Here is a 115,272-nt window from a genome sequence, read left to right on the forward strand (position 1 = left end):
CGACCCGCTGCAAGGGGGTCAGCATGTCACCGACACCTATGCCCGCGCCTTGAGACTGACCATGGAAGCTGCCGCTCGCCACCGGGGTGGGGCTGGTTGCGACCCCGGGGGCAGATACCTGCACCGCGCTCAGGCTGGAAACCAGATCCAGGCTCGGCTGCACCGAGGGCAGCGGCGCCGCCGCCGGCATGGGCATTGGCGTGGATGCCAGGGCGGCGGGAGGCTCCGGCAAGGGCTCCGGCTCCTGGGGTACCGGACGCTCGCGCACCTGTACCTCGTTCACCTCGGTCTGCATGTTGATGACGATGGCTTTCTGCTCGGACGAGGCCTTCTCTCCCCGGGGAGGTTCCACCAGGGTGGCCATGAACAGCAGGATCGCCAGGCTGAGGGTAACCCCCAGCCCCAGGCTCATCAGCTTGAACTTCATTTCGGCGCCACCGCCACGGCGATATTGGCGATGCCTGCCGCCTTGGCCTCATCCATCACTCGCACTACCTTGCCGTGAGGCACCCGCTCATCGGCCTGGATCACCAGGCTGGCATCGGGCTGCTCCGACAGCAGACGGGCCAGGCTGGCCTGCACCCGCTCCACATCCACCTGTTTGCGGTCGAGGAAGATCTGCCCCTGTGCGCCGATCGCCAGCATGATGCTGGAGGACTTTTGCGCCTTGGCCTGGCTCGCCTGGGGCCTGTGCACCTCGAGCCCGGCTTCCCGTACGAAGGAGGTGGTCACGATGAAGAAGATCAGCATGATGAACACGATATCCAGCATGGGAGTCATGTCGATCTGCACTTCATCACGCTGGCGTTTGGATTGCCGTCTCATTGCATTACCTTCTCTTCTCGCAGGCCGTCCCGGGTCTTGGCCAGCGCACGCTTGGCCTGGCTCTCGAGACGACTGAGTAACAACACGCCGGAGAGCGCCACCACCATGCCTGCCATGGTGGGGATGGTGGCACGGGAGATCCCGCCCGCCATGCTCTCCGGGTTAAAACGGTTGGCGGCGGCCAACGCATCGAATACGCCTATCATGCCGGTCACAGTGCCGAGCAGGCCCAGCATGGGGCAGAGCACCACCAGGGTGCGGATGAAGATCAGATGGCGGTTGAGCTCGAGTTCGGCCTCGGCCAGCCAGCGGCTACGGATCGCCTTGGCGTGCCAGCTGTGGCGCTCGCTGCGTCCCTGCCAGCGGCCGAACAACTGCCGCTGCAGCGGGCCGAAGCCCAGGTTGAGGTAGAGCAGCCGCTCGATCATCAAAATCCACATCAGCACCAGCAAGGCCAGGATGACCCAGAGCACGGGGCCGCCACGGCCCATGAAGCTCTGCAACTGTTGCCAGATGTCAACCATCATGCCACCCGCTCCATCCCGTCCCCGTTATTCTCGGCCCGCTCGGCCAGAATGCCGGCGACCTGCTGCTCCAGCACGTTGGAGAGCTCGGTGAAACGGGATTGCAGCAGGCTGTGGGCCAGGATCAGCGGAATGGCGGCCACCAGCCCCTGGACTGTGGTGATCAGCGCCATGGAGATGCCGCCCGCCATGATCTTGGGATCGCCGGTACCGAACTGGGTAATGGCCTGGAAGGTACCTATCATGCCGGTGACAGTACCGAGCAGCCCCAGCATGGGGGCGATGGCGGCGATCACCTTGACCATGCCGATGCCACGCTCCATCCGGGGCGTCTCCTGCAGTATGGCTTCGTCCAGCCTCAGTTCGAGCGTCTCCATGCTCAGCTCGGGATGTTTGTCTGCCACCGTCAGCACCCGGCCGAGGGCGTTGTCGGCATGATACTCGCCGCTCTTGAGCTGGCGACGCACCCGACCCAGTTCGCGGGAGAGGCTCCACAGCCGTACCGCCGCGATCCCCAAACCGATGGCGGCCAGCAGCACGATAATGGCGCCGACCTGACCACCTTGTTGTACCTGCTGCCAGAAGGTGGGCGCCTGTGCCAGCATCGCCAGCAGAGTGCCATGGGAAGGATCCAGCGGCAGCGCTTCCCCTTCCTGACCCTGATAAGCCGCAACGGCAGAGAGCACGCTACCGGGCAGACCCAGTACCGGGCTCAAGCCTTCGGCGGTGGGTTGCAGGAAGCCGTCGCTCCCCAGCAGGGCAAAGCTGCCAACCCGGGTCAGCGACTGCTCGCTGGCAGCCCCCTGGGCATCGAGCACCTTGCCGTTGAACTGGGCAATCCGGCCAGATTCGCGGATCTCTTGCAGCAGAGTGGCGGGCAGCAGGGCGAGGGCGGCGCGATCCGGCACCTGTTTATCCTGTGCCATGGCTTTCAGCGGGGCGAGGCGCTCCGGATACTGGCCCTCGACGGCGGATTCGCTCAGCAGCTTGACCGCATCGCTGGCGCCCTGACGGGTGACCGCGAAGATCTCGTTCATGTCGCCGGAGGCTTGCTCCCACTGGGCGTTGAGCTCGACCAGCTGCTTCTCGTTGCTGGCGAACTTGCCGGCCAGCTCCTTGCTCAGGCGCTGGGCCTCGGCCAGTTTGGCGCGGGCAGTGCCGAGCTCCTTGGCAACGGTCGCCAGATCCTGCTGAGCCTGCTGTTCACGAGCCTGTTCCTGCTGCTGCCACTCTCATCGGCGACAGCGGTATTGGCACCGCAGGAGAGGGCAATAAGGAGGGGGAACCACTTCATGGTGACTCTCATGATTGGGCCTCCTGACTGCGGCTGACAGAGAGGGGGACATTGAGCAACTGGGGAACCTTCTTGTCGGCGGCCACATCCATCGCCTCGGCGATGGGGGAGAGCCACTGGCTGTCGAGGGCTTGCCACTGCTTGCCTCGGCAGACCAGCGCCATGCCTGACTGCGATCGGCGGTCATCGCCAGCAGGGAGACCCGACCCAGCGCCAGCACATCGACCCGACGCGGGGCACCATCCAGCTCCAGCTCGGCGGAATAGCTATCCATCCGGCTGCCGTACTCGGCTTCGATCTGATAGGCCTGCAGCAGCTGACGGAATTTCTCCGCCTCGCTCACGTCCGCGCGGGCCAGGGTCGCTTTCAACTGTTCAACCCGCGCCAGGCGATCTTCCTTGCGCAGCGGGATGTCGTTTTGCACCAGTTGTTCCAGATCTGCCTGCATCTGCAGCATCAGCGGGATCAGGCCCTGACGGGTCTCTTGCACCGCTTCCAGCTGCTGGCTCAATTTGCCCAGCTCATTTTGCTGATCGGCCACCAGAGATTGCATGTAGCGGTTGTAGGCTTCCAGGTCACGCAGTTGCAGCTGGGCATTTTGCAGCTCCAGTCGGGCGGCAACGGCGGCATCGGCGGCTTTTTCCACCCGCTGCTGGGAGGCTTTCCCGGCAGCTATGCTGTTCTTGAGGGCGGGAGCAACCAGCTCATCCCCGATGGCAGCAAAGTGGACTGACAGTGGCAGCAGGGCCACACCCCAAAACTTGTTCATTGATACACATCTTAACAATGATAACTATTATCATTATCTCAAAGAGCGGGCTGGCAACGAGAGGATTTTCTTGGCCTTTATGCACAAAAACAGGATAATTTTTAAGCAAGCACGGGAATAACTGGCGTTGGTAGCCACAACACCAATATAAATAACGAAAAAAATCTTTTCGATCAGTGTGATAGAGATCGAAAAAGGAGAAAGTACATGTTTAACGATGCGATCTGGGAACATATCGACAAGTTCACCAAGGCAACAAAAACCAGCGATATCCAGCAGCTGCTGGAGCGCTTCAGTCATCAAATGGGCTTTGATTACTTTCGGCTGCTGATTATTTTCCCCATCAGCATGCAAAAATCCCACGTGGCCTTGTTCAACAACTGCCCGACCAGCTGGTTTGATGCCTACACGGAGCGGCACTACCTGACCCAGGATCCTGTGGTCTTCCTTGGCCTGAAGCAGACCCAGCCCATCTTCTGGAACAAGCTCGATTGCGACTCCCCCTGGCTGCCCAGCGCCAGCCGGGAAGTGATGAACCTCGCCGCCGACTTTGGCGTGAGAAACGGTGTCTCCTTCCCGCTGCACACGCCCCAGGGGGAACATGGCATCCTCTCCTTCATCAGCAAGGAGAAATCCAACTCCGACCTGATGTTTGAAAACGTTCCCATGCTGTCGTTCTGCGCCAGCTACATCTTCAACGCGGCGCTGCAGCTGATAAAGAGCAGGCCGGACCTGATGAAGCATCTGGCCGAGCTGTCGGATCGGGAGAAGGAGTGCCTGTTCTGGGCCAGCGAGGGCAAGACCTCCTGGGAGATAGCCACCATACTCGGCATCAGCGAGCGCACCGTGAACTTCCACCTCAATCAGGTCACCAACAAGACGGATTCGAAGAACCGCAACCAGGCGATCGCCAAGAGCATCTCCAGCGGCATCATAGTGCCTTCGCTGAACGACGTGACCATCACCAACCTGCGGCTCTCCTGAGCCGGTCCGCAGCAACAAAAAGAGCCGCAACAGCGGCTCTTTTTTTATGTCTGGCAACGGCTTATTCCACGGTCACGGATTTCGCCAGGTTGCGCGGCTGATCCACGTCGGTGCCCTTGATGAGGGCGACATGGTAGGAGAGCAGCTGCAACGGTACCGTGTAGACGATGGGGGCTATCATCTCTTCCACGTGGTTCAGGCTCATCACCCGCATGGTCTCGTCGCTCTTGAAGCCGGCGTCGGCATCGGCGAACACGTAGAGGATGCCGCCACGGGCACGCACCTCTTCCACGTTGGACTTGAGCTTCTCCAGCAGGTCGTTGTTCGGCGCCACCACTATGATGGGCATCTCGGCATCGATCAGCGCCAGCGGGCCGTGCTTGAGCTCACCGGCGGCATAGGCCTCGGCATGGATGTAGGAGATCTCTTTCAGCTTGAGCGCCCCCTCCATGGCGATGGGGTACTGGCTGCCACGACCGAGGAACAGGCTGTGGTGCTTGTCGGCGAACTCCTCGGCCAGGGTCTCGATCTGCTTGGCCAGCGCCAGGCTCTCCTTGATACGCAGCGGCAGGGCTTGCAGCGCCTTGACCAGGTCGGCTTCGGCCTCGGCGCTCAGGTTGCCGCGGCAGTGACCGACGGAGGCCACCAGCATCAACAGGCCGGCCAGCTGGGTGGTGAAGGCCTTGGTGGAGGCGACGCCAATCTCGGCACCGGCCCGGGTCATAAAGGCCAAGTCAGATTCCCGCACCAGGGAGGAACCCGGCACGTTGCAGATGGCGAGCGAGCTCATGTAGCCGGACTCCTTGGCCAGGCGCAGGGCGGCCAGGGTGTCGGCAGTCTCGCCGCTCTGGGACAGGGTCACCAGCAGACTGTTGGGGCGCACCACCGACTTGCGATAGCGGAACTCGGAGGCGATCTCCACGTCGCAGGAGACGCCGGCTATCTCTTCGAACCAGTAGCGGGCCACCATGCCGGAGTTGTAGGAGGTGCCGCAGGCCACGATCTGGACGTGCTCCACCTTGTCGAAGATAGCGCGTGCGCCGTTGCCGAAGGACTCGACCACCACGTGATCGCTGCCCAGACGCCCTTCCAGGGTGTTGGTGATGGCCTTGGGCTGCTCGTAGATCTCTTTGAGCATGTAGTGGCGGTACTCGCCCTTGTCACCGGCGTCGTGGGAAAGCTCGGATTCCAGCTCCTCGCGCACCACGGCATTGCCCTGGGTATCGAAGATGTGCACGTCGCGACGGGTCACCTCGGCCACATCCCCCTCTTCCAGGAAGATGAAGCGGCGGGTCACCGGCAGCAGGGCCATCTGATCGGAGGCGATGAAGTTCTCACCGATACCGCGGCCGATCACCAGGGGCGAGCCGGAGCGGGCCACCACCACGCGGCTGTCGTCACGGCTGTCCATCACCACAGTGCCGTAGGCACCGCGCAGCTGCTTCACCGTGACCTGCATGGCCGCCAGCAGGCTGGGAGCGGATTTCAGCTCGTGGTGCACCAGGTGGGCGATCACCTCGGTGTCGGTGTCTGAGCTGAACTCGTAACCCATGCCCTGCAACTGGCTGCGCAGCTCTTCGTGGTTCTCTATGATGCCGTTGTGCACCACCACTATATGCTCGGAGACGTGGGGGTGGGCATTGCGCTCGGACGGCTCGCCATGGGTCGCCCAGCGGGTGTGGGCTATGCCGGTACCGCCGTGGACGGACTGCTCTTCCAGCGCCTTGGCCAGTTCGGCCACCTTGCCGAGGCGACGCACCCGCTGCAGCGGCTGGTTGGCGCTGAACACGGCCACACCGGCGGAGTCATAGCCGCGGTATTCCAGACGGCGCAGGCCTTCTACCAGGATTTCAGCCACATCACGTTGGGCCACTGCCCCGACGATGCCACACATAGACTTCTCCTCAAGAGGTAAAAACGGAAATTCGTTTGGATAGTTGGATGTTTGGGTCAAACCGCCACGGGGGCGCAGATCAGTGCTATCCCCCTGGCCTGAATCTGTGCTCTGGCCTCGCCGTCCAGCCCCTCGTCGGTCACCAGGGTATGGATGCTGGACCAGGGCAGCTCGAGATTGGGGATCTTGCGGCCTATCTTCTCCGACTCGACCATGACGATGACCTCGCGGGACACCTCGGCCATCACACGGGAGAGGCCCACCAGCTCGTTGAAGGTGGTGGTGCCTCGCTCCGGGTCTATGCCGTCGGCGCCGATGAACAGCTGGTCGAAGTCGTAGGAGCGCAGCACCTGCTCCGCCACCTGACCCTGGAAGGATTCGGAGTGGGGATCCCAGGTACCGCCGGTCATCAGCAGGGTGGGCTCGTTCTCCAGCTCGCGCAGGGCGCCGGCCACGTTGAGGGAGTTGGTCATCACGATGAGACCGCGCTTGCTGCCCAGCATGGGGATCATGGCGCTGGTGGTGCTGCCGCTGTCGATGATGACGCGGTTGTGATCGCGGATGCGCTCGGCGGCGGCACGGGCTATGGCCAGCTTTCGTTTCGAAACTTGATCCGGATTGCTGTCCACCACCATCTCGCTCGGCAGGGGCACGGCACCACCGTAACGACGCAGCAGCAGGCCGCCTGTCTCCAGCACGGCCAGATCCTTGCGGATGGTCACTTCCGAGGTGGAGAAGTGCTTGGCCAGGGCATCGACGCTGACTTCGCCCTGTTCCTGCACCAGGGTCACTATGGTGTGACGGCGCTGTTGTGTGTTGCGTTTGGTCATCTTAAAGTTTCGATTCGAAAGAATGGCGAAATATTAATACCTTTTTTGGAAAAATCAAACGGCAAATAGGATCCGATTTGGTTCGATGCCAGAATGGTCAGGCCGATTTATGACGAGGACGCCATGCAAAAACGAGTCATCTGGCTGGTGGAAGATGAGGCCAGCATCGCCGACACCCTGATCTATGCCCTGCAGACCGATGGTTTCGAGGTGGAGTGGTTCCCCCTCGGCCAGCCGTTGCTGGCGCGACTGGAACAGACGCGACCGGATTTTCTGATCCTGGATGTGGGGTTGCCAGACATCGGCGGCTTCGAGCTGTGCAAGCGGGTGCGGGCCCTGACCGACACGCCCCTGATGTTTCTCACCGCCCGCAGCGAGGAGATAGACAGGTTGATCGGGCTGGAAATCGGGGCCGACGACTATGTGGCCAAGCCCTTCTCGCCGCGGGAGGTGTGCGCCAGGGTGAGGGTGATACTGCGCCGCAGCCAGCCCATAATCCCCCAACCGAGCCAATTGCTGGCACTGGACGAGGAGCGGGCCCGCATCTGCTTCCACGGTCAGCCCCTGACCCTCACCCGCTACGAATACCTGCTGCTCAAGACTCTGATGCAGGCGCCGGGCCGGGTCTACTCCCGCCAGCAGCTGATGGATCTGGTGTGGAGCGGGGCCGAAGAGAGCCTGGATCGCACCGTCGACACCCACATCAAGACCCTGCGCGCCAAGCTGCGGGAGCGGGACGCCGAGGCCAATCTTATCCTGACCCACCGCGGGCTGGGCTACAGCCTGGAGCTGGCATGAGGCTCGGGTTGCAACTGCTGTGCGGTCTGGTGCTGATCTTCGCGCTGGCCGCCTGGTTCGTGCTGGAGATCTTCGTCGAGGAGATTAAACCCGGGGTGCGCAGCGCCACCGAGGATACCCTGGTGGACATGGCCCAGCTGCTGGCCCCCCTGGCTCTGGACGATCTGCAGGAGGGGAATATGATGAACGGGCGGCTGGCCAGCGCCTTCGCCCGCCTCAACCAGAATCCCATCAATGCGATGATCGACGGCCACCTCAAGCAGCAGGCGGAGTACCGCATCTATGTGACTGACCGGCAAGGGTGGTGATTTACGACTCCGACGGCACGGATCTGGGCAAGGACTATTCGCGCTGGAACGATGTCTACCGCACCCTGCGCGGCCAATATGGCGCCCGCAGCACCCGCACCGATCCCGATGATGCCGCCAGCTCGACCATGTATGTGGCGGCGCCGCTGCGGGAAGGGGCCGAGATCATCGGCTCCCTCACCGTCGCCAAACCCAACCGCACCCTGATGCCAGCCATCGAGCGCAGCGAACAGGAGCTGCTGCAGGCCGGCGGCCAGATGCTGCTCATCTCGCTGCTGATCGGCAGCCTGCTGGTGTGGTGGCTCAACCGCGCCATCGGCAAGCTGGTGCACTACGCCGATGCGGTCAGCAAGGGGAGGCGGCCCGCCTGCCACGGCTGCACACCGTCGGAGCTGGATCGGCTCGGCCGCTCCCTGGAGACCATGCGCCACCAGCTCGATGGCAAAGCTACATCGAAGCCTATGTGCACAGCCTGACCCACGAGCTGAAGAGCCCGCTGGCCGCCATTCGCGGGGCAGGGGAGCTCCTGGCCGAAACGCCGCCCCCCGAAGTTGCCAAACGTTTATCGGCAACATCAATCTGGAAACCGCCCGCATGCAGCAGCTGATCGAGCGAATGCTGCAACTGGCGCGGCTGGAGTCGGGGCAGGGGCTGGACGCCAGTCGGTGGAACCGGCCAAACTGGGCAAGCGGGCTCTCGATGCCCGCCAGATCATCGCCCAGCGCCGTCAGGTAACGAGTTGGTGGCCGAGCTGGCCAGCGCGCCGAAACAGAAGTGGGATCCGCTGCTGGTGGAGCAGGCCATCGGCAACCTGCTGGACAACGCCATCGACTTCTCTCCCGCCAACGGGCAGGTCACCCTGAGCGGCAGCCAGCAGGAGGAGGGCTACTGTTTTCGGGTCACCGACAGCGGCCCCGGCATTCCCGACTACGCCCTGCCGCGCATCTTCGAGCGCTTCTACTCCCTGCCACGACCCGACAAGGGCAAGAGCAGCGGTCTCGGGCTCAGCTTTGCCCCGAAGTGGCCCACCAGCATGGCGGCCGTCTGACCCTGAGCAACCGGCCGGAAGGTGGCGTGCTGGCCGAACTCTGGCTGCCGTTCGCCTAGTCCCCCGCAACTTCACATTCCCCACACAAAGCGGGCTAGCTGCGCCTGCCAGATAGGGTCCCTTTCTCTCATCCATTTGCTCAAGGAATGCTCATGTCCCGCCTGCTTCTCTCCGGCCTGCTGGCCGCCGGCCTGCTCTGCAGCCCTGCCTGCCTCCGCCGCCAGCGGCTGCTTGCTCTATGCCGACGGCAACGGCAGACCCTCTCCAGCGAAGGGGACTGCTCCAGCCAGCTGCCGCCCGCGTCCACCTTCAAGATCCCGCTGGCGCTGATGGGTTACGACAGCGGCTATCTGGTGGATGAAGAGCATCCGGCACTGCCCTACAAGCCGAACTATGACGGCTGGCTGCCCGCCTGGCGTGAAACCACCACCCCGCGCCGCTGGGAAACCTACTCGGTGGTCTGGTTCTCCCAGCAGATCACCGAGTGGCTGGGGATGGAGCGCTTCCAGCAATACGTCGACCGCTTCGACTACGGCAACCGGGATCTCTCCGGCAATCCGGGCAAGCATGACGGTCTGACCCAGGCCTGGCTCAGCTCCAGCCTCGCCATCAGTCCGGAGGAGCAGGCCCGCTTCCTCGGCAAGATGGTGAGCGGCAAGCTGCCGGTCTCGGCGCAGACCCTGCAGTACACCGCCAATATCCTCAAGGTGAGCGAGATCGACGGCTGGCAGATCGACGGCAAAACCGGCATGGGCTACCCGAAGAAGCTGGATGGCAGCCTCAACCGCGCTCAGCAGATTGGCTGGTTCGTCGGCTGGGCCAGCAAACCGGGCAAACAGCTGATCTTCGTCCATACCGTGGTGCAAAAGCCCGGCAAGCAGTTCGCCTCCCTCAAGGCGAAAGAAGAGGTGCCCTGCCTGCCGCCTTCCCGCCAGATGATAACCACCAGCCCACAGCGAGCTGAAGAAATCATTTCTATTGCTGCTCTGGCTTCCCCAACCGGCGCAACCGGCTGCCAGGGAGGTCATCCATGATCGGCTTCGAATGGCAGGCGTGCATCTGGGCCCCTTCACCGGCCCTGCTTGCACAGCAGCCCGCCCCATCCCCACCATCGAGGAGCTCTTCACCCTGCTCGACGATTGCCGGATGCCAATGACAGACCCGCGCTTCTTCTCCGATATCCATGACTCAGCCCCCTACTGGACCTCCAGCTCCATTGAGGAGATGCCGGAACCATCAACAAGGAGACGTGTCATGGTCAAACAGATATTCACCCACAAGATCTTTCTGCTGCTGTTGCTCAGCCTGCTGCTGTTGATGGTGCCGGTGCAATCCATCATGGAGCTGAACCGGGAGCGTCAGGCTTACCGCAATCAGGCCATTCACAGCATCATGGCCAGCAGCAGCGGCCCGCAACGACTGATGGGGCCCATTATCGTGCAGCCCTATACCCGTTCGGTGACGGTCGAGCAGGAGGGCAAGCGCTTCGTCCGTCAGGAGCAGATCTACCGCTACCTGCTGCCGGAGCAGTTGGATATCAAGGCCAGCATGGAGGTCACCCCGCGCAAGCTCGGCATCTATCAGGCGCAGGTCTACCAGACCCGCATCACCCTATCCGGCCGCCTGCCCCACCCGGCAGAGTTTGCTGAATGACGCGACCTCACCGCTCGGTGAAACGGCCGAGCTGGTGGCGGGCAAACCCTACCTGAGCCTGGTGCTGTCCGATGCCCGCGGTATCAACAGCGTCCCCGAACTGCAACTCGGCAACAGCGCATCCCGTTTGCCCCCGGCGCCCGCCTCGGTGATGCGCTGGCGGGTATCCATGCCCCGCTCGACAGCCTGCCGCAACAGGATGGCACCTTTCATCTGGAGCTCAATCTGCAGGGGATGAACACCCTCGACATGGTGCCGCTGGGCAAGGAGAGCACCCTGCAGCTGGCGGGCAACTGGCCCCACCCCAACTTTATCGGTGACTTTCTGCCGGGCAGTCGCACCCTGAGCCCACAAGGGTTTGAGGCCAACTGGCAGACCAGCTGGTTCGCCACCGACATGGAGACCCGCTTCAACCGGATGATGAAGGGGGCGGGGAGCGATTTGCCGACCTTCAGCGTCAGCCTGGTGCAGCCGGTGGATCACTATCAGCAAAACGAGCGGGCCGCCAAGTACGCCCTGCTGTTCATCGGCCTCACCTTCCTCAGTTTCTTCATGTTCGAGCTGCTCAAGGGGCTGCGGGTGCACCCAATCCAGTACGCCCTGGTGGGCATGGGGCTGGCCATCTTCTATCTGGTGCTGCTGGCGCTGACCGAGCACCTCGGCTTTGGCTGGGCCTATCTGGTCGCCAGCCTCGCCAGCGTGTCGCTCAACGGCTTCTACCTCAGCCACGTGCTGGGGGGGCCGCGTCAGGGCCTCGGCTTCGCGGCCCTGCTCGGGCTGGTCTACGCCATACTGTTCGGGCTGCTGCAGGCCGAGGAGATAGCCCTGCTGCTCGGCGCCCTGCTGCTGTTCGCCATACTGACGCTTGTCATGGTGCTGACCCGCAAGCTCGACTGGTATCAGGTGATGGACTACAGCGCCGCCACCACATGGGCGGCCCCCCAGTCATCGACCAGTGACACCAGCCATAAGTCATAAGCCAAAAAAACCGGCGCCATCAGGCGCCGGTTTCATTTCATTGATCGGGCATCACTTCTTCTTGACCGGGCGGGCCCAGTTCTTGATGTGACGCTGGGGCACCCGGGTGATCACCAGCTCGTGCTCGGCCACATCCTTGGTGATGGTGGAACCCGCACCCAGGGTCGCGCCCTTGCCGATGCGCACCGGCGCCACCAGCTGGGTATCGGAGCCGACGAAGACGTCATCCTCGATGATGGTCTGGAACTTGTTCACGCCGTCGTAGTTGCAGGTGATGGTACCGGCACCGATATTCACCTTGGCACCCACCTCGGCATCCCCAGATAGGTCAAATGACCACACTTGGAACCAACCCCCAAACGGGCCTTCTTCATCTCGACGAAGTTGCCGACGTGGGCATCCTGCTCCAGCACGGCACCCGGGCGCAGACGGGCAAACGGGCCGACCGAGCACTGATCCGCCACCTGAGCCCCTTCAACGATGGAGTAGGGCTTCACTTCGCTGTGATCGCCAATCTCGCAATCCTTCAGCACGGCGCCGGCACCGATGCGCACATGGTTGCCGAGTTTGACCTTGCCCTCGATGATGACGTTGACGTCGATCACCACTTCCTCCCCTATCTCCAGCGTGCCGCGCAGATCGAAGCGGGCCGGATCGATCAGGGTGACGCCGGCGATCATCAGCCTCTCGGCATGCATCTGCTGATAGCTGCGCTCGAGGGCCGCCAGCTGGACCCGGTTGTTGGCCCCTTCCACCTCCATGGCGCTGTCCGGATGGACGGCGGCAATGGGACAGCCATCCCCATGGGCCATGGCGATCACGTCGGTGAGATAGAACTCCCCCTGGGCGTTCTTGTTGTCCAGGCGGGACAGCCAGCCACGCAGCTGGGCGCCATTGGCCACCAGCACACCGGTATTCACCTCGCGGATGGCGAGCTGTTCGGCGTTGGCATCCTTCTGCTCGACTATGCCGACTACCTGGCCGTTTTCACGGACGATACGGCCATAGCCGGTGGGGTTATCCAGCACCACTGTCAGCAGCGCCATGCCGTCGTCGGCCTTGGCGGCCAGCAGCCGTTGCAGGGTCTCGGGCTGGATCAGCGGAGTGTCGCCGTACAGCACCAGCACGTCATCCTCGTCCTGCCAGAACGGGATCGCCTGGGCGACGGCATGGCCGGTGCCCAACTGCTGTGCCTGCAATACCCAGTTGAGATCCGGGGCGGCAATCCGCTCCTTGAGCAGCTCGGCGCCGTGGCCATAGACCAGGTGCAACTGTTCGGCACCTATCTGGCGAGCGGTGTCGATCACATGGGACACCATGGGTTTGTTGGCGACAGGGTGTAGCACCTTGGGCAGAACGGAACGCATGCGAGTACCTTTACCCGCAGCCAGGATCACGACGTTGAGAGACATAGCCAGCCTTTGAAACATGAAGAAATGCTCGGCGGAGTCTATCCAACGGGCAAAAAAAAAGCGACCCGAAGGTCGCTTTTTGCATCACCGTGATTAGCGGTAATTCTTTTTGACGATATCGATAACCCGCAGCTGGGCCATCGCTTTGGACAGCTCGGCAGATGCCTGCGCATAGTCGATATCACCATGGGAGCTGTGGATCCGCTCTTCGGCACGACGCTTGGCTTCCTGGGCTTTCGCCTCATCCAAGTCTTTGGCACGAATGGCGGTATCGGCCAGCACGGTCACGGACTCGGGTTGCACTTCCAGCATACCGCCGGAGATGTACAACACCTCTTCGCTACCATTTTGCTTGATCAAGCGGACCAGGCCCGGCTTGATGGCAGTCAGCAACGGAGCATGACCGTGGCGGAGACCCAGCTCACCCTCGGAGCCTGTTACCTGGGCCGATTGCACGCGACCGGAAAACAGTTTCCCTTCGGCGCTCACCACATCCAGGTGAAAGGAGATCATCTCAGCCATGGGCCCTCCTATCGAGGCTTACAGTTTCTTGGCTTTCTCGACGACTTCGTCGATGCTGCCAACCATGTAAAACGCCTGCTCGGGCAGATCGTCGTACTCGCCTTTCAGGATGCCCTGGAAACCACGAATGGTCTCTTTCAGCGGCACGTATTTGCCGGAAGAACCGGTAAATACTTCGGCCACGAAGAACGGCTGGGACAGGAAACGCTCGATCTTACGGGCACGGGATACGGTCAGTTTGTCTTCTTCTGACAGTTCATCCATACCCAGGATGGCGATGATGTCCTTCAGCTCTTTGTAGCGCTGCAGTACGATCTGCACACCACGAGCGGTCTCGTAGTGCTCCTTGCCTACCACCAGCGGATCCAGCTGACGGGAGGTGGAGTCCAGCGGGTCAACGGCCGGGTAGATACCCAGTGCCGCGATCTGACGGGACAGAACTATGGTCGCATCCAGGTGGGCGAAGGTGGTCGCCGGAGACGGGTCGGTCAAGTCATCCGCAGGCACGTAAACGGCCTGGACTGACGTGATGGAACCAGTCTTGGTGGAGGTGATACGTTCTTGCAGAACACCCATCTCCTCGGCCAGGGTCGGCTGGTAACCTACTGCAGAAGGCATACGGCCCAGCAGTGCGGATACTTCGGTACCGGCCAGGGTGTAACGGTAGATGTTGTCCACGAAGAACAGCACGTCACGACCCTCGTCACGGAACTTCTCGGCCATGGTCAGACCGGTCAGCGCCACGCGCAGACGGTTTCCGGGCGGCTCGTTCATCTGACCGTATACCAGAGATACTTTGTCCAGTACGTTGGACTCCATCATCTCGTGGTAGAAGTCGTTACCCTCACGGGTACGCTCACCCACACCGGCGAATACAGAGTAACCACTGTGTTCGATCGCGATGTTACGGATCAGCTCCATCATGTTGACGGTCTTGCCTACACCGGCACCACCGAACAGACCGACCTTACCACCCTTGGCGAACGGACAAACCAGGTCGATAACCTTGATGCCGGTCTCCAGCAGCTCGGCGCTGTTGGACTGATCTTCGTAGCTGGGGGCTTCGCGGTGGATGGACCAACGCTCTTCTTCGCCGATCGGACCCTTCTCGTCGATGGGCTCGCCCAGTACGTTCATGATACGACCCAGGGTCGAGGTACCAACCGGTACCTGGATGGCCTTGCCGCTGTTAACTACTTCCAACCCACGACGCAGACCGTCGGAGGAACCCATGGTGATGCAACGAACGACGCCGCCGCCGATCTGTTGCTGAACTTCCAGTACCAGACCCTGGCCTTGGCCTTCGCTGATGACTTTCAGTGCATCGTACACCTGGGGCACGGCATTCTGCGGGAACTCGATGTCCACTACAGCGCCGATGATTTGGACGATGAAACCGTTACTCATGTCAAATCCTCTAAACCTTTGATAACCCTTGCCTTACACCGCAGCAGCACCGGATACGATCTCTGTCAGTTCCTGGGTAATACTGGCCTGACGGGCCTTGTTGTACACCAGTTGCAGATCGTTAATCAGGTTGCCGGCGTTGTCAGTCGCGGCTTGCATGGCAACCATTCGGGCTGCCTGTTCACTTGCCAAGTTTTCTACCACGCCCTGGTACACCTGGGATTCGACGTAGCGAATCAACAGGGTATCCAGCAGCTGCTTGGGATCCGGCTCATAGAGGTAATCCCAGTGGTGTTTCTTGGCGAGCTTGCTGTCTTCTGTTACGGGCAAAGGCAGCAGTTGATCGACTTTTGGTTGCTGAACCATGGTGTTGACGAACTTGTTGTACACCAGATACAGCCTGTCAATCTCACCGTTGTCGTAAGCCTTCAGCATGACCTTGACTGAACCAATCAGGTCATTGACGCTCGGGTTGTCACCCAGTCCGGAGACATGGGCTTTCACCTTGGCGCCGTGCCGCTCAAAGAAGTTGGAGGCTTTGCTACCGATCAGTGCCAGGTCAACCTTGGCACCTTTCGCGCTCCATTGCTTCATATCGTTGAGGGCGGCTTTGAACAGGTTGATGTTCAGGCCGCCACACAGGCCACGGTCGGTGGAGACGACGATGTAACCCACTCGCTTGACCTCACGTTCGATGAGGTAGGGGTGCTTGTATTCCAAGTTCCCCTGAGCGATATGGCCGATCACCTTGCGCATGGTTTCAGCGTACGGACGGCTGGCAGACATGCGTTCCTGCGCACGGCGCATCTTGCTGGCTGCCACCATTTCCATAGCGCTGGTGATCTTCTGAGTGTTTTTCACACTCCCGATCTTGTTACGTATCTCTTTTGCGCCGGCCATCTCTTCTCTCCATCAGGTGGCAGCTTGCGCTGCCACACACGCTTACCAGGTCTGGGTTGCCTTGAAGCTATCCAGCAACGCAGTCAGCTTGCCAACGATCGCGTCGTTGTAGTCGGCCTTGGCATTGATTTCAGCCATCAGCTCAGCATGCTGGGTATTGGCGTAAGAGAGCAGAGCGGCTTCGAAGTCGACGATCTTGCTCAGTTCGACATCGGCGAGGTAGCCCTTCTCGGCGGCGAACAGCACCAGAGACTGGTGAGCCACGCTCATCGGAGAGTACTGCTTCTGCTTCATCAGCTCGGTCACTTTCTGACCATGGTCCAGCTGCTTGCGAGTCGCATCGTCCAGATCGGAAGAGAACTGGGCGAAGGCCGCCAGCTCACGATACTGGGCCAGCGCGGTACGGATACCACCGGACAGCTTCTTGACGATCTTGGTCTGAGCGGCACCGCCCACACGGGATACGGAGATACCCGGGTCAACCGCCGGACGAATACCGGAGTTGAACAGCTGAGTGGTCAGGAAGATCTGGCCATCGGTGATGGAGATCACGTTGGTCGGAACGAACGCAGACACGTCACCGGCCTGGGTTTCGATGATCGGCAGCGCGGTCAGAGAACCGGTCTGGCCAGTCACGGCACCCTTGGTGAACTTCTCGACGTACTCGACGTTGACGCGGGAAGCACGCTCCAGCAGACGGGAGTGCAGATAGAAGACGTCGCCCGGGTAAGCTTCACGTCCTGGCGGACGGCGCAGCAGCAGGGAGATCTGGCGATAGGCTACGGCCTGCTTGGACAGGTCATCATAGATGATCAGCGCGTCTTCACCGCGGTCACGGAAGTACTCACCCATGGAGCAACCGGCATAGGGAGCCAGGTACTGCAGGGCAGCCGCTTCGGAGGCAGAGGCTACGACCACTATGGTGTTGGCCAGGGCGCCGTGCTCTTCCAGCTTGCGCACCACGTTGGCGATGGTGGAGGCCTTCTGGCCAATCGCAACGTAGACACACTTAATGCCGGAGTCTTTCTGGTTGATGATGGTGTCGATCGCGATGGCGGTCTTACCAACCTGACGGTCACCGATGATCAGCTCACGCTGGCCACGACCGATAGGGATCATGGCATCGATGGCTTTCAGACCGGTCTGGACTGGCTGGTCAACAGACTTACGCTCGATAACGCCCGGGGCAATGACTTCGATCGGCGAGTAGCCGTCGTTGTCTACCGGACCCTTACCGTCGATCGGCTGACCCAGGGTGTTGACCACCCGGCCCAACAGACCACGACCGACCGGCACTTCCAGAATACGGCCGGTACCTTTTACTTTCATCCCTTCCGCCAGGTTGGCATAGGGACCCATGACAACGGCACCAACGGAGTCACGCTCCAGGTTCAATGCCAGAGCAAAGCGGTTACCCGGCAGCTCGATCATTTCACCCTGCATGGCATCGGCCAGACCGTGGATACGAATGATACCGTCGCTCACAGAGACGATGGTACCTTCGTTACGCGCTTCGCTTTTGACATCAAACTGCGCAATGCGCTGCTTGATCAGCTCGGCGATTTCAGTGGAATTCAGTTGCATGCTCTAATACCCCAATCAAGATTGCAGCGCGTCGGCCATGCGATCCAGCTTACCGCGGACCGTGCCGTCGATAACCAGATCACCGGCCTTGATGAGCACCCCGGCCATCAAGGACGCATCGATGCTGCAATTCAGCTTCACTTTGCGCGCGAGACGTTGTTCCAGAGAAGCCTGAATAGCGGCCTTCTGCTGGTCGGTCAGTTCGATCGCCGAAATCACGTCAGCCTGAACTTCTTTGTCCAGTTCAGCCTTGAGCGCGACATATTCAGCAACGACAGCCGGCAGCACACCCAAGCGGCCATTCTCAGCCATCACCCGGATCAGGTTCTGACCATGCTCGTTGAGCTGCTCACCGCAGACACCGACAAACAGATTTGCCAGTTCTTCGGCGGCCACGGAGCCGTTTACCAGGTCATGGATGGTCTCGTTCTCGGCCACTTGTGCGGCGAAACCGAGCATCTCCAGCCATTGGTCAACCGCCTTGTGCTCAACGGCAAACTCGAAAGCAGCCTTGGCGTAGGGGCGAGCGATTGTAGTCAGTTCAGACATAGCCCCGTTCCCGTTACAGTTCTGCTACCAGTTTGTCGACGATGTCGCTGTTGGCAGCCTGGTCGATTTGGCGTGCCAGGATCTTCTCTGCACCCGCGATGGCAAGAGCAGCAACCTGCTTGCGCAGTTCTTCTTTGGCACGATGACGTTCAGCTTCGATCTCTGCACGGCCCTGAGCCAGGATTTTTTCCCGCTCAGCTTGAGCTCCGACAGCGGCTTCATCAATGATCTGGGCCTTGCGTTTGTTGGCCTGATCGATGATTTCAGCAGCCTGAAGCTTGGCTTCTTTCAGCTGATCGGTGGCGTTGGCCTTGGCCAAATCCAGATCTTTCTTGGCACGTTCGGCAGAAGAGAGACCATCAGCAATTTCTTTCTGACGGGCTTCGATGGCAGCGATCAGCGGCGGCCATACGTACTTCATGCAAAACACTACGAAGATGAAAAAAGCAATTGCTTGGCCGAGGAGGGTGGCGTTGATATTCACAGCCGATGTCCTCTTAAGTTAGTTAATGGGTTCTGCGTGAGTCGTGACGACTTAGGCAACCGCAAACATCACATACAGACCCAGACCAACGGCGATCATCGGGATCGCATCCACCAGACCCATGACGATGAAGAACTGGGTACGCAGAACAGGGATCAGGTCCGGTTGACGAGCAGCACCTTCCAGGAACTTGCCACCCAGGATACCGATACCGATGGAGGCGCCGATAGCCGCCAGACCCATCATCATTGCAGCAGCGATGTACAGCAGGTCCATGTTCAAGTTTTCCATGAGGATCTCCATTTATTTAGATGTAATTGATTGTATAAAAAGGATTATTTGAGTTGCATCAACCATGGTCTTCTTGCGCCATCGACAGATAGACGATGGTCAGAACCATGAAGATAAACGCCTGCAAAGTGATGATCAGGATGTGGAAAATTGCCCAAGGCACGGACAGGATCCACTGTGACCACCAGGGTAACAAACCCGCAATCAGGATAAAGATCAGTTCGCCAGCATACATGTTGCCGAACAGTCGCAGACCCAATGAAACAGGCTTGGAAATCAACGTGACGGTTTCAAGGATGAAGTTAACCGGGATGGCAGCGGGATGGTTGAAAGGCTGAAGCGTCAGCTCCTTCACGAATCCACTGATACCCTTGACCTTGATGCTGTAGTACAGGATCAAGAAGAACACGCCCAAAGCCATGGACATGGTGATGTTAACGTCAGCAGAGGGAACCACACGCAGATAGGGAACACCCATCAACTGTGCAGCGTGAGGGATAAAGTCAACGGGGATCAGATCCATGAAGTTCATCAGGAAGATCCAGACAAACACTGTCAGTCCCAGCGGTGCTATGACCGGGTTCCGACCATGGAAGATGTCTTTGACGTTACCATTCACAAACTCGACCAGCATCTCCACAAAGCACTGCAGTTTACCGGGCACACCGCTGGTGGCCTTGACGGCTACGCGGCGGAACGACCAGATAAACAGGGCGCCTAGCAAGACGGAAAATATCATTGAGTCGATATTCACCGTCCAGAACCCGGACCCGACTTGCAGGTGGGTCAGGTGGTGGGAGATATATCCCTGAGGAGTCAGGACTTCTCCGGTTGCAGACATGAGTTTTCCTAATAGTGGTTGTTAAGCGTGAATGAAACTATCCACTGTACAACGAGGGCGAGGATATAAGTGGCGAAGAACGAGACGGTGTCGACCTCGATCCCGGAGCCAAACATCAGGGCGAAAAGTCCTGTTGTAGTAATGAGCTTAATCCCTGCCCCACCATAAAAGTCCCGCAAAACCAGGCCCACGCTCTCTTTCGTCACCTTGCGGCGCAGAACCCAGAGAGTGAACAGGGCTTGAGGAACCCAGTACATTCCCCCCCCGAAGAGGGAAGAACGTCCGGCAAACGCCCCGGTCTGATAAAACCAGACGGAACTGATCGCCAGGATCAGGATGAGCTGACAAACGAGCATAGCCAAGGCTAGCGTCAAACCTTCCAAGGCTACTTTCTGTTTCACCAACCTACCCCTGAACATTACAGAACTGTAAAAAATCGGGATCCGAAGACCCCAGGTTCACAGCTCGAAAAGCCGGTCAAATTATACCCGTGAAGACGGCTATTGCAACATGGCAAAAATCCTTAATTTTTGCGGCTTTCCGCGCGAAATTAAGGTTATGTTCATATCGAAAGGAATGGATGTTTTATTACTACAAAAAGCGTAAAAATCACGATTCTGACAGACCAAAATAGCCCAATACCCGGTCCAAATCCGCTAAGTTATCGTAACTTATTACTAACTTGCCGCTATCCTTCTTGCCTGGCTGAAGCTGTACCTGATTGCCAATTTTTTCTGAAATCTGGCGCTCGAGGTAACCAAACTGGGGATCGCGGACGGGCTCGACCTTGGTTTTTGCCGGTTCCAGCGTTTTTTGCACCAGTTTCTCGGTATCTCGCACCGTCAGCCCCTTCTGGGCGACCAGCTTGGCCAGCTCGGACTGGGCCGGGCCGCTCAGGGCCAGCAGGGCACGGGCATGGCCCATGTCGAGATCCCCGTGCTCGACGAACCGCTTCACGTCCTCGTTGAGCTGGTTCAGGCGCAGCAGGTTGGTGACAGTGGTGCGGGACTTGCCCACCGCCTCGGCCACCTGCTGGTGGGTCAGCTCGAATTCAGTCAGCAGTCGCTGCAGGGCCACAGCTTCTTCGATGGCGTTGAGATCCTCGCGCTGGATGTTCTCAATAAGCGCTATGGCAACAGCGGCCTCGTCGGGCACGTCCTTGACGATGCAGGGCACCACCTCGAGCCGGGCCAGCTGGGACGCGCGCCAGCGCCGCTCACCTGCGATGATCTCGAAGCGATTCTCCCCGATGGAGCGTACCACTATCGGCTGAATCACGCCTTGCGCCCGTATCGAGTTGGCCAGGTCTTCCAGCGCATCCTGGGACATGTCCTTGCGCGGCTGGTATTTGCCGGACTGCAGCCACTCCAGCGGCAGCTTGCGCAGCTCGCCCTGGTTGGTGGGCGCCATGGCCTGTTCGGTACGCTGGTCGCTCATCACCTGTTTCTGGCGGGCGGCCGTGCTGGTGCTGAGCAGGGCATCCAACCCCTTGCCCAGCCCACGTTTCTTCGGCGTCATATGCTCTCTCGGTCTGCGGTGATCGGCTGAGACTCCTGCTCCTGACGACGCAGGATCTCGCCAGCCAGGGCCAGATAGGCCTTGGCCCCCACCGATGATTTGTCATAGTGCATGGCCGGGGCACCGAAGCTCGGCGCCTCCGCCAGTCTAACGTTGCGGGGGATGATGGTGCGATAGACCTTGTCCCCGAAATGCTGTTTCAGCTGATCGGACACATCATTGGCCAGCCGGTTGCGGTGATCGAACATGGTGCGCAGCACCCCCTCGATCTTCAGCTCCGGGTTGACGACGGCCGCCAGCTTGCTGATGGTATCCACCAGTGCGGTGAGCCCTTCCAGCGCGTAATACTCGCACTGCATGGGCACCAGCACAGAGTCGGCGGCGGCCATGGCGTTGACGGTCAACATGTTGAGAGAAGGCGGGCAGTCGATGAAGACGTAGTCGTACTTGTCCCGTACCGAGGCCAGGGCGTTGCGCAGGCGGATCTCGCGGGCGAAGAACTCCATCAGACGGATTTCCGCCGCCGTCACATCGGCATTGGCGGCGATGAGGTGATAGCCACCCGAGGTCTCGGGGATGATCACCTCGTTGATGGGAGCATCGTCGATCAGCAGTTCATAGGCGGTGCGTTCGACTTCGTACTTGTCGATGCCACTGCCCATGGTGGCATTGCCCTGCGGATCCAGATCGATCACCAGCACCTTGCGCCGGGTAGCGGCCAGGGAGGCGGCCAGATTCACACAGGTGGTGGTTTTACCCACTCCACCCTTCTGGTTGGCTATGGCAATGACTTTTCCCACACTATCCCCTAAATGAATACGGCGGCCCTATTCGGGCTGGATGGCTTTAAACTCCAGCAGATGACGCTCGCCTTCCAGTTCGGGCACCACCAGCTGATGGGTGGCAACCAGACGAATGCTGGCAGGCAACTGTGCCAGTTCCTGCTCGGGGTATTGTCCCTTGAGCGCCAGGAAGCTGCCCTCGGGTGACGGCAGATGGTGACACCAGTTCAGCATGTCCTCCAGCGAGGCGAAGGCCCGGCTGAGTACAGCATCGAAGCCCACCTCGGGTTGATACTCTTCCACCCGGGATTTGACGGGCGTCACATTGGTCAGCCCCAGCTCCTGGATCACCTGGCGGATGAAGTTGATCCGCTTGCCCAGGCTGTCGAGCAGCACGAACTGCTTGTCCGGATTGATGATGGCCAGCGGCAGGCCGGGCAGACCCGGGCCTGTGCCCACATCGATGAAACGCTCACCGTGCAGGTGAGGGCTCACCACCAGGCTGTCGAGGATGTGCTTGACCAGCATGGCGTCCGGATCTCGCACCGAGGTGAGATTGTAAGCCTTGTTCCACTTGTGCAGCAACTCAACCAACTGCACCAACTGGGTCTTTTGAGTGTCGGTGATAACAATACCGGCCTGCATGAGCAGGCCGTTCAATCTTTCCAGCATATTTTCCAACGGTAAGGATCCTCAGGCGGTTTTACGCAGCAGGCCGTGTTTCTTCAGGTGAACCAGCAGGATGGAGATGGCCGCCGGGGTGATGCCGGAGATGCGGGAGGCCTGACCTATGGTCTGCGGCTTGGCATCATTCAGCTTGGCGATCACCTCGTTGGAGAGACCGTTCACGTCGCGGTAGTTCATGTCCAGCGGCAACAGGGTGTTCTCGTTGCGCAGCTGCTTCTCCACCTCGTCGTGCTGGCGCTCGATGTAGCCGGCGTACTTGATCTGGATCTCCACCTGATCCGCCGCGGCCGCGTCTTCCAGCGCCGGGCCGACCCCCTCGATGGCCATCAGGGCATCGTAGGTCACCTCGGGGCGACGCAGCAGCTCTTCCAGGCTCTGCTCCCGGGTCAGGGGCGTGTTGACCAGGGCGTTGACCGCCTCCAGCGACGGGTGCTGCGGGTGGATCCAGGTCGAACGCATGCGCTGACGCTCCAGCTCCACCTGCTCCATCTTGGTGTTGAACAGGCTCCAGCGATGGTCATCCACCAGGCCCAGCTCGCGACCTATGGCGGTCAGGCGCAGATCGGCGTTGTCTTCCCGCAGCAGCAGACGGTATTCGGCGCGGCTGGTGAACATGCGGTAGGGCTCGCGAGTGCCCAGGGTGGAGAGATCGTCCATCATCACGCCCATGTAGGCCTGATCCCGGCGGGGATGCCAGGCATCCTTGCCCTGAGCGCGCAGACCGGCGTTCAGACCGGCCATCAGCCCCTGAGCGGCCGCCTCTTCATAGCCAGTGGTGCCGTTGATCTGGCCGGCGAAGAAGAGGTTTGGAATGCACTTGCTCTCCATGTTGGCCTTGAGATCCCGCGGATCGAAGAAGTCGTATTCGATGGCGTAGCCGGGGCGGGTGATGTGGGCATTCTCGAAGCCGCGGATCGAACGGACGATCTGCACCTGCACGTCGAACGGCAGGCTGGTGGAGATCCCGTTCGGGTAGAGCTCGTGGGTGGTCAGGCCTTCCGGCTCGACGAAGATCTGGTGCGCCGTCTTGTCGGCGAAGCGGGTGATCTTGTCCTCGATCGACGGGCAGTAACGGGGGCCTATCCCCTCGATCACCCCAGCGTACATGGGGCTGCGATCCAGGTTGTTGCGGATCACCTCGTGGGTCTTCTCGTTGGTGTGGGTAACGTAGCAGGGCACCTGACGCGGGTGCTGGCTGGCGTTGCCGATGAACGAGAAGACGGGACGAGGATCGTCACCGTGCTGCTGCTGCATCACGGAGAGATCCACGGTGCGGGCATCGATGCGTGGCGGCGTGCCTGTCTTGAGCCGATCGATACGCAGTGGCAGCTCGCGCAGACGCTGGGCCAGGGCGATCGAGGGAGGATCCCCGGCGCGGCCGCCCTTGTAGTTTTCCATCCCGATGTGGATCAGGCCGTTCAGGAAGGTCCCTACCGTCAGCACCACCGTCTTGCCGCTGATGCGGATCCCGCTCTGGGTGACCACACCGGCGACACGATCCCCGTCCATGACGAGATCGTCACAGGCTTGCTGGAAGATCTTCAGGTTCGGGTAATTTTCCAGGGTCTGGCGCACCACGGCCTTGTAAAGCAGGCGATCCGCCTGGGCACGGGTGGCACGCACCGCGGGCCCTTTGGAGGAATTGAGGGTACGGAACTGGATCCCGCCAAGATCGATGGCCTGAGCCATGATCCCGCCCAGGGCATCCACTTCCTTGACCAGGTGTCCCTTGCCGATCCCGCCGATCGCCGGATTACAGGACATGTGTCCCAGCGTATCGATGTTGTGGGTCAGCAACAGGGTATTCAGGCCCATACGGGCTGCCGCTGTTGCTGCTTCGGTTCCTGCATGACCGCCACCGACGACGATCACATCAAATTGTTCATGGTATTGCATTGGGGATCACCTTGATCTGCACGCCTGAAGATCTTTATTTGCCTGGGCTGAAGGGCGGATCATTCTATCCGTTTAGCCTCTTGAGGGGAACGTCTACTTCAGGATCAGTATGGATGCAGGATCCGTTAGTAGATCTTAAGGATCTTTAGATCGATCTTTTACTGGATCTTTTATTAGGATCCACGATTTCTGTTGATAAGCCCTTTTTGATCATAAAGATCATCCGTTTAAAGGCGATCCCAGCTTGTGGAAAAGCTTGGATCCCAGGGCCGTGAACGAGGGGATAACCAGTGGTTTTATACACAGACCAGAACTGGATAAGATCTCATACATGGATAACTATAGGTTTTACAGAGCTTAACACTATAGTTATGCACATTACCCCTGGGCGTTGTGGGTAACCGTGTAGAACAACTCTCCCGGATCTATCTGTTAATAACCTGGTGGATAGGAATTTGGGGATAAGCGGGGAGATCAAGGTGTTTTTACCGGATCTCCCGTGCCCTGATCAGGCGATCATCTGCATCCAGTCATGGATCCAGGCTTCGGCGGCATCTTCCGGGATCTCGTGCTGAGTCACGTCTATCTCCAGACGATCCCCGATCCGGCTGGCGCCGCACTCGGCCAACAGTCGATCCAGCGTCTTGCCACCTTGGCAGAAGGTGTCATAGCTGCGGTCCCCAAGCCCGATCACCCCATATTTCAAGGCGTTGAGATCCGGATGCTGGTCGGCAAGATCCTTGGCGAAGGGCTGAAGATTGTCGGGCACGTCGCCGGCACCATGGGTCGAAGTGATCACCAACAGGATGGCATCCGGCTCCGCCAGCACCTCGGCCAGGCTGGCCGGGTTGTGGATCCGGGTCTGGTGGCCCGCCTGTTCCAGCAGGTTGGCGACATGATCTGCGACATATTCGGCGGCGCCCAGCATGGAGCCGACGACAAGATTGAGTTTGGCCATGGAATGGATCCTGATGTCATCGAAAGAAACGGAGAGCCGGGATTCTACCGCCAAAGGATGTGGATAAATATGGATAAAGCTTGGGGATAAGGATCCTTCACGATTTTTATGGCAGAGGCCGCCCTCGCCATCTTTTTTCATCTTCCCCTGTGTTCCCTTCTCTTGATCACCCTCCTGAATGAGTCTTTCTGCCGGAAATGCCGTCCGTTGATACAACAGGTAACAATAGAGATGCAAATGATTAGCAATTATTGAATCGATTCGATCATGGCTCTTGTAGTAGCATTGTGCCGATTTATTCGCCTAAGGAGTCGGGCAGACCGGCCGTATTGGGCACCCATAATAAGAAACCAAAATATAACTCATTGATATTTGAGACACTTATATGATTGCGCAAAAAAATACCCAAAATGCAGTGATGCGAAAGAAGAGGGCCCAGCTGTTGCCGCTCTCCTGCCTGCTGGCTAGCCTGCCCGTTCTGGCTGCGGAACAAGCGGATAAAGAGCTGCCCAAGGCGGCTGAAACCATGGTGGTCACCGGCACCGCCATGAAGGTCGAAGTGCCCATGGCAGAGACCCCGCGCGCCGTCTCCGTGGTCAATCGCGAGGAGCTGGATCAGCACGCCGTGCAGCAGCTCGACGAGTCAGTGCGCTACCGCTCCGGCGTGCTCACCGGTTTCTATGGCTCGGACAACAACACCGACTGGTTCAAGGTCCGTGGCTTCGATGCTGCCCAGTACCTCGATGGCAACCGCCTGTTCAGTACCGGCTACTATGTGTGGACCCCCGAGCCCTTCGGCCTGGAAAGTGTGGAAGTGCTGAAAGGCCCGGCCTCCATCCTCTACGGCGAGGCCCCTCCAGGCGGTGTGATCAACTCCATCAGCAAGCGTCCGACCGCGACCCCGCAAGGGTTGGTCAATCTGCAACTGGGCAACCGGGATCTGGCGCCAGGTCGGCGTCGACTTCTCCGACGATCTGACCGACAACAGCCGCTATCGCATGGTTGCACTCTATAAAGAGCGTGACGGCGTACTGGATGGTACCTACAACGAGCGCTCTTATCTGGCGCCAAGCGTTACCCTGGATATCTCGGATCGCACCAGCCTGACCCTGCTTGCCAGTTTCCTGCACGACGAAGGGGTGCCCACCAACGGTTTCTTCCCCGTCTATGGCACCCTGAACACCTCGGGCGGCCAGATCGATCCCGCCACCAACCTGAGTCAGCCGGATTACGATCGCAACCGCAACACCCAGATCTCCACCGGTTACGAGCTGGCCCACCAGTTCAACCAGACTTGGGAGTTCAAGCAGAACGTCCGCTTCAACTACAACGATCTGCTGCTGCGTCAGACCTATATCTTCCCGACTTACGAAGGCACCACCGCCTACCGTGGCCTGGTCTACCGTGATGGCGACACCAAGAGCGCCACCATGGACAACCAGATGGTGGGTTACTGGAACACGGATCGCACCGAGCAGACTCTGCTGCTGGGGATCGATCTGCAGCGTCACGTGAACGAAGGGGTCGAGGCCGACAACTACGGCATGGGATCCATCGATACCATGAACCCGGATTACAGCGGTTTCCCCGGTTTCGATGAGTCCACCGCCACCTATCAGAAGAACACCAAGGGCCAGAGCGGCCTCTATGCCCAGCACCAGATCCGTTGGGACGATCGCTGGTTGCTGACCGCCGGCGGCCGCTTCGACTATGTGGAGACCCACAACATCAGCGAAGCCACCAGCAAGAACGAGAAACAGTACGATGACAACCTCTCGCTCTCCGGCAGCCTGATGTACCTGGCCGACAACGGCCTCTCCCCTTACTTCGCCTATGCCGAGTCGTTCGAGGTGTTGCCGGGTATAGATCCCAACACCAAGAACTCCTACAAGCCGCTCGAGGGCAAGCTGTACGAGACCGGCATCAAGTACGCGCCCAGCTTCCTCGATGGCTACATCAACCTGGCGCTGTTCGATCTGGAGCAGACCAACTCGCTGGTCTCTACAGGCTCAGGCCAGCAGACCCAGGCTGGCGAAGTGACCTCCCAAGGCGTCGAACTGGAAGGGAGCGTACAGGCCACAGAGGCGCTGCGCCTGACCGCTGCTTATACCTATACCGACGCCAAGACCAACGACACCGGCAACGGTGACCGCCGTGCCAGCCTGATCCCGCGCCACCAGGCCTCCTTCTGGGGCAACTACAAGGTGCAGCAGGGTCCGGTCTCCGGGCTGGAAGTGGGCACCGGGGTGCGCTATATCGGCTCCAGTGTCGGCATAGGTGCCGTGGATGCCAGCTACAACCCCATCTACGGTTCGGCCCAGGTACCGGCCCAGACGGTGTGGGATGCGATGATCGGGTATGACTTCGCCAAGAACTGGCGTGCCCAGGTCAACGTCAACAACCTGCTGAACGACACCTATGTGGCGAGCTGTGATTACTACTGCTACTACGGTGAGCCGCGCAGCATAGTCGGCTCCGTCAACTACCGCTGGTAAGATCCAGGCCGGGCGGGAGCCTCAAGCTCCCGCCTTCCTTCTTTTTGTATACAGGCCTGTCATGGAACTCTTGTCACTGGTTTACCGCCAATACCGTTGGCCCTTCATCGCCATTACCCTGCTCAGTCTGCTCAGTGCTGTGAGTGGGATAGGCGTCATTGCCTTTATCAATCAATATCTTATAGAGTCAGTCGGCGATCCGCTGCCGATCCTGGGCCAACTGCTCGGCCTCATTCTGCTGTTGCTGGTGATCACGCTCGGATCCCAGCTGGCCCTGACCACCCTCGGTCATCATTTCGTCTACCGGTTGCGCGGCCGCCTGCTCAAGCAACTGCTGGACACCGACGTCGCCCGCATTCGCCAGATAGGGCAGGGGCCATTGCTGGCCTCCCTCTCCAGCGACATCGGCCAGATCACCATCGCCTTCGTGCGTCTGCCTGAGCTGGTGCAGGGGCTGGTGCTCACCCTGGGTTCCATCATTTACCTCGGCTTGCTCTCTCCCGCCCTGCTCGGTGTCACCGCCCTCTGGGTCACTGTGACCATGGTGGTGGGCTGGCTGCTGGTGAATCATGTCTATCGCCACCTGGCCCAGATGCGTCAGGCCGAAGACAGGCTCTATCAGAACTACCAGTCCATCATCGCTGGCAGCAAGGAGCTGGCGCTCAACCGCGAGCGGGCCCACTTCGTCTACCACCAGCTCTATGAGCAGAACGCCCGGGACTATCGCCATCACATCATCCGCGCCGATACCTATCACCTGAGCGCGGTGAACTGGTCGAACATCATGATGCTGGGGGCCATAGGCCTGGTCTTCTTCCTGGCCAATGGCCTCGGCTGGGCCAACACCAATGTGGCCGCTACCTTCGCCCTGACCCTGCTGTTCCTGCGCACCCCGCTGCTGCAGGGCATTGGCGCCCTGCCGACCCTGATCTCGGCCCAGGTGGCGTTCGACAAGATAGCGACCCTGAATCTGGCCGAGCCGGAACCCTCGTTCCCGCTGCCGCCGGCCCCCAATGCCTGGCAACGCATCGAGCTGGAGCAGGTGAGCTTTCACTATCAGGGGGAGGGCGGCTTCGCCGTGGGGCCCATCAATCTGACCATTGAGCGGGGGGAGCAGATCTTCATCATTGGCGGCAACGGCTCCGGCAAGTCGACCCTGGCCATGTTGCTGACCGGGCTCTATCAACCGGTCTCTGGCCGGATCCTGCTGGATGGTGAGCCCATCGCCGATCGCAACGCCTACCTGGCGCTCTTCTCCGCCATCTTCACCGACTACCACCTGTTCCAGCACCTGCTGGGGCCTGAGCCAAAGAGGCCCTGGTGGCCGAGTGGCTGGAGCGGCTGCAGATGGGCAGCAAGCTCGTCATAGAGGAAGGTTTCATCGCCAACATCGATCTCTCCCAGGGGCAGCGCAAGCGGGTCGCCCTGCTGCTGGCACTGGCGGAGCAGCGCGAAGTGATGCTGTTTGACGAGTGGGCGGCGGATCAGGATCCCCAGTTCCGCCGCATCTTCTATCAGGTGCTGTTGCCGCGCCTGAAAGAGATGGGCAAGACGGTGATCGCCATCAGCCACGACGATCTCTATTTCTCCCTGGCGGATCGCCTGCTGGAGATGCGTCAGGGCCGCCTCACCGAGCTGACCGGCGAGCGGCGCGAGCAGGTGAGCCGGGATGCCGTCGCCCATCTGGATAGCGAGGTGCCGGTCTGATACCGGCCGCAAGGGGGAGGTGGGAGCCAACCCCTTTCAGCACAGGAATGAATCATGTTTGAGAGGAAATCTGCCGGCTTTATGGTGAACGATCGCCGAGCCTGCACGGGAGCCGATGATGTTTGAGATGAAAGCCGCCAGTTTTGCGGTCAATGACCGCACGCTGCTGCAAACCCACCAGCCTGCGTTTCGAGCAGGGGCAGGTCTATGGCCTCATCGGCCACAACGGCTCGGGTAAATCCACCCTGCTCAAGCTGCTGGCACGCCAGCAGCCCCTGAGCGATGGGGAGATACTGTTCGATGACAAGCCGCTGTCCGACTGGGGCAACCGGGACTTCGCCCGTCAGGTCGCCTATCTGCCACAACATCTGCCGAGCGCCGAGAACCTGCTCGGCCGTGAGCTGGTGGAGATGGGGCGCTATCCCTGGCGCGGCCTGCTGGGGCGAATGGGGGAGGCCGATCACCGCCAGGTCGACAAGGCCATAGCACTGACCCATACCGAGGGGTTTGCCGACCGGCTGGTGGATACCCTCTCCGGTGGCGAGCGGGGCCGGGTCTGGCTAGCCATGCTGCTGGCCCAGGAGAGCCGCTTCATCCTGCTGGACGAGCCGCTGGCCGCCCTGGATGTGGCCCACCAGGTGGAGGTGCTCACCCTCGTCAAGCAGCTCAGTCGCCAGCTCAACCTCGGGGTCATCATCGTCATTCACGACATCAACATGGCGTCCCGCTTCTGCGATCGGCTGGTGGCGCTGCACTCCGGCCGTCTGCTGACCCATGGCGAGCCTTCGCGCATCATGACCGGCGAGACCCTGCATGCCATCTATGGCATCCCGATGGAAGTCATTCGCCACCCGGCCCATGACCACGCCATCGCTATCGTCTAGTCGGGGGGCTCTCTTGAACCGTTTATTTAAGAAAATGGCCCCCTGCCTTATCAGCCTGCTGCTGCCGCTTGCGTTGCAGGCCGACAATCTCCGCAGAACCCTCTGCCAGCGCTACCCCGTATCGCCACCGTCGACTGGACCATAGCCGAAACCCTGCTGGCACTCGGGGTGACTCCGCTGGCGGTGGGGGATGTGGCCCCTATCGGCCTGGGTCGGCGAGCCACGGCTACCCGCCGGAGTGGTGGATATCGGCCTGCGGGCCCAGCCCAACCGCGAGCTGCTGGCGGAGCTCAAACCCGATCGCATCCTCATCTCGCCGCTGGCGGCCCCGCTGGCGCCAACTCTTTCCCGCATCGCGCCGGTGAGTCCATCGCCCTCTATGATGGGCAAACCGATCTGTGGCAGCGGCTGCATGAGGCGACCCTGACCCTCGCCCGCTGGTGGAACAAAACCGCCGAGGGCGAACGGCTGCTGGCCGGGCTGGATCGAGGATCTCGCGCAGAATGCAGGCCAGATTGCCTGCGGATCTGCCGCCCCTGCTGGTGGTGCAGTTTATCGATGAGCGCCATGTGCGGGTGTTTGGTCGCCACAGCCTGTTCGATGCGGTGATGACGCGGCTCGGCTGCGCAATGGCTGGCAGGAGCAGACCAATGACTGGGGTTTCTCGGTGGTCAGCATCGAGCAGTTTATGACCTTGCCAACCGCGCGGCTGGTGGTGGTCGATCCCATCCCGGTAGGGGTGAGCGAACGGCTGCAGGAGCCTGGGCTGTGGCAGCATCTGCCGCTGGTAGGGCAGGCGCCCGTGCTGCATCTGCCTGCGGTCTGGAGTTTTGGCGGCGTGCTGGCCCGCCGTTTCGCCGGTCTGCTCAGCGATGCATTGCTGCAAGATGCCGAGCGTATGGAGGCGAGCCGATGAAGCGACTGCTCCATCGCCGCTGCTGCGGCCGGTCTGATCCTGCTGGGGTTGACCCTGGTGCTCGCGTATTGGGAGCTGGCTCGCCAGCTGCCCGGTGCGCTCTGGTGGCAGAGCCTCTTCGCCCCCAATCTGGATGATGTCAGCCAAGCGGTGGTGCACTTCAGCTGGTTGCCGCGACTGGTGGTCTGCCTGCTGGCCGGTGCCGCCCTCGGTCTCGCCGGTACCCTGATGCAGCAGGTGCTGCGCAATCCCCTCGCGTCCCCCACCACGCTCGGGGTGGCCTCCGGCGCCCAGCTGGCGCTGATGATGGTGACCCTGTTCGCTCCCTCCTGGCTGCTGATCGGCAGGGAGTGGATCGCCATGGCCGGTGGCAGCCTCGCCATGGGGCTGGTGTTTGCCCTGGCCTGGCGTCGCCAGCTCAATCCCGTGGTCATCGTATTCGCCGGGCTGGTGATCAACCTCTATCTCGCGGCCATCAGCATGGGGCTGCTGCTCTTCTTCCAGGAGGAGCTGAAAGGCCTGCTGGTGTGGGGCAGCGGCTGCCTAGCCCAGAACAGCTGGAGCGGCGTCCTCTACCTGCTGCCGCGTCTGCTGCTGGCAGCCGCTGTGCTGGCCGCCCTGCTGGTCCGCCCCCTTGGTGTGCTGGAGCTTGACGATGCCAGCGCCCGCAGTCTGGGGGTCTCCCTCAAGCAGCTGCGCTTCGCCGGACTTGGACTCGCGGTCTTCGTCACCGCCTGTGTGGTGAGCGTGGTGGGGCTGATCGGCTTTATCGGGCTGGCGGCGCCGGCCATGGTGCGACTGCTGGGGGTGAGGCAGCTCGGCCAGCGCCTGCTGTGGGCACCGATCCTCGGCGCCCTGCTGCTGGCGGCCACGGATCTGCTGCTGCAATCCATGAGCCGCTTCTGGCCTGTGCTGATCCCTACCGGGGCCATGACGGCGCTGCTGGGGGCGCCGCTGCTGCTCTGGTTGATCCCGCGCCTGGGTATGAAGTCGGGTACGCCGAAGGCAAACGCCGGCCTGCTGGTGGCTCGCCATCCGGCTCCGGCCCGCCTTATCGGCCTGTTGCTGGTCGGGCTGCTGCTGGCCGTGATGGGCTCACTGCTGGTCGGGCAGGGGATGCACGGCTGGAGCTGGCCGAGCTGGCTCAGGTGGCAGGCCCAGCTGGAGTGGCGCCTGCCGCGTACCCTGGCGGCGGGGGCGGCCGGGGTCTTGCTGGCCCTGGCGGGCACCCTGCTGCAGCGGGTCAGCAACAACCCCATGGCGAGCCCCGAGCTGCTGGGGGTGAGCGGCGGCACCTTCATGGGGGTGATTGCGACGGCCTTGCTGTTGCCCGCTTTGCCGCTGCCCATGATGCTGCTGGGGGGCCTGATAGGTGCTTTCGGCTGCCTCTTGCTGCTGGTGCTGGTCAACCGCAAGCACGGCTTCCAGCCTGAGCGGATCCTGCTCTCCGGCATCGCCATCACGGCGCTGTTCGAGCCGCTGCAGGCCATCGCCCTGGCCAACGGCGATCTGCGAGTGCAGCAGCTGCTCTCCTGGATGTCCGGCTCCACCTATTACGTCACCCTGCCGGTGGCCTATGCCCTGACAGGGTTGGCACTGCTGATGCTGGCGACCTGCCTGCTGGTGAGCCGCTGGCTCGATCTGATGCCCATGGGGCCTGCGGTGGCGACGGCGCTCGGCATTCGTCTTAACCGTGCCCAGCTCATCATCTTGCTGCTGGTGGCCGTGCTCACCGCCAGCGCCACCATGGTCATAGGGCCGCTCTCCTTCGCCGGCTTGCTGGCCCCCCACATGGCCAAGCTGATGGGGCTGGTGCGGGCCCGCTGGCACCTGCTCGGTGCGGCAGGGTGCGGGGCCCTGCTGATGGTGTTGGCGGACTGGGTCGGCCAGCAGATCCTGTTCCCGCAGGAGGTGCCGGTCGGGCTGGTCTCCACCCTGTTAGGGGGCGCTTACTTCATGTGGTGCCTGCGCCGCCTCTAGGGTTGTGAAGAAAAAATGCACAAAAAAAAGCCCGGGATCATCCCGGGCTTTTCATTGACTGCCGTGCAGGTTTATTTGCCGATGCAGAAGCTGGAGAAGATGCGGCCCAGCAGATCGTCCGAGCTGAACTCGCCGGTGATCTCGCTCAAGGACTCCTGCGCCAGGCGCAGCTCCTCGGCCACCAGTTCGCCGGCCACATAGACCTCGAGCTGCTCCTTGGCCACCAGCAGCCGCTCGGCGGCTCGCTCCAGGGCATCCAGGTGACGGCGGCGGGCCATGAAGCCCCCTTCGGTGTTGCCCTGGAAGCCCATGCAGGCCTTCAGGTGCTCGCGCAGGGCTGGCAGCCCCAGCTCTGTCTTGGCTGAGATGCGGTAGACCGCGTGGCCAAGCTCCTGACTCGGAGCCAGATCTTCGCCGGTCAGGTCGGCCTTGTTGCGCACTACCGTGAGGCCGATGTTTTTTGGCAACCGATCAACAAATTCCGGCCAGATCTCCCGCGGGTCGACCGCGTCCGTGGTGGTGCCATCCACCATGAAGAGCACCCGGTCGGCCTGCTCTATCTCGGCCCAGGCGCGTTCTATGCCGATCTGCTCCACCTTGTCCTGGGTATCGCGCAGGCCGGCGGTGTCTATGATGTGCAACGGCATGCCGTCGAGGTGGATGTGTTCCCGCAGCACATCGCGGGTGGTGCCGGCGATTTCGGTGACTATGGCGGATTCGCGCCCGGCCAGGGCGTTGAGCAGGCTGGACTTGCCGGCGTTGGGACGGCCGGCGATCACCACCTTCATCCCTTCCCGCAGCAGGGCCCCCTGCTTGGCCTCGCCACGTACGCCATCCAGCTCTGCCATGATGCCGTACAGATCCCCCGCGACCTTGCCGTCGGAGAGGAAGTCGATCTCCTCGTCCGGGAAGTCGATGGCGGCCTCCACATAGATCCTCAATCTGGTGAGACTCTCCACCAGTTGCTGGATCTTGCCGGAGAACTGCCCCTGCAGGGAGTGCATGGCGCTGCGGGCTGCCTGTTCGCTGGAGGCTTCGATCAGGTCGGCGATGGCCTCGGCCTGGGCCAGATCCAGCTTGTCGTTGAGGAAGGCGCGTTCGCTGAACTCGCCGGGACGGGCGGGGCGTATTCCCTCGATTTGCAGGATACGGCGGATCAGCATGTCCAGGATGACGGGGCCGCCGTGGCCCTGCAGCTCCAGCACATCCTCGCCGGTGAAGCTGTTGGGGGCCTTGAACAGCAGGGCTATGCCCTGATCCAGGGGTTGGCCCTGCTCGTCCTTGAACGGCAGATATTCGGCATAGCGCACCCTGGGCAGTCGACCGAGCACGATTTCGGCGACTCGTTCGGCGGCGGGGCCTGAGACGCGGACTATGCCGACGCCACCCCGGCCGGGGGCGGTGGCCTGGGCCACGATAGTATCTGTTGTCATCTTGCTTGACTCGTCTGTTCGGTAATTGGGGGACATTGTAATAAAAAAGGCGGCCCCAGGGCCGCCTCTTTTGTCATCAGGGAAGATGGGCTGCGTGAGTGCAGGCCTTTCTTCTCCAGCTGACGATAGATGATGGTCTGCTGGATGATGGAGATGACGTTGCTCACCAGCCAGTACAGGGTCAGACCTGCCGGGAACCAGAGGAACATGAAGGTGAAGATGATCGGCATGAACTGCATCACCTTCTGCTGCATCGGGTCCGTGATGGTGGTCGGGCTCATCTTCTGCAGATACCACATGGAGGCACCCATGAGGATTGGCAGCACGAAGAAGGGGTCCTTCACCGACAGGTCGGTGATCCACAGGGCGAACGGCGCGTGACGCAGCTCGACAGACTCCATCAGTGCCCAGTACAGGGCGATGAAGATAGGCATCTGCACCAGGATCGGCAGACAGCCACCGAGCGGGTTGACCTTCTCCTTCTTGTACAGCTCCATCATGCCCTGGGACATCTTCTGGCGATCGTCACCGAAGCGTTCCTTGAGCGCAGCCAGCTTGGGTTGCAGCATGCGCATCTTGGCCATGGAGGTGTACTGGGCCTTGGTCAGCGGGAACATGATGCCGCGTACCAGCAGGGTCAGCATGATGATGGCCAGACCCCAGTTCTGGACGAAACCGTGGAACACGGTCAGCAACCAGTGCAGCGGCTGGGCGATGAACCAGAGCCAGCCGTAGTCGACGGTCAGGTCCAGGTGGTTTGCCACCTTGGCCATCTGATCCTGCAACTTGGGACCGACCCACAGCTTGCCGCTCACTTCGGCCTGCTGACCGGCAGCCACGTCAACCAGCGGCGCCTTGTAGCCTATGATGGCCTGGTCTTTACCCGGGATCACGCGGCTGTAGAAGCTATTGGTGTCCTCGGCGTTCGGTGCCCAGGCAGAGACGAAGTAGTGCTGCAGCATGGCGACCCAACCACCCTTGGTGGTCTTGTTCAGGTCGGCATCCTTCATCTCGTCGAAGGTGTACTTCTTGTAGCGGGTATCTTCGCTGGAGAAGGCACCACCACGGTAGGCACTGGCCACCATGGCATGACCTTCCTGGTCCTTCGGCGTGGTCACTGTCTGCTTCAGCTGACCGTAGAACTGCACCTGAACCGGTTCGGCAGACTTGTTGTCGATCTTGTAATCGACGCCAATGGCGTAGTCACCGCGCTTGAGCACGAACTCCTTGGTGAAGACGACGCCCTTGCTGTCGGTCCAGGTCATCGGCACGACGACTTGATCCTGACCATCGGCCAGCTGGTAGCTGGTCTGGGCGGCTTCGTAGGTGGGACGACCCTGAGCCTGGCTGTCAGGACCATCGCGACCCACCAGACCACTCTGGGCAACATAGAGGTGCGCAGGCTGGCTGGTCAGCAGGGTGAACGGCTGTTCCTTGCCTTCTTCCAGCTTGTGGGCCAGCAGTTCGGCAGAGACGATGTCACCGCCCTGGGTATCCAGGGTCAGCTTGAGCACGTCGGAGGAGACGGTGACAAGCTTGCGTGCGGTAGTGGCGTTGGCTTGCTCGGAAACCTGAGGAATATCACCGGTCTGACCGGCTTCAGGTACGAAATGTTCGGTTTGGGCCACGGTAGTCGGGGCCGGCTTCGGAGCCTTGTCGGACTCCCACTGTTGCCAGAGCAAGAAGCTCACGAACAGCAAACCGATCAGGAGTAAATTGCGTTGTGATTCCATAGTCTTCAGTTTCTTCGCTTTGGTTGCGGAACCGGGTCATAACCACCCTCGGATAAGGGATGGCATTTTAATAGACGTTTGCTGGCTAACCAAACGCCTTTTATGAAACCGTGAAGTCGGATTGCTTCTATCGCAAATTGGGAACAAGTCGGGGTGAAACGGCAGCGCGGCCCGAGCAGGGGACTAATGATTAGCTGATACAGGCGTATCAGTTTGATAGCTACCCATTGCAACGGCGTGACAGAGTGCGCCATAGCTTTTCCAGTAACTTGAACAGCTCTTCGTTGTCCATCTCCTTTACGCCACCCTTGGCTATGACAACGATGTCGATAGCGGGCAGATTGGCTTGATTGAGACGGAAGCTCTCCCGTACCACTCGTTTGACACGGTTACGCCAGACGGCACGCTTGAGTGCTTTTTTGGGCACAGCCAGGCCAAGACGGGGGTGTTCGAGGGAATTGGGGCAAGCAAGAAGCGTAATTTGCGGAGAAGCGGCCCGGACAGGCTCGGCGAAAACGCGTTTGAAGTGTTCGGGAGTTAACAGACGTAACTCCCGAGAGAAGGTGTGCTGGGTAGGCATTAGACTACCAGGCGGGCACGACCCTTGGCACGACGAGCGGCCAGAACTTTGCGGCCGTTGGCGGTAGCCATGCGAGCGCGGAAACCGTGAGAGCGCTTGCGCTTCAGGTTGGACGGTTGAAAAGTACGTTTCATGATTCGATTCCGTATTTCTGTACAGTTTTGATTGTCACACTTAGCCGACGCGCCAGCTATAGCGTGTGACGACTAGCAAAAGAGGCCGAATTCTAAACAGAGTTCGGCTTCTCGTCAATCCGCCGTTCCCTCTCATCTTCTTCTGGCTCAACAATAAGCAGGAGAAGCTGGCAGGATCCAGAGGATCAAGGGCCCCGAATTATACTGGCAACCCCGGGTTAAACAAGGATCCACCAAGAAAAAAGGCGGCCAGGCCGCCAAAGAGAGAGCTATTTAAGGACTTTCCGCAAGAACTCCCGGGTACGGGGATCCTTGGGATCGACCAATATCTGATCCGGCGGGCCCTGTTCGACGATCCGGCCCCCCTCCATGAAGATCACCCGATCGGCGACATCACGGGCGAACTCGATCTCGTGGGTCACCACCACCATGGTCTGGTGCTGGCGGGCAAGCTCCTTCATCAACCCCAGCACCTCGTCGACCCATTCGGGATCGAGGGCCGAGGTGGGCTCGTCAAACAGGATGACCTTGGAATGAGCCGCCATGGCGCGGCCGATGCCGACCCGCTGCTGTTGTCCGCCGGACAGGGACGCCGGGTAGGCATCCTGCTTGTCGGCGAGGCCTATGTCCTTGAGGATGCCAAGAGCGGTGGCCCTGGCCTCCGCCTTCGGCTGTTTCCAGACGGTGATCAGCCCCTCGGCTATGTTGTCCAGCGCCGTCTTGTTGGCGAACAGGGCATAGTTCTGGAACACGAAGGAGGCGCGCTTGCGCAACTCTATGGCCTGCTGCTCGCTGGCATGGGCCAGATCCAGCTCAAGGTCATCGATGGCAAGGGTGCCTGCATCCGGGGTCTCAAGCAGGTTCAGGCAGCGCAGCAGGGTCGATTTGCCGGTGCCGGAGGGGCCGATGATGACGACAATGTCCCCCTTCTTCACCTCCAGATCGATGCCGTTCAATACCTGATTGCCGTCATAGGCCTTGGCAAGACCCGTTAACTTGATCATGACAGGTCTCCTTTAATAGGCGCGGCCGTTGAGAGGTATTTCCAGCCTGTGCCGCAAGTGGGTAATGGTTTGTTCATCATCGCTGGCATCCTCTTAGTAAGCACGATTGAGGCGTACTTCCAGCAGGTGCTGCAAGCGGGTAAAGATGATGACCACCACCCAGTAGACCAGGGCCACCGCCATGAAGCTCTCGAAGAACTTGAAGGAGGAGGAGGCCTCCATCTGCGCCTTGCCCATGATCTCGGCCACCCCCAGGGTGAACGCCAGTGAGGTGCTCTTGATCATGTCGATGAAGTAGTTCATCAGCGACGGAGTCGCGATGCGGGCCGCCTGAGGCAGTATGATCCGCCGCATCGCCTGATAACGACTCATGCCGATGCTGAGCGCCGCTTCCATCTGGCTCTTGTGGATGCCGAGAATGGCGGCCCGGATCGACTCGGCCATGTAGGCGGCGAAGTGCAGGGTCAGACCTATGATGGCGGCGGTAAAGGCATCCATCCCCACGAAGATCGGGAACAGTTGCGGCAGCCCGTAGTAGAGCAGGAACAGCTGGACGAGCAGGGGAGTCCCCCGGAAGAACGAGATATACAGCATCGCCAGCCAGTGAATTGCGGGAACGCGAAACACCCGTACTATCGCCAGGGCCAGCGACAGTACGAGTGCCAATACGAATCCCCACAGGGCCATTTCCATCGTAGTGCCCAGGTATTTGAGCAGGATGGGAAACAGCCCTAGCGTGTACTCGAGATCAAATTCCATCATTTATTTGCTGGTGATGTCCGCTGCGAACCATTTTTCCGAGATCTTGGTCAGGGAACCGTCTTTACGCATGGCGGTCAGTGCCTCGTCGACCTTCTTCAGCACGGCCTGTTTTTCCGGGGTCTTCAGGAAGGGCAGGGCGTTCTCGATTGTCTCGAACGGTGCGCCTGCCTGTTGCAGCGGCAGTTTGGATTCCTTGATCAGCTGGGCGGTGGAGACGCGGTCCATCACGAAGGCATCGATGCGACCCAGGGCAACGTCCTGCTCGAAGCTGGAGTCATAGGTGCGGATGTCGATCTTCTTGTTCGGGTCGTTCTTGCGCAGCAGCTCTTCGAAGTTGGAGCCCAGGTTCACCGCGACCGTCTTGCCTTCCAGATCCTTGAGACCGTGGATGGTGCTGTTGCCCTTGCGCACCACTATCTGGGCGCCGTCATAGACGTAGGGCTGGGAGAAGGCGTACTTGGCCTTGCGCTCGTCGGTGATGGTGATCTGGTTGGAGATGGTATCGACGCGACCGGTTTCCAGCATGCCGAACAGGCCGGAGAAGCTGGCGGTGACGAACTCGACCTTGTAACCGGTGCGCTCACCGATCTGGTTCCACATGTCCACCTCGAAGCCTTGCAGCTTGTCCTGCTTGACGAAGGTGAACGGGAAATACTTGCCGGACATGCCGACCTTGATGGTTTCTTGGGCTATGGCCTGGCCGGACAGGCTGGCCAGCAGAATGGCGGCGCCGGAGATCAGCTTGATGGTGGATTTCATGGGGATTCCTCTCTCTGTAGTTCTGTATTTTTAGTTGTAATCACGGGTTGGCGCTGATGTTATTGGAATAAAATATAAAGAATAAATGATATTTGGTTATATAAAATAACCGCAGCAACAGGGTCTCATTCTGTCCACATCACCGGTCGGTGGCTGTGGGTAACTTTGGGGATGAAATCAGATCCTGGGGCGTTGGATCCTTGAAAGTCAAGGATCTTATTTGCTGGATCCGTGCGGCGGCAACTGGAGATCCAGCCACTAAAAACGTAGAATAGCCGGTCTTTACTTAATCAATTGACGGGAGTCTAGAGTGACTGCTTCGCTATGGCAGCAGTGCCTTAACCGGCTGCAAGATGAGTTGCCCTCGGCAGAATTCAGCATGTGGATCCGGCCGCTTCAAGCGGAGTTGAGTGACAATACTCTGACCCTGTATGCACCGAATCGCTTCGTTCTGGACTGGGTACGCGACAAGTATCTGCTCCGGGTCAATGGCATCATCAACGAGCTGTGCGGAGCCGATGCTCCCACCCTGCGTTTTGACATCGGTAATCGTCCCCATCCCGTCGCGGTCGCCAGAGCGCCGGCGCGTGGTGTCGATCCTGTGAATAACTCTCACAAGAGCTGGGAAAGCAAGGCGGAAGCCAAGCCCGAGCCGAACCACAAGAGCAACACCAACGTGAACTACACCTTCGAGAATTTCGTCGAAGGTAAGTCCAATCAGTTGGCCCGTGCGGCGGCCCGTCAGGTGGCCGACAATCCGGGTGGCGCTTATAACCCGCTGTTCCTCTATGGCGGCACAGGTCTGGGCAAGACCCACCTGCTGCACGCCGTTGGCAATGCCATCAAGGAACGCAAGAAAGACGCCAAAGTCATCTACATGCACTCCGAACGGTTCGTGCAGGACATGGTGAAGGCGCTGCAGAATAACGCCATTGAAGAGTTCAAGCGTTATTACCGTAGCGTCGATGCCCTGCTCATCGATGACATCCAGTTCTTCGCCAACAAGGAGCGCTCCCAGGAGGAGTTCTTCCACACCTTCAACGCCTTGCTCGAAGGTAACCAGCAGATCATCCTGACCTCGGATCGTTATCCGAAGGAGATCAACGGTGTCGAGGATCGCCTCAAGTCCCGCTTCGGCTGGGGCCTGACTGTGGCGATCGAACCGCCTGAGCTGGAGACCCGCGTCGCCATCCTGATGCGCAAGGCGGACGAGAACCAGATCCATCTGCCGGACGAAGTGGCCTTCTTCATCGCCAAGCGTCTGAGATCCAACGTCCGTGAACTGGAAGGTGCCCTCAACCGGGTGATCGCCAACGCCAACTTCACCGGCCGTGCCATCAACATCGACTTCGTGCGCGAGGCGCTGCGCGACCTCTTGGCCTTGCAGGAGAAGCTGGTCACCATAGACAACATCCAGAAGACGGTGGCGGAGTACTACAAGATCAAGCTGGCGGATCTGCTGTCCAAGCGTCGTTCCCGCTCCGTTGCCCGCCCGCGTCAGCTGGCGATGGCACTGGCCAAGGAGCTGACCAACCACAGTTTGCCGGAGATAGGGGATGCCTTTGGTGGCCGTGACCACACCACTGTTCTTCATGCCTGCCGCAAGATCGAGCAGCTGAAGGAGGAGAGTCACGACATCAAGGAAGACTATTCCAACCTGATCCGTACCCTCTCGTCCTGATAACGGAACTGAGTGGACAGATGGGGCTCGAATATTCCAACCTGATCCGAAATTTTTCCTCCTAATCACAACGGAGAGCACAGATGCAGCTCGAAATTAGCCGTGAGGCCCTGTTACGTCCTCTGCAACTGGTGTCCGGTGCCCTGGGTGGCCGGCCGACTCTGCCCATCCTCGGCAACGTCCTGCTCGATGTCAGCAATGGCCTGCTATCGCTGACCGGGACAGATCTCGAGGTGGAGATGATAGGCCAGGTCTATCTCAGCAGCGACAGCCAGGATGGGCGTACCACAGTACCGGCCCGCAAGTTGCTGGATATCTGCCGCGGCCTGCCGGAAGGGGCGGATATCCGTCTCAACACCGAAGGGGATCGCCTCATCATCCGCTCCGGTCGTTCCCGCTTCAATCTCTCGACCCTGCCGGCCACCGAGTACCCGAACATCGAGGACTGGGAATCCGTGCTCGAGTTCGACATCAGCCAGCTGGAGCTGAAGAAGCTGATCGATGCGACCCAGTTCTCCATGGCCAGCCAGGATGTGCGTTACTACCTGAACGGCATGCTGTTCGAGAGCGAGGGCCATGGCTTGCGCACCGTCGCCACCGACGGTCACCGCCTGGCCACCTGCCGCCGCGAAGTGGTCGGGGAATCGCTGCCCGATCATCAGGTCATCCTGCCCCGCAAGGGCGTGCTGGAGCTGGTGCGCCTCCTGGAGGCGGAAGACAAGCCGGTGCGGTTGCAGGTCGGTCGCAGCAACCTGCGTGCCGCCCTGGATGGCTTCATCTTCACCTCCAAGCTGGTGGATGGCCGCTTCCCGGACTGGCGTCGCGTCATTCCCCGGGGGAGCGACAAGGCCCTGATCGCCGGTCGTGAAGATCTGCGCCAGGCCTTCGCCCGTGCCGCCATCCTCTCCAACGAGAAATTCCGTGGGGTGCGTCTCAATCTGCAGGAAAACCTGCTGCGCATCACCGCCAACAACCCGGAACAGGAAGAAGCCGAGGAGCTGCTTGACGTACAATATGCCGCTGGCGAGATGGAGATCGGCTTCAACGTCTCCTATGTGCTGGATGTGCTGAATACGTTAAAATGTGACCAAATTCGGATCAGCCTGAGCGATTCCATCAGCAGTGCCATTATTGAGGATTTTGACAGCCAAGATGCCCAGTATGTGGTGATGCCGATGCGGATCTAGTCGTGTCCCTGGTCAAACTCCAGCTCAGCGACTTTCGCAACATCCAGCACGCCAGTCTCGCGCTGTCCCCCGGCCTCAATATCCTGGTCGGGTGCAATGGCAGCGGCAAGACAAGCGTGCTGGAAGCCATTCATTACCTCGGTCTCGGTCGTTCTTTTCGTACTCACCTGACCGGGCGGGTCATCCGCCAGGGGGAGAGGGCGTTTACCCTGTTTGCCCAGTGCGAGCTGGAGGGGCGTCAGGTGCCCATCGGGCTTGCCAAGGACAAGGGGGGCGAGACCCAGCTCAAGATCGCCGGGGCCCAGGCCCAGCGATTGGCCGATCTGGCCGAGCTGCTGCCGGTGCAGTTGATCCACCCAGATGGTTTCAACCTGCTGACCGGTGGGCCTCAGGCTCGCCGGGCCTGGCTGGACTGGGGCGTCTTCCATCAGGAGCCGACCTTCTTCTCCCTGTGGGGACGGGTACGGCGTCTGCTGAAACAGCGCAATGCGCTGCTGCGCCAGAGCAGCCAGTATCGCCAGCTGGCGTTCTGGGATCAGGAGCTGGTGCGGCTCGGGGGTGAACTGGCGGAGTTTCGCGCCAGTTACTGTCAGGCTATTACACCCCTGATCAAGGAGATGACGGCGGATTTTCTGCCGGAATTCGACATCAGCCTCGGTTTCTATCGGGGCTGGGAGAGAGAGACTCCCCTCGGCGACTTGCTGGAGGCGGGGTTCGAGCGGGATCGTTCGCTGGGGTACACTGGGGTCGGTCCGCAGAAGGCGGATGTGCGGCTCAAGGCGAACGGTGTGCCCGCTCAGGATATTTTGTCCAGGGGTCAGTTGAAGTTGCTGGTCTGTGCCATGCGACTGGCTCAAGGGCTCTATTTGAATCAACATAGCAGCCGTGGCTGTATTTTTTTAATTGACGATTTTGCCTCTGAACTGGATGTCGACAAACGTCGCCTGCTGGCCGCAAGGCTGAAGCAGTGCGCGTCCCAGGTGTTTATCACCGCCATCGATACCGGTCAGCTCGCAGACATGATGGATGCGAGTGACTGCAAGCTGTTCCACGTGGAACAAGGCAAGATCTCCGCAACGTTAGAGAAGGCAGAGAGTAAGCTATGAGTGAAAATACTTACGACTCCTCGAATATCAAGGTGCTGAAGGGCCTGGATGCGGTCCGCAAGCGCCCGGGGATGTATATCGGCGATACGGATGATGGCTCGGGCCTGCACCACATGGTGTTCGAGGTCGTCGATAACTCCATTGACGAGGCTCTGGCTGGCTACTGCTCCGATATTCAGGTCAAGATCCATTCCGACGGCTCCGTCTCAGTACGCGACAACGGCCGGGGTATTCCGGTCGACATGCACGAGGAGGAGGGCCGTTCCGCCGCCGAAGTCATCATGACGGTGTTGCATGCCGGCGGCAAATTCGATGACAACTCCTACAAGGTATCCGGCGGCCTGCACGGCGTGGGTGTCTCCGTAGTGAACGCCCTCTCTGACAAACTGCTGCTGACCATACGTCGCAACGGCCACGTCTACGAGCAGACCTATCACCTGGGTGAGCCGCAGGCGCCGCTCAAGCAGATTGGCGACAGCACGGGCACAGGTACCGAAGTGCGCTTCTGGCCGAGCCCGACCATCTTTACCGATACCCTGTATCACTACGAGATCCTGGCCAAGCGTCTGCGTGAGCTCTCTTTCCTGAACTCAGGTGTCTCCATCCGTCTGCTGGACGAGCGGGATGGCCGCGAGGCTCACTTCTGCTACGAGGGTGGCATCAAGGCCTTCGTCGAATACCTGAACCAGAACAAGACCCCGATCCATCCCAAGGTGTTCCACTTCACCACAGAGCAGGACGGTATCGGCGTCGAAGTGGCGATGCAGTGGAACGATGCCTATCAGGAAGGGGTCTACTGCTTCACCAACAACATACCGCAGCGGGATGGGGGCACCCACCTGGTGGGCTTCCGTACCGCGCTGACCCGTACCCTCAACTCCTACATGGACAAAGAGGACTACAGCAAGAAGGCCAAGTCTGCCGCCAGTGGCGACGACGTCCGTGAAGGCTTGATTGCGGTCATCTCCGTCAAGGTGCCTGACCCTAAGTTCTCCTCCCAGACCAAGGACAAGCTGGTCTCTTCCGAAGTGAAGACAGCCGTTGAACAGGCGATGGGCGAGAAGCTGGCCGACTTCCTGCTGGAAAACCCGGGCGATGCCAAGATAGTGGTCAACAAGATCATCGATGCGGCCCGTGCCCGTGAAGCGGCCCGCAAGGCCCGCGAACTGACTCGCCGCAAAGGCGCCCTGGACATCGCCGGTCTGCCCGGCAAGCTGGCAGACTGCCAGGAAAAAGACCCGGCCCTCTCCGAACTCTACATAGTGGAAGGGGACTCTGCGGGCGGCTCCGCCAAGCAGGGTCGCAACCGCAAGAACCAGGCCATACTGCCGCTCAAGGGCAAGATCCTGAACGTGGAGAAGGCCCGTTTCGACAAGATGATCTCCTCCCAAGAGGTGGGCACCCTGATCACGGCACTGGGCTGTGGCATAGGTCGCGACGAGTACAACCCGGACAAGCTGCGTTACCACAACATCATCATCATGACGGATGCGGACGTCGATGGTGCGCACATCCGAACCCTGCTGCTGACCTTCTTCTACCGTCAGATGCCCGAGATCATCGAGCGTGGCTACGTCTTCATCGCCCAGCCGCCGCTCTACAAGGTCAAGAAGGGCAAGCAGGAGCAGTATCTGAAAGACGAAGACGCGCTGCTGCAGTACCAGACCTCCATGGCGCTGGACGGTGCTACCCTGCACGTCAACGAGTCTGCCCCTGCCATAGGTGGCGAGGCACTGGAGCGTCTGGTCAACCAGCATCGTGCCGTCTCTCACCTGATCACCCGCATGTCCCGCCGTGCCCCGGATGCCGTGCTGACTCAGCTGATCTATCAGCCTGAGTTGAACGAAACCCTGCTGGCCAGCGAGAGCGATCTGCTGGCCTGGTGCCAGGGGATGGAAGCCGTGCTCAACGAGAGCAACCACGGCATCCAGTACCAGATCCAGGTACGTCGTGACGAAGAGCGCAGCCTGTACGTACCCCACGCGGTGGTGCGTCAGCACGGTGTCGACCGGGAGTACCCGATCAGCTACGACTTCCTGCAATCCTCCGAGTACCGTCAGCTGGTCTCCCTGGGCAAGGAGATCGCCAATCTGATCGAGGACGGTGGTTTCATCAAGCGTGGCGAGAAGGTCAAACCTGTGGCCAACTTCGTGGAAGCGGTCGACTGGCTGATGGGCGAAGGCAAGCGTGGCATCTACATCCAGCGCTATAAAGGGCTGGGTGAGATGAACCCGGATCAGTTGTGGGAAACCACCATGGATCCGGAAGCCCGTCGCATGCTGCGCGTCACCATAGACGACGCCGTCGGCGCCGACCAGCTCTTCTCCACCCTGATGGGTGATGCGGTCGAGCCTCGTCGTGACTTCATCGAGACCAACGCCCTGCGGGTCGCCAACCTCGACGTCTAATCCGATGCGTCCTCGCGATTGAACAAAGCCGCTCCCTGTGAGCGGCTTTTTGCTGCTGGCTAACGCAGGCCCCCGAAGGTGCGGCGCCACTCGCTCGGCGACACGCCGAAACGGGTGCGAAAATGCTGGCGCAGGCTGGTGGCTGTCTTCAATCCCACCAGCTCGGCGATGCGATCCATGGAGTGGGAGCTCGTCTCCAGCAACTCCTGGCTGCGCCTGAGGCGCTCGGCCAGCAACCACTCCCCGACGGAGAGACCGGTGGCCAGCTGGAAGCGGCGGGTGAAGGTGCGTCGGCTCATCAGGCAGTGCTCTGCCAATGCGTCCAGGTTGTGAGGCTCGGCCAGGTTCATGCGCAGGTGGTCGAACAGCTGGTTGATCCTGGCATCCCGGGTGGAGGCGGGCACCGGCTGCTCGATGAACTGGGCCTGGCCCCCTTCTCTATGGGGCGGCACCACCAGGCGCCTGGCCAGCTTGTTGGCGATCCGGCTGCCATGGTGTTCGCGCACCAGGTAGAGGCAGCAGTCCAGCCCGGCGGCAGTGCCGGCCGAGGTGATGAGGCCCTCATCGTCCACGTAGAGGGCATTGGTATCGAGCCGCACGGCGGGAAAGCGGCCCATGAAGTCCTGCTCGAACTCCCAGTGGGTCGAGGCCCTGCGCCCCTCCAGCAGGCCGGCATAGGCCAGCACATAGGTGCCCAGACATAGCCCCACTATCTGGGCACCCCTGTGTCGGGCGGCAACCAGGGCATCGAGCAGGGGCTGGGCCGGTCGTTCGGCCGGATCGCGCCAGAAGGGGATGATGACGATGTCAGCCCCGATCAATCCCTCCAGCCCGTGGCTGGCGTCGATGCGAAAGCCCTGGGAGGAACCGGGCTGGCGGGTGGCATCGCCGGCGCAGAGTCTGAGTTCGAACAGGGAGGCGCCTGGCATCATGGTGTCGCCGAAGATGAGGCAGGGCACAGCGCAGTGAAAGGGGCTGAAGTGATCGAAGGTGATGACGGCGACGACGATGGGATTGGGCATGGTGGCAGACTCCTTTGCACTCGGATCCCCATGATAAGGGGCGGCAACAGAAAGCCGAAGGGCCATGTGGGGGCATGGCCCTCTCTCATCAGAGGACGATGGACTCGCCATCCTCGGGTACCAGCACCCGCGTTGCCATCCCCTGTTTGCCGATGTAGTCGCGCAGCTCGTTCCGTGTCAGCAGGGCATGATTGACCGCCTCCATGTGGCTGGCGATCAGGGTGGCCTGTGGCGCGGCCTGATGCACGGCGGCGACATCCTCCTTGCCCATGATGATGGAACCCAGTCCCGGCACCTGGGCATCGCCACAGTTGAGGATGACGACCTCGGGCTGGTGCCGTTGCAGTGCTTGTTCTACCTGGGCGTTCCAGACGGTGTCACCCGCCAGATAGAGGGTCTTCTCTGCGGGATGGGAGAAGACCACCCCAGATACCTCACCCAGCCGCTCGGCCAACACCGCCATGACCTGATCGTTGCCGTGTTGCCCTTCGGTCTGGTGCAACCGGATGCCGGCAAATTCGGCCTGCTCGCTCAGCAGGCGCACATCCATGAAGCCGCTGGCGCGGATGCTGTCGGCATCCTTCTGGTGTTGTACAAACAGCGGGAGATGCTTGGGCAGCAGTTGCTGCGCGGCAGGGTCCCAGTGGTCCAGGTGATCGTGGGTGACTATCACCGCATCCACATCGAGGATCTCCGTCATGGGCAGGGGCAGCTCGACCAGGGGATTGCGCAGCTGGCTGTTGGCCGTTCCCTCAAACCCCGGGAGGCTGCCCTTGGCAGACAACATGGGATCGATCAGGAAGCGGGTGCCGGCGTAGTGGATGAGCAGGGTGGCATTGCGAACCTGGGTAACTTGCATGATGTGCTCCGGTCTCTGGTGGGGGGACGCAGCCAGTATGACGCGGAGGGCATCAGGGGATGAGTGGCCCGCGGGCCTATTACCATATCAATCGGGCCATTATCGACTCTGATGGGCGGCCAAAAATTTCTTTTCATTTTTTCCCTTGAAAGGAAAAAGTGAGCCCCTATATAGGTAACAAGGCCGGAACGCTCGACAGAGGTTTCGACCAGGAGCCCGTCCATCAGGAGGGCAAACAATCCGTTATCGCTCACAAGAGGGTAATACTATGCGTTCTATCGACTTTTCTCCGCTCTATCGTTCTGCCATTGGTTTCGATCGTCTGGCCAATCTCATCGAATCTGCGGCCAGCAATGGCAATGCCGGTTATCCCCCCTACAACATCGAGCAACTGGGTGACAACGACTACCGCATCAGCATGGCGGTGGCGGGCTTTACCCAGGAAGAGCTGGAGCTGAGCTTCCAGGAAAATCTGCTGACGGTGAAGGGCAACAAGCAGGCTGACACCGAGCGCCACTATCTCTATCAGGGCATAGCCGAGCGCGGCTTCGAGCGTCGCTTCCAGCTGGCCGACTATGTGCGGGTGAAAGGGGCCGATCTCAAGAATGGCCTGCTGCACATCGATCTGGCCCGTGAAGTGCCCGAGGCGATGAAGCCCCGCAAGATCGAGATCAACGGCTGATTGCCTGAATTCACTGCGATTATTCAAATTTCCCGGGTGCCGATGACGGGCCTGTGGAGAGTCAAACCTGTTGCTTATTAGAAGGATAGGATTATGCGTAACCTCGATTTTTCTCACATCTCTTCCAATGCTGTCGGCTTCGAGCGGATGGCCCGTGAGCTGGAAGGCCTGTTCGACCAGAAGGCGGCGGCCTATCCCCCTTACAACATCGAGAAGCGGGAGCATGACGGCTACCGCATCACGGTCGCCGTGGCTGGCTTCGAGCGTGAAGAGCTGGAGCTGGAGACCGAAAACGGCACCCTCAAGGTGAAGGGGCGCAAGGGCACAGCGGCCGGTGAGCGTCAGTTCCTCCACCAGGGAATTGCCGAGCGTGACTTCGAGCTCGCCTTCAAGCTGAGCCAGCACGTGGAGGTACAGGGGGCCAGACTGGAGCATGGTCTGCTGACCATAGATCTCGCCCGCGAATTGCCGGAGGCACTCAAGCCCCGCGCCATCCCCATCGGAAAACCCGATCAGCTGGCGCTGCCGAGCTAAGCCGGGAATGTCAGGCCAGGGTGCCTGACACCAGAGACGAGAAAGGCCTGCGATCGCAGGCCTTTCTTTTATCTGCAGGCAAGTCAGCTGCCGCGGTAAATGGCGTTGATCTCGTCCGCCAGTATGGCGATGCCGCGCCGCACCAGCTCCTCGCTCTGGGAGTAGTTGAGGCGGATGCACTCCTGGCTGTGGCGCCACTGTGGGTCGTCGATACCGGGGAAGAAGTAGTGACCCGGCACTATCAGCAGGTTCTTCGCCTTCAACCGCTCGTAGAGCTCCTGGCAGTGGATCGGCAGGCCTTCGAACCAGAGCCAGAGGAAGAGGGCACCTTCCGGCTTGTGGATGTGGAAGCGTGGGTCGGGAATGGCTTCGCGCAGCAGTTGCACTGCGAAGTCGGCCTTCTGCTTGTAGAAGGGTTTCACCACCTGTTCGCTCAGGGCGATGATCTCGCCGCTCTCTATCATGGGGATGGTGATGGCGGGCCCCAGGCTGCCCGGCGCCAGGTTGATGATGCCGCTCAGGTTGGTGATGGCCTGGATGATCTTTTCGTCGGCGATGACGATGCCGCAGCGGGTGCCCGGCAGGCCCAGCTTGGAGAGGCTCATGCAGAGTATGGTGTTGGCATTCCAGAACGGCTTGGCCTCGCTGAAGATGATGCCGGGGAAGGGCACGCCATAGGCGTTGTCGAGCAGCAGCGGGATCCCCTTGTCGCGGGCGATCTGATCCAGGTGCTCTATCTCTTCATCGGTCAGCACGTTGCCTGTGGGGTTGGTCGGGCGAGAGACGCAGATCACTCCGATGTCGTCGCCTACCTCCAGACTCTCGAAATCCACATGGTATTTGAACTGGCCGTCGGACAGCTTCTCTATGGTGGGCTTGTAGGCGACGAAGTGATCCTCCGCCAGGGCCGAGTCCGCATAGCCGATATATTCGGGGGCCAGGGGGAAGAGCACCTTCTTCTTGCGGCCATCGGCGAACTCGCCGGCCAGCAGGTTGAACAGGTAGAAGAAGGCATTCTGGCTGCCGTTGGTCAGGGCTATGTTGCGGGCCGAGATGTCCCAGCCCAGCTCTCTCTTGAGCAGGGCGGCCAGCGCCTTGGTGAACCTGTCCTTGCCTTGCGGGCCATCGTAGTTGGCCATGGCCTTGATCAGCTCGCCATTGTCGAGCAGCTGCTTGGCCTCGGTCTGAAAGCGTTCCAGCATGGCGGGGATGGGGGCCGGATTGCCGCCTCCGAGCATGATGGCGTCCGGATTGAGCAGCCCCTGATTGAGGTCATCCATGAGTTGGGTAATACCGGCGTGGCGAGTGAACTTCTCGCCGAACAAGGAGAATTCCATTCGGTGACAGATCCAGAGTCAGTTACGGGGGAGCTAGCACCATAGCTCAGTTTAAAAGCGGGTGTCGATCAAAATCATGGGACGTTCCACGTGGAACTGGCCCCGGAAATTGGATGTGGTAAAAATTACCACTTATGGGTTTCAAAATAACCAGCAAGATGGGCAACAAAGCCTCAAATGGCGTCATATTTCATTTTATTTAAACAAAATCAATTGTTTATATAGTTGGCACGACTATTGGAATAACTCTCTGGTCATCTCAACCATACCGGAGCAAGCCAGATGAAGACCCTGATCGCGACCCTGATACTGAGCAGCCTGAGCCTGAACGTCATGGCCAACGACAACCCCAGGCCCGAGCTGGATAGCGCCAAGCTGGCGCAGGAAATGCGTACCCAGCAGCAGCAGGCATCCCATGCCGTGGTACTGGATGCCATCCACAACCTCCAGCCATTGGCACTGGATACCCTGGTGGTGGAGGTCAGCCCCGCCGTGGCGACTCACCCCGAGAGTTGAGGTGACGCAGGGGCGTCTGCCCCGAGTGCTGTTTGAAGAAGCTGATGAAGGCGCTGTCGCTGGAGAACTCCAGGGAAGCGGCAATCCGGCTGATGGGTTCGCTTTCTGCCAGCAACTCCATGGCTCGCAGCAGTCGCCACTGCTGGCGCCAGGCCTGATAGTTCATGCCGGTCTCCCTCATGAAGATGCGACTTATGGTCTTGTCACTGGCACCCACCTCCTCGGCCAGCCGGTTGAGCCGAGGGGGCAGGGTGTCGCCCCGCTTTATCTTCTTCAGCCAGGCCGCCAGTCGCGGATCTGACGGCAACGGCAACTGCCAGGACTCCCGGGGTGCCTGCTCCAACTCCTCCATAAAGAGAGCCAGCGTCCGCTGCTGCTCCTCTTGTGGCAGCTCCCACGGCCAGAGCGCCATCCGTTCGATCAGTGCCTGCAGCAGCGGATTGACCGCCAGCACCGCCATTGTGGTCGGCAACTCGGGGTGCGGGGTGAAGTAGAGGGAGCGATAGGCCACCACACCGCGCATCAAGACCCTGTGGGGCGTGCCCGCCGGCAGCCAGGCCGCTCGCGTCGGCGGGAGCAGGCAAACCCTGTCCACCAGCTCCATGGTCATGCAGCCGGATTGGGCGAACAGCAGCTGGTGGCGCTGGTGCCTGTGCAGGCCGGAGTCATGCCAGCCCAGCGCGGAGGCGATGCCGATCACGCTGCCAGCGTGGCTGTCCGGGTCGAAAGGGTGATCGGGAAGAATAAAGGCCATGTGTCCGACTTTTGATGTATATAGTCCTGCTTATTGTAATGGGACATTCCCCCTCTCTCTAGAATGACGACCTCTTGTGAAGGAGGTTTGTCATGCACAACAAGTTGCCACCACGCTGGCTGGTGGTGGGATTGATGATGTTTCCCCAGATGGTTGAGACCATCTACAGCCCGGTATTGACCCAGATCGCCAGCCAGTTTGGGGTGAGCGAGGGGCGGGCATCCCAGACCCTGTCTGTCTATTTCCTGGCGTTTGCGGTGGGCGTGGTCTGCTGGGGTCGGCTCTGCGATCTCGTCGGGCGGCGTCCCGCCATGCTGGCGGGCTTGTTCACCTACGGGGTTGGTACCCTGCTGGCGCTGCTGGCCAGTGAGTTCGAGACCCTGCTGCAGGCCAGGGTCGTCTCGGCCTTCGGCGCCGCCGTGGGATCAGTGGTGACCCAGACCATGCTGCGCGACAGCTATCAGGGGGGCGAGCTGGCGCGGGTCTTCTCGGTGATGGGCGTGGCGCTTTCCCTCAGCCCCGTGCTGGGGCTGGTGAGCGGCGGCCTGCTTTGCCGAGCTGTTTGGCTATCTCGGGGTCTTCAGCGGCTTGCTGGTGCTGGCGTCACTGTTGCTGCTGGTGGCCGGTCGGTGGCTGCCGGAAACCCGTCCGGCCAGCACACCGCGAGTCGCACTCTGGCCGCTGGCAGCCAGGATGGTGAGGGATGGCGGGCTCTGGCGCAGCGCAGCCCTGGTCGCCCTGTTCAATACCATGCTGTTTGGCTACTACAGTCTGGCTCCCTTCCTGTTTGACGGGCTGGGATTGAGGGTGAGCGACTTTGGTTACTCCGGGGTCTTGCTGGCGCTGGCGACCCTGCTCGGCAGCCTGCTCAACAAGCAGCTGCTGGGGAAGGGTTGGCAGCCGTCATCCCTGATCAGGCTGGCCTGTGCACTGGCGCTGGTTTGCGGGCTGCTGGTCTGGGCGAGTCAGTCCTCGCTCTGGTTCCTGCTGCCCATGATGGGAATAGTGGTGGCCTATGGGGTGGCTATCCCCAATGTGTTGAGTGAGGCCTTGCAGGCCTACAGGGCGGTGGCGGGCAGCGCCGGTGCCCTGTTCGGGCTGGCCTATTACCTGCTGCTCAGCCTGGGATTGGCGGTGGCAGCCAGCTTGCAGGATCTGGGGCTGCTGCTCGCCAGCTGCGGTCTGCTGGCGCTGCTCTGCAGCGGGCGCCGTTCCACGTGAAACATCGGCTACCGATGAAGCGGTAGCCGATGTCGGGTACGGTGTTTCGAACTGGGTGGGCTGCTTGTTGCTGCTTCAACTGCCAATGAAGCGGTAGCCGATATCGGGTACGGTGTTTCGATCGGGATGGGCTGCTTGTGACTGTTTCAACTGCCGATGAAGCGGTAGCCGATGCCGGATTCGGTTTCTATCAGGCTGGGCTGCTGGGGGTTATCTCCCAGCTTCTTGCGTAGGCTGGCGATGACGATGCGCAGGTAGTGGGTATCTTCCTTGTGGCTGGGCCCCCAGATGTCGTTGAGCAGCTGGGTTTGCAGCACCAGCTTGCCGGGGTGGCACACCAGGGCCTGCAGCAGGGCGAACTCCTTGCGGGAGAGGGGGATCTCCTCATCCCCCATGGTGACCTTGTGGCTGCCGGTATCCAGGCTCAGGCCGCACTGGGGGAAGTGACGGCATTCGCCGCTGCTGACCCCGGCACGCTGGCGCAGCAGCACCCGGATGCGGGCCATCATCTCCCCTATGCCGAACGGCTTGCTCATGTAGTCGTTGGCCCCGGCATCCAGCAGCCGCACCTTCTCCTGCTCCGAATCCCGTGCCGACAGCACCAGCACAGGGTTGGGGTGGTGTTCGCGGATGGCCTGCAAGATCTGGATGCCGTCCCCGTCCGGCAGGCCGAGATCCAGGATCACCAGATCGGGGTTGAGGTGGCGGTACTGCGCCAGCCCTTCGTTGACGCCCACCGCCTCGCTCACCTGGTGCCCCTCGGCGACCAGGCTGATCCGCAGAAAGCGGCGAATGGCCGCTTCATCATCTATGACCAGGATATGGGCCATCTAGCCTCCAGAGGCGAGTGTTGGGGGGCTGGGGACGGCTGACCCCAGGAGCCCGGAATGTGCGCATCATACCTCGGGTGAGTTGAGGGAGAGCGGCAGTGAGATACGCATGCAGGTGCCGTTGCCGTTGGGGCCGGCAAACGCCCAGATGCGACCACCGTGGGCCTCTATCATAGCGCGGGAAATGGCGAGGCCAAGTCCGGTGCCGCGACTGCCGCAATCACCCACCGGCTGGGTGTAGAAGAGGTTGAAGATCTTGTCCCGATCCGACTCGGCGATGCCGACCCCTATGTCGATGATGTCGATGATGAGGTCAGGGTCCGCCAGCATCACCTTGAACTCTATGGGGGTGCCGGCCGGCGAGTAGCGGGAGGCGTTGTCGAGGATGTTGACCAGCACCTGCTCGATCAGGGCGCCGTGCACATAGAGCTGGGGGATCTGCTGATCGAAGTGGATCAGCAGCTTGTGCTGGCGCCAGGAGGAGTCCAGCCGCTTGCGCGCGCTATCCACCAGGTCGGCGAGGTCGACCCACTCCCGCTTCAGCTGGAAGTCCGGGGAGCCGATGCGGGTCATGTCCAGCAGGTTCTGCACATAGCTGTGCAGGCGGCGTGCCTCCTCCTGCACCGAGTGGAGCAGCTCGCTGCGATCCTCGGCACTGATCCTGTCACCGTACTCCTGCAGTGTGCTGCCGGCCCCCATGATGGTCGCCAGCGGCGTCTTCAGATCATGGGAGACCGAGGAGAGCAGGGCGGCGCGCATCCGATCCGTCTCCGCCTGCAGCTGGCTGTCGGCCAGCCGCTCGTTGAGATCGATCCGGGCCAGGGCGGCGCGGATGTCTGTGAGCAGCGCCTGCAACTGGTGTTCGGCGGAGGAGGCGAGCGGGCTGGCCAGCCGAATCCCCAGCACCAGTTCGTCGGTGAGGTGGTGGTACTGGGCCTCGGCGGCATTGAGGGTGGCGGTGTGGGCCCCGGCGCTCTGCTTCTGGGCCAGGCACCAGTCGATGGCGGCCTTGTCGGTCTGGCCCGGTCCCCGCACCTCGTCTCCGGCTCTGTACTGATACTCCTCATCCAGGGCGAACACGGGCTGCCCCAGGGCCAGTGAGATGGCCTGGGTACCCTGCCTGAGTACCTCCACCGGGCTGCTGGCGGTGGCCAGCCCCTGGCTCAGGGACAGCAGGGCGTTGCCGAGCTGCTGGGTCTCGCGCAAGCCCACCAACTGCTGGCGCTGGCGGGAGGCGAGCCGCCCCGCCGTCATGCCGACGATGAGCAGCACGAACAGGGTGAGCAGGTCGCTGTGGCTGGCCACGCTCAGGGAGAAGTAGGGGGCGGTGAACAGCAGATTGTGCGCGACGAACCCCAGCACGGCGGCCAGGATGGCGGGCACCAGGCTGGTGGTGAGGGCTGTGGCGAGTACCCCCAGCACGAACAGCAGCGGCAGGGAGGCGGGCGGCAGCCAATGGGAGAGCCCCCAGGCGCTGGCTGAGGTCACCGCCATTATGGCGATGGCCAGCAGGCTCTGGCGAATGTCTTTGGGGTGGAATGGTTGTAGCCTCAGTCCTGGCTTGTTCTTCTCCGTATCCACCAGCGTGATCTCGAATCCCTGTGCCTGTTTCAGCAGGTGCTGCACCAGGGAGCGGCGCCAGGGCGGGTTGTGGGGCTTGCCGAGCAACAGTTGCGAGACCTGCTGCTGTTCGGCCGTCTCCAGCAGGGCATCGGCGACCGCCGGGCTGGAGAGGGTCAGCACCTTGGCGCCGAGGTGAGAGGCCAGCGCCAGCGCCTGCTCCAGCTCAGGGGATCGCTGCCCCTTGCTGTCGATGTGTGCACCACCAGCCAGGGCAGCTGGCGGCGCTGGGCGAAGCGATGGCCGTAGCGCACCAGGGCCGAGCCGTGCTGATCCCCGAGGCAGACCATCAGCTTGCCCCGCAGCGGCAGCGTGGTCTTGCCCGCCGCCTGCCACTGCAGTTGCAGATCCCCCTCCACGTGGCTGGCGGCAGTCTGCATCGCCAGCTCGCGCAGGGCGGTCAGGTTGTTGAGGGAGAAGAAGGATTGCAGGGCGGCCTTGGCCTGATGGGGCACATAGACCTTGCCCTCCTTGAGCCGGCCGAGCAGCTCCTTGGGGGGCAGGTCTATGAGGACTATGCTGTCCGCCTCCAGCAACACCTGATCGGGCAGGGTCTCCTTGACCCTGACCCCGGTCAGTTGCCACACCAGATCGTTGAGGCTCTCCAGGTGTTGTACGTTGAGGGTGGAGTAGACGTCTATGCCGGCGCCGAGCAGTTCCTCCACATCCTGCCAGCGTTTCTCGTGGCGGCTGCCGGGGGCATTGGTGTGGGCCAGCTCATCCACCACTACGATGGCAGGCTTGCGTTCGAGCAAGCCATCCAGGTCCATCTCCTCCAGCCGTTGCTGGCGGTGGTGATGGAGCTTGCGTGGCTGGATGGCGAGCTTGTCGAGCAGCGCCAGGGTTTCCTGGCGCCCATGGGTCTCGACCACGCCGATGAGAATGTCGACCCCTTCCTTGGCCTGTTCCCGCACCGCCTGCAACATGGCGTAGGTCTTGCCTACGCCGGGGGCGGCGCCGAGGAAGACCTTCAGCTTGCCCTTGTGTTCCTCTTCCAGGCTTGCCAGCAAGGCATCGGCCCGAACCTCATCACGCATTCCCGTGCTCCTGCTCCAGGCTTGCCAGCAGGGCACCCGCCTTTACCTCATCAGCCATTGTTATCCCTATCGAGCCAACCGCCCGTTGCGAAAATCGAGGTCATCACCAAACCGGAATGGGGCGCCATCATGCGTCCTTGTGCTGATCGAGCAACAGATTCAACTGGAGGATGTTGACCACCTGGGGGCCAAGGATACCAGCTTGTGTGGACGACTTGACCTGCTCCGTCAGGGAAGCGGGATCCAGCCCGCGTTGCTTGGCGACGCGATCCACCTGAGCCAGCACGGCATCCAGGGGCAGGTGGGGATCCAGGCCCGAACCTGAGCGGGTCAGCATGGCGGGGGACTGGTAATTACCCTGGGCCTTGGCAAATTCGCTGCGCAGGGGGGAACTCACCCCCAGGTTGCTGGCGCCACTGCCAATGGTGGTGAAGTCGCTGGCAGAGGGGCGGGAGTGGAAGTACTCCGCCCGTTCGAACTTCTGCGCCAGCAGGGCACTGCCGACCAACTGCTGCTTGGCATCGGTCAGCTGGCTGCCGTTGGCCTGCCAGGGGAAGAACAGCTGGGCCAGCCCGGTGACGGCCAGGGGGTAGCCGACACCCAGCAGCAGGGTCAGGGTCAGCAGGGTTCTGATTGCTATCATGATTATCTCGCTCCAAACAGATTGATGGGGTGCTGGCCAGGCTTGCACCCGTTATGTGGTTACACCAGACCCAGGCGTTTTCATCACACCAGACCCAGGCCTGTGATGACCAGATCGATCAACTTGATGCCGATGAAGGGCACGATCAGGCCACCGAGACCATAGATCAGCAGGTTGCGGCGCAGCAGGCTGGCGGCGGAGCCCTTCACGTTGACCCCCCGCAGTGCCAGCGGCACCAGCGCCACTATGATCAGGGCGTTGAAGATGATGGCCGACAGTATGGCGCTCTCTGGACTGCCGAGTTGCATCAGGTTCAGCGCCCCCAGCTGCGGGTAGGCGGCGATGAAGAGGGCCGGCAGTATGGCGAAATACTTGGCCACGTCGTTGGCGATGGAGAAGGTGGTCAGGGCACCCCGGGTGACCAGCAACTGCTTGCCCACCAGCACCACGTCCAGCAGCTTGGTGGGGTTGGAGTCCAGATCCACCAGGTTGCCCGCCTCCTTGGCGGCCTGGGTGCCTTCGTTCATGGCCAGACCCACGTCCGCCTGGGCCAGTGCCGGTGCGTCGTTGGCACCGTCACCGCACATGGCGACCATGCGGCCATCGGCCTGCTCCTGACGGATATAGGCCAGCTTCTTCTCCGGGGTCGCCTCGGCGATGAAGTCATCCACCCCGGCCTCGGCGGCGATGGCGGCGGCGGTCAGCGGGTTGTCCCCGGTGATCATCACTGTGCGGATCCCCATGTGGCGCAGGATCTGGAAGCGGGCCTTGATGCCTGGCTTGATGATGTCCTTGAGGTACACCACCCCCAGCAACTGCTCGTGGGTGCAGACCAGCAGCGGGGTGCCGCCCTGGCGGGCTATGTTGTCGACCGCCTTCAGAATGAGCTCGGGCACTCCCTTGCGATCGAGGGAGAGGTAGTTGAGCACAGCGTCCACGGCCCCCTTGCGATATTGATGACCGTTGCGATCCAGACCGCTCAGGCGGGTCTCGGCGCTGAAGGGGATCACCTTGTCGCTCTCGAGCTGGCTCGGCTTGGCCATGCTCTTGCCAGCCAGGGTCAGGATGGACTTGCCCTCGGGCGTGTTGTCGCCGAGGGAGGCCAGCATGGCGGCCTGGGCCAGCAGGGAGGGATCGACCCCGGGGGCCGGGATCAGTTCGTCAGCCATGCGGTTGCCGAAGGTGATGGTGCCTGTCTTGTCGAGCAGCAGGGTACGCACGTCACCGGCGGCCTCCACGGCACGACCTGACTTGGCGATCACGTTCAGCTTCACCAGCCGGTCCATGCCGGCGATGCCGATGGCGGAGAGCAGGCCCCCTATGGTGGTCGGGATCAGGGTGATGAAGAGGGCAAGCAGGTAGAGGCGCGCTACCTGGGTGCCGTTGTAGTCGAGGAACCAGGGCAGGGTGGCGACCACCAGCAGGAAGATCAGGGTCAGACCCACCAGCAGGGCATCGAGCGCCATCTCGTTGGGCGTCTTCTGGCGCTTGGCCCCCTCGACCAGCGCTATCATCCTGTCGAGCGTGCTCTCCCCGGGATTGTTGGTCACGCGGACCCAGATCTCGTCGGAGACCACAGTGGTGTTGCCGGTCACGCCGCTGCGGTCGGTGCCGGACTCGCGGATGACGGGGGCGGATTCCCCCGTGATGGCGGCCTCGTTGACGGAGGCGATACCGGCAATGACTTCACCGTCGGCCGGTATCATCTCGCCGCTGCGCACCAGCACCAGATCCCCTTTTTGCAGGCTGGTGGCCGGGATCCACTCGCCCTGGCCATCTTTCGGATCCCGCACCTTGCGTGCCTGAAGCTGGCTCATGCCCGCCTTCAGGCTGTCGGCCCGCGCCTTGCCGCGGCCTTCTGCCAGGGTTTCGGCGAAGTTGGCAAACCACAGGGTCAGCCACAACCAGGCTGTCAGCTGCCAGGCCAGGCTGGGGGTGACTCCCGACAGGGGTTGACCCAGCAGGGACTCCACGGTCGCCATCACGGCGGCCAGCCAGAGGGTGAACAGTATGGGGCTGCCAAACAGCGCCCTGGGGTTGAAGCGATAGAAGGCTTCGATCATGGCCTGCACGACTTGTGAGGTCTGTTTCTTGCCCTTGCCCTTCACCTTTTCGGTGCGGGCAGGGATGGAGATGGACTTGCTCATTTGAATGCTCCCAGCATCAGATGTTCGACCATTGGCATCGGTAAGGTGACTGACATGGACAGGGTCATCAGAGTGCTCCCAGTATCAGGAGGTGCTCGGCGACGGGGCCCAGCGCCAGTACCGGCAGGAAGGAGAGACCGCCTATCAGCAGCACAGTGATGATCAACAAGGTGATGAACAGCGGGCCGCGGATGGGGAAGTCACCCTCGCCGGCATCCTGTTGCGAGGCGCGCGAGAGCTGACCGGCGATGGCCAGCACCGGAATGATGTAGCCGAAGCGACCGAGCAGCATGGCCAGACCTATGGCGATGCACTGCCAGTTGTCCGCGGCGGCGAAGCCCCCGAAGGCCGAGCCGTTGTTGCCAGCGGCCGAGGCGTAGGCATAGATGAGGCGTGACAGGCCGTGGGGACCGTCGTGACCCATGATGGTGGCGGCATCCGGCATCAGCAGCGTTACCCCGCCGATCACCAGAACCCCGACCGGCATCACCAGCATGCTGGCGACCACCCATTTCATCTCGGTGATCCCGAGGCGCTTGCCGAGATAGGTCGGCGTGCGCCCACCATCAGGCCGCACAGGAACACGGTCAGCAGCACGAACAGCATCATGCCGTAGATACCTGCACCCACACCGCCGAAGATGACTTCACCGAGCAGCATGTTGATCATGCCGACCATGCCACCCAGCGGGGTGAAGCTGTCGTGCATGGCGTTGACAGAGCCGTTGGAGGCCGAGGTGGTCGCCACTTCCCAGATGCTGGAGAGCACGGGGCCGAAGCGGCTCTCCTTGCCTTCCCAGTTGCCTGCCTGGGTGGTGAGCTGGGCGAGCGCCGGATCCGGTTGCAGCTCCTGATAAGACGGAGAGGCTGAGCCCCAGCACGAACAGCAGCGTCATGGCAGAGAGGATGGCGCGGCCGTGGCCGGAATCCTTCACGTAACGGCCCAGGGTACAGACCAGGGCAGCGGGAATGGTCAGCAGGGTGACCATCTCCAGCCAGTTGGAGAGGGCGGTCGGGTTCTCGAACGGGTGGGCCGAGTTGACTCCGAAGAAGCCGCCACCGTTGGAGCCGAGCTGCTTGATGGCGATCTGCGAGGCGGCAGGGCCGAGCGGCAGCAGTTGCTCCTGACCTTCCAGGGCATGGAACGGCAGATAAGCCGACAGACTCTGGGGAACCCCTTGCCAGACCAGCAGCAGCGCCATGATCAACGCCATGGGCAGCAGCACGTAGAGGCAGAAGCGCACCAGATCCTGCCAGAAGTTGCCAAGGTGTATGGTCTGCTGGCGGGAGAGACCGCGGAACAGCGCGACGGCGACTGTGGCACCTGTGGCGGCGGAGACGAAGTTCTGGGTGGTGAGCCCCACCATCTGGCTGAAGTAGGAGAGGCTGGCCTCACCGGAATAGGCTTGCCAGTTGGTGTTGGTCATGAAGCTGACGGCGGTGTTGAAGGCGAGTTGCCAGCTCAGGCCCGGCAGTTGTTGCGGGTTGAGGGGCAGCAGGCCCTGGGCCATCAGGATCAGGAACAGCAGACCGAAACCGGCACCGTTGAAGGCCAGCAGGCTGAGGGCGTAGGACTTCCAGTCCTGCTCCCGTCCATCCGTGCCACAGCAGGCCAGGGTGGCGCGCTCGACCGGCGCGAGCCAGCGACTCTTGCCCTCGAACACCCGATACATATAGCTGCCGAGCAGGGGTGCCGGCAGCAGCACCAGCAGCACGAAGGCCACCGGATAGATTATTTCTTGCCACATGTTCTAGTTCCTCACTCGTGACTACGCGTGAGTGCGCGCATCAGGTAACCCATCAGGGCGAGGACCAGCAGCAGATATAGCCAATTCATAACGACTCCGTTGAGATAATTAGCGTCGAGAGTCGATGCAAATCCATATCGACTCCGTTGGTGTCATTGACGCTGAAAGGGTATGTAAAACGGGCGTAAAGGCGCCATAAAGGGGCATCTGGGGAGCGTAAAATCGGCGTAAAGAAGGCCGCTTTCAGAGGGAATTGAGCGGGGAGGAGATCAAAAAACCCGGCCTGGGCCGGGTTTGGAGAGCGAGGGTTATGCTGTTGCCGAAGCTGACCAACCAGCTTCAGATGCACTTATCGCATGGTAACGAATTCTTCCACGCTGGTGGGGTGGGAAGGGGAACGCAGTTGTCGGCTTGACCCCGGTGTTCCGAACGCAGTTGTTGAAGTTGGCCTGATAATGACAGGCCAGCTTCATCCGCCCTTATCGCATGGTAACGAATTCTTCTGCACTGGTGGGGTGAATGGCGACACAGTTGTCGAAGTCCGCCTTGGTGGCCCCCATCTTCATGGCGACGCCGAAGCCTTGCAGTATCTCGTCCATCGCAAAGCCGATGCCGTGCAGGCCGACCACCTTCTCCTCGGGGCCGACGCAGACCAGCTTCATCCGGGTGGGCTGGCGGTGCTGGGTCAGAGCCGAATACATGGCGGTGAACTGGCTGCGGTAGACCTTGACCTGGCTCTCGCCATACTCGGCGATGGCCTCCGGCTCGGTCAGCCCTATGGTGCCTATGGGCGGGTGGCTGAACACCACGGTCGGCACCAGATCGTAGTTGAGGTGCTCATCGGGCTTGTTGTTGAACAGCCGCTCCGAGAGGCGACGGCCGGCCGCGACGGCCACAGGGGTGAGCTGGATGCGCCCGGTGTTGTCACCCACCGCATAGAGATTGGCGACGGCGGTATTCTGGAACTTGTCGGTCGGGATGAAGCCCTGCTCGTCCAGGGTGATGCCGGTGGCAGCCAGGTTGAGGTTGTCGGTGGCGGGCACGCGGCCTATGGCCCAGATCAGGCAGTCCACCGTGAGATGACGGCCATCTTCCAGTTGCAGTGTCAGGCTGCCGTCGGCGTTCTTGACCACGGCCTTGGGCACGGCGTGGGTGTGCAGCTTGGGCCCTTCCTGGGCCATGATCTCTACCAGGGTCTCGTGGATCATGGGGTCGAAGTTGCGCAGCGGCGCGTGCTTGCGCACCACCAGGTGGGTCTCTGAGCCAAGCGCCTGCATCACGCCGGCGATCTCGACCGCGATATAGCCGGCGCCGACCACGGCGACCCGCTTGGGCTGGCTTTGCAGATCGAAGAAGCCGTCGGAGTCGATGCCGAGTTCGGCACCCGGTATGGTCGGGACTTCGGGGCGGCCGCCGGTGGCGATCAGTATGTGATCGGCGCTGTACTGCTCGCCATCAACCTCGATAGTGTTGCTGCTGACGAAACGGGCGAAGCCCTTGATGACGGTGATCTGGTTCTTGCCCAGTACGTTCTCGTAGGACTTGTGGATGCGGCCAATATAGGCCTGACGGGACTCGACCAGCTTGGCCCAGCTGAAGTGATTGAGGGTGGTGTCGAAGCCGTAGTCGGCGCCGTATCTCAGGGCATCGGCGATCTGGCCGGCATACCACATGGCCTTCTTCGGCACACAGCCGACGTTGACGCAGGTACCCCCCAGCTCTTTGGCCTCAATCAGGGCGACTTTTTTGCCGTACATGGCAGCCCGGTTGGCCGAGGCGATGCCGCCGCTGCCGCCGCCGATGGCGATATAGTCAAAATGCTGTGCCATTGCGAGGTTCTCCGCTCGTTAAGAATGCAATCACAGCATGATGGGGACAAAGTGGCCGGCTCACAAGAGCCGGCGTTCAGTTCTGCCGGATCGGCAGACGGATATGGAACTGGGCACCCTGGCCAGGTTCGCTGGCGCAATGGATGCGGCCACGGAGCAGTTGCACCACCAGGTTGTAGATGATGTGGGTGCCGAGCCCGCTGCCACCCTGGCCCCGCTTGGAGGTGACGAAGGGATCGAAGATGCGCGGCAGTATCTCAGGGGGGATGCCGCGACCGTTGTCACTGTAATCGATGACGAGTTCGTCACCCTGCTGCTCCACCCTGATGGTGATCTTCTTGGGCCTGTCCCAGCCGTCGAAACCGTGATGGATGGAGTTGAGGATCAGATTGGAATAGATCTGGGTGAAGCTGCCGGGGAAGGAGTAGATGGCCAGCTTGGGATCGCACTGGATGTCGACCTCGCACTGGGCCTTCTTCAACTTGTAGCCGAGGGAGACCACCACTTGATGCAGGTTGTCGGCGAGGCTGAAGTTGTAGCGCGCCTCGGACGACTGATCCACCGCCACCTGCTTGAAGCTGGCGATGAGCTCGGAGGCCCGCCTCAGGTTGCCCTGCAGCAGTTGCATCGACTCGTCGAGGTTCTGGGTGAACTCGTTGAGATAGGAGCGCGACAGCTGCTTGGCCTCGAGGTGCTGCTTGAAGTCGGCTACCCGCTCCTGCAGATAGGAGGAGGCCGTGACGCTGATGCCGATGGGGGTGTTTATCTCGTGGGCCACGCCGGCCACCAGGGAGCCAAGGGAGGCCATCTTCTCCGACTCCACCAGGGTCTGCTGCGCCTGTTTCAGATCGTCATAGGCCTTGCCCAGCTGGTCGTTGGCATCGCTCAGGCTGCGGGTACGCTCCGCCACCTTGCCTTCCAGCTGTTCGTTGAACAGTATGATTTCCCGCTCCACCTTCTTGAGGGGGGTGATGTCATACCCGAAGCCAATCAGATACTTGAGATTCGGCCCCTCGTAGAAGGGGGCGAAGGTCCACTGCAGGACGAGTTCGCTGCCCTGCTGGTCATGCATGGTGATCTCCCTGTCCTCGAGGGAGCCCTGATCCGCCAGGGTGGCCGCCAGCTCGGCCCGCTGCTCCTCGCTGACAAACAGATCCAGCCAGTTGTGCTGCAGCAGCTCCTCGTGGTGGTAGCCGGTGAGCAGTATGGCGGCCGGGTTGATGCTGGCGATGTTGAGATCCGGCTCCATGCAGCAGATGACCATGTTGGCGGAGTTGATCAGGGTGGCGGAGAAGTCCCGCTCCTGCTGGAGCTGATCCGCCGCCTGATGGCGGGCGTTGAACTCGTCGTTCAATCGGGTGCGCATCTGGTTGAGGGTGGCGGCCAGTGCATCGAACTCGTCCGGGTGCTTGCGGGGCAGGGGACGCCCTTCCAGGGTCAGCTCCACCGCCAGCCGATCCAGACTCAGTTTCTGGGCATAGCTGACGATGCGGTTGATATGGCGGATCACCAGGTAATAGATGATGACCAGGATGCAGAGCGAGACGACCAGGGTCTTGATGGTCTGGCTGACCAGGATCAGCACTGACTTCTCGATGAGGCGCTGGTAGACCTGATCCAGGGTGGCGGCGACGAACAGCTTGCCGACCACCTCTCCCTGGTAGGTGAGGCTGAATTCGCGGGAGATGTCGTATTGCGCCTGCTCCACCCCCTGGGTCAGCAGCGGCACTTCCGAGTTGCCCAGCATCTCCTTGACCATGACGAACTGCATGTTGGGCAGGTTCATGATGCCTTCGATCTGCACCTTGACCTGCTCTTCATCCAGGTTCCACAGACTGGCGGAGATGGGTTGCAGGAAGGAGGCCTCTATCTGGTCGATGCTGGCCTCTATGACGGTGACGTCCTTGTTGTAGTCCCAGGCGAGCTGCAACACCGTGATGACCAGCGCCAGCACTGTGCTGCAGATCAGAATGTAGGAAAGCAGACGATAAGAGAGTCCGTTAAGGCCTATGGCCCTGGAGAAGATTCCTGACATGGCATCCTTGCGGTCTGGATTGCGAACGGCCTACCTAGTTTAACTGCTTCATGGACTCATGTCGTGTGCCATCAAATGGATAAAAATAAGGCCCCTTTCGGGGCCTTGTTGCTGTTGGCTGAGGATCAATGGTTTCCTTTCGCCTTGGCCGGAATGGACTCGTCGAATTCCGGCAGCGGTTTGTGCTCCGAGGCCAGGAAGGTGTAGATCACCGGCAGCACGAACAGGGTGAACAGGGTGCCTATGGCCAGACCCGCCACTATGACGATGCCGATGCTGAAGCGCTGGGCCGCGCCCGCACCAGCCGCATAGAGCAGCGGGATCAGGCCGGCTATCATGGCCGCCGTGGTCATCAGGATGGGACGCAGACGCACCTTGGCAGCCTGCATCACGGCCTGCATCCGGTTCATGCCGTGCAGCAGCTGCTCCTCCTTCGCCACCTCGCAGATCAGAATACCGTGCTTGGTAATCAGACCGACCAGGGTGATGAGGCCCACCTGGGAGTAGATGTTCATGGTGGCCAGGCCCCATGCCAGTGCAATCAGGGCCCCGCTGATGGCAAGGGGTACCGACACCATGATCACCAGGGGGTCACGCACCGACTCGAACTGGATGGCCAGCACCAGGAAGATGATGGCCAGGGCCAGGGCGAAGGTGGCGTAGAGCGCATTGCCCTCGGTCACGAACTGGCGGGCTTCCCCCATGAAGTCGTAGCGATAGCCTTGCGGCAGCTTCTCTTCGGCGGTGGCCTTGAACCAGTTGATCGCATCCCCCATGGCCACGCCAGGTGCCGGTACGGCGCCTATGGTGGCGGAGTTCAGCTGGTTGAAGTGGGGCAGGGCGCGGGGCTCGCCAACCACCTCAATCTTGATCAGGCTGCCCAGCGGGATCGACTTGCCGTCGGCGGCGCGCACGTAGTAACCCTTGATGGACTCGGGGTTGAGGCGGTACTTGCGCTCCACCTGCGGAATCACCTCGTAGGAGCGGCCATCCAGATCGATCCGGTTGACGTAACCGTCCGCCATCATGGTGCCCATGGTGGTGCCGATGTCCTGCATGGTGATGCCGTAGGCACCCGCCTTGTCCTTGTCGATGCTGATCTTCATGGTGGCCGAGTCGTAGTTCAGATCGAGATCCGAATAGACGAACTGGCCGTTGGCCTGGGTCGCCGCCAGCATCTCACCCGCGATCAGGAACAGGCTCTCGAAGCTGTTCGGGGTGGTGATGACGAATTGGATAGGCAGACCGCTTGAGGCACCTGGCAGCTCGGGGAACTGGAAGGTGGTGATGGCCATCCCGGGGATGTCCTTCACCAGACCGGCCACCCGATCCAGCACCTCTTTCTGGCTCGCCTCACGCTGGCTCCAGGGCACCATGGAGGCGATGCCGAAGGCCTGGTTGGCGTTGAACACCCCGGAGAATACCTGGGAGTAGGCGATCTCGGGCTGGTCATCCAGCACCTTGTTCACATCCGCCATGGTGTTTTCGATGTAGTCCAGGTTGGCATTGGACGGTGCCGTCCCCAGCACGGCCATGACGCCCTTATCCTCGGACGGGGCCAGCTCGCTCGGGATGAACTTGAACAGCAACGGCAGGCTGCCGAACACTATGACGGCGAACAGTATGACCACGATGCGGTGCTGCATGACAGCATGCAGCATGCTGTCGTAGCGGGCCGTCATCCGATCCAGCAGGTGATGCACAGTGCTCTCGAACTTGCTCGGGGTCTCGTTGGCCCTGAGCATCTTGGAGCACATCATGGGGGACAGGGTCAGGGCTATGATGCCGGAGACGAACACGGCCCCCGCCAGGGTCAGCGCGAACTCCTTGAACAGGGAGCCTGTGATGCCCCCCATCAGGGCGATAGGCGCGTACACCGCAGCCAGGGTCACCGTCATGGCGATGACGGGCACCGCGATTTCCCGGGTGCCTATGATGGCGGCCCTGAAGGGTTCTTCCCCCTCCTTGATGTGACGATCGACGTTCTCCAGCACCACTATGGCGTCATCCACCACCAGACCGATGGCGAGCACCATGGCCAGCAGTGTCATCAGGTTGATGGAGAAACCGAACATGTCCATCATCATCACCACGCCGATGAGACTCAGCGGTATTGTGATGATCGGGATGATGACGGCCCGGAAGGAGCCGAGGAACAGGGTGATCACCACCAGTACTATGGCGGCCGCTTCCAGTATGGTCTTGATGACCTCGTGGATGGACTCGTTGATGGCGATGGTGGAGTCATACAGGATGTTGACCTGCATGGTGCTCGGCATGTTGCTCTTCAGGCTTGGCAGCAGCTCCAGCACATCGTGGGCGATGTTGATGGGGTTGGCGGTCGGCGCGGCATTGATGGCCAAGACCACGGCTTCACGGCCGTTGGCGCTGGCGCGATAGATGTCGTGACTCTTCTCCAGCGACACCTTGGCGATGTCGGAGAGGCGGATCACCTTGCCATCCCGGGTCGCTACCACCAGACGCTTGAGCTCGTCGGTATTGCTGACCTGGGTCTCGGCATTGCCGTTGAACAGGGTGAAATAGCCGGTGGCCTGACCGGTGGCGGACTGATAGTTGTTGCTGTTGAGCACAGTCATCACGTCGCTGGCGGTCAGGTCGAAGGCGGCCATCTTGGCCGGATCCAGCCACACCCGCAGGGCAAACTCGACCCCGCCGTAGAGGTCAACCTTGGATACCCCGCCCACGGTGAACAGCTGGGGCTTGATGACCCGCTCCAGGTAGTCGGTGATCTGGCTGGAGTTCAGCTCAGGGCTGGTGAAGCCCATGTAGAGCACCGCAGTGGTGGAACCCGTGGAGGAGGTGACCGAAGGGTCTTCCGCCTCTTTGGGCAACTGGGAGCGCACCGAGTTGACCTTGGCCAGGATGTCGGACAGCGCGGCGTTGGGGTCGGTGTTCAGCTTCATGTAGGCCGTCACCGTGGAGCTGCCCAGCTGGCTGGAGGAGGTCATGAAGTCGATATTGTCGGCTTGCGCGACCGCCTGCTCCAGAGGCTGGGTAATGAAGCCCTGGATCAGATCCGAGCTGGCGCCATAGTAGCTGGTGTTGACCGTGATGACGGTGTTGATCACCTCGGGATATTCCCGCACCTGCATCTTGAAGATGGCCTGGAAGCCCAGCAGAGCTATCAGGAAGCTGAGCGAGATCGCCAGCACCGGCCGTTTTATGAATATGTCAGTAAATCGCATCGCAGATCTCCGCGCTTACAGCATCGGGGTTTGTGCCGGAACGGCAAGGGCATCGTTTTCGACCACGTGCACCTTGGTATCGTTGCTCAGGCGAACCTGACCCGACAGCACGATTTGATCGCCAGCCTTGATGCCGGACAACACATGGACATCATTGCCGCGACGCTCACCCGCCTTCACCACCACCTGCTTGGCGCGTTTCACGCCGTCTGCCTCGTGAATGACGTAGACGTTCTCGCCATAGAGGGTGAAGGAGATGGCAGACTGCGGGATCACAATCTGGTCTTTCACCGTGGGCAATATGATGCTGGCGCGGGCAAACATGCCGGAGCGCAGCTGACCGTCGTTGTTCGGGATGTTGGCTTGCACCTGGATCAGGCCGCTCTGGTAGTTGACGGCTGGTTCGATGGCGGTGATCTGGCCGTCAAACTGGGTCTGGGGGTAGGCATCCACGTTGATCTTGACGGTCTGACCGAGGGAAATCTTGGAGATGTCGGTCTGGGGCACGGTGAAGCGCAGGCGCATCACGCTGGTGTCTTCCAGCCGCACTATCTCGGTACCGGGTTCCAGGTACTGGCCGAGGAATACGTTGCGCAGACCCACGACGCCACCGAAGGGGGCGCGGACTTCGCGGCGGGCTATGGTGCCCTTCAGGCTGTCGATGTCCGCTTCCAGTGAGCGATAGGCCGCTTCGGCATCATCCAGCTGATCCCGGGAGATGGAGTTCTTCTGGTACAGGTTCTGGTAGCGCTCGAACTTGGCACGAGCCGCAGGCAGCCTGGCCTGGGAGGCGTTCAGGTTGGCCTTCTCCACGCTGGAGTCCAGGCTCAGCAGCAGTTGATCCGCCTTGACCTGAGCCCCGGATTCGAAGCTGATCTTGTCTATGGTGCCCGCCAGCTCACTGGAAAGGGTGACCCCCTGGTTAGGCTCGATGAAGCCGATCGCCTCTATGGTGGGGACCCAGTCTTGCGCCTTGGTCACCATGGCGGTCACCGGGAACTCGGGCTCGGGTCGATTGGCCATGAACTCTGCAATCTTCTTCTGCTTGAACATATTGAAGCCGATGACACTGCCGAACAGGGCGAGTGCTATCAGCAACATGATGGCCATCCACTTTTTCATGAACAGGCTCCTGTAATGGAATAATTAGGGTTTAAAATGGCATTCCAGCTGGCCCGGATGACCGTCTCCAACTGTTCTTGCGTCAACTCAAATTCGTGAGCCTGGCGTTGTTGTACCAGGTTGACCACGCAGCTCAGGCTCAGGGCCTGCAGCACCCGAACGGGCAAATCGATAAACAGACCCTGTTCCAACGTCCCTGTTCGAAGAAACGCTCCAGCGGGGCCCAGGCGGCCTTGATGACCGGATTGGCTCCAATTCTGCCCCAGCGGGGAACTTTCGTACTGCAATTTGCATTTCAGTAGCGTTGGGTTCGCTGACAAAGATGGCGTCGATATTGAGCCATAATTGGCGAAATTGCCGAATGACACCTTTATCTATCTGCACATCTTCCATGACCATGGGATGACACTGAGATGGTGTGCTGATGAGTTGGCGGATCAGGTCATCCTTGTCGCTGAAGTAGCGATAGATGGTGCCTGGCAACTTGGCTTTCTTGGCAACTTCGGCAATGGAAGACCATGAAACCCCGTTCACCCAGTACTTCATGGGCCGCATCGAAAATGCGTTCTTTTTTATCCATGACGGGATCAGACTCACTTTCGATTGAATGAACGTTCATTCATTCTAGGTGGGCAGGAAAGCAAGTCAAGTTTTGCCCATCATTCGGATTGCTATGTGGGGGAGCCAAAAGCGGGCCGAGTGAGAACATTTTTGGCCGAATGGCTGAAGAAAGGTATAAAAGTGCACGAAAAGATTGAAAAACAAACACTTGAACCGTGGGGATAAAAAAAGAGTAGACAAGGTGGGCGCCATCATCAATAATGCGCCCCGTTCGACAGCGTAGCGCCCGTAGCTCAGCTGGATAGAGCGCTGCCCTCCGGAGGCAGAGGTCACAGGTTCGAATCCTGTCGGGCGCACCATCAAAGTGCGCCAGTTAAGCGGGCGTTGTTGTGGAACAAAACAGCTGTGGTGGCTGTAGCTCAGTTGGTAGAGTCCCGGATTGTGATTCCGGTTGTCGTGGGTTCGAGCCCCATCAGCCACCCCATTTTACAGCTTGTCAGGTATGCGAAGGTGGCGGAATTGGTAGACGCGCTAGCTTCAGGTGTTAGTGCCCCCCGGGTGTGAGGGTTCGAGTCCCTCTCTTCGCACCATACTTGCTGTATGACGAGGATGACCACATGGTCATCTTTGTATTTTGGAAATACCCATCGGTGATTAGCGCAGCCCGGTAGCGCATCTGGTTTGGGACCAGAGGGTCAAAGGTTCGAATCCTTTATCACCGACCACATTCTGAAAACCTCGCTTCGGCGGGGTTTTTTGCTTTCTGTCGTATTTGCCATCCTGCTGCCGCAGGTAACCCGCTGTTACGTCTGTTTACATTTTGCAGGGCACTGTCTCGCCCTTTCGGTTATGCTGCAGCCGCAGACCCACTGACAAGTGGACACCCGCGACCCATTCAGACACAGGCCATGCATCACAAAATGCCCCTTCACATCCGATACACTCGCCGCTGGCTGCGTTGCTGCTCGGCGGCTGTGCCTTGCAAGCCGCCATCCTGACCGATATGATGATGGGCTCCATTGCCCCCAGGCAGGAGCGTATTGCCCCCTTGCTGACCGCTGGTAACCGGCGGCGGCTTCTGCGTGGCTCCATGACCAGAATCAGCTGCACACCCAGCCTTGTGAAAAGACGCCCGCCAGCTGTTCAGCTGGGATGCTGGGGAGCCTTGCAGCTGCAGGGTTGCCTGGTGGCCAAGGGGGTGACAGCGAGCTGATGCTGGCCGAGTGCCAGGATGACAGCAGGCAATGGCAGTGGCAGGGGGACAGGCTGTTCAACAGCAAGGTCTCACCGCTGTCTGGATGTGGCCGGTCGCCGCCACAGAGCCGGCACGTGCCGCTGCGGTTGGCCGACTGCTACGGCGGGGCCAACCAGAGCTTCAGCTGGCAGCCGACCGGCAGCCTGCTGGAACGCCTGAAAAAACCTGGTCTCAGCGGATGGTGAGGCTGGGTGGCATAGGGATACCCATAGGCGCCATCGCAGGGGCCCTGATGTGGATATGCAAGAGGCTCAGGCTGCGCTGACGCTCTCCAGCTCGAACAGCTTCTCCAGATAGACGGCGACGCCATCTTCATCGGAGGTGAGGGTCTGTCGTGTTCGCTCAGGGCAAGCTTGAGACGATCATGGGCGTTGCCCATCACCACACCCCGGCCCACCATGCTCAGCATCTCGAAGTCGTTCATGCCATCACCGAAGGCGACAGCCTGGGACATCTCAAGCCCATGCTGCTCCAGCACGGCGCGCACGGCATTGCCCTTGTGTACCCCGGCGTGCATCACCTCGAGGCAATCCGGCAGGGAGAAGGTGACGTTGACTCGATCACCATAACGCTGGTTGAGCTCAGCCTCTATCTGCAGCAACTTCTCGTGTTCGCCGATGTAGAACACCTTGTTGATCTTGCTCTTTCGGTTCCTGTTTCAGGTCATCGACCAGGCGGTAGGTGAAGCCTGACTCGTCGATGGAACTGCAGCAGCCAGGGCAGCTCCTCTTCCACCACCCAGTCATCACCCTGATAGACATTGAGGTGGATAGAGGGGTCGCGCTCCAGCGCAATCAGTTCGGCGGCGATCTCGGTCGGCAGCGGCTGGTTGAAAATCAGCTGATCCTGCTTGTCATGGACCACGGCGCCATTGGAGGTAATGAGGTAGATGTCCATCCCCAGCGCATCGCGGAAGCTGCGCACATCCACGTGATGACGGCCGGTGGCCACCACGAATTTCACACCTTGTTCTACCAGGCGGTGCAGGGTATCCCGGGTGCGGGGAGAGATCTGGTGCTGCTTGTTGAGCAGGGTGCCATCGAGATCGGATACAACTACCTTGAACATCATTACCTCGGCATCGATTGAAAACAGGGGCAGTTTACCTTAGCCCGCACTGTCACCCCATTTATTTAGGGTTACAAAAAATAGCCAGCTCAGAAGCGGGCGAAAAAAGTCGACCATCGCGGTCAGGGCGGGCTGGCGCTTGTCATCGGATTCGATAAACAGCTCGTGCCAGGCACCCTCGATGCGCAGCGGCTTGCCCCCTTCGCACTTGGCAATGGTGCAGAAGCGATCCTGCGCGGCATTGTCCACCACGCTGTCGTTGCCAGCCTGCAGCACCAGCAGCGGGGTTTTGATGGCGCCCGCATCGGCGATGGCGGCATCCCCGGCCTTGATCCCCTGATAAATCCAGTGGGCGGTCGCGCCACCCAGCTTGATCTGCGGGTGCTGCTCGTAGATTTGGCGGAAGGCCTGATAGCGGGACTCGCTGTGGCTCAGCCGTTATCGGCAAAGCCATGGGAAACATAACCGGCCTGGCCCGGGCCATAGGGGGGCTCGCCCCACCAGCTGCCGACCGTATCCATGGTGGCCGCCAGTCCCTGGGCCAGCCACTTGGGCAGGCCGCCGAGGTTGATGCCCATCATGGGGGAGGAGAGCACGGCCGCCTTGATGTCGTCCGGCCAGCGCTCCAGATAGCGGGCCGAGATGGCGCCGCCCATGGAGTGGGCCAGCAGGAACAGCTTGGCAGGCTTGTCCGCCAGTATGACGTCGTCATGGAACTGCTTCAGGTCCAGCACATAGTCGTCGAAGTCGGCGACATAGCCCTTCTCCTTGTCGGCCAGCAGGCGATCCGACAGCCCCTGGCCGCGATGGTCGATGAGGTAGAGGCTATAGCCCTGGCGCCACAGATCCCAGGCCAGCTCCTGATACTTGAGGTAGCTCTCGACCCGGCCGTTGACGAGGAGTATGGCTCTGTCCACCTTGGCCTGGCGCAGGGCGGCATAGCGGATGGTCACCCCGTCCTTGCCCTTGAACTCCCCTTCGACGGCATGGTCGCGCCAGAAGTCGGGCAGGGTCTGTTGATGGAGGGCGGGGACTTCGGCTTCCGTGGTCAGTTGATAGGTATTGGTCACGGCAAGGGCTCCGGCAGAAAACAGGGTCAGGGCCAACAGGGAAAGAGAGAGGGTTTCATCAGGCACACTCCTGTTGCCAATGGTGATAAAGGGCGGCGATATCCCCCGAGCAGAGCAGCGCCATGCGGCTTGCAAGCGAGGCGTGGTCCCACCACTGCATCTCTTGCAGCATGGGATTGCTCATCACTAAAGCGACGGCGGAAGGGCCGGGTTGCCACCGACTATGGTGTAAGGGGCCAATCTTTGGTCACCACGGCGCGGGTGGCGATGACGGCGCCATCACCTATGGTGATGCCGGGCATGATCATCGCTTCCGAGCCGATCCAGACATCGTTGCCAATCCGGGTGTCCCCCTTGCGTAGAAAGCCGCTGCGGGCCCCTTCGCCAAAGGTGTCGGGGTTGAACGGGAAGGTGGAGACCCAATCCAGCCGGTGGCCCTGATTGCCCGCCAGCATGAAGGTGGCGCCCGAGCCGATGGAGCAGAACTTGCCGATGATCAGCCGATCCACCTCGCCCCAGAGGCCGCTCTCCCAGGTGTCGCGGGTCGAGCCATCGCCGAGCAGGTAGCGGACGCAGTGATCCTCGAACGGCTTGCCGTGGTAATAGCCGGAGTAGTAGCTGTAGTCGCCGGCCTCTATGTTCGGGTTGGTCAGGTGATCCCGGATGATTTGGGATTCCAGCCAGCTGCCAAAAGGGTTCTCCATCACTCCTCCAGGGGATCTTCCTGTTGTGCGGCCCATCCCTTGCGGGTCAGCTGCATCCGTTGCCACCAGTCCTCGTCCGCCAGGATCTCGCCGGCCGGGCCGAGCTGAGGATAAGGCATCTCTTTCTCTTTGCAGAGCTGGGCATAGATGGGGTAGCCCCCCTCGAACAGTATGCTGTTCTGCTCCTCCAGGTCGAGCGGGCAGCCGCGCTGGTAGCAGCCGGCCAGCTCGCGCTGGCGCTGGGCTTCGTACAGGATGGCGGCGGCGGCCACGGAGACGTTGAGGGACTGCACCATGCCCACCATGGGGATGACGATATGGTGATCGGCCAGGGCCAGCGCCTCTTCTCCGATGCCGTGCTTCTCCTGGCCCACCAGGATGGCAGTCGGTTTGGTGTAGTCGATGGCGCGAAAGTCCACCGAGCTCTCCGAGAGATGGGTTGCCAGGATCTGCATGCCGGAGGCTTTCAGTTCGGCCACTGCGCTGCCTATGTCCGGGTGCAGCTTGACGTCGACCCAGTTCTGGCTGCCGCGGGCGGTGCCCTTGCGCTTGTGGATCCAGGTTTTGGGCCAGACGGCGTGGACCCGGTGAATGCCTATGGCATCGGCGGTGCGTACTATGGCGGCCAGGTTGTGAGGCTTGTGGACCTCTTCCATGCAGACGGTTAAATCGAGCTGGCGCTGGGCCAGCATGTCGGAGATCCGTTTAAAGCGTTCAGGAGTCATATCGGTTTCTATGCAGTGAGGCTTGTGCACTCTTCCCGTGCATGCAGACGGTCAGGTCGAGCTGGCGCTGAGCCAGCATGTCGGAAATCCGCTTGAAGCGTTCGGGGGTCATGGCTTGTCTCTATAAAAGCATCAGGCGGCTCGCGCCGCCTGTGTGATCAGTTCTTCTGTCGACTCACCCTGAGCACATTGGGCATTACCCGGATCTTGCGCATGATGTTGGCAAGGTGGATACGGCCCTTGGTGGTGATGAGCAGGGTGACCAGATAGACCCGGCCATCCTTCTCTTCTGTGCTGATGGCGTGGATGTTGGCGCCGGTGGCGGCAATCACGTTGGCCAGCTCCGCCAGGGCACCCTGGTGGTTGACGATCTCGATGCTGATGCCGGTGCGGAATTCCTGTTCCTGATCCTTGTCCACTTCCCACTGCACCGGCAGGTACTTGTCCGGCTCGCGGCTGTAGCCCTTGATGTTGCGGCAGGACTCCTGGTGAATGACCAGTCCCTTGCCCGGGCTGATGTGGGCGATGATGGCATCCCCCGGGATCGGACGACAGCAGTTCGCGAAGGTGACCAGCATGCCGTCGGCCCCCTTGATGGGCATCTTCTTGCTGCTGGATTTTGGCTGCTCTTCCGGCGGCAACTCGTCACCCAGCATGCGGCGGGCCACCATGACGCTCATGGCATTGCCCAGCCCCACGTCGGCCAGCAGGCCCTGCAGGTTCTCGTGCTTGGTGTCGGCCAGCACCTGCTTGATGCGCGGCTCGGGTATGTCTTCGATGTTCTTGGCGCCGAGGGCATGGTTGAGCAGGCGACGGCCCAGCACCACCGACTCTTCGGTGCGCAGGTTCTTGAGGAACTGGCGGATCTTGGAGCGCGCCTTGGTGGTCACCACGAAGTTGAGCCAGGCCGCGTTGGGGCGGGCGCCCGGCGCCGTAATGATCTCCACCGTCTGGCCCGAATGCAGCGGACTGCTGAGGGGGTAGGGGTGACGGTCGACCCGGGAGCCGACGCAGGCGTGGCCGATGTCGGTGTGCACCGTGTAGGCGAAGTCCACCGGGGTGGCGCCGGCGGGCAGCTCCATGATGCGGCCCTCCGGGGTGAACACGTAGATCTCGTCCGGGAAGAGGTCGGTCTTGACCCCTTCGATAAATTCAAAGGAGCTGCCGGCGCTCTGCTGCAACTCCAGCAGGCTCTGCATCCAGCGCTGGGCGCGGATCTGGGCCGTGGTGCCCGAGCTGTCGCCATCCTGCTTGTAGGCCCAGTGGGCGGCGACGCCCTTGTCGGCCATCTGATCCATGAACTCGGTGCGGATCTGCACCTCCACCGGCACCCCGTGTGGCCCCACCAGCGAGGTGTGCAGGGACTGGTAGCCGTTGCTCTTGGGAATGGCGATGTAGTCCTTGAAGCGGCCGGGGCGCGGCTTGTAGAGGCTGTGCATCTGCCCAAGCACCCGGTAACAGGTGTCTATGTCCTTCACCCTGACGCGGAAGGCGTAGATATCCATCACCTCATGGAACTGCAGCTCTTTCTTCTCCATCTTGTTGTAGATGGAGAACAGATTCTTCTCGCGACCGCTGACCTGGGCATCTATGCCGGCCTCGCGCAGGCGACCCTCAATCTCGCTCTCGATGGAGTCGATGATCTCGCGGCGATTGCCGCGGGCGCGGCGCACCGATTCCCGCAGCACCCGTGAACGCATGGGATAGAGCGCCTCGAAGCCCAGCTCTTCCAGCTCGTTCTTCATGGTGTGAATGCCGAGGCGGTTGGCGATGGGGGCGAAGATCTCGAGGGTTTCCCGGGCGATGCGGCGACGCTTGTCCGGCCGCAGTGAGCCGAGGGTGCGCATGTTGTGGGTGCGGTCGGCGAGCTTGATCAGGATGACCCGGATGTCCTGGGTCATGGCCATCACCATCTTGCGGAAGTTTTCGGCCTGGGCTTCCTTGCGATCGCGGAATTTCAGCTTGTCGAGCTTGGAGACGCCGGATACCAGCTCGGCGACTGCGTTGCCGAACAGTTCGGCGAGATCGTCCTTGGTGACCGGGGTATCTTCGATGACGTCGTGCAGCACGGCGGCCATCAGGGTTTCGTGATCGAGTCGCATGTCGCCGAGAATGCGGGCAACGGCAACCGGGTGGGTGATATAGGGCTCGCCGCTGGAACGCATCTGTCCCTGGTGAGCGTCACGTGCCACCACATAGGCTTGCCTGAGCTTCTCAACCTGCTCTGAAGGCAGGTAGGAACTGGCTATTTCTTTAAGGTTTTCAAATAAATACAAGACAGTCCCCGCAGCGGTGAAACGACAATCCGTGGAATTGAGGGTATGCCCTCGAGTTTGCGAGGTTTTCGAGCGGTTGTAAATGGGAAGAACAGTCGGCACCCGGGCGGGCGCCGACTATGAGAAATAACTGACTTAACCGCGGCCTTCGGCGATGGCAGCAACGGCAGCCAGCTCGGCGGCTTCCTGCTCTTGCTGCTCGTAGCGGTCCTGGGTATCCATCACCTGGTTGTTGACCAGACCCAGTTCGATCTCGCGCAGGGCGATCACGGTCGGCTTGTCGTTCTCTTCGTCGACCAGGGGATCTTTGCCTTGTACCGCGATTTGACGGGCGCGGCGTGCGGCGACCAGCACCAGGTCAAAACGGTTACCTACCTGTTTTACAGCATCTTCTACAGTAACGCGTGCCATGCAGGACTCCAGTGTTTGGGCTTTCTGTGTTTGAAAAAGCAGTGTTTAAAAATGACGCAAAAGTTTACTTGTTTTTGGCCTATTCTGCCAGTAGCTGTTGCAGCAAGTTTTGTTGGGCCTGCTGCTGCTGGCGCAATTCCAGCCGCTGGCACTCTATGATGGCCCTGAGCTGGAACAGCGCCTGCTCAAAGTCTTCATTGATAATGACATAGTCATACTCGTCGTAGTGCACCATTTCGGCAATGGCTTTCGCCATCCGGCCGGCGATCACTTCGCTGCTGTCCTGGCCGCGGCCGATCAGGCGGCGCTCCAGCTCCTCCCGGCTCGGAGGCAGGATGAAGATGGACTTGGTTGGCATCTGCTCGCGGATCTGGCGGGCGCCCTGCCAGTCGATGTCGAGGAAGACGTCGATGCCCCGGGCCAGACAGGCCTCGATGGCGGCGCGGGAGGTGCCGTAGTAGTTGCCGAACACCTCAGCCCACTCCAGAAAATCACCGCGCTCGATCAGCGTCTTGAACTCTTCCACCTGCACGAAGTGGTAGTGCACCCCGTGCTCTTCGCCGGGGCGAGTGGCGCGGGTGGTGTGGGAGACGGAGAGCTGCATCTTGCCGGCGTCGTTGTGCTGGGTCAGCAAGGCATTGAGCAGGCTGGACTTACCGGCCCCGCTCGGGGAGGAGATGATATAGAGAGTGCCTTGTTGCGCCATGTCTGTACCTTTAAGCGATGACCCGTGTTTTGGTTGTAGCAGAGGCTGCCGTCATGTGCCCGAAAGGGAGACAGTCGCTCGCAAAACGCGGGAAATTCTTGAGTCGGGAGGTTGTAAAGGCGGCGAATGTTAGCAGATGGGGGCGGATAAAAAAACGGCCGGAATCATATTCCAGCCGATCAAAGTATTCGTTGCTTGCTGCGGGAGCGTTACCCACATCGGCCGCTATTCTGCCCCCGGCACCCGGCTTGGGCCATCAGATTATCCCTGCCTCAGGGCTCGGAATTTCCGAGTTGCCCCTCAGCCCGGCAGCTGGCGCTCGGCACAGAGCCGATCGAAGGCGGCGATGACACGTTCGCTGGTTATCTTGCGCATGGCGTCAGGATCCTTGAGGCGGGTACGCCAGTCGAGCGCCGCCAGCGGCTTGCCGGTCTCCTGCTCGATCAATTCTTGATAGACGCTGACCGCGTGTTCGCGGCACAGATAGGGGCCGGTGCGATCCGGGTTGTGATGGGCGTAGAGGCCGATCACCGGCGTGCCCACCAGGGTCGCCATGTGGGTGGGGCCGGTATCGGGGGCCAGCACCAGGCTGGCTTCCTTGATAAGCGCCAGCAGTTGCTTGAGATTGGTCTGCCCCACCAGATCCACCGGCTTGCTCTGGCTCAGGCGCTGGATGTCGGCGGCCAGATCCCGCTCCAGCTTGGCCGGCCCGCCGCAGAGATAGACCTGAAACCCCTTGCTGGCGGCGTGATCCACCAGGGCGGCATAGCCTTCGGCGGTCCAGTTCTTGAACGCCTTGCTGGCGGCTGCGCAGATGAGCAGGGTCGGTTTGCCGTCTATCTTCTCCCTGGCCCAGGCCTGATGCTCGGCGCTGATGGGCAGTTGCCAGTCCGGGGTCAGATCCTGGATGCCAAGCTCTTTGGCGAAGGCGAGAAAGCCATCCAGCACATGGGGGGAGGCGGGGGACGGCACTTGATGGTTGGTGAACAGCCACTGGCCGTCGTTGGCCCGCTCCTTGTCGAACCCGAGCCTGATCTTGGCCCTGATGCCGAGGGTGGCGATGCTGGCCCGCAGGGCCGCCTGCAGGTGGAGCAGGGCATCGAACCTGCGACCCTTGAGGGTCTGCCAGAGGTCGCGATAGCCACGCCAGCCCTTGCTCTTGTCGAAGGGGATCACCTCGACCCCGGGCAGATCGGCAAACAGGGTCGCCTCTATCTTGCCGGTAATCCAGGTGATGCGGGTCTGGGGCCACTCCCGCTGGATGACGCGCACCAGCGCCAGCGCATGGCAGCAATCCCCGATGGCGGAGAGCCGCAGGATGCAGATAGAGGAGGGCGGCGTTTGGAACAGCGGCATGATGTGGCGCAATGGTGGCAAAATGGATGGATGGCATTATGCAAACTCCCTTGTGGATTGTAAAATTGCGCCAGCTGCCCGACCGGCACAATCGTCAGCAGGATCGTGCCGGGCCCAGTGCCATAACCTGTCCCTGCACGTCGCTGATAAAAGGCCTGCGGGCATGCCAGAGCGCAGCCTCATCGCCGGAATACATGACCCACCGAGCGGGATCTCCACGATGCGAGTACAGACCGAACACAACCAGATCTGCTGGTATGCCGAAGGCGCCTTCCGCGACCCTTCCCCCGCGTTGTTCGATCCGGCCTGGTGGCAGACCCATCGGCAGGTGGTGGGCTCCGCCATAGGTCGCGGGGTGACCTGGTTCGTGAAGGATGAGTCGCGCCACCTGGTGCTGCGCCACTATTATCGCGGCGGCATTGTGGGCAAGCTGGTACGGGATCGCTTCTGGTTCGAAGGGGTCGAATCGAGCCGCGCCATGGCCGAATACCGTCTGCTGGCCCAGCTGAGCGAGCAGGGCTTGCCGGTGCCACGGCCATTCGCGGCCCGCATGGTCAAGCAGGGGCCCTTCTATCGCGCCGACATCCTGATCGAGCGCATCCGCGGCGCCAAGGATCTGGTGGCCCTGCTCAAGCAGGGGCCGCTCACCGACGAGGTGTGGCACAGGGTGGGTCAGACGGTGCGCCGGCTGCACGAGGCAGGGGTCTATCACGCCGATCTCAACAGCCACAACCTGCTGCTCGACAAGGAGGGCAAGGTGTGGGTGATCGATTTTGACAAGGGGGCTATCCGCTCCCCCGGCAACTGGCAGCAGGCCAATCTGGAGCGGCTGCAGCGCTCCTTCAGCAAAGAGTCCCAGCTGCATACCAGCTTCCATTTCGTGCCGGAGAACTGGCAGGCCTTGATGAACGGGTATCAGGGAAAAGCGCTCTGACCCTGTTGCTCGGCGTGAACGCCAATGTTACTTATTGAGCAGGTATTCAGATCCTGTTTCGAGGCGCACGATGGAAATGCTCAAGACACCTTTGGTCGATGTGACGGCCCGGCTTGATCCGGGTCTGCTGTCTGATGCCATGGCGCTGCTGGAGGCGGGGATCTGGACCTGGTCGGCCAACATGGACTGCAGCGTGATCCCTCCTGCCTGCGCCTGTTGGGATTGGGAGATAGCTGGGCGGATGATCTCGGCTGGCTGGATCGGGTGCATCCCGATGATTTTGCCCGGCTGGAAGATGCCCTGCTCGCCTGCCAGAGCGGGCGCAGCAGCGGTCTGCGCCTCGAATACCGCATTCTGCACCATCAGGGTCACTACATCCGGCTGGAAGAGCGGATGCGCCGTGACGAGGGGGCCATCTGCTGGGGGTGGTGCGCCATCTGGATGCGGCCATGTGCTGGTGGAGGAGCGACATGGCACCGATCCGCTGACCGGGCTGGAGAGTCGTGGCCGTTTCGAGCAACTGCTTGAAGAGCGGCTGGCGACCGAGAGCGGCAGCTTCAGCCTGCTGCAGTTTTCCGTCGATCACATGGCCAAAATCCAGCAGCTGTTTGGCGAAGCGGCCTGCGACGCCATGCTGGCCAAGCTGGCGCGTATCGTGCGCCACGAACTGCGGCGGGGAAGATCCCTTCGCCCGCTGGGATGAGGACGGTTTTATCCTGATGCTCTCCCAGACCGAGCGGATGAGTGCGCTGGAGATCGCCGAGCGGCTGCGCCTCGAGATTGCCGACGCCAGCCTGCTGTCCCAGCGGCCGGTCACCGTCAGCATCGGCCTGGTGCAGAGCCAGACCGGCGAGCAGCTCGATCATCTGCTGGCCCGGCTGGCCAGCTGTCACGGTCAGGCCAGACGGGAGCGCAACACCGTCGTCGGCTAAGTGTGGTCAGGGTTGGCTGCGCTTGTCACGCTGGCAGACCCAGAGCGAGGCCAGCATCAGCAGGGCGCCGAGGCTGAGCCTGAACAGATCCGTATCCTTGCCCCAAAGCACCAGGTTGACCAGCAGACCGGCCGGAATGAGGGCGTTGTTCATGATGGCTAGCACGCCGCTGCTGACCAGGGTGGCGCCCTTGTTCCACAGGAAGTAGCCGAGCCCGGATGCCCCCACCCCCAGCCAGAGCAGTATGCCCCACTGCAATCCGCTCGTCGGGTATTGCGGTTGGCCCAGCAGCCACCAGGCGGGCAGGGCGATCACCAGGGCCCCCAGATAGAAGCAGCCGAACACCGCCAGCTGGGGCGGTTGCTGCGCTTCTCGGGCCAGCAGCACCTTGTAACCGACCTGGCCCAGGGCGAAGCAGAGGTTGGCCCCCTGCACCACCAGGAACCCCATCACATAGCTCTCGGTCAGGCCGTCGAAGCGGATGACGGCCGCTCCCAGCACCGCCAGCAGCGCCCCCCACAGGTAGGTCGGCTTGAAGCGCCCCTCCAGCAGATCGTGGATCAGGGTGACGTAGATGGGGGTGAAGATGGTGAACACCAGCACTTCCGGCACCGTCAGCAGCAGGAAGGAGTGGTAATAGAACAGATACATGATGCCGAGCTGTATGGCGCCGAGTGCCATCAGCTTGATGACCAGATCGGGGCGCAGCCAGCGGCGGCGCAGGAAGGGCAGGAACACCAGGCTGGCGAGGGCGATGCGGGTCAGCACCGAGAAGTAGGCGTCCACCTGGCCGGCGAGGTAGACCCCGATCAGGCTGAAGGAGAAGGACCAGAGCAGGGTAACCCCTATCAAGTAGTTCATGTGATTGAATTGTCGTCAGTTGTCAATTTGGAGGGCGCTATGATGGCCGAGTTGGAAAGCGCGATCCAGCGTTTATGGGAGCAGTTGCCACAGATCGGCGCTTTTGCCTTCGAGGCGAGCAACGGGGCGGGTTCCGCGACCGACTGGAACGGCCGTGGCGAGGGAGAGGTGCGGGTGACCGATCATCAGGGTGGCTGGCTCTTTACGGAGCAGGGGCGATATACCACGCCCCATGGCCGGGTGCTCACCATGCACAACAGCTTCTGGTGGCAGCACGGCGAGCGGGGGATCCGCCTCTCCCACCTGCGCCACCAGGCGCCGGTGCTGCTGTTCGAGCTGTTGCCCCAGGGGGATGGCCGCTGGCTCACCGCCGAGGCGCACCTGTGCGGTCAGGATCACTACAGCGCCGAGCTGACGCAGACCGGCGGCGGTTTTCTGCTGGGCTGGGAGATAAGGGGGCCACGGAAGAACGAGCGGCTCAGCTACCGCTACTGGTCGGAGGGCGGGAAACCGGCATAAAAAAAACCGGCGCAGAGCGCCGGTAGCGGGGACAAATCGGAGGTTTTTTTAAAAACGGTCCCAAAAACAGGAGAGATACACTCTCGTCACACATTCAGAGATGGCATTCAGGCATTCAGGCATTCAGGGCATAGCTCAGCATGGCCTGCAGCTTGCTGTCGAAGAACCAGGGCAGGGTCAGCATCAGCAGGCCGAGCAGTCCGGCCAGCCGGTGGCGATACTGCCAACCGGCTATCAGCACCAGACCGCCGCACAATGTGGTCAGGATGCCTGACATAGGCTGGCCTCCCGACGGGCACGACGCTGCTGTGCCCACTGGTTCAGGGCGACCGAACCCAGGATCAGCGCCAGTGCCACGGCCGTGGTGGAGTGCACCTGCTCGCCGAGGAAGAGGGCACCCAGCATGACGCCGAACAGCGGCACCAGGTAGTTGCTGAAGGAGGCGAAGGTCGGGCCCGCCTTCTGGATCAGCGCCATGTAGAGGAAGTAGACCAGACCGGTACAGAAGACCCCCAGCACTGTCACTGCGCCTATGGCCTGCTGGCTCGGCAGGGTGAGGGCGCTCAGATCGGTGACGAAGGGCGCGGCCAGCAGCAGCTGGATGGCTGACGAGATCAGTATGTTGCGGGCCACTACCACGGGGTGGTCCTTGGCGAAGCGCTTGATCATCAGCAGGCCGATGGCGAAGCAGCTGGCGCCGAACAGTATGGCCACGGCACCGAGCAGACCGGCGTTCATGCCGTTGGCCAGCTTGGGCCAGAACAGCACCAGCACGCCGACGAAGCCGATGGCCACGGAGAGCAGACCGCCCTTGGTGATTCTTTCACCAGAAATAAACAGGGGCGCAGCCAGAATGGTCACAAAGGGGATACAACCCATGACCACGGCGGCGATGGCGCTGTCCACATACTGCTGACCCCAGGCCACCATGATGAAGGGGATGGTGGCATCGAGCAGGGCGATCAGCATATAGGTACGCCAGGGGGTGTGCTCGCTCTTGAGGCGCATGAACAGGCAGAGCAGACCCAGGGTCAGGCTGCCGCACAGGGCGCGACCGGCCGCCACCATGATGGGGGGCAGTTCGGTAACGGCCTGATGCATGAAAATGAACTGGGAGCCCCACAACAGGCCTATCGCCAGCAATAACAGATAGCTACGCATGTTAATCTCCGATGTAATTCGCCCGCGCATTCTATGCAATCTGCTACTATGCCAAAAATGAATTGTCGTCATTCAACTATGGCCAATATCGATGGAACTCCCCCTCTCCCGCCTCGACCTCAACCTGCTCAATGTGTTCGACATGCTGATGCAGGAGCGAAACGTCACCCGTGCAGCGGAGCGGCTCCACCTCTCCCAGTCCACCGTCAGCCACGCCCTGGGGCGATTGCGCCAGGCGCTGGATGATCCCTTGTTCGTCATGAGCCGGCGGGAGATGATGCCGACCGAGCGGGCCAAGGCCCTGGCCGGCCCTGTGCGCCAGGCGCTGGCCATGCTGGAGCAGGGCTTGCGCCAGGCCAAGGGATTCGAGCCCGCCAGCGCCCAGCGGGTGTTTCGCATCGCCACCCCGGGCTCGGTGGAGCACGGCCTGGTGCCGACCCTGGTGGAGCGCATGGTCCAGCAGGCACCCCACTGTAGGCTGGAGGTGTGCGAGCTGGCGGACAGCGACTATGAGCGGGAGCTGGAGAAGGGGGAGCTGGATCTGGTGATCGGCTTCGCCGGCGCCAACCATCTCTCCCCCCGCCTGTGGCGCGAGGAGTGGTTCAGCAATCCCCTGGTCTGCCTGTCGCCGCTCGGCAGCGAGCTGCCCGATGAACTGGGGCCGGACGAGCTGGTGAGCCGCCCCCACATCCACACCTCCAGCTGGGGGCACAGCCAGGCCATGGTGGATCTCTGGCTGGCACGCTTCGGGGTGGCGCGGGAGCTGGGGGTCAGGTTGCCGAGCTTCATGGCGGTGCCGCAGCTGATGGCGACCGGCCGCTACCTGGTGGTGGTGCCCGAGATGATAGGGCGCCACTTCTGCCGCTACTACCCGCTGCGGCTGCATCAGCTGGAGCCCGCCATTCCCATCGTCTACCTGATGGCGGGCCACCCGCTCACCGCCCACGACGAGGCGATCGGCTGGTTCAAGGGGCTGCTGCACCGGCTCGCCTTCGAGCGCTACGGTGCAGACGCGCTGGGGGCGCCGACTCAGCGCAACCCGGCGAAGTAATCCAGTCCCATGGCGCTTTTTACCTCCGCCAGCACCTCGTCGGTGAGCGCACGGGCCTGCAGCGTGCCTTGCTGCAACAGGCGCAGCAGCTTCTCCTTGTCGGCGATGGCCGCCTGACGGCGCTCCCGCATCGGGGCGAGCAGGGTCTGCAGGCAGTCGTTCAGCACCTGCTTGCAGCGCATGTCGCCCAGCCCGCCGCGCTGGTAGTGGGCCTTCATCTCGGCCACCAGCGCCTTGTCCGGGTGGAAGGCATCCAGATAGGCGAACACCGTATTTCCCTCCACCTGGCCCGGATCGCTCACCTTGAGGTGGTTGGGGTCGGTATACATGGCGAACACCGCTTGCTTGATCTCGTCCGCCGACATGCCGAGCTCTATGGTGTTGCCGAGGGACTTGGACATCTTGGCCTTGCCGTCTATGCCGGGCAGGCGGCCGGTGTCGCTCAGGATCGGCTGGCACTCGGTCAACACCTCCTTGCCCATCAGGGCGTTGAAGCGGCGCACTATCTCGTTGGTCTGCTCCAGCATGGGCAGTTGATCCTCGCCCACCGGCACATGGGTGGCGCGAAAGGCGGTGATGTCGGCGGCCTGGCTGACGGGATAGACCAGAAAACCGGCCGGCAGGCTGCGTTCGAACCCTTTTTGCTGGATCTCCGCCTTGACGGTGGGGTTGCGCTCCAGCCGGGCGACGCTGACCAGATTGAGGTAATAGGTGGTGAGCTCGGCGAGGGCGGGCAGGGCGCTCTGCAGGCAGAAGGTGGTCTTGGCAGGATCCAGGCCGACTGCCAGATAGTCGGCCATCACCTCCAGCACGTGATCTGTCACCTTGGCCGGGTTGTGACCGTTGTCGGTCAGCGCCTGCAGATCGGCGATCATCACAAATTGACGGTAATGGTGCTGGGCCTCGACGCGCTGGCGCAGGGATCCGACGTAGTGGCCTATGTGCAGTTTGCCGGTGGGGCGATCGCCGGTCAGGATAACGGGGTTGTACATGTCACTCTCTCCAGTTGGGGTGGGCCGGGAGGCGACAAAGGGATGAAAACAATGACCGCCTCTCGGCGGTCACGGTGTTTTCTTTGGGAAAAATTACATAGAAAAGCAGTGCCGCCTGTTTATAAGCAGCACCACCAGTAGTTGTGATTGACGATGGTCATGTTCATGGCAAATCAAGCTACGCCTGTTTGATCACTTCTGCAAGGGCACGACCAGCAGATCGCAGGGCACCGTATTCATCAGCTGGCGGGCGCTGGAGGTGAGCAGGCTCCAGAAGCTCTGGCGGTGGCCGCACACCAGCAGGTCTATCTGGTAATCCTTGACCGCCTGATTGACCCGCTCGCTCAGATCGCCGCAGATCACCAGCTTCTTCTCTATGGGGTAGTCCACCGAGGCGAGGAAGGCCTCCAGCTTCTCTTTCGCTTCGGCGATCACCTGATCCTGCACGTTGTCGATGTCGATATCGATCATCTCGGTGTAGAGATCCTTGAGGTCCACGTCCACATGGATCACCGACAGCTTGGCGCCATTGGAACGGGCCCGGTCGACCGCCTTGTCGATCACCTTGCGGTTGTCTTCCGACAGGTCGATCGCCGCCAGTATGTGCTTGTAATAGGTTCCACTCATGGGAATTCTCCTCACTGATCCTGGGTTCACTATACCAATGTCCGCTGAAACTAAAACGGCGATGTCACCACAGTTTCAGGATTTCCATGGCAGGCCCGTACTCCCTGGTTGCCATTGCGGATAAAGAGTCGCACATATTTTGAACAGGAGTTTGAAGCCGATCACAGCCGCTCTATTGCCCCGACCTAGGGAGGGGAATAGGATGTGCCCGTGCTTCGCAATGAACACAACACAACAAAAAGCATCTGAATAACGCTTTGGGGAGCCTTGTGCTCCCTCTTGTTTTTCTACCTTCCTTTCTCTGCTCCGACCCCCTTTATATCAAGGTAATCTGCTCCGTCATGGCTATGCTGTAGCCAATTCAAGCGGAGGTCTCTCATGATTATTCATCCCCAGATCCAGGGCTGCGTGGCCCGCAACTGCCATCCCATCGGCTGCCGCACCGCCGTGCAGCAACAGATCGCCAGCGTCAAGGCGGCGGGTCCCTTCAACGGGCCCAGGCGGGTGCTGGTGCTGGGGGCCTCCTCCGGCTTCGGGCTGGCGTCGCGCATAGCGCTGACCTTCGGTGCCGGCGCCGACACCCTGGGCATCTCGTTCGAGCGCGGGCCCTCCGACAAGGGGCTCGGCAGCGCGGGCTGGTATAACAACATCTGGTTTCGCCAGGCGGCGGAGCTGGAGGGACGCATCGCCATCAACCTGATCGGCGATGCCTTCTCGGACGCCCTGCGCCAGCAGGCCATCGACTGCATCCGCCAGCAGCTGGGGCAGGTGGATCTGGTGGTCTACTCCCTGGCGAGCGGCCTCCGGGTGCTGCCGGATGGTCGCCAGGTGCGCTCGGTGCTCAAGACCACCGGCCAGCCCTTCAGTGGCTGGGGGCTGGATCTGGAGCAGGACACCCTGGTGCAGCAGTCATTGTCTCCCGCCACTCCTGAGGAGATCCGCGACACAGTCACAGTGATGGGGGGCGAAGACTGGCAGCTCTGGCTACAGGCGTTACAGCAGGCCGATTGTCTGGCCCCAGGCGTGCAGACAGTCGCCTACTCCTACATTGGCCCTGAATCCACCTATCCCCTCTATAGAGACGGCACCATCGGCTACGCCAAGGAGCACCTGCACGCCACCGCCGAGACCATCAACCTGCAGCTGGCCGAGCTCGGCGGTCATGCCTGGGTGTCGGTGTGCAAGGCGCTGGTGACCAAGGCGAGCGCCTATATTCCTGTGTTGCCGGTTTATCTGGGCCTGCTGATGGGGGTGATGAAGGAGCGGGGCGTGCACGAGGGCTGCATCGAGCAGATGCAGCGGCTGTTTGCCGCCAAGATGTACGGGCCCCATGGGGTGGTGGCCGACGGCAACCGCTTGATCCGGATGGATGACCACGAGCTGGACCCGGCCATTCAGTCCGCCGTCTCGGCGCTCTGGCCCAAGGTGACGCCGGACAACTTCCACGCCCTGGGGGACTTCGCCGGGCTGCGCCAGGACTTCATGGAGCTCAATGGCTTCGAACTGCCCGGCGTCGACTATGGGGCGCCGGTGGATGTCGCCTCCCTGACCGAGCTGCTGCCCTGAGTCAGGTGCCTGTCTCAGGCGACGTTGCAGGCTGGCTGGTTGGGGGCCGGGGCTAGTATGGTCTGGTTGCGCCCCTGACGCTTGGCCTGGTACATGGCCATGTCGGCCCTGTGGATCAGCTGGCTGAGGCTGTCATCGTCCGGTGAGCGCTCCGCCACCCCTATGCTGATGGTCATGTGGGGGGCGGCCAGGTAGGCGATCCGGTTTCTCAGCTGTTCGGCCAGCCGCCAGCAGGTGGCGCCGTCCTGCGTCATGGCCACCAGAAACTCCTCTCCCCCCCAACGCCCGACCTGTTGCAGGTCAGGTGCCCAGCTCTTCAGTTCCCGGGCCAGCTGCCGTATGGCCTGGTCCCCGGTCTGGTGGCCGTGCCTGTCGTTGATCTGCTTGAAGTGGTCGATGTCGATGATGAGCAGGGTCAGTGGCGCATCCAGCTGCCACTGCTGCTCCAGTTGCTCCAGCAAAGCGCGGCGGTTCGGCAGCCCGGTCAGCTGATCGAAGGTGGCGAGCTTGTAGAGGTGGCGCGAGCTGCGGTGCAACCTGTGGGTGGTGAGCCCGAGCAGGATCAGGGCGCCAGCCAGCAGGACGACCAGCATCAGCTGGTAGTAGCGGGCGCTCTGCTGATACAGCAGTTGTTGGCGCTTGTTCTCGTTCTCCTGCTGCAACGCCAGGTTGCTGGCCTCGCTGCGGGCCAGGTCCATCTCGACCTGGAAGGCGGCGGCATGCTGGCTCAGGGTCTGATTGAAGTGCTGCCTGTAGTGCTGCATGTAGCGGGTCATGACACCATAGGCCTCGGGGTAGCGTCCCAGATCTGCCAGCAGCCTGGCCTGCATCGCCTTGCCCTCTATGCTGACCGGGCCTGGCTGGGTCGTCAGCAATTGCAAGGCCAGCTGGGTCTCCCCCCGTCCCTGCAGGGTTCTGGCCCGGATCTCGGTCAGCCGTGAGGCGGCATGGGGATAACCCAGCCCCTCATAGATGGCCTGCGCCTCCTCCAGGCTCTGCCAGGCCGAGTGCCAGTCTCGCTGCGCGTTGAACACCATGGCCCTGTAGCCGAGGACGATGGCGCGATAGTGGGGCGAGAGCCCGGGGGTGGCCAGCAGGGCATCGAGCAGCTCGCTCGCCCGATCGGGGCGCGCCATGTCGATGTAGAGCCGCGCCATGTTGGCCCGGATGATGGCCTGACTGTTGGGTTCGTTCAGTCGCACCATCTGTCCGAGGGCATCCTGATAGTAGCTCTCGGCCTCCCGGTGGAGGTTGAGATCGGCATAGAGGTTGCCAAGGGTCATCATCAGGCGGGCACACTGCAGGGTGGAGAGTGTGCTTCTGGGTCCTTTCTGCTTGAGCTGGAAGGCGGTCTTGAGCTCGGCGATCGCCTCCTTCATCTGCTGGGTACGGTAGAGGGCGAGGCCATTGAGGGCATGCCACTCGGACTCCTGCTGGACATGTCCCAGGACGGCCGGTCTGAGCTGGGTCAGCAGCTGGAGGGCCTGCTCGGGGGCCTCGGTATCCAGGGTCAGGGCTATCTGTTGCAATCTGAAGTCGAGCAGGCGCTGGCTTTCTTGCTGGGCACTGGCCAGCCCGCGGGCGCGGGCGTTGTCCAGCAAAGCCTGCTGGTAGCGCCCCAGGGCGGCCTGGGCAAGGGCTCTGGCATGGAACACTGCTCTGGCGGGAGTGTGGCGACAATCGTGACCAAATCACAGTGGAGAATCATCATGTTGGCCAAAGCCATGATCGAGAAGTTGAACGAGCAGATTAATCTTGAATTCTATTCCTCCAATCTCTACCTGCAGATGAGCGCCTGGTGCGAGGACAAGGGCTTCGAAGGGGCTGCCACCTTCCTGCGCAAGCATGCCGCCGAGGAGCGCCAGCACATGGAGCGCCTGTTCACCTACGTGAGCGAAACCGGCGGCATGCCGCTGCTGGGGGCCATAGATGCGCCTCCCCACGAGTTCAACTCGCTGGGGGACATCTTCCGCACCACCCTGGAGCACGAGTTCCACATCACCAAGTGCATCAACGGCCTGGCCCATGTGGCATTCACCACCCAGGACTACTCCACCTTCAACTTCCTGCAGTGGTACGTGGCCGAGCAGCACGAAGAGGAGAAGCTGTTCAAGAGCATCGTCGATCGTCTGTCGCTGGTGGGCGAGGATGGCAAGGGTCTCTACTTCATCGACAAGGAGCTGGCCGAGCTGGCCAAGGGCGCCCCTGCCAGCATCATGGACGGCAACGCCTGATAGTCGTGGACACTTAGTGCTGCGCCAGTACAATACGGCCCCCTTGTGGGCCGTTTTCGATTGATGCGCAACCAACGTGGTGTTCCGCCAGAGGCAATCTCGGTTCTGGCCAGGGGCCGTTTTTCTTTTGATGGGTGCGTGATGATGAAGCAGTTTGATGTGGTGGTGATCGGGGCCGGGGCGGCCGGCTTGATGTGTGCGGCTCAGGCCGGTTATCGGGGGCGAACCGTGCTGCTGCTGGACAACGCCAAGAAGCCGGGCCGCAAGATCCTCATCAGCGGCGGCGGTCGCTGCAACTTCACCAACCATCAGGCCGGTCCCCACGCCTTCCTCTCCGGCAATCCGCACTTCTGCAAGTCGGCGCTGGCGCGCTACACCCAGCAGGACTTCATCGATCTGGTGGACAGGCACGGGGTGAATTATCACGAGAAGACCCTGGGTCAGCTGTTCTGTGACGAGAGCGCCAAAGAGATAGTCGAGGTGCTGCTCACCGAGTGTGACTGGGCCGGAGTGACCCTGCAGTGCCAGACCGAGATCCTCTCCGTCAGCAAGACGGATGACGGCTTCCTGCTCGACACCAGCAAGGGCGAGGTCCGTTGCCACTCCCTGGTGGTGGCGACCGGCGGCCTCTCCATGCCGAAACTCGGCGCCACCCCCTACGGCTTCAAGCTGGCGGAGCAGTTCGGCCTCACAGTGCTGCCCACCCGCGCCGGTCTGGTGCCTTTCACCCTGCATCAGGAGCAGAAAGAGGCTTTCGCCGATCTCGCCGGGGTCAGCCTGCCGGTGGCGGTGACCGCCGAGGATGGCACCCGCTTCAAGGAGGCCATGCTGTTCACCCACCGCGGCCTCTCGGGCCCCGCCATACTGCAGATCTCCTCCTTCTGGCTGGCGGGGGAGAAGATCCACATCAACCTGCTGCCCGAGCTGGATATTGCGGCGGCCCTCAAGGCCTGGGCGCTGGCGCACCCGGCCCAGGAGCTGAAAACCGTGCTGGGACGCGAGCTGCCCAAGCGCTTCGTCGACAAGCTGGTGGAGCTGGGGCAGCTCAACAGCAAGCCGATGCGTCAGTACAACGAGCGGGAGCTGGAGGCGGTGGCCACCCTGCTGGGGGACTGGCAGATACTGCCGAACGGCACCGAAGGCTATCGCACCGCCGAGGTGACCCTGGGGGGCGTGGATACCAACGAGCTCTCCTCCAAGACCATGGAGGCGCGCAAGGTGCCCGGTCTCTACTTCGTCGGCGAGGTGGTGGACGTGACCGGCTGGCTCGGCGGCTACAACTTCCAGTGGGCCTGGTCATCGGGCTGGGTGGCTGGCCAGTACTGCTGACCAACCTTCGTTCTCATCAACTTCAGACGCGGCCTCTCAGGCCGCGTTTTTTATGGACTGTCTTCCGTGCGGGGCATCTATTAACCCTTTCTGATGGTCGGTAAGAAGGCGGTCAGCAGGCCGATCAGCGGCAGGTAGGCGCAGAGCTGGTACACGGTTTCTATGCTGGTCGCATCGGCCAGCTGGCCCAGCAGGGCGGCGCCTATGCCCCCCATGCCGAACGCGAAGCCGAAGAAGAGGCCGGAGATGGTGCCGACCTTGCCAGGCACCAGCTCCTGGGCGTAGACCAGGATGGCGGAGAAGGCCGACGCCAGGACGAGGCCGATGATCACCGAGAGCACCGAGGTCCAGAACAGGTCGACGTGGGGCAGCAGCAGGGTGAAGGGGGCAACGCCCAGGATGGAGATCCAGATCACCCGCTTGCGGCCGATGCGGTCACCGACAGGCCCACCGAGCACTGTGCCCGCCGCGACGGCGAACAGGAAGGCAAACAGATGGAACTGGGCGCTATCCAGCGACAGGCTGAACTTGTCCATCAGATAGAAGGTGTAATAGCTGCTCAGGCTGGTCATGTAGAAGAACTTGGAGAACATCAGCAGGCCCAGAATGGCCAGCGACCAGCCGATCTGGCGGCGGCTCAGGCCGCTGCCGGCATGGGCCTTCATTCGCTTGTGGAAGTTGGCCCCGTGCTGGCTCGACCAGCGCCCGACCAGGCAGAGCACCATGACGCCCACCAGGGCGAACAGCGAGAACCAGGCCGCGCTGCCCTGTCCCTGCGGCACTATGATGAGCGCGGCGAGCAGCGGACCTATGGCCGAGCCGAGGTTGCCGCCGATCTGGAACAGGGATTGGGCCAAGCCCGGCTGGCTGCCGGCCGCCATGCGGGCGACCCGGGAAGACTCCGGGTGGAAGACGGACGAGCCCATGCCGATCAGCATGGCCGACAGCAGCACGGCGCCAAAGCTGCCCGCCTGTGACAGGGAGAGCAAGCCGATCAGGGTAAAGCCCATGCCGAGGGGCAGCGAATACGGCATGGGCCTGCGGTCTGTGTAGAAGCCGATCAGCGGCTGCAACAACGAGCCCGTGAACTGGTAGGTGAGGGTGATGAGCCCAATCTGGGTGAAAGACAGGTCGAGGCCGAGCTTGAGCAACGGATAGATGGCCAGCAGCACCGACTGCATCATGTCGTTCAACAGGTGCGAGAAGCTGATTGCGGCAATCACCGGATAAGTGGTGGTGTTCAGAGGGTCGGCCGAGGGCGTCGCGGTGACAGAGGTATCGGTGCTCAAGGTCTTGTCCATGGGTGAGGTATCTGCGGTTTCATACTCCCTCTACCATGCCTTATCCCGGTGCGTCTGGACATAACCAAAGTGGGCGAACGCCGGGGTTGCTCTCGATCGGCGTGCAAGCCGTTCATGCTGAAGGTGTGTGGATGGCAGGTCAGATCTTGTGCTTGGCGCGTGGCGGATTAGTATAGAAAGCCTGCCGCCGCTATCCGGCCCATAGCCCGCCATGGAGGGAACATGTTCGAAAGCCTGGGAGTCATCAACGTCTGGACCTATCTGGTGGGGCTCTTCTTCATCATCATAGCGCCGGGCCCCAACTCGATTTATGTGCTGCGCACCGCCGCCGTGCGGGGCATAGGGCCTGGCTATCGCGCCGCCCTCGGCGTCTTCGTCGGCGATGCCATCCTCATCTTCTGCGCCTATCTGGGGATCGCCTCCCTCATTCGCACCACCCCCTTGCTGTTCACCCTGGTACGCTATCTCGGTGCCATCTACCTGCTCTATCTGGGGGTGAAGATCCTCCATGCCAACTTCATAGCCAAGGGCGAAGGGCAGGAATCCGCGGTGGAGCTGGGGGAGCGCTATTTCTCCAAGGCCCTCACCTTAAGCCTCACCAACCCCAAGGCGATCCTCTTCTACGTCTCCTTCTTCGTGCAGTTCATCGACTTCAGCTATGCCCACACCTGGATCTCCTACCTGGTGCTGGCCGGCATGCTGGAGGCCATGAGCTTCGTCTATCTCACCCTGCTGATCTTCGGCGGCACCCTGATGGCGCGCTTCTTTGCGCGCAAGGTGCGTCTCGCCAAGCTGGGCAACGGTCTGATCGGCCTCTTCTTCATGGGCTTCGCGGCCAGGCTGGCCACGCTCTCATCCTGATCTCTCGGGGGAGTAACATGCAGGACACTCGGTCCAGGACGCCTAGTCTGGCCAGCAATCCTTGCCGACAGGGATAAAGCGTGATTGATAGACGATCAGCTTCTGATTGCCAGACTGGCTGATCTTGGGGTTGCGGTAGGTTTCACCGGGCCGAAGGTACTTGCTGTCAGCCTCGCTGTCCGCTTGTTGGCAACCCTGTTTCACCATGAATTCAAAGTAGGTATTGCCGGTATTGATGATGCTGCCCCTTGCCGGGTCGAACTTGTAGTCAAAGTGCACCTGACGCGGGCGGACGACCAAGATGGACTGCAGTGCCAACTTCACCTCTACTGCACCACGGCGCAGTGTCTGGCCACCGTCATCAATCTGGGCAGCCGGTGACTCGGTGAAGGTGATGCGATAGTAACGCTCCAAGGCATCCGCCGGTCCCTTGTAGTAGAACTTGACGTTCTGTGCACGTTTGGCATGCAGCGTGAAGCGCTTGGGGGCAAACAGCAGTTCACCGGGTATCGTGGGAACCACCTGACCTGTGGCCGTGGGGTCACTGATCTTCTCCATCTGCACTTCGTACACCTTGGGCGAGGTACTGTTGTTGGTGACGGTGCGGGTGATGAAGTCTTCCTTCGGCGCCATGGCAATAGTCATGGCACCTATGTCGATGGCCATGGCCTGTGAGGCCAAGGCGCCAGCCAGCAAAGGCCAAAGAATACGATGCATGCTGTTCTCCGTTGTCAGCGCCAGGTTCCCTTTATGGTAATGGTGCCGCTCTGCTCTACTTCACCTTCCCACATCTCATTGCCAACTGTGCCTTGCACCATGGGGTCGGTCAGGTCGAACTCCAGCGCCAGCTTGTAGAACCGGGTGATGCCCTGGCCGTTGACGGGATCGTTCCACTCCTGCGGTGGTTGGTTGTCCTGTATACCCAATGTACGTATATCTACCGGAGTCCGATCGCAGCGAATGGCGTGCCGTGAAGCCGCACCATGAGCCACCGAATCGAATACCAGTCTGGTGGGTAAAGGTACGGCTTGTTCGGGTGCTGACGAGCCAGCAGGATAGAAAGTGCAATATCCCTGATAAGGCGAACCTCTATCCTGTGAAATGGAAATTTCCAGCATGTCGGCACTGATAGGGCCGCTATCAGAGATATTGTATGAGAAGCTCAGAATATCTTTTCCGACCTGACCCTCCCTGTAAGGGTTGCTGACGCCTTCCGAAGATAAAATGGAAACGCTAAAGTCCCGTGGCTTTATAACTATTTCAGTTGTGCCACTGAATTCATAGAATCCACTTTCCGGTGCTTTGATATTTCGCATATTGAAGTTAATCATGCTTCTCGTCAATTGATCTTGAAGGCCAAGTCTAACCACTTGTTTGAAGAAATTACTGGAGAGAAAGAGATAAATGGACGACTGGCCTTTAAGATAGCTGACATTGTAGTCAGCCCCTTTGTATGCCCAATTGATGAGATTTGTACTCATCTGTACATCGGCACCAGCAATAGCACTATTAAGAGCTGTATTTTTGATATTGGTGTATACATAGGGATCGGAAAATGATTGGCTACCATCCTGATTGAAATCGTAGTCAAGAAAGCGACAGAGAACGCCATCACGCGTGCCAAGCCGATAGTTTTCACAGCCTTGAGAGCCTGGCAGTACATATGGAACACCATTGCTATCAACAATAATTTCACTGATGGCATTGGTTTGTATAAAACGTAGATGACCGGACTTTTTATGTCGAACCTTCTTAACGTACCAAGTACCACTGCTTTGATCGATGCAGCGTTCTCCTGCGGTAGCATCATATATTCTGGTCGTCATGCAGAGATTCATCTCCCTATTAAGGATAGTACCTACCGGCATGGTACGAAGGTAATCAAAGAAGCTGGAGCTTAATTTTGTATGAGCATATCCAGTCGCAGCCTTCATTAATCCAAAAAAACCAGTTTCATTTACTACTGCTGGCTTGTTGACCGCTTCAGCTGTTTGAGGATCACATCCTGCCCAGCTTTTGATGCAACGCTGATTAATATAGGGATGACGGATCGGGCCATTTTCCCACATGTCGATATTATAGTTTGTGACAGTGTAGTTATGCGCATTGTCAGCATATGCCAGACTGACCTGTCTTGAATCAGACGTCCATGAATTTCCGCCTGATAGACGAGGGTCCAGGTAATCGGTTGGTGTAATAAATAAATTATGGTCTTCCTGATTCTCAATAAACAATAAATGACGCAGGTCTGCATCGGCCAAATTATATTTTGTGACAGCGGCACTGCTGTACTGTGCCCAGCCAGCGCCAAGTACAATGACCAATAGCAATCTGTAAGTGATGTTCATGATCAATACTCCCTAACCATGGCGTAGGTGGGCAGCCCCTGGCAGGTCACGATCCCGACCCAGACTGCGCCCGTGTGTTTTTCAAGATCCAGCTCGGCTTCACAGAAATCATTTCCCTGGCGGAAGGTCAGCATGGGATTGGCTTTATCCACATCCAGAGAAAACTCGCCGGTTTCGTTGGTGACAGTAGTGCCGATATGGTTGTCAATGCGGGCGTTGGCCAGCAGTGACCCATCCTCTGCCCTGAGTATGCCGAAGACAGTGACCATCTCCTTGATCGCACTGCCTGCATCCAGAGTGGCGACGTTGCCGGGAAAGAGGGTGTAGCGCTGCTTGCCGGTATTGATGTCGTAGCTGTCTTTGCCCGTCTTGCTGTTTAGCAGCTCAACTTCGTATTCCTGATAGGGAGAGAGCGCGAGGAATGCCTGTTCCCCTTGCAGGGGATAGTCTTGCCCATTCACCTTGGCGATCATCTGCCCTTCACGGTTGATCCCGGTATTGATGATTAAACCGGCACCTGAGGTGCTCCTGCCCGATGCAATAACATCATTCTCCGTGGTGATCAGGGCGCCACGTGCAATGAGGTTGCCATTCATGTCCCCACCATGGCCACGGCCGAGCGTCATTGAGCCGCCTATGGCTCTGTGCTCAAAACCCAGGGTGCCGGAGAGCGCCATATTGTGTTCATCGCTGCCGTGCACCATGCGCGAAGCGTTGAACGTCGCCAGATTGATGACACCCTCCATGCGCTTCTGGTAGCCGAGGTTGGCCGTTGTCTGGCCCTGCTCATTGCTGCTCATACCGAAACTGAACAGGTTGTCGAACGGAATCGAGTAATCCAGCGTGATGCTCTTGTTGCTGAAGCCATTGAGAGTGCCGCTGTCACTCTGCAGGCTGGCGCGCATCGACAGGTTGCCGTAGCGGCCAGCATAGAGGTGCTGGTAGTAGTCCACATAGCTGCGGTCGCTGCTCATCTGGCGGTCGTGCGTGGTGTTGAATGTCAGCTGGCCAAGGCCGCTGATCCAGCCCCCCAGATTGAGCGTGATGCCGGCGGAGTAGAGTTCGGTCTCGCCCACCGTCAAGGCGCTCCCTGCCTCCAGTTTTTCCTGGCTGACCCACAAGGAGGCATTGTCATGGACCTGCAGGGAGAGACTGGAAGCAAGTCGCCACGAATGGTCGGAGGCCAACATGCCTTGCAGCTGGGTGCCGAGGTGCTCCGTCGCCTGCCAGCTGGCTCGTGCTTCGCCCACAGCCGCCTCCTTGAAGGCATAAGTTGTAGTGGCCAATTCAAGGGTGCCCAGCGAACGCGCGAGCGACAGACCCAGCAGGGGAGAATCGCCGTTGTTCTGGGAGCTTTCCATCATGCCTCCCCACCATTGCCATCCCCACTCCCGGGTAAAACCCTGGTTGCCGCCCAACTTGGTCACACGCTGGGTGGTGGTGCTGGTCAAACGCCCATCGACATAGACTTCTACCGTGACGTTGTAGACCCCGTTGGGGAACGAAGAGGTATCGAGGTGCTGGTTGCCGATGGGCAGGTTCTGCAGGCCAATCAGGCGTTCATCGCGATATACCCTGGCTTCGCCATTGGCAGGCATGAAGACTTGCACCGGCGTGGTTGACTCGTTGGTTGCCTGTTTCCGAGATTGCGCCTGGTTACCATACGATGCCCCGTAAATACGACCCGTGGTCAGGCCTGTCACCACTCCCAGCGTCTGCAAGTCCCAGGTGGACACCATACCGGCCGCCACCCGGCGATCATCAAGGTCCCGCTCGTACATGGCACGGTAGATATCCCCGCTCTGTTCCGGTTGACCCAGGTTGTAAAGGGAGGCGTCCATGGCCACATGATGGGCCCCCAGCCCGACAGTGCTGTCCAGTTGCAGGAAGTTGGAGTCGCTGTGACCGCTTTGCTGGTTGTTGATGAAGGAGTAGCCCAGGTTGTAGCGATGCACGCCAGTCAAGGAATCGACGGTTGGAGTCAATGCCACACGGTTGTCTGGCTGCTTGGCCTGGCCAAATGCTTCCCGTGAAACCCGGATCGTCAGCAGCATGGCGACCAGGTCCAGCTGCATGCTGGCGTTGCCGTCGATCTGCAAACTGCCATCAGCGGAAAAAGTACGTCTTTTCTTGCTGGAGAGCATGGTGGTGAGGGTGTCGTTCAGCACACCTTGCTGCTGTCCGGCGCTGAAATCAATGTGCAGTAAATGCAGTTTGCCATCCTGAAGCATCAGGGTTGCATTGCCGATAGAGTCATCGGTCTGGGTGTCGATCCGATTGCCCTCATCCGTGTATTGCAGGCGTACTGGCACCGCGAGCCCATCTTCCAGTGCGCTGGCAAAGCTGGCAGGAATGATGACGTTGGCGATCCTGAGGGGAGAGGTGCTGGCAGAGACTGACATCGCAATCAGCCATAAGAGTGGCAACAGGCAGGCTTTTTTCAACATATCAGGCACCATGGCTCCAGATTTCGGCAATGGGGCACCGCCACCCGACGGGATGGTGAAGGCAGTACCAGCACAAAGGTTATTTGACGACGACGAATTCCTGACCCAACCAGAGGCCTAAATGGCTCTTTTTGTCACTTATGTTGACCTGCTTGAATTTGCGTTGCTTGCCCGGCAGGTCGTAGTAGGTTTCCTTGCACAACTCCTGGCTTTTCAGGCAGGGTCCATACGCAACTGTGCGGTAAGAGGCATTACCCTTGTTGGTCAGGGTGTCGCCCTTCAGGTCGTAGGCAAATTGCTGCTGGCGCGGTGTGACCACCAGAATGGTGCCTATCTGGGCTGAGGTGGTGGCCACAGCCTGTCTGCGTTCGTTGCGCTGATCGTCTACGGAGAGTGCCGTGTCCAGCCAGCGGATGCGGTAGTAACGCTCCTTGCCATCCTGCGGGCCCTTGTAAAAGAACCTCACGTTGTTCTTGGCGTTGGCGGGCAACATCAGTCGGCTGGGTGACAGCATCAGTTCACCGTCGACCTCCATCGGCATCTCCTGTCCGCCCTCTTCCGGAGAGGAGATGCGCGTTACTGTGACAGTGACCAGTCGGGCTTGATCGCTGTCATTTTCGATTTGCTTGGCTACTTCCTGGCTACCCGCATCGATGAAGGTGGTCACGGCGCCGACATTGATTGCCTGGCTGAGACCAGGCATGAGGAGCAGCCATGGCACTAGTACTTTCAGGTTCATGATATTTCCTGGGATTGAAAAGGGCCCCGCGGGGCCCTGAATGGTGTGCGGTGGATGGGTCAGACCCAGTTAGCAACGAATTCGACGTTGACTTCACCACTCCACAGACCGTCTGGCAGGGCATCAAAGGTGGTGGTGCTGCCACCGGCGGTTGCGCTCTCGATGTTGAAGGTGAAAGAGCCCTGTGCCGTGGTGCGCTGAGAGTCGTCCTTGAACCCATTGGCGATGGGGGAGAGGTTGCCACCCGTGATGCCGGCCGCCGTATCGATCAGTGTGGTGTAGGCGGTGGTGCTGACCGGTGCGCCGCCCCACAGCACGCCCACATCGACGGTGGAGTCGCCGCCCAGATGATTCAGAGTGCCGTTCAGCTTCTTCGCCTTCAGGGTGAAGTCGGTCGCGCTGGCATCCCCCTTGATGGCGACATCAAACAGGCCGTTGACGGTATTGAACCCCTTGATCCCTTCGGCATATTGGAAGGAGAGGCTGGAGAGCGGGGTAACAACCAGCTCTGAGGTGGTGTCCTTCTTGGCGGTGGCCTGCCAGGTTGCTACTGCGGACGCTTCAACGGCTGCCTGAGTGGCGGCGGCAAAGCCCAGGCCTGCAACTGTCAGTGCAATAAGAGTCTTTTTCATCTTGGTATTTCCTACACGTTTCCCGATAGGTGGACATGGCCACCTGTTTGATTCATTGCACCACTGGTGCTTTCCTCTGCCGTCCCATCGGCCAATTTGACCAAGGGTTGCTGCCGAACACTGGAACATATGGTTCCGTTGCCCAGCTCATTTCTTCGCCGACTAAGATAGCGATCAGACCTGCCTGGATCGATCGAATGCTGTGTAGGAAAAATCCCAAAGAGTGATGGGCTGCAAACTTCAGAATATTGTGGTTCTTGCTTCTTTCTCTGAGCGGGAAATGTTGTCATGTATTTGATTTGTATCTTTTTTTCATTTTTTTCTATGATTTTTTCAGGGGGGATGAGAAATGACAGAGGAGAGTGAAGAGAGGGGGCGTAATCTGGCAATGGGAGAGATTCGTATGGGTTGCGCTAAATGTAATCGATTGATAAATAAATAAAAAATAGGGAGGCTATAATGAATATTCGCTTCTAAATACGCTGACTTATATGTTTGTAACATATTGTGAACAACAAGAGGCTGTATGGTGTAGCTGTTTGATTTGTAGTTAATATACTCTTCGGAAAGAACGAAAAAGAAGGCATGTATATGGCGAAGGTAGTGATAGTAGATGATCATCCTGCAATAAGAATGGCTGTAAACATGCTTCTGAAGCAGGATGGACATCTTATTTTAGCCGAGGTCGATAATGGTGTTGATGCGATCGCCATGACCAAAAATAATCGACCGGATATCGTCATTCTTGATATTGGAATCCCTCAGCTGGACGGTATCGAGGTGATTAAAAGACTCAAGCAACTGGATATGGGGGTCAAGATTTTGGTGTTGTCAGCACAATCTACCCACCATGTCATGGTGCGCTGCCTGCAAGCCGGTGCCGATGGTTTTTTGTCCAAGCTGGAGGATCTGTATTTATTGAAGGATGCAATTGTAAAAATAGAAAAGAAACAGCTCTACTTTCCTCGAGAGGTGATTGCCGGCGCCAGACATGCCCATACGGTCGATGGGGAGGATCTGCTGTCAACTCTCTCTTCCCGCGAGTTGAGCGTGCTGCTCCAAATATGTCAGGGCCAGACTAACAAGCAGATTGCAGAAAGCATGTTGCTTAGTGAAAAGACAGTCAGCACTTACAAGACCCGGTTGATGAAAAAGCTCAATATAACCAACATCATCGACCTGATAAGTCTGGCCAGACGGCAGAAGCTGCTTTGATAGCGATGAAATCCCTGCTGCTCTTCCTCGTTCTGCTTTGCGCGTGGCCGTGCGCGGCCAATGCGCAGGAAGAGCCACTGCTCCAGGTCTATTCGCGAGATGGCGGGGAATATCTGGATGCCAGCCCCCTGCCATTGCATGGGGAAGAGTGGCGCTGGCTGCAGGAGCGCGAGCGGCTGATCATGGGGGTGCCAAGACCCGACAATCCTCCCATGGACATCACCCTGCGCGCCAATGCTTATGAGGGGGTGACGGCCGATATCGTTGGTATGCTGACCCATTTGCTGCACATCGACATCATGGTGAAAGGATATCCCTCCCGAGCGGCGGCCATAGAGGCACTCAAGCGAGGGGAGATCGACTTGCTGAGTGCCTCAAATTCTTATGAGCAAGAGCAACAACTTTTGTTAACGGATAAATATATTGCGGATGACCCTGCCATCTATAAAAACATTCGAGTAAAAGAGCGGGAAATAAAGACGATTGCCGTGCCTGAGTATTATCTGCCATTCATGGACATCATGCGGTATTTGTCAGACTACAAAGTAAAAATATATCCCTCCCGTTATAGCGCACTCTCTGCGGTGGCATATGGCCAAGTGGATGCCGTCATGGTTGACATGATCTCCGGGAATTTTATTGTCAACAAGTTTTACCAGAACAGCGTTCAATTATTGAAGCCACTTTATATTGATACCGATGGTTTTGCCTTTGCCCTCAACCCCAAGGAGCGGCGGCTCAAGAGAATAATAGATATAGCACTGGGAGAAATCCTCGAGGGCAAGCGGGCGGAAGTGGCCAAACGCTGGAATGGGGGAGGCTTGTCCATTGGTGCCAGCAGGGTCGACTTGACCAGCGAGCAGTGGGAGTGGCTGGGCAAGCGGGAGAAAATCCAGATTGCGGTCAATAGCGGCGTGCCACCTCTCAGCTTTCTCGATGTCACTGGCACCATGCATGGGGTGGTCGCCGATCTGCTGCAGGTCATTCGGGCGAAGCTGGGGGTGGAGATCGAGGTGGTTCCGGTCAAGACGCCCGAGCAGATGACCCAGTTGCTGGATGGCGGCCAGGTGGATGCGGGTGTGCTGAGCCCGTCAGCGGAGCGCAGGAACCGCTATCTGTTCAGCAGGGCCTTTGTCCTCGATCCTTTGTCATATGTGGTGGGGTTGCGGCATAGGGAGACATCTTCGGAGGCCTTGCTAAAGTCCGGCACAGTGGCCGTGGTCCAGGGTTTTATCTCGACTCAGGCCATAGAGGCTGAATATGGCAAGCTGACAACACGTCAGTTCGACAAGATTGAAGATGCGCTGCGCTGTGTTGCTAATGAGGTGTGTGATGTGACTGTCTTGCCGCTTCGGGTGGCCAAGTACTACATAAACAGCAAATTTCCCGACAGCCTCTTCATCACGGGGGAATTGTTCGATTCAATTCCGATCAGTGCCGCCTTTGCGGTCTCCCCCGACCATCAGATGCTGCGGGATATTCTGGACAAGGTGATTGCCATCATACCGCCGGATGAGCTGGAAGGGCTGTCCAACCGTTGGCGAGTGAGTGCTCAGCAGGAGGCTATCTCCTGGCAGGAACTGCTACGGGAGTTCGGGGTCTTCATCGCACTGATCCTGTTGCTGACCATCTGGGTCAGCCTGTGGGGTCTGTCTCTGCGCAAGCAGGTTCGTGAGCGGCGGTTGGTGGAGGGGGCACTGAGCACCCAGCTCAAGTTCATCGCCGATCTGGTGGATGGGACACCTCATCCAATTTATGCGAGGGACCAGGATGGACGCCTGCTCCTCTGCAACAGCAGCTATGCGAGTTTCTTTGGTGAACCCAAAGCCAGATTGCTGGGTGCAAGTCTGGATGAAGATCGCAAGCGTTGGCCCTTTCTTGCCCCCCTGATTGCAGACCTGACTTTCTCCCGTGAGGCGCGACTTGCGCAGGAGGGAGATCATCGGCTGGTCATGGCGACAGGCGTGGTGGATGTGTATCACTGGGTTCAGCCTTATTACGACCTGGATGGCAATGTACAGGGGGGGATTGGCGGCTGGATCGATGTGAGCGAGCGCGTGCGTTTGCTGGATGAACTGGCGGTGGCCAGCCAGGAGGCTCAGGAGGCCAATCGTGCCAAAACGACCTTTCTGGCGACCATGAGTCATGAAATACGCACCCCCATGAATGCCATCATCGGCTTGCTGGAGCTGGCTCTCAAGCGGGGCCGCCTGCATGAAGAAGATCAATCCTCACTCACCATTGCTCATGGGTCAGCAAAAGACCTGCTGAGCCTGATCGGCGACATTCTGGATATTTCCAAGATTGAGTCTGGTCGGCTTGAACTGGCACCGGAGCCTCATGACATAGCGGCTCTTACGGCGTCTGTCGTGACCGTATTCAACGCCCTGGCCCGGGAGAAGAATCTGCGACTGGAGCTCATTACAGGACAAGCACACTGGGTGCAGATAGACGGACTCTGTTACAAGCAAATACTCTCCAATCTGATCAGCAACGCCATCAAGTACACCGAGCAGGGATCGGTAAAAGTGACCCTGGCGTCACAAGCCAGCGATGGCTGGTGTACCTTGCAACTGGTCATCAGGGATACCGGAATAGGGATTGATCCGGTAGAGCAGGCGCGACTGTTCCAGCCCTTCCGTCAAGCCAGCCAGCCGGAGCATATCCAGCAATCGGGAACCGGTCTGGGGCTGATGATTTCCCGTACCCTCTGCGAATCGATGGGGGGGTCCTTGCTGCTCGAGAGCGAGCCCGGGCATGGTACTCATCTGCGTCGAGATGAAATTGCCCCTGGCTGATGCGGTGGTGCCTGCTCCTCCCGTGGCATTGGGCACGATGACAGGGCATCACCGGCGACTGCGGGTCATGATGGTGGACGATGACCATCCCGCCAACCGGCTGCTGGTCACCCAGCAACTGGCATACCTGGGGCATGATGCCACCGCCGCCGAGTCGGGGGGCGAGGCGCTGGCACTGTTTGCCAACACACCCTTTGACGTGATGATCACCGACTTCAACATGCCTGGCATGAGCGGCTTTGAACTGACCCGCCAGTATCGTGCTCTGGAGCTGAGCCGGGGTACGCATCGTTGCCTCATCCTGGGGTTGACGGCGGATGCCCGCCAGGAGCAGGTGAGCGAGGGGCTGACCGCCGGCATGGACGACTGCCTGTTCAAGCCGGTCGGGCTGGAAGAGCTGGAGCGCTGCCTGTGCGCCAGCATGCAGCATGAGGAAGCAGCAGGCTGATGAGCGCTGCATGCAGGAGATAAGGCAATGTCTGGGACCATTGACCGGCAATCAGCCTGCGCTTGATGTCTCCCTTGCTGGCCGAGTTTGTCCGTGCCAGTGACGATGACCTCCTGGGCCTGCATGCAAGCCGCAGAGGGTGGGCTGCCGTTTTCTGGATAGGGTGCACCGTCTGAAAGGAGGCGCCAGGATCATGGGAGACACTGAAACTGGTTGCCGTGTGCAGCGAGATCAGAAGTCCTGGGTTCTCGATGAGCGGACGCTGCCGATAGCGCTGGCGCGTCTGCAGCATGCCTACGGGATCGTCAGACTGGCCATCATGCAAATGCAGTCCAGAACCGGAATGAAAATGAAGGCATGCCGGGCATGCCTTCATGGATGGTCAACCGTGCCAGTAGACCAGCAGTTCATAGGCCGCTTCACCGGTCTGGTCGGTTTGGCGGCCGGAGCCAGATAGCTGAGGAAGTAGCGGGTGGCCTGGGTCAGAGGCAGGGCATGGTGTTGTGGCAGTGGCTGGCCGTTGAGAGCCAGCTTGAAGTCGGTGCCAGCTTGCTCGGGCAAACTGGCATACAGGGTGCGAGCCTGCAATTGGTAGGTGGTGTTGAAGTCCGGATTGCTGAGGTTGATGGCCTCGGTCTGGACCGGGCTGCTGTGATGTGGAAACTGAATTGACCGGTTGCTGCCCCGGGTGGGTGAGCGAAATTTCCATCCCGGTACTCTTGCTGGCGGTGGCAGGCCAGGTGAGCTGATTGGTTTGTGTGTCGGCCTGAGCCGCCATCGCGCAGCAACCAGCCAGTAGTGCCACCATGATCCTTTCTGAGACATATGATTATCTCCTGGATATCGAGGTTACCCCGCTGCCGGGGGTCACTCATCTATCGGCATCCAGCCCGCGGCGAAGCTTAATCTGTACCCCACTATTCGGAATGAGCTGACAGACGGGATACGGGGTATGATCCCGCGCCTTGTCCTCCCTTCATGCCATAGATATGGAATCCCTGCTTTGCTCGAAAATCAGATGATGTTGTTGGCGGTGTTTGAACGGGCGGCGCTGATGCTGATGACGCTCTTCCTCCTGACCCGTACCAGACCCTTCCAGCGACTGTTCCAGAAGCGGGATCACACCCCGGCCGAGCTGCTGCTGGTGGCTGCCATCTTCGGCCTGTTTGCGGTGTTCAGCACCTACACCGGCATTCCGGTGGAGGGGGCGCTGATCAACGTGCGGATCATCGCCATCATCTCCGGTGGCATTCTGTTCGGCCCCTGGGTCGGCATTCCGGCCGGGGTCATCTCGGGGCTGCACCGCTATCTCATCGACATGGATGGTCACACCTCCATCCCTTGCCTCATCGCCAGCATCATCGCCGGTCTGCTGGCGACCTGGCTGCACCTGAGATGCCGCAAGTCGCGGCTCTGGCTCTACGGCATACTGGCGGGCATGGCCTGCGAGGGGCTGACCATGCTGCTGATCTGGCTGCTGACCGAGCCCCATGCCGTGGGTGTGGAGATCGTCAGCCACATCGCCTATCCGATGATCGCCGGGACGCTCTGCATCGGTCTCATCATCAAGCTGGTGCAGGATCTGGATGACGAGAAGGAGCTGATTGCCGCCAAGCAGGCCAAGCTGGCGCTGGACATAGCGAACCAGACGCTGCCCTTCTTCCAGAACATAGATCGCCACTCCCTCGGTCAGGTGTGTGCCGTGATCCGGCGCGAGATCGACGCCGATGCGGTGGCCATTACCGACACCCGGGACGTGCTGGCCTATGTGGGGGTGGGCAAGGATTACTACGAGCTGGACGAGCACCACGCCATCAGCGACATGACCCAGAGAGCCGTGCTGCTGGACCAGATCATCATCAACAACGATCTTCGCCAGTATCACCTCTCCGATTTTCACTCTGTCATCATCATCCCGCTGCGGGAAAATGGCGCCGTCAGCGGCACCCTCAAGATCTACTACCGCCGCACCCACAGCATCACCAGCTCCCTGCGAGAGATGGCGGTGGGCCTCTCCCAGCTCATCTCCACCCAGATGGAGGTGTCGCGCATCGAGCAGCTCAAGGAGATGACCCGCAAGGCGGAGTTCACCGCGCTGCAGAGCAAGATCAACCCGCACTTCCTGTTCAATGCCCTCAATGCCATTTCGTCGCTCATCCGCATCCGCCCCCAGCAGGCGCGCCAGCTCATCGCCAACCTGGCGGACTACCTGCGCTACAACCTCAACAAGGGGGACGAGCTCATCGACATCCAGGAGGAGTTGCAGCAGGTGCGCGACTACGTGGCTATCGAGCAGGCTCGCTTCGGTGACAAGCTGGAGGTGGTATTCGAGGTGGACGACGTCCACATCCAGGTGCCCTGCCTGCTGTTGCAGCCCCTGGTGGAAAACGCCATCCTGCACGGCATCCAGCCCCGCAGTGCCCCGGGCCGGGTCACCATAGAGGTGAAGCAGCTGGCGGGCGGCATCCGGGTGGCGGTGCGCGACACTGGCTACGGCATCAGCCAGGCGGTGATCGACGGGGTGGCCGCCGGCCGGGTGGAGAGCCGCAGCATAGGCCTGATGAACGTGCATCAGCGGGTCAAGCTGCTCTATGGCGACGGCCTGCACCTCAAGCGGCTGGAGCCGGGTACCGAAGTCTGTTTCTATCTGCCGGATCAGGAGGCGATGCCATGTTGAGAGCCATCACTGTTGAAGACGAGTCGCTGACTGGAGAGGCGTTGTCATGCTGAAAGCCATTATTGTCGAAGATGAATGTTTGACGCGGGAGGCGCTGGCCTCTCCTGCGTTCCCTCAGGGGGCGATGCCATGTTGAAAGCCATCATAGTGGAAGACGAGTACCTGGCCCGGGAGGAGCTGATCTATCTGGTGAACCAGCACAGCCAGATAGAGATAGTGGCGAGCTTCGAGGATGGGCTGGAGGCGTTCAAATACCTGCAGGATCACGAGGTGGATGTGGTGTTTCTGGATATCCAGATCCCCTCCATCGATGGTCTGCTGCTGGCCAAGAACCTGCACAAGTCGAGCCATCCGCCCCACATCGTCTTCGTCACCGCCTACAAGGAGTTCGCGGTGGAGGCGTTCGAGCTGGAGGCGTTCGACTATATCCTCAAGCCCTACAACGAGCCGCGCATCATCAATCTGCTGCAAAAGCTCGAACATGCGGGCAAGTCGCAACCGGGGCAGGGGGAGGTGAGCAGCCCGCAGAATCGCACCATCAACCTGGTGAAGGGGGAGCGCATCATAGTCACCCCCTGCGAGCAGATTTACTACGCGGAAGCGGACGAGAAGCTCACCTATGTCTACACCCGCACCGATCGTTACGTGATGACCATGGCCCTCAGCGAGTTTGTCAGCCGCCTGCCGGCGGAGGGCTTCTTCCGCTGCCACCGCTCCTACTGCGTCAACATCAACAAGATCCGCGAGATAGTGCCCTGGTTCAACAGCACCTATCTCATCCGGCTCCATGATCTGCCGTTCGAGGTGCCGGTCAGCCGCAGCAACATCAAGGCGTTCCGTCAGCTGATGCGCCTCTGATTGTCATTCATGCCTGCCGATCTGCATTTCATGCCTTAATCTGCCGGCGCGAGCCGCGTCTTGCCTATAGTGGCCTCAATTTCCTTATGGCCATTCCCCGAGACGCATCATGACTAAAGAGATGAATCGCACCCGGTATCTGACCCTGATCGGTACCATCATCACCCAGTTTGCGCTGGGCTCCGTTTACACCTGGAGCCTGTTCAACGCCCAGCTCTCCGACAAGCTGGACGAGCCGGTGAGCCAGGTGGCCTTCGCCTTCGGCCTGCTCAGCCTCTCCCTGGCGGTGGCCTCCTCCCTGGCGGGCAAGCTGCAGGAGCGGTTCGGGGTGCGCAACGTCACCCTGGGGGCCGGCGTGCTGCTCGGCATCGGCTTCTTCCTCACCGCCCACGCCAGCAACCTGGCCATGCTCTACCTCTGCGCCGGCATACTGGTGGGCTTCGCCGACGGGACCGGCTACCTGATGACCCTCTCCAACTGCGTGAAGTGGTTCCCGGAGCGCAAGGGGCTCATCTCCGCCTGCTCCATCGGCGCCTATGGTCTGGGTAGTCTGGGCTTCAAGTACATCAACCTGCTGCTGCTCTCCAACAACGGGCTGGAGGCGACCTTCCAGCTGTGGGGGCTGATCGCCATGTCCATGGTGCTGGTGGGTGGCATGCTGATGAAGGATGCGCCTCAGCAGGCCGCTTCCGTGCAGCAGACCGAGAGCCGCGACTTCACCCTGGCCGAGGCCATGCGCAAGCCGCAGTACTGGATGCTGGCGCTGATGTTCCTCACCGCCTGCATGAGCGGCCTCTATGTCATCGGCGTGGCCAAGGACATAGGCGAGAAGATGGTGGGCCTGCCAGCGGTAGTCGCTGCCAACGCCGTCGCCATCATCGCCATGGCCAACCTGGGTGGCCGTCTGGTGCTGGGCATTCTCTCCGACAAGATGTCCCGCATTCGGGTCATCACCATAGCCCAGCTGATCACCCTGGCAGGCATGGCGTTGCTGCTCTTTGTGCCGCTCAATGCCAACCTCTTCTTCGTGGCGGTAGCCTGCGTGGCCTTCAGCTTCGGCGGCACCATTACCGTCTACCCCTCCCTGGTGAGCGACTTCTTCGGCCTCAACAACCTGACCAAGAACTACGGCGTCATCTATCTGGGCTTTGGTCTGGGCAGCATCATAGGCTCCATAGTCGCGTCCCTGTTCGGCGGCTTTATGGCGACCTTCAACCTCATTCTGGTGTTGCTGGTGGTGGCCCTGGTGCTCTCCCTCACCATACGGCTGCCGGCCCCGGTTGCGGTGGCGGCGGATCGGGGCTGACCTGGTCCCCATTGCGGTAAAAAAAGACCCGGGCATTGGCCCGGGTCTTTTCGTTGGTACCAGCGACGCTTAGCGCGGCGGCAGGCCCAGCAGGGCGCGCAACTGGTGCGCGGTGGCCTCGACCGCAGACCAGTCGGTGCCGGTGACGGTCACATGGCCCATCTTGCGGCCGGGGCGGGCGTCGCCCTTGCCGTAGAGGTGCAGGTGCACGCCGGGCAGGGCCAGGGCGCCGGCCCAGTCAGGGGTGCCGCCCTGCCAGAGATCCCCGAGCAGGTTGAGCAGTATGGCGGGCTGAACGTCAGCCTGCGCCGGCAGCGGCAGATCGCACAGGGCACGGACCTGCAGCTCGAACTGGCTGCAACCGGCGTTGTCGATGCTGGGATGGCCCGAGTTGTGGGGGCGGGGCGCCATCTCGTTGACCAGCAGCGCGCCGCCCACCAGGAAGAACTCCACCGTCAGCACGCCCACGTAGTCGAGGGCGGCGATGATGTGCTCGGCGATGCGCTGGGCTTCCGCCTCCAGGGCTGGGACATTGGCCGGGGAGCGGGTCTGATCCAGGATGCCGCCACTGTGCCAGTTCTGCACCAGAGGCAGGGCGCTGATGGCACCGCTCGGGCTGCGGGCCAGGGTGAGGGCAAACTCCCCCTCCAGCGGCAGGCGCTTCTCCAGCACGCAGGGCACACCGCTGGCGGCCAGGGCTGCTGGCAGCTCGGCGGCTTCGAGTATGGTCCACTGTCCCTTGCCGTCGTAGCCTTCGCGGGCTGTCTTGAGAATGGCGGGGAAGAGGTCGCTGGGCAGGGCCGGCAGCGGCTCGCCCGGCAGCAGGGTCAGGTTCGTGGCGACCGGCACGCTGGCGCGGGTCAGGAAGGCTTTCTCTTCCCGGCGATCCTGGCAGACACGCACTGCGCTGGCCGCAGGGCGTACCGGCAGGTGCTGCTCCAGCAGGGCCAGGGAGGCGGCCGGCACGTTCTCGAACTCGCAGGTGACGGCATCACAGCGGCTGGCCAGATCGCGCAGCGCCTCGGCGTCGTCATAGGCTGCCACTATCTGGGCGTCGGCCGCGGCGCCAGCGATGCTGGCGGGATCCGGATCCAGCACTATCACCTGATAACCGAGGCGATGGGCCGACATCACGAAATAGCGGCCGAGCTGGCCGCCACCTAGCATGCCGAGGGTAGCGGGGGGCAGTATCATGCCGGGTCCTCCAGTTGCAGGGCCAGCACCCGATCGCGCTCGTTGGCGCGGAAGCTGTCGAGCTGCTGATGATAGCGAGGGGCGTCGCCATCCTGGGCAACCGACAGCAGGGAGACGGCAAACAGACCGGCGTTGGCGGCACCCGCCTCACCGATGGCGAAGGTGGCGACCGGCACCCCCTTGGGCATCTGCACTATGGAGAGCAGAGAGTCCATCCCCTTGAGCTGACGGGTCGGGATGGGCACACCCAGCACAGGCACTGTGGTCTTGGCGGCCAGCATGCCCGGCAGGTGGGCGGCTCCGCCGGCCCCGGCGATGATGGCGCGCAGGCCGCGTTCGCGGGCACTGGCGGCATATTCGAACAGCAGATCCGGGGTGCGATGGGCGGAGACGACGCGCGCTTCATAGGGCACGCCGTGCTCCTTGAGGATGCGGGCTGCCGCTTGCATCACGGGCCAGTCGGAGTCAGAGCCCATTACCAGGCCGATCATTGGGGGGGTCGTCATTACGGCTTCCTCGGGGGTGTCAAACGTTTGCCGCATGTTACCAAAAAGCCGTGGGACCTGGCTCAACATTTCTTGCGTCTGACCCCTTCGGATTGCGCTCAACGGCGGCCATGACAGAGGTGCAGGGTAGCATCTGTGCCACTCGACACCCTCTTGTGGGAAAAAACGATGATAGAAATCTAGATGGCTATACATCCAATCTGGCTCTGCCTATAATCCCCCCGCTTTGGCGCATCATGCTTAAAAGGGAATCCGGTGAGAATCCGGAGCTGGCGCGCAGCGGTAAGGGGGAACGAAGCGACATCAGGGCACTGCCGTCAGGTGGGAAGCCGTCGCCGTAGGCCATCAGCCCCCAAGCCCGAAGACCTGCCAAAGTTCGTATTTCGGGCCGAGAGAAACCGGCCACGAAGTAGATGCTTACGCGAACTTAAGGATCTCTCATGTCCAAGAAATTATTGGCGGCTGCCCTGTTGCCAACGGCGGCCTTTGCCCAGTCTTCCCTTCCTGCCAATGACACCATGGTAGTCACCGCCAACCGGGTGGAACAACCCGTCAGTGCTGTGCTGGCTCCCGTGGTGGTGATCGATCGCGCCGAGATTGAATCCCGCCAGGTATCGAGCCTGACGGATCTGCTCAAGACCCTGCCCGGGGTACAGATCACCACCCTGGGTGGCCGGGGCCATATGAGCAGCCTCTTCATCCGCGGCACCAACTCCAACCACTCCCTGGTGCTGATGAATGGCCGTCCCATCGCCGCCATGGTGGCTGGCACGCCCGATCTCAGCCAGATCCCCCTCGGCAACATAGAGCGCGTCGAGTACATCCGCGGGCCGCGGGCCGCCGTCTACGGTTCGGATGCCATAGGTGGCGTCATCAACCTCATCACCAAGACCTCCGCCAAGAGTGGCAGCGAGACCCACCTGAAGGGGGGCGCAGGCAGCCATGGTTATGGTCAGGGCCAACTGCGCACCGTGCAGGCTCTGGGCCAGCAGACCGACATGAACCTGCTGGTGGGCTATGAGCGCACCGATGGGTTCGACGTGGTGGCTGGTGCCCAGCAGCCGGATCGGGACGGCTTCGACAGCCTCAATGGCCAGGTCGGGATGAACCATGCCTTCAACGACGCCTGGAGTGCCGATTTCAACGCCCAGGGTTATGACAACCAGACCGAGATGGACGATGCCTATCAGTCGGCCGACCAGAGCCGGGTGAAGGCCTTCCAGTACGACGGTGGTCTCAAGTTCCAGAGCGAGACCCTGACCAGCCGGCTGGAAGCCAGCTATGGCGAGAACAAGCTGAAGAGCTGGCTGGAGAGCCAGGGGGAATCCAGCGCCCAGCCGATCCACACCGGCTTGACCCGCTTCTCCTGGATCAACAGCTGGAGCGGCATCGAGGGGCTCAACCTGACCGGTGGCGCCGACTGGCAGCAGGAGCAGATGAAGTCAGATTCGCGCAGCTATGGCCAGGCCTTCAATGCCCCGGATCGCGACAATACCGGCCTGTTTGCGGTGGGCAGCTATCGCTGGCAGGCCCTGCTGTGGGAGCTGTCCGGCCGCACCGATGACAACGAGCAGTATGGTCGTCACAACACCTGGTCCGCCGCCAGCGGGCTGGACATAGACGACAACCACAATGTGCGGCTGAGCTACGGCACCGGCTTCAAGGCGCCGACCTTCCTCGATCTCTACTATCCCGGTTATGAGAACCCGGATCTGAAGCCGGAAGAGAGCAAGAACCTGGAGCTGGACTTCTCCGGCCGTTACACCGCCTGGGATTGGTCAGTGAACCTCTATCGCAACCAAATCCAAAACCTGATTCAGTGCCAAAAAGGTTATATCACCTGCAGCCAAGGACAACACGGATGCCGATATTGAAGGCATCGAGTTGGCGCTGGGGCTGGATACCTGGCTCCGCTACATCATGACTTCAGCTATGACTACACACGCGACCGAAGGACAAAAATGACGGCGATCAGCCGCTGCTGCGCCGCGCCAAGCAGAAGGTGCCTGGCTGACCAGTTTTACGACAGGCCAAATGACCTGTCGACCGAACTGCTCTACGTGGGCAAGCGGGTGAAAGACTTGATGTTGGCAATGGTGGTGCTGAGCTCTTACACCCTGGTCAATCTGGGTGCGACCTACGCAGTTACGCCTGCAGCTGACATTGGGCGGTCGCATCGATAATTTGTTTGATCGCAATTACGAAGTCGCCTAAGGCTATGCATCACCGGGCACCGAGTTCAAAGTGACTGCCGACTACCGCTTCTGATGCTTTATTCGGTTCATCCTTGAAAAACCGAGGCCCTGCCATTGGCAGGGCCTTTTCTATTGGCGGCAGGCGGGAGTATGATCGCCGCCTTGCACCAAAGGGGAGCTCAAGTGGCCAATATTCTCGTGTTTGACTCCGGTATGGGTGGCCTGACCATCTACCGCGAGATCCGTCGCACCCTGCCGGCACACAACTATTTCTACTGCTTCGACAACGCCAACTTCCCCTATGGTGAATTGAGCGAGCCCGCTCTCATCGCAGCCTGTTCCCGCTGGTGACCACCATGGTGGCCGAACACGCCATCGATCTGGTGGTGATCGCCTGCAACACCGCCAGCACCATAGCCCTGCCATCCCTGCGAGCTACCCTGAGCATTCCTGTGGTGGGGGTGGTGCCCGCCATCAAGCCTGCCGCCGCCCTGACCCGCAATGATTGCATCGGTTTGCTGGCAACCCCGGGCACCGTCAGCCGCGAATATACCCACGAGCTCATCGCCCAGTTCGCGCCGGGCAAGCGGGTGCTGCTCAAGGGAGCGACCGAGCTGGTGATCGAGGCCGAGCGCAAGCTGGCGGGACAGCCGGTCAACATGGGGCTGCTGCGAGAGGTACTGGCTGACTGGATGGAAGGGGAGGAGAGGCCGGATACCCTGGTGCTGGGCTGCACCCATTTCCCGCTGCTGGGGGATGAAATCCGGCAACTGATGCCGGAATGCCAGCTGGTTGACTCGGGCTGTGCTGTTGCCAAACGGGTGGCCTGGTTGCTGAACAATGGCGGGCATACCGTCGTGCAGCCTGTACATATAGAAGAGGTTATTGCCAGAGCTTACTGTACCCGGCTGGATGGGGAGGCTCAAACTGACAGCCCCCTTGCAAGCATGGGGGCTGTCATCACTGGAAGAGGTGAAGTACTGACGAGCGGTTAGGCGTCAGCTTCGCTACCTTCTCTTTCCTCTTTATCACGTTTGTCGTTGGCTTCACGTACCTTGAGGGTGCGCTGCTGATACTCCTTGTCATTGAGCGCGGCTATGGCCTTGGCCGCATCGGCGACCGGCATCTCAACAAATCCGAAGCCCCTGCGCTTGCCAGTGGCCTTGTCTTTCATCAGACGGACGGAAATCACCAGACCCTGCTCGGCAAAGAGCTCGCGAACGGCAATCTCGTTGGCACGGTAGGGCAGGTTGCCTACATATAAGGTGCATGTTTCTTGGCTGGCGTTCTGCTCGGCCACAGCGGCAGGAGCCCGGTTAAGGAACAGCGGTACCACGAAACCGCCAATGGCCAGACCTACGGCAAAAATGACTTCGGCTTTCAGGGAAAACTGCAGGGCCTGGGCAACCAGATAACCGACCAGCGCCAACACCAGAGCGAGAACGGCCGCCTGCACATAAACGGGAAACTTGGATAAATTCATCTTTAAAGACCTTTTGTAAATGAAAGCAAAAAAGGTGCAACACTCTATTCACCTCCATGGTAACCAGCTTTACGACAGGACGCTACCATGGACCACTTGGGACACATTATCCGCTTCAGTATGGCATTCCCAAGGTCAAGGAAGGCGACATAAATGACGCTAAAATGGGAGTGAAATAACCGGATTGTGGATAACATTGTATATATACACTGAATAAGCTGTTTCTAATTGAATAATTTGAAATTTTCGTGATTATCCTCAAAAAAGTCTTGTCATCGCA

Annotated in this window: 81 protein-coding genes, 4 tRNA genes, 23 pseudogenes and 1 riboswitch (1 of these 109 only partly in view); of the genes and pseudogenes, 39 read left to right on the forward strand and 69 right to left on the reverse strand. The window is 60.6% G+C overall.

Annotation, left to right across the window (positions count from 1 at the left end):
• The 5 genes and pseudogenes from ACF2JD_RS18425 to ACF2JD_RS18445 all read right to left on the reverse strand — a co-directional run.
• On the reverse strand, nucleotides 1–427 hold the 5' portion of the coding sequence (locus ACF2JD_RS18425) for a TonB family protein (protein ID WP_440987938.1). Its footprint begins 236 nt before the window's first position; the window shows 427 of its 663 coding nt (coding positions 1–427); it begins with the start codon at nucleotides 425–427; the stop codon falls past the left edge of the window.
• Nucleotides 424–825, reverse strand: coding sequence for an ExbD/TolR family protein (locus ACF2JD_RS18430; RefSeq protein ID WP_025328850.1), 402 nt, complete (start codon nucleotides 823–825; stop codon nucleotides 424–426). Before ACF2JD_RS18430 ends, ACF2JD_RS18425 begins: the two co-directional genes overlap by 4 nt.
• A complete protein-coding gene (locus tag ACF2JD_RS18435) occupies nucleotides 822–1,352 on the reverse strand; it encodes a MotA/TolQ/ExbB proton channel family protein (RefSeq protein WP_025328851.1) in 531 nt (176 codons plus the stop codon). Before ACF2JD_RS18435 ends, ACF2JD_RS18430 begins: the two co-directional genes overlap by 4 nt.
• Nucleotides 1,349–2,655 (reverse strand): annotated as a pseudogene (locus tag ACF2JD_RS18440) (MotA/TolQ/ExbB proton channel family protein). The gene ACF2JD_RS18435 and the pseudogene ACF2JD_RS18440 overlap by 4 nt, the downstream one beginning before the upstream one ends.
• Nucleotides 2,652–3,412 (reverse strand): annotated as a pseudogene (locus tag ACF2JD_RS18445) (DUF3450 domain-containing protein). The pseudogenes ACF2JD_RS18440 and ACF2JD_RS18445 overlap by 4 nt, the downstream one beginning before the upstream one ends.
• 207 nt (nucleotides 3,413–3,619) lie before the next feature.
• Between ACF2JD_RS18445 and ACF2JD_RS18450 the strand changes: the two are divergent.
• Nucleotides 3,620–4,396: an autoinducer binding domain-containing protein gene (locus tag ACF2JD_RS18450; protein WP_440987939.1), complete on the forward strand. Its 777-nt coding sequence runs from the start codon at nucleotides 3,620–3,622 to the stop codon at nucleotides 4,394–4,396.
• Between the two features lie 61 nt (nucleotides 4,397–4,457).
• Here ACF2JD_RS18450 and glmS read toward each other — a convergent pair whose 3' ends face one another.
• Complete coding sequence (gene glmS / locus ACF2JD_RS18455; RefSeq protein WP_440987940.1) at nucleotides 4,458–6,290, reverse strand: glutamine--fructose-6-phosphate transaminase (isomerizing); 1,833 nt, start codon at nucleotides 6,288–6,290, stop codon at nucleotides 4,458–4,460.
• Between the two features lie 56 nt (nucleotides 6,291–6,346).
• Nucleotides 6,347–7,120, reverse strand: a complete 774-nt coding sequence (locus ACF2JD_RS18460; protein WP_139745121.1) for a DeoR/GlpR family DNA-binding transcription regulator — start codon at nucleotides 7,118–7,120, stop codon at nucleotides 6,347–6,349.
• A 123-nt stretch (nucleotides 7,121–7,243) separates the two neighbouring features.
• Here ACF2JD_RS18460 and blrA point away from each other — a divergent pair, with 123 nt between their 5' ends.
• From blrA to creD, 4 genes and pseudogenes are all read left to right on the forward strand, one after another.
• Nucleotides 7,244–7,918 carry a beta-lactam response regulator transcription factor BlrA gene (gene blrA, locus ACF2JD_RS18465; protein WP_163135505.1) on the forward strand — a complete coding sequence of 225 codons (675 nt, stop codon included), beginning with the start codon at nucleotides 7,244–7,246 and terminating at the stop codon, nucleotides 7,916–7,918.
• A pseudogene (gene blrB, locus ACF2JD_RS18470) lies at nucleotides 7,915–9,333 on the forward strand (beta-lactam sensor histidine kinase BlrB). Before blrA ends, blrB begins: the two are co-directional and overlap by 4 nt.
• A 93-nt stretch (nucleotides 9,334–9,426) precedes the next feature.
• Nucleotides 9,427–10,206 (forward strand): annotated as a pseudogene (gene blaOXA / locus ACF2JD_RS18475) (class D beta-lactamase); the annotation flags it as partial.
• A gap of 385 nt (nucleotides 10,207–10,591) precedes the next feature.
• Nucleotides 10,592–11,905 (forward strand): annotated as a pseudogene (creD, locus tag ACF2JD_RS18480) (cell envelope integrity protein CreD).
• Nucleotides 11,906–11,956: 51 nt separating this feature from the next.
• Here the strand turns inward: creD and glmU are convergent.
• The 15 genes and pseudogenes from glmU to mioC all read right to left on the reverse strand — a co-directional run bounded on the left by glmU (nucleotide 11,957) and on the right by mioC (nucleotide 25,736).
• A pseudogene (glmU, locus tag ACF2JD_RS18485) lies at nucleotides 11,957–13,317 on the reverse strand (bifunctional UDP-N-acetylglucosamine diphosphorylase/glucosamine-1-phosphate N-acetyltransferase GlmU).
• Nucleotides 13,318–13,410: 93 nt separating this feature from the next.
• Nucleotides 13,411–13,839, reverse strand: a complete 429-nt coding sequence (locus ACF2JD_RS18490) for a F0F1 ATP synthase subunit epsilon (protein ID WP_162520132.1) — start codon at nucleotides 13,837–13,839, stop codon at nucleotides 13,411–13,413.
• An 18-nt stretch (nucleotides 13,840–13,857) separates the two neighbouring features.
• Nucleotides 13,858–15,246, reverse strand: a complete 1,389-nt coding sequence (gene atpD / locus ACF2JD_RS18495) for a F0F1 ATP synthase subunit beta (RefSeq protein WP_042651591.1) — start codon at nucleotides 15,244–15,246, stop codon at nucleotides 13,858–13,860.
• A gap of 33 nt (nucleotides 15,247–15,279) precedes the next feature.
• Complete coding sequence (gene atpG / locus ACF2JD_RS18500) at nucleotides 15,280–16,146, reverse strand: F0F1 ATP synthase subunit gamma (RefSeq protein WP_041206629.1); 867 nt, start codon at nucleotides 16,144–16,146, stop codon at nucleotides 15,280–15,282.
• Between the two features lie 42 nt (nucleotides 16,147–16,188).
• Nucleotides 16,189–17,730: a F0F1 ATP synthase subunit alpha gene (gene atpA / locus ACF2JD_RS18505; RefSeq protein WP_005326253.1), complete on the reverse strand. Its 1,542-nt coding sequence runs from the start codon at nucleotides 17,728–17,730 to the stop codon at nucleotides 16,189–16,191.
• A gap of 15 nt (nucleotides 17,731–17,745) precedes the next feature.
• Entirely contained in the window at nucleotides 17,746–18,279 is a 534-nt protein-coding gene (atpH, locus tag ACF2JD_RS18510) for a F0F1 ATP synthase subunit delta (protein ID WP_106885386.1), read from the reverse strand.
• A 13-nt stretch (nucleotides 18,280–18,292) separates the two neighbouring features.
• Entirely contained in the window at nucleotides 18,293–18,763 is a 471-nt protein-coding gene (gene atpF, locus ACF2JD_RS18515; protein WP_025328867.1) for a F0F1 ATP synthase subunit B, read from the reverse strand.
• A 51-nt stretch (nucleotides 18,764–18,814) separates the two neighbouring features.
• A complete protein-coding gene (gene atpE / locus ACF2JD_RS18520) occupies nucleotides 18,815–19,054 on the reverse strand; it encodes a F0F1 ATP synthase subunit C (protein WP_010672265.1) in 240 nt (79 codons plus the stop codon).
• A gap of 58 nt (nucleotides 19,055–19,112) precedes the next feature.
• Complete coding sequence (gene atpB, locus ACF2JD_RS18525) at nucleotides 19,113–19,895, reverse strand: F0F1 ATP synthase subunit A (protein ID WP_025328868.1); 783 nt, start codon at nucleotides 19,893–19,895, stop codon at nucleotides 19,113–19,115.
• Between the two features lie 8 nt (nucleotides 19,896–19,903).
• Nucleotides 19,904–20,314: an ATP synthase subunit I gene (locus tag ACF2JD_RS18530; protein ID WP_025328869.1), complete on the reverse strand. Its 411-nt coding sequence runs from the start codon at nucleotides 20,312–20,314 to the stop codon at nucleotides 19,904–19,906.
• A 190-nt stretch (nucleotides 20,315–20,504) separates the two neighbouring features.
• The gene (locus ACF2JD_RS18535) at nucleotides 20,505–21,413 is read right to left on the reverse strand and encodes a ParB/RepB/Spo0J family partition protein (protein ID WP_171277147.1); all 909 of its coding nucleotides are present in this window, start codon (nucleotides 21,411–21,413) and stop codon (nucleotides 20,505–20,507) included.
• Nucleotides 21,410–22,213 carry a ParA family protein gene (locus ACF2JD_RS18540; RefSeq protein WP_106885384.1) on the reverse strand — a complete coding sequence of 268 codons (804 nt, stop codon included), beginning with the start codon at nucleotides 22,211–22,213 and terminating at the stop codon, nucleotides 21,410–21,412. The genes ACF2JD_RS18535 and ACF2JD_RS18540 overlap by 4 nt, the downstream gene beginning before the upstream one ends.
• A 27-nt stretch (nucleotides 22,214–22,240) precedes the next feature.
• A complete protein-coding gene (rsmG, locus tag ACF2JD_RS18545) occupies nucleotides 22,241–22,867 on the reverse strand; it encodes a 16S rRNA (guanine(527)-N(7))-methyltransferase RsmG (RefSeq protein WP_163135499.1) in 627 nt (208 codons plus the stop codon).
• A 21-nt stretch (nucleotides 22,868–22,888) separates the two neighbouring features.
• A complete protein-coding gene (gene mnmG, locus ACF2JD_RS18550) occupies nucleotides 22,889–24,778 on the reverse strand; it encodes a tRNA uridine-5-carboxymethylaminomethyl(34) synthesis enzyme MnmG (RefSeq protein WP_106885383.1) in 1,890 nt (629 codons plus the stop codon).
• Nucleotides 24,779–25,286: 508 nt separating this feature from the next.
• Nucleotides 25,287–25,736: an FMN-binding protein MioC gene (gene mioC / locus ACF2JD_RS18555; RefSeq protein WP_139745128.1), complete on the reverse strand. Its 450-nt coding sequence runs from the start codon at nucleotides 25,734–25,736 to the stop codon at nucleotides 25,287–25,289.
• 385 nt (nucleotides 25,737–26,121) lie between these two features.
• Between mioC and ACF2JD_RS18560 the strand changes: the two are divergent.
• The 5 pseudogenes from ACF2JD_RS18560 (at nucleotide 26,122) to fhuB (ending at nucleotide 33,718) form a co-directional block, all read left to right on the forward strand.
• Nucleotides 26,122–28,231, forward strand: a pseudogene (locus ACF2JD_RS18560) (TonB-dependent siderophore receptor).
• Nucleotides 28,232–28,292: 61 nt separating this feature from the next.
• Nucleotides 28,293–29,938 (forward strand): annotated as a pseudogene (locus ACF2JD_RS18565) (multidrug ABC transporter permease/ATP-binding protein).
• A 118-nt stretch (nucleotides 29,939–30,056) separates the two neighbouring features.
• Nucleotides 30,057–30,822 (forward strand): annotated as a pseudogene (locus ACF2JD_RS18570) (ATP-binding cassette domain-containing protein).
• A gap of 34 nt (nucleotides 30,823–30,856) precedes the next feature.
• Nucleotides 30,857–31,738, forward strand: a pseudogene (locus tag ACF2JD_RS18575) (ABC transporter substrate-binding protein).
• Nucleotides 31,710–33,718 (forward strand): annotated as a pseudogene (gene fhuB / locus ACF2JD_RS18580) (Fe(3+)-hydroxamate ABC transporter permease FhuB). The pseudogenes ACF2JD_RS18575 and fhuB overlap by 29 nt, the downstream one beginning before the upstream one ends.
• Before the next feature lie 71 nt (nucleotides 33,719–33,789).
• On the opposite strand, the gene mnmE reads toward fhuB, so the two are convergent.
• From mnmE to ACF2JD_RS18620, 8 genes and pseudogenes are all read right to left on the reverse strand, one after another.
• Nucleotides 33,790–35,151, reverse strand: a complete 1,362-nt coding sequence (gene mnmE, locus ACF2JD_RS18585) for a tRNA uridine-5-carboxymethylaminomethyl(34) synthesis GTPase MnmE (RefSeq protein WP_408857821.1) — start codon at nucleotides 35,149–35,151, stop codon at nucleotides 33,790–33,792.
• 89 nt (nucleotides 35,152–35,240) lie between these two features.
• A pseudogene (gene yidC / locus ACF2JD_RS18590) lies at nucleotides 35,241–36,884 on the reverse strand (membrane protein insertase YidC); the annotation flags it as partial.
• 5 nt (nucleotides 36,885–36,889) lie between these two features.
• Nucleotides 36,890–37,138 carry a membrane protein insertion efficiency factor YidD gene (gene yidD / locus ACF2JD_RS18595; protein ID WP_010672280.1) on the reverse strand — a complete coding sequence of 83 codons (249 nt, stop codon included), beginning with the start codon at nucleotides 37,136–37,138 and terminating at the stop codon, nucleotides 36,890–36,892.
• On the reverse strand, nucleotides 37,105–37,464 hold the full coding sequence (gene rnpA / locus ACF2JD_RS18600) for a ribonuclease P protein component (protein WP_025328882.1): 360 nt from the start codon (nucleotides 37,462–37,464) through the stop codon (nucleotides 37,105–37,107). Before rnpA ends, yidD begins: the two co-directional genes overlap by 34 nt.
• A complete protein-coding gene (rpmH, locus tag ACF2JD_RS18605) occupies nucleotides 37,464–37,598 on the reverse strand; it encodes a 50S ribosomal protein L34 (RefSeq protein ID WP_005307156.1) in 135 nt (44 codons plus the stop codon). The genes rnpA and rpmH overlap by 1 nt, the downstream gene beginning before the upstream one ends.
• A 269-nt stretch (nucleotides 37,599–37,867) precedes the next feature.
• Complete coding sequence (locus tag ACF2JD_RS18610) at nucleotides 37,868–38,602, reverse strand: amino acid ABC transporter ATP-binding protein (protein WP_106885376.1); 735 nt, start codon at nucleotides 38,600–38,602, stop codon at nucleotides 37,868–37,870.
• A 93-nt stretch (nucleotides 38,603–38,695) separates the two neighbouring features.
• A complete protein-coding gene (locus ACF2JD_RS18615) occupies nucleotides 38,696–39,364 on the reverse strand; it encodes an amino acid ABC transporter permease (RefSeq protein ID WP_025328884.1) in 669 nt (222 codons plus the stop codon).
• On the reverse strand, nucleotides 39,365–40,123 hold the full coding sequence (locus ACF2JD_RS18620) for an amino acid ABC transporter substrate-binding protein (protein ID WP_106885375.1): 759 nt from the start codon (nucleotides 40,121–40,123) through the stop codon (nucleotides 39,365–39,367).
• Nucleotides 40,124–40,433: 310 nt separating this feature from the next.
• On the opposite strand from ACF2JD_RS18620, the gene dnaA reads away from it, so the two are divergent.
• The 4 genes from dnaA (at nucleotide 40,434) to gyrB (ending at nucleotide 46,505) form a co-directional block, all read left to right on the forward strand.
• On the forward strand, nucleotides 40,434–41,804 hold the full coding sequence (gene dnaA / locus ACF2JD_RS18625) for a chromosomal replication initiator protein DnaA (protein WP_025325183.1): 1,371 nt from the start codon (nucleotides 40,434–40,436) through the stop codon (nucleotides 41,802–41,804).
• Between the two features lie 83 nt (nucleotides 41,805–41,887).
• Nucleotides 41,888–42,991 carry a DNA polymerase III subunit beta gene (gene dnaN, locus ACF2JD_RS18630; RefSeq protein WP_025325184.1) on the forward strand — a complete coding sequence of 368 codons (1,104 nt, stop codon included), beginning with the start codon at nucleotides 41,888–41,890 and terminating at the stop codon, nucleotides 42,989–42,991.
• A 2-nt stretch (nucleotides 42,992–42,993) separates the two neighbouring features.
• Nucleotides 42,994–44,097 (forward strand): DNA replication/repair protein RecF, encoded by a 1,104-nt coding sequence (gene recF, locus ACF2JD_RS18635; protein ID WP_440987941.1) that lies wholly within the window; start codon nucleotides 42,994–42,996, stop codon nucleotides 44,095–44,097.
• Nucleotides 44,094–46,505: a DNA topoisomerase (ATP-hydrolyzing) subunit B gene (gyrB, locus tag ACF2JD_RS18640; RefSeq protein WP_111911367.1), complete on the forward strand. Its 2,412-nt coding sequence runs from the start codon at nucleotides 44,094–44,096 to the stop codon at nucleotides 46,503–46,505. The genes recF and gyrB overlap by 4 nt, the downstream gene beginning before the upstream one ends.
• 59 nt (nucleotides 46,506–46,564) lie before the next feature.
• Here the strand turns inward: gyrB and ACF2JD_RS18645 are convergent, their stop codons facing one another.
• Both ACF2JD_RS18645 and ACF2JD_RS18650 read right to left on the reverse strand, forming a co-directional pair.
• Nucleotides 46,565–47,527 carry a helix-turn-helix domain-containing protein gene (locus tag ACF2JD_RS18645; RefSeq protein ID WP_440987942.1) on the reverse strand — a complete coding sequence of 321 codons (963 nt, stop codon included), beginning with the start codon at nucleotides 47,525–47,527 and terminating at the stop codon, nucleotides 46,565–46,567.
• Nucleotides 47,528–47,615: 88 nt separating this feature from the next.
• Entirely contained in the window at nucleotides 47,616–48,386 is a 771-nt protein-coding gene (locus ACF2JD_RS18650; RefSeq protein WP_440987943.1) for an MBL fold metallo-hydrolase, read from the reverse strand.
• A gap of 268 nt (nucleotides 48,387–48,654) precedes the next feature.
• Between ACF2JD_RS18650 and ACF2JD_RS18655 the strand changes: the two genes are divergently transcribed.
• Together ACF2JD_RS18655 and ACF2JD_RS18660 are read left to right on the forward strand one after the other, a co-directional pair.
• Nucleotides 48,655–49,068, forward strand: a complete 414-nt coding sequence (locus ACF2JD_RS18655) for an Hsp20 family protein (protein ID WP_025325189.1) — start codon at nucleotides 48,655–48,657, stop codon at nucleotides 49,066–49,068.
• Nucleotides 49,069–49,161: 93 nt separating this feature from the next.
• Nucleotides 49,162–49,602 carry an Hsp20 family protein gene (locus ACF2JD_RS18660; RefSeq protein ID WP_440987944.1) on the forward strand — a complete coding sequence of 147 codons (441 nt, stop codon included), beginning with the start codon at nucleotides 49,162–49,164 and terminating at the stop codon, nucleotides 49,600–49,602.
• Between the two features lie 83 nt (nucleotides 49,603–49,685).
• On the opposite strand, the gene ACF2JD_RS18665 is transcribed toward ACF2JD_RS18660, so the two are convergent.
• Nucleotides 49,686–50,939, reverse strand: coding sequence for a valine--pyruvate transaminase (locus tag ACF2JD_RS18665; protein ID WP_408753419.1), 1,254 nt, complete (start codon nucleotides 50,937–50,939; stop codon nucleotides 49,686–49,688).
• A 282-nt stretch (nucleotides 50,940–51,221) separates the two neighbouring features.
• Here ACF2JD_RS18665 and ACF2JD_RS18670 point away from each other — a divergent pair, with 282 nt between their 5' ends.
• Nucleotides 51,222–51,455, forward strand: a complete 234-nt coding sequence (locus ACF2JD_RS18670) for a hypothetical protein (RefSeq protein ID WP_106885369.1) — start codon at nucleotides 51,222–51,224, stop codon at nucleotides 51,453–51,455.
• Here the strand turns inward: ACF2JD_RS18670 and ACF2JD_RS18675 are convergent.
• A complete protein-coding gene (locus tag ACF2JD_RS18675; protein ID WP_411670041.1) occupies nucleotides 51,421–52,209 on the reverse strand; it encodes an AraC family transcriptional regulator in 789 nt (262 codons plus the stop codon). The two genes, ACF2JD_RS18670 and ACF2JD_RS18675, sit on opposite strands and share 35 nt — an antisense overlap.
• Nucleotides 52,210–52,301: 92 nt before the next feature.
• Between ACF2JD_RS18675 and ACF2JD_RS18680 the strand changes: the two are divergent.
• A pseudogene (locus ACF2JD_RS18680) lies at nucleotides 52,302–53,430 on the forward strand (multidrug effflux MFS transporter).
• Nucleotides 53,431–53,576: 146 nt separating this feature from the next.
• Here ACF2JD_RS18680 and ACF2JD_RS18685 read toward each other — a convergent pair.
• The 10 genes and pseudogenes from ACF2JD_RS18685 to ACF2JD_RS18730 form a co-directional block, all read right to left on the reverse strand.
• Nucleotides 53,577–54,260 (reverse strand): response regulator, encoded by a 684-nt coding sequence (locus tag ACF2JD_RS18685; RefSeq protein ID WP_106885366.1) that lies wholly within the window; start codon nucleotides 54,258–54,260, stop codon nucleotides 53,577–53,579.
• Nucleotides 54,261–54,326: 66 nt separating this feature from the next.
• Nucleotides 54,327–56,917 (reverse strand): annotated as a pseudogene (locus ACF2JD_RS18690) (DUF4118 domain-containing protein).
• Between the two features lie 127 nt (nucleotides 56,918–57,044).
• Nucleotides 57,045–57,560, reverse strand: a complete 516-nt coding sequence (locus ACF2JD_RS18695) for a potassium-transporting ATPase subunit C (protein ID WP_005326326.1) — start codon at nucleotides 57,558–57,560, stop codon at nucleotides 57,045–57,047.
• Between the two features lie 83 nt (nucleotides 57,561–57,643).
• Nucleotides 57,644–59,707 carry a potassium-transporting ATPase subunit KdpB gene (kdpB, locus tag ACF2JD_RS18700; protein ID WP_440987945.1) on the reverse strand — a complete coding sequence of 688 codons (2,064 nt, stop codon included), beginning with the start codon at nucleotides 59,705–59,707 and terminating at the stop codon, nucleotides 57,644–57,646.
• 67 nt (nucleotides 59,708–59,774) lie between these two features.
• Nucleotides 59,775–61,454 (reverse strand): annotated as a pseudogene (gene kdpA, locus ACF2JD_RS18705) (potassium-transporting ATPase subunit KdpA).
• Nucleotides 61,455–61,933: 479 nt separating this feature from the next.
• Nucleotides 61,934–63,283 (reverse strand): glutathione-disulfide reductase, encoded by a 1,350-nt coding sequence (gorA, locus tag ACF2JD_RS18710; protein WP_440987946.1) that lies wholly within the window; start codon nucleotides 63,281–63,283, stop codon nucleotides 61,934–61,936.
• Nucleotides 63,284–63,359: 76 nt separating this feature from the next.
• Entirely contained in the window at nucleotides 63,360–65,318 is a 1,959-nt protein-coding gene (locus ACF2JD_RS18715; RefSeq protein WP_111911397.1) for an ATP-binding protein, read from the reverse strand.
• 125 nt (nucleotides 65,319–65,443) lie between these two features.
• Nucleotides 65,444–68,524 (reverse strand): multidrug efflux RND transporter permease subunit, encoded by a 3,081-nt coding sequence (locus tag ACF2JD_RS18720; protein WP_106885360.1) that lies wholly within the window; start codon nucleotides 68,522–68,524, stop codon nucleotides 65,444–65,446.
• Between the two features lie 15 nt (nucleotides 68,525–68,539).
• Nucleotides 68,540–69,646: an efflux RND transporter periplasmic adaptor subunit gene (locus ACF2JD_RS18725; protein ID WP_106885359.1), complete on the reverse strand. Its 1,107-nt coding sequence runs from the start codon at nucleotides 69,644–69,646 to the stop codon at nucleotides 68,540–68,542.
• Nucleotides 69,643–70,014 carry a hypothetical protein gene (locus ACF2JD_RS18730; protein WP_440987947.1) on the reverse strand — a complete coding sequence of 124 codons (372 nt, stop codon included), beginning with the start codon at nucleotides 70,012–70,014 and terminating at the stop codon, nucleotides 69,643–69,645. Before ACF2JD_RS18730 ends, ACF2JD_RS18725 begins: the two co-directional genes overlap by 4 nt.
• A 475-nt stretch (nucleotides 70,015–70,489) precedes the next feature.
• On the opposite strand from ACF2JD_RS18730, the gene ACF2JD_RS18735 reads away from it, so the two are divergent.
• The 5 genes and pseudogenes from ACF2JD_RS18735 to ACF2JD_RS18755 all read left to right on the forward strand — a co-directional run bounded on the left by ACF2JD_RS18735 (nucleotide 70,490) and on the right by ACF2JD_RS18755 (nucleotide 71,647).
• A tRNA-Arg gene (locus ACF2JD_RS18735) sits at nucleotides 70,490–70,566 on the forward strand.
• Between the two features lie 49 nt (nucleotides 70,567–70,615).
• A tRNA-His gene (locus ACF2JD_RS18740) sits at nucleotides 70,616–70,691 on the forward strand.
• 20 nt (nucleotides 70,692–70,711) lie between these two features.
• Nucleotides 70,712–70,797: transfer RNA gene (locus ACF2JD_RS18745), tRNA-Leu, on the forward strand.
• Between the two features lie 58 nt (nucleotides 70,798–70,855).
• Nucleotides 70,856–70,932, forward strand: a tRNA-Pro gene (locus ACF2JD_RS18750).
• Nucleotides 70,933–71,210: 278 nt separating this feature from the next.
• Nucleotides 71,211–71,647 (forward strand): annotated as a pseudogene (locus ACF2JD_RS18755) (ricin-type beta-trefoil lectin domain protein).
• Nucleotides 71,648–71,713: 66 nt separating this feature from the next.
• On the opposite strand, the pseudogene ACF2JD_RS18760 reads toward ACF2JD_RS18755, so the two are convergent.
• The 9 genes and pseudogenes from ACF2JD_RS18760 to ACF2JD_RS18800 form a co-directional block, all read right to left on the reverse strand.
• Nucleotides 71,714–72,530, reverse strand: a pseudogene (locus tag ACF2JD_RS18760) (Cof-type HAD-IIB family hydrolase).
• A gap of 39 nt (nucleotides 72,531–72,569) precedes the next feature.
• Nucleotides 72,570–73,666 (reverse strand): annotated as a pseudogene (locus tag ACF2JD_RS18765) (alpha/beta fold hydrolase).
• Nucleotides 73,659–74,304 (reverse strand): annotated as a pseudogene (locus tag ACF2JD_RS18770) (CatB-related O-acetyltransferase). The pseudogenes ACF2JD_RS18765 and ACF2JD_RS18770 overlap by 8 nt, the downstream one beginning before the upstream one ends.
• Nucleotides 74,304–75,029 carry a tRNA (guanosine(18)-2'-O)-methyltransferase TrmH gene (trmH, locus tag ACF2JD_RS18775; protein ID WP_440987948.1) on the reverse strand — a complete coding sequence of 242 codons (726 nt, stop codon included), beginning with the start codon at nucleotides 75,027–75,029 and terminating at the stop codon, nucleotides 74,304–74,306. The pseudogene ACF2JD_RS18770 and the gene trmH overlap by 1 nt, the downstream one beginning before the upstream one ends.
• Nucleotides 75,030–75,069: 40 nt before the next feature.
• Nucleotides 75,070–75,141, reverse strand: a pseudogene (locus tag ACF2JD_RS22695) (tRNA (guanosine(18)-2'-O)-methyltransferase TrmH); the annotation flags it as partial.
• Between the two features lie 46 nt (nucleotides 75,142–75,187).
• Nucleotides 75,188–77,305, reverse strand: a complete 2,118-nt coding sequence (spoT, locus tag ACF2JD_RS18785; RefSeq protein ID WP_139745084.1) for a bifunctional GTP diphosphokinase/guanosine-3',5'-bis pyrophosphate 3'-pyrophosphohydrolase — start codon at nucleotides 77,303–77,305, stop codon at nucleotides 75,188–75,190.
• A gap of 135 nt (nucleotides 77,306–77,440) precedes the next feature.
• Nucleotides 77,441–77,716, reverse strand: coding sequence for a DNA-directed RNA polymerase subunit omega (rpoZ, locus tag ACF2JD_RS18790; RefSeq protein WP_005307060.1), 276 nt, complete (start codon nucleotides 77,714–77,716; stop codon nucleotides 77,441–77,443).
• A gap of 79 nt (nucleotides 77,717–77,795) precedes the next feature.
• Nucleotides 77,796–78,422 carry a guanylate kinase gene (gmk, locus tag ACF2JD_RS18795; protein WP_440987949.1) on the reverse strand — a complete coding sequence of 209 codons (627 nt, stop codon included), beginning with the start codon at nucleotides 78,420–78,422 and terminating at the stop codon, nucleotides 77,796–77,798.
• 300 nt (nucleotides 78,423–78,722) lie between these two features.
• Nucleotides 78,723–79,790: a glycosyltransferase family 9 protein gene (locus ACF2JD_RS18800; RefSeq protein ID WP_440987966.1), complete on the reverse strand. Its 1,068-nt coding sequence runs from the start codon at nucleotides 79,788–79,790 to the stop codon at nucleotides 78,723–78,725.
• A 208-nt stretch (nucleotides 79,791–79,998) separates the two neighbouring features.
• Here ACF2JD_RS18800 and ACF2JD_RS18805 point away from each other — a divergent pair, with 208 nt between their 5' ends.
• Entirely contained in the window at nucleotides 79,999–80,712 is a 714-nt protein-coding gene (locus ACF2JD_RS18805) for a 3-deoxy-D-manno-octulosonic acid kinase (protein ID WP_440987950.1), read from the forward strand.
• A 70-nt stretch (nucleotides 80,713–80,782) separates the two neighbouring features.
• Nucleotides 80,783–81,644 (forward strand): annotated as a pseudogene (locus ACF2JD_RS18810) (GGDEF domain-containing protein).
• Between the two features lie 6 nt (nucleotides 81,645–81,650).
• Here ACF2JD_RS18810 and ACF2JD_RS18815 read toward each other — a convergent pair.
• Complete coding sequence (locus ACF2JD_RS18815; protein WP_440987951.1) at nucleotides 81,651–82,505, reverse strand: carboxylate/amino acid/amine transporter; 855 nt, start codon at nucleotides 82,503–82,505, stop codon at nucleotides 81,651–81,653.
• 42 nt (nucleotides 82,506–82,547) lie between these two features.
• Between ACF2JD_RS18815 and ACF2JD_RS18820 the strand changes: the two genes are divergently transcribed.
• Nucleotides 82,548–83,024 (forward strand): DUF6314 family protein, encoded by a 477-nt coding sequence (locus ACF2JD_RS18820; protein WP_440987967.1) that lies wholly within the window; start codon nucleotides 82,548–82,550, stop codon nucleotides 83,022–83,024.
• A 115-nt stretch (nucleotides 83,025–83,139) separates the two neighbouring features.
• On the opposite strand, the gene ACF2JD_RS18825 is transcribed toward ACF2JD_RS18820, so the two are convergent.
• Together ACF2JD_RS18825 and ACF2JD_RS18830 are read right to left on the reverse strand one after the other, a co-directional pair.
• Nucleotides 83,140–83,301 (reverse strand): hypothetical protein, encoded by a 162-nt coding sequence (locus tag ACF2JD_RS18825; protein ID WP_005326376.1) that lies wholly within the window; start codon nucleotides 83,299–83,301, stop codon nucleotides 83,140–83,142.
• On the reverse strand, nucleotides 83,286–84,185 hold the full coding sequence (locus ACF2JD_RS18830; protein ID WP_234675795.1) for a DMT family transporter: 900 nt from the start codon (nucleotides 84,183–84,185) through the stop codon (nucleotides 83,286–83,288). The genes ACF2JD_RS18825 and ACF2JD_RS18830 overlap by 16 nt, the downstream gene beginning before the upstream one ends.
• Nucleotides 84,186–84,276: 91 nt before the next feature.
• On the opposite strand from ACF2JD_RS18830, the gene ACF2JD_RS18835 reads away from it, so the two are divergent.
• Nucleotides 84,277–85,236: a LysR family transcriptional regulator gene (locus ACF2JD_RS18835; protein ID WP_234675793.1), complete on the forward strand. Its 960-nt coding sequence runs from the start codon at nucleotides 84,277–84,279 to the stop codon at nucleotides 85,234–85,236.
• On the opposite strand, the gene trpS is transcribed toward ACF2JD_RS18835, so the two are convergent.
• Both trpS and ACF2JD_RS18845 read right to left on the reverse strand, forming a co-directional pair.
• The gene (gene trpS, locus ACF2JD_RS18840; RefSeq protein WP_440987952.1) at nucleotides 85,215–86,228 is read right to left on the reverse strand and encodes a tryptophan--tRNA ligase; all 1,014 of its coding nucleotides are present in this window, start codon (nucleotides 86,226–86,228) and stop codon (nucleotides 85,215–85,217) included. The two genes, ACF2JD_RS18835 and trpS, sit on opposite strands and share 22 nt — an antisense overlap.
• Nucleotides 86,229–86,420: 192 nt before the next feature.
• Entirely contained in the window at nucleotides 86,421–86,855 is a 435-nt protein-coding gene (locus ACF2JD_RS18845; RefSeq protein WP_025325220.1) for a universal stress protein, read from the reverse strand.
• 378 nt (nucleotides 86,856–87,233) lie between these two features.
• On the opposite strand from ACF2JD_RS18845, the gene fabV reads away from it, so the two are divergent.
• Entirely contained in the window at nucleotides 87,234–88,421 is a 1,188-nt protein-coding gene (gene fabV / locus ACF2JD_RS18850) for an enoyl-ACP reductase FabV (RefSeq protein WP_440987953.1), read from the forward strand.
• 14 nt (nucleotides 88,422–88,435) lie between these two features.
• Here fabV and ACF2JD_RS18855 read toward each other — a convergent pair whose 3' ends face one another.
• A complete protein-coding gene (locus tag ACF2JD_RS18855) occupies nucleotides 88,436–90,076 on the reverse strand; it encodes a diguanylate cyclase domain-containing protein (protein ID WP_440987954.1) in 1,641 nt (546 codons plus the stop codon).
• Between the two features lie 54 nt (nucleotides 90,077–90,130).
• Here ACF2JD_RS18855 and ftnA point away from each other — a divergent pair, with 54 nt between their 5' ends.
• Together ftnA and ACF2JD_RS18865 are read left to right on the forward strand one after the other, a co-directional pair.
• Entirely contained in the window at nucleotides 90,131–90,655 is a 525-nt protein-coding gene (ftnA, locus tag ACF2JD_RS18860) for a non-heme ferritin (RefSeq protein ID WP_005326403.1), read from the forward strand.
• 144 nt (nucleotides 90,656–90,799) lie between these two features.
• Nucleotides 90,800–91,984, forward strand: a complete 1,185-nt coding sequence (locus ACF2JD_RS18865) for an aminoacetone oxidase family FAD-binding enzyme (RefSeq protein WP_440987968.1) — start codon at nucleotides 90,800–90,802, stop codon at nucleotides 91,982–91,984.
• A gap of 80 nt (nucleotides 91,985–92,064) precedes the next feature.
• Here the strand turns inward: ACF2JD_RS18865 and ACF2JD_RS18870 are convergent, their stop codons facing one another.
• Nucleotides 92,065–93,285 (reverse strand): MFS transporter, encoded by a 1,221-nt coding sequence (locus ACF2JD_RS18870; RefSeq protein ID WP_171275155.1) that lies wholly within the window; start codon nucleotides 93,283–93,285, stop codon nucleotides 92,065–92,067.
• A 222-nt stretch (nucleotides 93,286–93,507) separates the two neighbouring features.
• On the opposite strand from ACF2JD_RS18870, the gene leuE reads away from it, so the two are divergent.
• Nucleotides 93,508–94,146, forward strand: a complete 639-nt coding sequence (leuE, locus tag ACF2JD_RS18875) for a leucine efflux protein LeuE (RefSeq protein WP_106885341.1) — start codon at nucleotides 93,508–93,510, stop codon at nucleotides 94,144–94,146.
• Nucleotides 94,147–94,188: 42 nt separating this feature from the next.
• Here leuE and ACF2JD_RS18880 read toward each other — a convergent pair whose 3' ends face one another.
• The 5 genes from ACF2JD_RS18880 to ecpA all read right to left on the reverse strand — a co-directional run bounded on the left by ACF2JD_RS18880 (nucleotide 94,189) and on the right by ecpA (nucleotide 100,312).
• Nucleotides 94,189–94,863 carry a fimbria/pilus periplasmic chaperone gene (locus ACF2JD_RS18880; RefSeq protein ID WP_290030506.1) on the reverse strand — a complete coding sequence of 225 codons (675 nt, stop codon included), beginning with the start codon at nucleotides 94,861–94,863 and terminating at the stop codon, nucleotides 94,189–94,191.
• A 14-nt stretch (nucleotides 94,864–94,877) separates the two neighbouring features.
• Complete coding sequence (locus tag ACF2JD_RS18885) at nucleotides 94,878–96,494, reverse strand: hypothetical protein (protein ID WP_440987955.1); 1,617 nt, start codon at nucleotides 96,492–96,494, stop codon at nucleotides 94,878–94,880.
• Nucleotides 96,495–96,496: 2 nt separating this feature from the next.
• Nucleotides 96,497–98,941 (reverse strand): CS1-pili formation C-terminal domain-containing protein, encoded by a 2,445-nt coding sequence (locus ACF2JD_RS18890; protein ID WP_440987956.1) that lies wholly within the window; start codon nucleotides 98,939–98,941, stop codon nucleotides 96,497–96,499.
• A 79-nt stretch (nucleotides 98,942–99,020) separates the two neighbouring features.
• Nucleotides 99,021–99,680, reverse strand: a complete 660-nt coding sequence (locus ACF2JD_RS18895) for an EcpB family pilus assembly chaperone (RefSeq protein WP_440987957.1) — start codon at nucleotides 99,678–99,680, stop codon at nucleotides 99,021–99,023.
• Between the two features lie 59 nt (nucleotides 99,681–99,739).
• On the reverse strand, nucleotides 99,740–100,312 hold the full coding sequence (gene ecpA / locus ACF2JD_RS18900; protein ID WP_290030502.1) for a common pilus major fimbrillin subunit EcpA: 573 nt from the start codon (nucleotides 100,310–100,312) through the stop codon (nucleotides 99,740–99,742).
• Between the two features lie 591 nt (nucleotides 100,313–100,903).
• Between ecpA and ACF2JD_RS18905 the strand changes: the two genes are divergently transcribed.
• Genes ACF2JD_RS18905 through ACF2JD_RS18915 form a run of 3 tightly spaced genes read left to right on the forward strand, consistent with a single transcriptional unit; the run spans nucleotide 100,904 to nucleotide 104,773 of the window.
• Entirely contained in the window at nucleotides 100,904–101,527 is a 624-nt protein-coding gene (locus tag ACF2JD_RS18905) for a response regulator transcription factor (RefSeq protein ID WP_025325232.1), read from the forward strand.
• Nucleotides 101,528–101,532: 5 nt separating this feature from the next.
• Nucleotides 101,533–104,325: an ATP-binding protein gene (locus tag ACF2JD_RS18910; protein WP_440987958.1), complete on the forward strand. Its 2,793-nt coding sequence runs from the start codon at nucleotides 101,533–101,535 to the stop codon at nucleotides 104,323–104,325.
• Nucleotides 104,285–104,773: a response regulator gene (locus ACF2JD_RS18915; protein WP_440987959.1), complete on the forward strand. Its 489-nt coding sequence runs from the start codon at nucleotides 104,285–104,287 to the stop codon at nucleotides 104,771–104,773. The genes ACF2JD_RS18910 and ACF2JD_RS18915 overlap by 41 nt, the downstream gene beginning before the upstream one ends.
• 372 nt (nucleotides 104,774–105,145) lie before the next feature.
• Here ACF2JD_RS18915 and ACF2JD_RS18920 read toward each other — a convergent pair whose 3' ends face one another.
• Nucleotides 105,146–105,598, reverse strand: coding sequence for a hypothetical protein (locus tag ACF2JD_RS18920; RefSeq protein ID WP_440987960.1), 453 nt, complete (start codon nucleotides 105,596–105,598; stop codon nucleotides 105,146–105,148).
• A gap of 178 nt (nucleotides 105,599–105,776) precedes the next feature.
• Between ACF2JD_RS18920 and ACF2JD_RS18925 the strand changes: the two genes are divergently transcribed.
• From ACF2JD_RS18925 to ACF2JD_RS18935, 3 genes are all read left to right on the forward strand, one after another.
• Complete coding sequence (locus tag ACF2JD_RS18925) at nucleotides 105,777–107,450, forward strand: sensor histidine kinase (RefSeq protein WP_234570694.1); 1,674 nt, start codon at nucleotides 105,777–105,779, stop codon at nucleotides 107,448–107,450.
• Between the two features lie 129 nt (nucleotides 107,451–107,579).
• The gene (locus ACF2JD_RS18930) at nucleotides 107,580–108,308 is read left to right on the forward strand and encodes a LytTR family transcriptional regulator DNA-binding domain-containing protein (protein WP_440987961.1); all 729 of its coding nucleotides are present in this window, start codon (nucleotides 107,580–107,582) and stop codon (nucleotides 108,306–108,308) included.
• A gap of 109 nt (nucleotides 108,309–108,417) precedes the next feature.
• Nucleotides 108,418–109,614: an L-lactate MFS transporter gene (locus ACF2JD_RS18935; protein WP_247627613.1), complete on the forward strand. Its 1,197-nt coding sequence runs from the start codon at nucleotides 108,418–108,420 to the stop codon at nucleotides 109,612–109,614.
• A gap of 69 nt (nucleotides 109,615–109,683) precedes the next feature.
• Here ACF2JD_RS18935 and ACF2JD_RS18940 read toward each other — a convergent pair whose 3' ends face one another.
• Nucleotides 109,684–110,808 carry a 5-(carboxyamino)imidazole ribonucleotide synthase gene (locus ACF2JD_RS18940; RefSeq protein ID WP_262113923.1) on the reverse strand — a complete coding sequence of 375 codons (1,125 nt, stop codon included), beginning with the start codon at nucleotides 110,806–110,808 and terminating at the stop codon, nucleotides 109,684–109,686.
• Complete coding sequence (gene purE, locus ACF2JD_RS18945; RefSeq protein WP_025325239.1) at nucleotides 110,805–111,314, reverse strand: 5-(carboxyamino)imidazole ribonucleotide mutase; 510 nt, start codon at nucleotides 111,312–111,314, stop codon at nucleotides 110,805–110,807. The genes ACF2JD_RS18940 and purE overlap by 4 nt, the downstream gene beginning before the upstream one ends.
• Nucleotides 111,315–111,524: 210 nt before the next feature.
• A riboswitch (cobalamin riboswitch) is annotated at nucleotides 111,525–111,702 on the forward strand.
• 52 nt (nucleotides 111,703–111,754) lie between these two features.
• On the opposite strand from purE, the pseudogene ACF2JD_RS18950 reads away from it, so the two are divergent.
• Both ACF2JD_RS18950 and murI read left to right on the forward strand, forming a co-directional pair.
• A pseudogene (locus tag ACF2JD_RS18950) lies at nucleotides 111,755–113,528 on the forward strand (TonB-dependent receptor domain-containing protein).
• Between the two features lie 164 nt (nucleotides 113,529–113,692).
• Nucleotides 113,693–114,493 (forward strand): annotated as a pseudogene (gene murI, locus ACF2JD_RS18955) (glutamate racemase).
• A gap of 7 nt (nucleotides 114,494–114,500) precedes the next feature.
• Here murI and ACF2JD_RS18960 read toward each other — a convergent pair.
• Nucleotides 114,501–114,992 carry an RNA recognition motif domain-containing protein gene (locus ACF2JD_RS18960; protein ID WP_440987962.1) on the reverse strand — a complete coding sequence of 164 codons (492 nt, stop codon included), beginning with the start codon at nucleotides 114,990–114,992 and terminating at the stop codon, nucleotides 114,501–114,503.
• Nucleotides 114,993–115,272: the final 280 nt, after the last annotated feature.

Source organism: Aeromonas ichthyocola (genome assembly GCF_046087985.1).
GTDB lineage: Bacteria > Pseudomonadota > Gammaproteobacteria > Enterobacterales > Aeromonadaceae > Aeromonas > Aeromonas rivipollensis.

Excerpts from the sequence above, each read along its gene's own strand:
- ACF2JD_RS18620 (WP_106885375.1), bottom strand. The coding sequence starts at position 40,123 with ATGAAATCCACCATCAAGCTGATCTCCGGCGCCGCCATTCTGCTGGCC.
- ACF2JD_RS18435 (WP_025328851.1), bottom strand. The coding sequence starts at position 1,352 with ATGATGGTTGACATCTGGCAACAGTTGCAGAGCTTCATGGGCCGTGGC.
- gmk (WP_440987949.1), bottom strand. The coding sequence starts at position 78,422 with ATGGCGCAACAAGGCACTCTCTATATCATCTCCTCCCCGAGCGGGGCC.
- ACF2JD_RS18905 (WP_025325232.1), top strand. The coding sequence starts at position 100,904 with ATGGCGAAGGTAGTGATAGTAGATGATCATCCTGCAATAAGAATGGCT.
- ACF2JD_RS18910 (WP_440987958.1), top strand. The coding sequence starts at position 101,533 with ATGAAATCCCTGCTGCTCTTCCTCGTTCTGCTTTGCGCGTGGCCGTGC.
- ACF2JD_RS18930 (WP_440987961.1), top strand. The coding sequence starts at position 107,580 with ATGTTGAAAGCCATCATAGTGGAAGACGAGTACCTGGCCCGGGAGGAG.
- ACF2JD_RS18450 (WP_440987939.1), top strand. The coding sequence starts at position 3,620 with ATGTTTAACGATGCGATCTGGGAACATATCGACAAGTTCACCAAGGCA.
- ACF2JD_RS18665 (WP_408753419.1), bottom strand. The coding sequence starts at position 50,939 with ATGGAATTCTCCTTGTTCGGCGAGAAGTTCACTCGCCACGCCGGTATT.
- gorA (WP_440987946.1), bottom strand. The coding sequence starts at position 63,283 with ATGGCACAGCATTTTGACTATATCGCCATCGGCGGCGGCAGCGGCGGC.
- ACF2JD_RS18660 (WP_440987944.1), top strand. The coding sequence starts at position 49,162 with ATGCGTAACCTCGATTTTTCTCACATCTCTTCCAATGCTGTCGGCTTC.
- ACF2JD_RS18720 (WP_106885360.1), bottom strand. The coding sequence starts at position 68,524 with ATGCGATTTACTGACATATTCATAAAACGGCCGGTGCTGGCGATCTCG.
- leuE (WP_106885341.1), top strand. The coding sequence starts at position 93,508 with ATGTTCGAAAGCCTGGGAGTCATCAACGTCTGGACCTATCTGGTGGGG.
- ACF2JD_RS18915 (WP_440987959.1), top strand. The coding sequence starts at position 104,285 with ATGGTACTCATCTGCGTCGAGATGAAATTGCCCCTGGCTGATGCGGTG.
- ACF2JD_RS18650 (WP_440987943.1), bottom strand. The coding sequence starts at position 48,386 with ATGCAAGTTACCCAGGTTCGCAATGCCACCCTGCTCATCCACTACGCC.
- gyrB (WP_111911367.1), top strand. The coding sequence starts at position 44,094 with ATGAGTGAAAATACTTACGACTCCTCGAATATCAAGGTGCTGAAGGGC.
- fabV (WP_440987953.1), top strand. The coding sequence starts at position 87,234 with ATGATTATTCATCCCCAGATCCAGGGCTGCGTGGCCCGCAACTGCCAT.
- ACF2JD_RS18870 (WP_171275155.1), bottom strand. The coding sequence starts at position 93,285 with ATGGACAAGACCTTGAGCACCGATACCTCTGTCACCGCGACGCCCTCG.
- ACF2JD_RS18895 (WP_440987957.1), bottom strand. The coding sequence starts at position 99,680 with ATGAACCTGAAAGTACTAGTGCCATGGCTGCTCCTCATGCCTGGTCTC.
- blrA (WP_163135505.1), top strand. The coding sequence starts at position 7,244 with ATGCAAAAACGAGTCATCTGGCTGGTGGAAGATGAGGCCAGCATCGCC.
- ACF2JD_RS18655 (WP_025325189.1), top strand. The coding sequence starts at position 48,655 with ATGCGTTCTATCGACTTTTCTCCGCTCTATCGTTCTGCCATTGGTTTC.
- ACF2JD_RS18645 (WP_440987942.1), bottom strand. The coding sequence starts at position 47,527 with ATGCCCAATCCCATCGTCGTCGCCGTCATCACCTTCGATCACTTCAGC.
- rnpA (WP_025328882.1), bottom strand. The coding sequence starts at position 37,464 with ATGCCTACCCAGCACACCTTCTCTCGGGAGTTACGTCTGTTAACTCCC.
- trpS (WP_440987952.1), bottom strand. The coding sequence starts at position 86,228 with ATGTACAACCCCGTTATCCTGACCGGCGATCGCCCCACCGGCAAACTG.
- atpG (WP_041206629.1), bottom strand. The coding sequence starts at position 16,146 with ATGGCCGGCGCAAAAGAGATACGTAACAAGATCGGGAGTGTGAAAAAC.
- ACF2JD_RS18725 (WP_106885359.1), bottom strand. The coding sequence starts at position 69,646 with ATGAAAAAGTGGATGGCCATCATGTTGCTGATAGCACTCGCCCTGTTC.
- trmH (WP_440987948.1), bottom strand. The coding sequence starts at position 75,029 with ATGACTCCTGAACGCTTTAAACGGATCTCCGACATGCTGGCCCAGCGC.
- atpE (WP_010672265.1), bottom strand. The coding sequence starts at position 19,054 with ATGGAAAACTTGAACATGGACCTGCTGTACATCGCTGCTGCAATGATG.
- ACF2JD_RS18535 (WP_171277147.1), bottom strand. The coding sequence starts at position 21,413 with ATGACGCCGAAGAAACGTGGGCTGGGCAAGGGGTTGGATGCCCTGCTC.
- kdpB (WP_440987945.1), bottom strand. The coding sequence starts at position 59,707 with ATGAGCAAGTCCATCTCCATCCCTGCCCGCACCGAAAAGGTGAAGGGC.
- ACF2JD_RS18935 (WP_247627613.1), top strand. The coding sequence starts at position 108,418 with ATGACTAAAGAGATGAATCGCACCCGGTATCTGACCCTGATCGGTACC.
- ACF2JD_RS18815 (WP_440987951.1), bottom strand. The coding sequence starts at position 82,505 with ATGAACTACTTGATAGGGGTTACCCTGCTCTGGTCCTTCTCCTTCAGC.
- ACF2JD_RS18460 (WP_139745121.1), bottom strand. The coding sequence starts at position 7,120 with ATGACCAAACGCAACACACAACAGCGCCGTCACACCATAGTGACCCTG.
- ACF2JD_RS18820 (WP_440987967.1), top strand. The coding sequence starts at position 82,548 with ATGGCCGAGTTGGAAAGCGCGATCCAGCGTTTATGGGAGCAGTTGCCA.
- atpB (WP_025328868.1), bottom strand. The coding sequence starts at position 19,895 with ATGTCTGCAACCGGAGAAGTCCTGACTCCTCAGGGATATATCTCCCAC.
- ACF2JD_RS18835 (WP_234675793.1), top strand. The coding sequence starts at position 84,277 with ATGGAACTCCCCCTCTCCCGCCTCGACCTCAACCTGCTCAATGTGTTC.
- ACF2JD_RS18530 (WP_025328869.1), bottom strand. The coding sequence starts at position 20,314 with ATGTTCAGGGGTAGGTTGGTGAAACAGAAAGTAGCCTTGGAAGGTTTG.
- ACF2JD_RS18615 (WP_025328884.1), bottom strand. The coding sequence starts at position 39,364 with ATGATGGAATTTGATCTCGAGTACACGCTAGGGCTGTTTCCCATCCTG.
- ACF2JD_RS18610 (WP_106885376.1), bottom strand. The coding sequence starts at position 38,602 with ATGATCAAGTTAACGGGTCTTGCCAAGGCCTATGACGGCAATCAGGTA.
- dnaN (WP_025325184.1), top strand. The coding sequence starts at position 41,888 with ATGCAGCTCGAAATTAGCCGTGAGGCCCTGTTACGTCCTCTGCAACTG.
- rpmH (WP_005307156.1), bottom strand. The coding sequence starts at position 37,598 with ATGAAACGTACTTTTCAACCGTCCAACCTGAAGCGCAAGCGCTCTCAC.
- ACF2JD_RS18695 (WP_005326326.1), bottom strand. The coding sequence starts at position 57,560 with ATGATAGCAATCAGAACCCTGCTGACCCTGACCCTGCTGCTGGGTGTC.
- purE (WP_025325239.1), bottom strand. The coding sequence starts at position 111,314 with ATGACGACCCCCCCAATGATCGGCCTGGTAATGGGCTCTGACTCCGAC.
- glmS (WP_440987940.1), bottom strand. The coding sequence starts at position 6,290 with ATGTGTGGCATCGTCGGGGCAGTGGCCCAACGTGATGTGGCTGAAATC.
- ACF2JD_RS18920 (WP_440987960.1), bottom strand. The coding sequence starts at position 105,598 with ATGTCTCAGAAAGGATCATGGTGGCACTACTGGCTGGTTGCTGCGCGA.
- mnmE (WP_408857821.1), bottom strand. The coding sequence starts at position 35,151 with ATGACAACAGATACTATCGTGGCCCAGGCCACCGCCCCCGGCCGGGGT.
- ACF2JD_RS18715 (WP_111911397.1), bottom strand. The coding sequence starts at position 65,318 with ATGTCAGGAATCTTCTCCAGGGCCATAGGCCTTAACGGACTCTCTTAT.
- ACF2JD_RS18865 (WP_440987968.1), top strand. The coding sequence starts at position 90,800 with ATGAAGCAGTTTGATGTGGTGGTGATCGGGGCCGGGGCGGCCGGCTTG.
- ACF2JD_RS18885 (WP_440987955.1), bottom strand. The coding sequence starts at position 96,494 with ATGAACATCACTTACAGATTGCTATTGGTCATTGTACTTGGCGCTGGC.
- ACF2JD_RS18675 (WP_411670041.1), bottom strand. The coding sequence starts at position 52,209 with ATGGCCTTTATTCTTCCCGATCACCCTTTCGACCCGGACAGCCACGCT.
- ACF2JD_RS18430 (WP_025328850.1), bottom strand. The coding sequence starts at position 825 with ATGAGACGGCAATCCAAACGCCAGCGTGATGAAGTGCAGATCGACATG.
- ACF2JD_RS18845 (WP_025325220.1), bottom strand. The coding sequence starts at position 86,855 with ATGAGTGGAACCTATTACAAGCACATACTGGCGGCGATCGACCTGTCG.
- ftnA (WP_005326403.1), top strand. The coding sequence starts at position 90,131 with ATGTTGGCCAAAGCCATGATCGAGAAGTTGAACGAGCAGATTAATCTT.
- ACF2JD_RS18685 (WP_106885366.1), bottom strand. The coding sequence starts at position 54,260 with ATGGCCCATATCCTGGTCATAGATGATGAAGCGGCCATTCGCCGCTTT.
- ACF2JD_RS18670 (WP_106885369.1), top strand. The coding sequence starts at position 51,222 with ATGAAGACCCTGATCGCGACCCTGATACTGAGCAGCCTGAGCCTGAAC.
- ACF2JD_RS18940 (WP_262113923.1), bottom strand. The coding sequence starts at position 110,808 with ATGATACTGCCCCCCGCTACCCTCGGCATGCTAGGTGGCGGCCAGCTC.
- mioC (WP_139745128.1), bottom strand. The coding sequence starts at position 25,736 with ATGGCCAAACTCAATCTTGTCGTCGGCTCCATGCTGGGCGCCGCCGAA.
- ecpA (WP_290030502.1), bottom strand. The coding sequence starts at position 100,312 with ATGAAAAAGACTCTTATTGCACTGACAGTTGCAGGCCTGGGCTTTGCC.
- mnmG (WP_106885383.1), bottom strand. The coding sequence starts at position 24,778 with ATGCAATACCATGAACAATTTGATGTGATCGTCGTCGGTGGCGGTCAT.
- ACF2JD_RS18830 (WP_234675795.1), bottom strand. The coding sequence starts at position 84,185 with ATGCGTAGCTATCTGTTATTGCTGGCGATAGGCCTGTTGTGGGGCTCC.
- ACF2JD_RS18805 (WP_440987950.1), top strand. The coding sequence starts at position 79,999 with ATGCGAGTACAGACCGAACACAACCAGATCTGCTGGTATGCCGAAGGC.
- atpH (WP_106885386.1), bottom strand. The coding sequence starts at position 18,279 with ATGTCTGAACTGACTACAATCGCTCGCCCCTACGCCAAGGCTGCTTTC.
- rpoZ (WP_005307060.1), bottom strand. The coding sequence starts at position 77,716 with ATGGCACGCGTTACTGTAGAAGATGCTGTAAAACAGGTAGGTAACCGT.
- ACF2JD_RS18960 (WP_440987962.1), bottom strand. The coding sequence starts at position 114,992 with ATGAATTTATCCAAGTTTCCCGTTTATGTGCAGGCGGCCGTTCTCGCT.
- yidD (WP_010672280.1), bottom strand. The coding sequence starts at position 37,138 with ATGGCGCACTCTGTCACGCCGTTGCAATGGGTAGCTATCAAACTGATA.
- ACF2JD_RS18880 (WP_290030506.1), bottom strand. The coding sequence starts at position 94,863 with ATGCATCGTATTCTTTGGCCTTTGCTGGCTGGCGCCTTGGCCTCACAG.
- ACF2JD_RS18490 (WP_162520132.1), bottom strand. The coding sequence starts at position 13,839 with ATGGCTGAGATGATCTCCTTTCACCTGGATGTGGTGAGCGCCGAAGGG.
- ACF2JD_RS18890 (WP_440987956.1), bottom strand. The coding sequence starts at position 98,941 with ATGTTGAAAAAAGCCTGCCTGTTGCCACTCTTATGGCTGATTGCGATG.
- ACF2JD_RS18825 (WP_005326376.1), bottom strand. The coding sequence starts at position 83,301 with ATGTCAGGCATCCTGACCACATTGTGCGGCGGTCTGGTGCTGATAGCC.
- atpA (WP_005326253.1), bottom strand. The coding sequence starts at position 17,730 with ATGCAACTGAATTCCACTGAAATCGCCGAGCTGATCAAGCAGCGCATT.
- atpD (WP_042651591.1), bottom strand. The coding sequence starts at position 15,246 with ATGAGTAACGGTTTCATCGTCCAAATCATCGGCGCTGTAGTGGACATC.
- rsmG (WP_163135499.1), bottom strand. The coding sequence starts at position 22,867 with ATGCTGGAAAGATTGAACGGCCTGCTCATGCAGGCCGGTATTGTTATC.